The sequence below is a fragment of the Granulicella aggregans genome (assembly GCF_025685565.1).
Lineage (GTDB): Bacteria > Acidobacteriota > Terriglobia > Terriglobales > Acidobacteriaceae > Edaphobacter > Edaphobacter aggregans_B.
On the sequence record NZ_JAGSYE010000003.1, the window covers coordinates 864,393 to 979,735 of the forward strand.

Below are 115,343 nucleotides of genomic sequence, written 5' to 3' on the forward strand. Positions count from 1 at the left end.
GCGATCGGTCCCGGCTGGCTGGTGCTCGCTGTCATCGGCATTCTGATTGTCCCAACGGTCATCGCCCGGCGCATGAGCAATCACAACATGAACCAGGCCCTCGGATATGTCACCAATGCGATCATCACGCTCGACATGGCGTGGTCGCTCTGGCTGCTTGTGGCCGCGCTGCCCAGTCACAAAGAGAGCCCCGGCCAGCTTCTCCGCTCCGCTGCCGCGCTCTGGCTGACCAACATCCTGGTCTTTGCCTCCTGGTACTGGCGCCTGGATGGCGGTGGGCCCAATGCGCGTGACCTGCGCGGAGCCCATACCGATGGAGCTTTTCTCTTTCCCCAGATGACGCTCGCCCCAGACGCCCGGCGAGCTATGGGGGAGGACGCCTGGAGTCCAGGCTTCATCGACTACCTCTTCATCGCCTTCAACACCAGCACTGCGTTCTCCCCTACCGACTGCCCTGTCCTCTCGCGCTGGGCCAAGGTCCTGATGATGATTCAGGCGATCATCTCCTTTGCGACTGTCGTCCTGCTCGCAGCCCGCGCGGTGAATATCCTCTAAGTCATGAGCGCAACCAACCGCACTCTCGCAGTCATTCCCGCCCGCCTCGCCTCGACCCGCCTGCCACGCAAGGTGCTGCGCGAGATCGCCGGACGGCCCATGCTGGCGTGGGTCTACGACGCCGCGCGCGCCTGCCCGCAGCTCGACGAGGTCGTGATCGCCACAGACTCCGAAGAGGTCTCCGCCCTGTGTGAGAAGAACGGCTGGCCGTTCGAGCTCACCTCGGTCGATCTCCCCAGCGGGACGGACCGCGTCCACGCGGTCGCGCAGCATCGCGACGCTGCCATCTACGTAAACATCCAGGCCGATGAACCCACGCTCACGCCCGACCACATCTCCGCCCTGCTCGCTCCCTTCGCCCAGCCGCACGTGGACGTCACGACGCTAAAGGTTCCGTGTACGCCAGAGAACATTGCCAATCCCAACGCGGTGAAGGTGGTCACCGCGCTCGATGGCCGGGCGCTGTACTTCTCCCGAGCCACCATTCCCTACGACCGCGACGGGGGCGGGTCGGCCACGTACTGGAAGCACATCGGCCTCTACGCTTATCGCAAAGCGGCTCTGAACCGGTTCGCCGCGCTGGTTCCGTCGCAGCTTGAGCGGACCGAACGCCTGGAACAATTACGGCTTCTGGAGAACGGCTTCAACCTCTACGTCGCCCCGACGGAGCAGGACACCATCGGCGTCGACACCGAAGATGACCTCTATCGCGTAGACACCCTCCTCAGAACCGCGTCCATCGCGTAGAGTTAGATACATCCCTGCTTGTTTGCACTGTCTGCACCCGCCTCCCCGTTCGAGGCAAGCTAGTTGCAGTGGAGATGTATCTTAGTGGTTCATCCAGCCTGTATAGATGGGGGTTCAAAGATGAGGCAGTTGTATCGTGTCGGTCTTCGCAGCTTCGCTGTCCTTGTGATGTTGGGAGCTTTGCTCTCGGGAAGCTCCGTTCTAGCGCAGGTATCCGGCGCCCAACCCGACCGGCTCGCCGCGCTCGAGAAGGCTTCGGCCGATCAGACCGCCGCAATCGCCGCCGCGCAGACCGCAGGCGACAACGCCTGGATGCTGGTCAGCGCTGCTCTGGTGCTGATGATGAGCGGTCCGGGACTCGCGCTCTTCTACGGCGGCCTGGTTCGCAAGAAGAACATCTTGGGCACCATGATGCAGACCTTCGCGATGATGGCCGTCATCACGGTGCTGTGGGCGCTGGTGACCTACTCGCTGGCCTTCGGCGAAGGCAACGCCTTCATCGGCGGCCTGCATAACGTCTTCCTCCACGGCGTCGGCCTCGCTCCCGACGTCAAATACGCGGCGACCATCCCGCTCCAGACCTTCATGGTCTACCAGTTGATGTTCGCGATCATCACACCCGCGCTGATCACGGGTGCCTTCGCCGAGCGCATGAAGTTCTCCGCCATGCTGGTCTTCATGGTGCTGTGGGCGATCTTCATCTATAGCCCGATGGCGCACATGGTCTGGGGCAAGGGCGGTCTGCTGAACGCGTCGCTCGGCGGACGCTTCCCCTGCCTCGACTTCGCAGGCGGCACGGTGGTCCACGTCACCTCGGGCGTCTCGGCGCTGGTGACGGCGCTCTATCTCGGCAAGCGGCTCGGCTACCCGAAGACGGCCATGCCGCCGCACTCGGTCGTGCTTAGTTTCGTTGGCGCATGCCTGCTGTGGGTGGGCTGGTTCGGATTCAACGCCGGCTCGGCTCTGGGCGCGGGAACGCTGGCCACGTCGGCGTTCGTCGCGACACACTTCGGCGCGGCCGCTGCCGCCATCGGCTGGAGTGCGGCAGAGTGGCTCCGCAACGGACGCTGCTCAGCCCTGGGAGCGATCTCCGGCGCGGTCGCCGGTCTCGTCGCCATCACCCCGGCCTCGGGCTTCGTGACGCCGATGTCGGCGCTCTGGATCGGCCTGATCGCTGGGGTCTTCTGCTACCTCATGGTGGTGAAGGTGAAGAACATCTTCGGGTATGACGACTCACTCGACGCCTTCGGCGTTCACGGCGCAGGCGGAACCCTCGGAGCCATCCTCACCGGCGTCTTCGCCAACAGCACTATCAACCCCATCTTCGGAGCGGGCAAGGCGACTGGTCTGCTTGAGGGCAACGCCCACCAGCTGCTAAACCAGTTCATCGGCGTAGCGATTGCATGGGCGATCTCCATCGTCGGCACGCTGATCATTCTCTTCATCGTCGACAAGTTGATCGGACTTCGCGTGAGCGAAGAGGACGAGCGCACGGGGCTCGACCTCTCGCAGCATGGAGAAGAGGGTTACGACTGGGCTGCCTGATCCAAGAGGCTATAGCCAGAAACAGATCCGCCCCACGGGCTTCATCGTGGGGCGATTCTGTTTGAGCTACGGCAATGACATCTATTCCGTCAAACGCCGCGGGGTCCGACTAGGCAGCCTCTGCCGAAACTCTTCCACCATCTCAGAGGTAACGTCCATAGGGTCACCTTCCTGGGACTGAAGCGCGTCAAGCAGGACGTGCTCCAACTGCGCCTTGGCCTGACGTTTCTGATCGGCGCGAACCAGCGAGCCGATGTAGGCGCTCATGCTGGCGTACTCCCCGCTGGCCACCTGGTCTTCCACAAATCGCTTCATGGGGCCTGACAGGGAGATAGTTAAAGTCTGGATCTCGTTCGGTTCATCCATTATTCTCTCCAAACTCACGCCGTATTAGAGCGCATCGAACTCGATTTCCAGCCCATCTGCTGTGTTCCGCGCTACAACACCCTCTAGCGAAGGCACGATCCACGTCGCGGCCGAGAGCTCCTCCGCAGTATGCGTCCCGAGCACGCCAATCACGCGGCTGCCCGCAGCCAGACCTGCGCCAACACCCGCCGGAGCGTCTTCGAAGACGATGCAATCAGCAGGATCGAAGCCAAGCAGCTTCGCCCCGGTCATGTAAGGCTCCGGATGCGGTTTGCCATTCACGACATCATCAGCCGCGATGATCCGCGCCGGAATCGGAAGCCCTGCAGCCTCCAGCCTTCCGAGCAGCAATCGCCGCGTCGCAGAGGTCACAATCGACCACCGCTCGGGCGGCAGCGACTCCAGCAGCTCGCGCGCTCCAGGCAGCACCTTCAGGTCAGCGGTGTCGACGATTTCGATATCTTCAATCCAACGGAGCGCAGCCAGCACGCCCGCTTCGTCAAAATCAGGCCGAAGCTCGCGGATGATGTCGATCGCGCGCTTGCCGTGCGGCACCTCGTAGGTCTCCCAGCCCGGAATGCCGTACTCCTTCGTCCAGATGCGCCACGAACGAACGACCGAACCGATCGAGCTGATGAGCACGCCGTCCATGTCGAACAGCAGCCCCTGCGTCGTAATCTTCACCGAACCCCCACATTCACCGTAATGCCCTCCGCAGCACCGTAACGATCAAAGTCGGCTTGAAACCTGCGGTCCAAATCCTCCGAGGGCGTTGCCCATATCTCTTCCCAGGTCGCGAAGACCGGGTTCGGTCGCTCGTAAGGCCGGTTGTAGACGGCAAACTTCCCTGTCTCGATGCGCACCGTCTTCATGCCTTCAACCGCAGGCGTGCCCTCTGCGACCTCGCACCCGATCACTACGGTATAAGGCTGCGTGTGATCGCCCTCGTACTCGCAATAGACGCAGCAGTGCATGTCGTTGAGCCGCGCTTCGACGATCTTGTGGTCTCCCATCTCGTGAAACCTGCGCCAAAGATCGCCGAGCTTATTCAGCTCAGCATTTGAGAGCCGGGCATAAATGCCCATGACGGTCATGCCCGGCAACTCGCGTAACTCGTAACTCACGCCGAAGCTCCACTCAGAACGAAGGCCTTGGCGGCGGCCAGTACCTGCGCGACGGACTCTACCGAGCAGCTCTCGCAATACACACGAAGCAGCGGCTCGGTTCCCGACGCACGCAGTAACAACCATGTCTCCGCCGCGTTCGGTTTGCCTGCGCAGGCGGGATTTTCGAGGAAGAACTTGATGCCGTCGAGCGTCTCCGTCTTCAGCACCTTCAGGCCTGCGATCTCCGACACGCCCGCCTTCGCCCGCGCAATCGCCGACTGCTTCAAATCTTCGGTGATGTGCATATCGATGCGGTCGTACTGGTGCTCGCCGAACTCTTCCTGCAACGCGGCGACCAGCTCACCCAGCGTCTTCTTCTCCTCGGCCATCACGTTCGCCAACAAGAGAGAATTAAGCAGGCCATCGCGCTCCGGAAGGTGCTTGCTGATGCCCACACCGCCCGACTCCTCGCCGCCGATCAGGATTTCCTTCTCCAGCATCAGGTCGCAGACGTACTTGAAGCCGATGCCGTGCTCATGCAGCGTGCGGCCATACTTCGCCGCGATGCGGTCGAGCATCTTCGTCGTGTTGAAGGCGCGGGTCACATCGCCCGGCCAGCCCTTGCGGTCGAGCAGCCACTTCAGCAGGATGCTAAAGATCTTATGCGCGTCGACGACGTTGCCGTTCTCATCGACCGCGCCGATGCGGTCGGCGTCGCCATCGGTGACGAAGGCAGCGTCGCACTTCTCTTCCACCACCTTAACCTGCGTGGCTTTGATGTGCGGAAGGATTGGCTCCGGATTGATGCCAGGAAACGCGGGGTTGATCTCGTTGCGCATCTCGACAAAGGGAATGCCCGCCTTGGTGAAGATGCCCGCGATCACGCCACGGCCCGCGCCATACATGGTGTCGATGAGGAACTTGTAGCCGGAGGCCTTGATGGCGTCGAGGTCAACGAACTTTGTGATCGCGGCGATGTAGTCCGCGTTGAAGTCGACCTCTTCGATCCTGCCCGCTGCCGGTGCGAGGTCGAGCGGTTCGTCGAGATAGCCTTCGATAGCAGAGATGATCGACGGCTTGCCCGATCCGCCATAGCTGGCCTTGTACTTCACGCCGTTCCACTCGGCCGGATTATGGCTCGACGTGATCATCACGCCGCCCGCTGCGCCGCGCTCGCGCACCGCGTAAGAGAGAGCGGGAGTCGGCGTGATGCCATTCGCAAGCTGTACCGGAATCCCCGCGTTCGAAAGAACTTCAGCAACAACCTTCGCGAAGCTCTTCGAGCCGAATCGCGTGTCGTAGCCGATGCAGACACCGTGCGACGCATCCTCCTGCTTCAGCACGTAGTGCGCGATGGCGGAGGCCGCCACGCGCACATTGGCGTAGGTAAAGTCATCGGCGATGATGCCGCGCCAGCCGTCGGTCCCAAACTTGACCACACCCATCCGTCAGCTTCTCCTAAATTCGTTGCAGCGTGTTCAGATCAACTCGTGGCGGTCGCTATCGTGAAGCACGCGAACGACCTTGCTTACGTCTTGAGAACGGTCGCGGGTTGTGATGAGCAAGGCATCGGGCGTTTCGACGACGACCAGGTCGTCGACGCCCAGAAGCGCGACCATCTTGCCTGGAGCGTAGACGTAGTTGCCGGAGGATTCAATCGCGACGATGCCAGTAGTTGCGCCGTCGAGCACGTTGTCGGCCTCGGCCTCGCCGAGATGCTCATGCAGCGATGCCCACGAGCCAAGATCGTTCCAGCCGAAGTCCGCGGGCAGGCAGTAGATGCCCGACTTGTGCTCGCCCTTCGCGGAGCGGCGCTCCAGCACGGCGTAGTCGATGGAGATGTTCTCGCACTTCGGATACTGCTCGGCGAAGACGCACTCGAAGTTGGGAGTGCCGTAGGCTGCGGCGATCTCTTCAAGGATCGGCGCCATATCCGGGGAGTGTTCGCGGATCGCATAGACCAGCGTGCGTGCGCTCCAGAGAAAGATTCCGCCGTTCCAGGCGAAGTTTCCTGCGGCGAGAAAGCGCTCGGCAGTGTGGCGATCGGGCTTCTCGCGGAAGCGCTTCACGCGGGCGATCTTGATGGGCGCTCCACCAGCCTGCGGCTCCGCTTCGGCCACTACGTCACCCTGCTCGATGTATCCATAGCCGGTCTCGGGACGAGTTGGCGGAACTCCGAGGACAACGATGTTCTCGCCGTCCGCGGCGATCTCGATGCCCGCCTGCAGCACCTGGGCGAAGCGTTCGCCATGCTCCACAACATGGTCCGAGGGGAAGACACCCAACACGGTATCGGGAGCGGAGTTGAAGAGCAGGAACGCCGTCAAAGCGCACGCCGGGGCAGTATTGCGTGCCGCTGGCTCACTCAGGATGTGTTCGGCGAGCACATCGGGCAACTGCTCGGCGATCGTCTTGTCCAACAGGCTATTGGTGACGACCCAGACGTCGGAAGGATTAGCCAGTGGGAGCAAACGAGTCAGCGTCTGCTGAATCATCGTTTGCTCGCCATCAAGCGCAAGTACCTGCTTGGCACGGGCGCGGCGACTGCGCGGCCAGAAACGTGTCCCGCTTCCGCCCGCAAGAATCACGGGCGCGAATCGCGGTGTTCCTGCTTTCGTTCGACTCGGCATAACCCTCTATCTAAAGAAATCAGAAACGGTACTGCCCGAGCCTACGCGAGCTTCGCGAAGTACTCCCGCATGCGCTTCACGCCTTCGTCTATGACATCGCCCGAGACGGCGTAAGAGAGACGGATGTGTTCGCTGGTGCCGAAGGCCTCGCCGGGAACGACGACCACGTGGGCCTCGCTCAGAAGCTTTGCCGCAAGATCCGTCGCCGATGTGATGCCGCCCTTGCCGATGAACTTGCTGATGTTCGGATAGACGTAGAACGCGCCTTCGGGCACGGTGCAGGTCAGGCCGGGGATCGTCTTGAAGCCTTCGAGCACGCGGTCGCGCAGCTTGATGTAGTCGGCCCGCATCTCGCCGACGCACTCCTGCGAGCCATGCACTGCAGCAATGGACGCGCGCTGCACCATGCTGGCGGCGTTCGAGGTGCTCTGCGACTGCAGTTTGCTCATCGCTCCGATGATCTGCTTTGGGCCGAGCGCGAAGCCCGCGCGCCAGCCGGTCATCGCGTAGGTCTTCGAGAGCGAGCCGAGAATCACGACATGGTCTTTGCAGTCCGTGAAAGACCCGCCGCTGACGATCTCGCCCGTGAAGTTCAGGTAGACATAGCACTCGTCGAGCAGCACGTAGATCTCGTGCTTGTGCGCGAGACGAACGATGGCTTCGAGGTCGGCGGGCGAGACAACCGCGCCGGACGGATTCGACGGCGTGTTCAGGATGATCGCTTTGGTGCGCGGCGTGATCGCAGCTTCGATCATCTTCGCAGTGATGCGGAAGTTCTCGTCCTCGCGGCTTTCGACCGGAACAACTACGCCGCCAGCGTACTGGATGATGTCCCTGAACGAGACCCAGTAGGGAACGGGAAGGATGACTTCATCGCCGTGATCGACCAGCACCTGGATCGCGTTGAAGAGCGCCAGCTTTCCGCCGGTGGTGAAGACGCACTCTTCCGGCGTGTAGTTCGAGCCGAAGTCGCAGGCGTGGCGGTCGACGATGGCCTTGCGGACTTCGGGGATGCCGGCGACGGCGGTGTAGCGCGTGAAGTTCTTCTCTATGGCCTCGATGGCCGCGTCCTTGATGTGACGGGGCGTGGCAAAGTGCGGCTCGCCCGCGCCGAAGTCTGAGAGATTGATCCCCTCGGCCTTCAGCTTCAACGCTGCCGCGGTAATGGCCATGGTGGCCGAGACTTCAATCCGGTTGATCCGGTCCGTCAACACCTTTACTGCCGTCGCTGTGCTCATGGCTAATAGTCTTTCAGATTTGGACGGCAAGATAAAGCCTTCCGGACGATTTGCCGGACCCAGGTGCCAACATGCTGAAGACTAGGGCTGGCGGGTCAGCAACCCGGTGCCGGAGTCCGGGCCGCAGGAGCCGGTCAGCGTCCAGTTCGTCACGGTCAGGGTGTTGGCATCGCTGGAGAACGTTCCGGTTGCGGTGACCGAGTTCTGGGTAGAGGAATCGGCGTAGGTCTGGGTGAAGCTGCCGCCGGTCACTTGGGCGTTCGAGACGCTGACCGGGCTGGAGAAGCAGGGATTGTTGGGGAAGGTTCCACTGCCGCTTAGCTGGAAGTTGCCCGTCGTGTCGGAGGCTGGAGTCTGTGTCAGGTTGGCGGTGATGTCGATGACATGGCCTCCAGCGTCGGAGAAGCTACCGGCGTAGGTCCCGGTGACGGAGCTGAAGGCCTGGGCCGAAGCCACGACCGGCGCGGAGAAGGCGCAGGTTCCGCCGGTCACGTTGTACGTTGTGCCAGTGAGCGACTTGTTATCCTCGGCGACATTGCCAGAGATGGTGAGTGTGCCGCCAGCGAGTGCACCGGTGAGCGTGAGGACGTTCTTGGTGTCAGCGTGGCCGGTGAGCGGGATAGCAGTCGCCTGGCTGACGCATGCGCCTGCCGAGGCAGCGTGGAAGATACCGGTAACAGCGGTGACAGAGCCTGTCAGTTCGCCCGAGAGCATGGGCAGCTTCATCGCTGTCGTCGACATCGACGAGACCTGCCAGTTACCCGTCAGCGCATTGGCCGAAGTGCCGGAGAGCGGAGCGAGCGAGCTCGAACATCCCACCAGGAAGAATGCCAACAAGAGCAAAACGTGCGTGGCAACTGCAAGGGGAGAGACACTTCGAGTGGATTGCATGGGGGCTCCGGCCAGGGATCGAATCGTTGCATCCAGATTGACAGCCCGGTTCGAAGTTGTGGATACAACGGAAGCGTCAGGCTCAGCGTGAAACGCACCGTTTGCGAAGCACCCAGGTGGTCATGCAGCGGTGGTCCTGCACGATGGTGGTCTTGAGCGGGTCGACCAGGACAGCGTCGAGCTCGGCGGTCAGGTCGAGCAGCATCTGCTCGTCCACCAGGAACCACTCGGAGCCGTCGCCGATCCGGTAGATATCTTTGCGGACCTGCGGAAAGCTCATGCCGATGCGGGAGCCGATGCGAGTAAAGAGCATGCCTCCGGGCCGGAGGACGCGCCAGAGTTCGGCCAGCATGTCGTGGAAGTGGCGCTCGTCACGGGCGAAGTGCAGGACCGAGTTGCAGATCACGACCTCGGCAAATCCGTCCGGGAACGGCATCTGTTCGATCGCCGCAACCTGGAAGTTCTTCGCTGGAAGCTGCGGGGCGAGGATGGCGGCAAGCTGGCGGACGTGATCGACGCCCTCGGGACTCGCGTCGACGGCGAAGACCTCGCAGCCTTCGCGCAGCAGGTGGACGAGGTTCCGGCCATAGCCGCAACCAGCATCGAGTATCCGCATGCCGGGAGCGATGTTGCCTCGCAGAATCTGATCGAAGACGTAGATATCGATCTGGCCGAACTGTTCCTGAATCGTCATCCTGGCGGGTTCGGCGAAGGTCTCAGTCGGCATGAGGAGTCACCGTCTTTGCCTTGAGCCGTTCGACGACCAGCGGCGGCACCAGCGCGGTGACATCGCCGCCAAGCTGGAAGACTCCCTTGATGAGCCGCGAGCTCACATAGGTGTACTTCTCCGCCGGCATCATGAAGAGCGTCTCGAGTTCGGGATCGAGCTTCCGATTCATCATGGCCATCTGGAACTCGTACTCATAATCGCTGATGGCCCGGATGCCGCGCAGGACAGCCTTCGCTCCCTGTTGCCGGGCGAAGTCTACCAGGAGTCCGTTGAATGTTGTCACGGAGACGTTGCCGAAGCCAATGGTCGCCTCGCGAATCATCTCTTCGCGCTCGGGGACGGTGAACAAGGGCGTCCCCTTCTCGCTGTTACGAAGGATGGCGACAATAAGTTGATCGACGATCTTCGAGCCGCGTGCGATCAGGTCGAGATGGCCGTTAGTGAGTGGATCGAAGGTGCCCGGATAGATCGCCTTGACGGTATGCATGTCAGATGAAGCATATCGTGGTTTGGCGAACGGGCGTTCAACCGGGCGACCAAGCGAAAATTCACGCGACAAGTTGCCTGCCAAGTGAGTACGATGGCGCGGAATCAAAAGTTCTGCGACCAAAGGAACCCAACTTCATGGCAAGTCTCTCGGAGTACCCGGCTGGGTCTCCCTCTTCTCAACTGGTGCTGGCTCCCAAGATCGCCAATCCCGGGCCTTTAGGATTGGCGGCCTTCGGCCTGACTACCATCGTCCTCAGCTGCATCAATGCAGGCATTCTGCCGAAGGAGGCGGTGCCGGTGGTCGTCCCACTGGCCTTCGCGTACGGCGGCGTCGCTCAACTGATCGCCGGGGTGCTCGAGTTCCGCGTCGGCAACACCTTCGGCATGGTCGCCTTCACGTCGTATGGGCTCTTCTGGTGGTGGTTCGCGCTGTTGCAGTGGACAGTTGGAGCGGGATGGATCAAGCCGCCGGCTCCGGTCGGCATCGCGTGCGTTCTGCTGATGTGGGGTGTCTTCACCTTCCTGATGTGGATCGTGACCTTCCGCTCGAACAAGGCGGTCTGGAGTATCTTCCTTCTGCTCTGGATCACCTTCTTCCTGCTGGCCGCAGGCGACGCGGGCTGGAACACGGCCAGCTTCAGCTTCTCGCAGGTAGGCGGCTACTTCGGGCTGATCACGGGTATCGATGCACTGGTGGTCGCGTTTATCGAGGTGTTGAACGTCACCGCTGGCCGGACGGTTGTAGGCCTCGGGAGACCCTTCATAGCGGTATAGGCTTCGAAGTCCCGACTTGAAGCTCTTCAAAGATGCCGTCATCCTGAGCGAAGTCTGGCGCGTCTTTGCGCCGGACGGAGTCGAAGGACCTCGAGGCTGCAGACATCACCGTGGATGGCTACAGTGTTCCGCCACGAATGTCGTATTCCGAGGCCGAAAGGTGCGCGGGTAGTGGCAGGATCGTCGCCCTCGGGGTTCTTCGACTACGCACCTTGCGATGAGGCTGCAAGGTGGTCCGCTCAGGATGACGGATTCGAAGGATGGCAAACAGAAAGTAGGGCGATCGCTTGTACGATCGCCCCTCTTTCTGTTTCTCAGAGACTACTTCTTGCTCTTGATCACTTCAGCAGCAACCGCCGCTCCATTAGCCGGTGCAGCGGGAACATCCGCGGGAACCGCAGCACCGATGTTCAGCTTCTTGCGAACTTCGGCGTCGATGCGCCCGAAGACGTCCTTGTTCTCCTTGAGGAAGTTGCGGACGTTCTCGCGGCCCTGGCCGATGCGCTCGCCCTGGTAGCTATACCAGGCCCCGCTCTTGTCCACGATGTTGTGCAGCACAGCCAGATCGAGCCCATCGCCTTCGCGCGAGATTCCTTCGCCGTAAAGAATGTCGAACTCGGCGTCGCGGAACGGTGCAGCCACCTTGTTCTTCACCACCTTGATCTTGGTGCGGGAGCCGACGACGACGTCGCCTTCCTTCACCGCGCCGATGCGGCGAATGTCGATGCGCATGGAGGAATAAAACTTAAGTGCGCGACCGCCGGTCGTCGTCTCAGGGTTGCCGAACATGACGCCGATCTTGTCACGGATCTGGTTGATGAAGATCAGGCAGGTGCGCGACTTCGAGACAGTGCCGGTCAGCTTGCGGAGCGCCTGGCTCATCAGACGGGCCTGCAGGCCCATGTGGGAGTCGCCCATCTCGCCGTCGAGTTCCGCCTTCGGCACCAGCGCAGCGACCGAGTCAACCACCAGAACGTCGATGGCATTCGAGCGCACCAGCGCCTCGACGATCTCCAGCGCCTGCTCGCCGTAGTCCGGCTGCGAGATCAGCAGGTTGTCGATATCTACGCCGAGCTTACGGGCATAAGCTGGATCGAGAGCATGCTCGGCGTCGACGAAAGCAGCGAGACCGCCGGCCTTCTGCGCTTCGGCGACGATCTGCAGGGTAATCGTCGTCTTGCCCGAGGATTCAGGGCCAAAGATTTCAATGACTCGTCCGCGCGGAACGCCGCCAACTCCCAAGGCCGCGTCGAAGGAAATCGACCCCGTCGAGATGACGGAAATCGGGACAATCGCCTCCTTCGATCCCAGGCGCATCACCGAGCCCTTGCCAAACTGTTTTTCGAGCTGTGAAAGCGCGGTTTCTATAGCTTTGCTGCGGTCGTCTGCCACGATAAACACTCCATAATTTGAACGTCACCGGATTCTAGCACCGAAACGGGAAAAGGCAAAGAAAAGGCGAATTCAGCCCTGGTTACGGAGACGGCGTTGGCCCGCATTCGGTGAAGTTTTTCTAATTTCGACCGATATATGCGTTGAAGAGGAAGTAAGAACCACCTAAGGCAGGTTCCTCCCATGAGCATCAGCGTCTCTCCAATCTCCGTCGCAGCCGTCTCTCCCGTGGACAGCGTCTCTTCGTCCACGCAATCGGCGTCGAAGACACCACCACCCCCTCCGCCGCCGCCACCGCCACCTCCCCCGAAGGACACGGTAGAGCTATCTCTCGACGCGAACATCAAGGTCTTGCAGAGCCAGGGTGACAGCGTCACGGAGATTGCCTACACACTCGGCGTTCCAGTGCAGACGGTGTCCATCGACCTGGGCACGGCGCTGATCGAGGCGAGCGTCGCCTCTGCTCCCACGATCCCGGCTTCCGTATCCGGAATTTAGACAGGCCCCGGCGCGATGCGGTTCAGCGCCGGAGCAGGTCCACAGGTTGATTCACGTCTTCGATGCGGAAGTATCCGGCCAGCGACGGGTGACGTCTGGCCACCGCAAGGTACATCTCCCAGGCCACGCGGCGATAGCTGAAGTGGCCTGCAACGCCTGAACGAAGTTCCGAGATATACAGCGCCTCGGCAAAGTCCATCTTGAAGAGCGACCGGCAGCGGACGCCCAAAGGAAGCGCGTACTGCGCGGACTGGGCACCCTCCGGCTCGCTGCTCGTCTTCAGACGCCGGTAGCAGCGCAGCGCGGCATCCATCGCCTCCACGTAAACCGCTTCCAGGCCCGCCTGGGCCAGCGTAGGCTGACCAGGGCACTCCGGCGTCTCGTATCCGTGCAGATCGGTGTACTCCTGCAACAGTTGCACACAGCGGCGATGGCGGTGCATGTCGCGGAAGCCGCCAATGTCCATCAGAATGTCGAAGCGCAGCCCGTGGCCGGAGTGGAATGACCGTGAGAGTTCGTCGTGGCGGCCGCGATGCGTCGCGCCGAGGGCGACGAGTTCGTCCCGCCGCGCGACGGTAAGGCCTTCGACCTCGGCGCGAAGCTGGCGGTACGGGTAGTGGCAGTGCGGATAGAGCAGTGAGGTCGCGATCTCGACTTCGAGTGACTCGCCATCGTCGATCAGGTCGACCACCGAAGCGGCGTCAATCGGCTGCCCTGCCATCAGTTCATGGGCCGCAGCTCTCAACTCAGCGCGCGAGTTCACGATGTAGTCGGATGGGTTGGCGTACTTCACCAGCGTCGGCGCGGTCTTTACCGGGCGAAGAACGCGATCGCCGAGAAGCTGAGCAGCGGCGGCATCGGTCTGGCGAAGGTCGTCGATGAGCGGCTGAAGCTTGCTGTGCTGCACATTCCAGGCTGGCTCGGAGGCGGCGATTCGCAGCTTCTCTGCAATCTCGCGGATCTCCGCAAACTCGCTGGTGAGAAGGCGCGAGACCTGGGTCTCGAGCGTGCGGGCGTTCACGATCTGGCCCAGCGAGGTGTTTGTCGCCAGCGGCAGAAGGTAGCGTGCGACATCGAATGCCCTGGCTTTCAGCGTGCGTTCGTAGGCGTCGGGCTTCATCGCGTCGGGGCGGGCGATGGCCGACTTCAACGCCACCAGCATGCCCTGCGAGATCGCGTCATAGGCAGCGAACGACGCCTCGATCGCAGCGGTAAATACCGGCGTCGCCTCGCCGAACGGAGGCGTATACCATCCTGACTTGCGAAAATCCTGATACCGGGTAGACCGCTCCTGGCCGTCCCAGCGCTGCTCGTCGACCAGAGCGATTGCGGCCAGCAGGCTCAGCCGCTCGATGGCGAAGGGGATGTGGGCGAGATCGGCGATGGAGCGGTGACCGTACTGGAAGTAGAAAGTATTAAGAAACTGCTCGGCGCGCTGCGAGTCGATCTCGGCGAGCGATTCGCGCATAGAGAGCGACGACCGTGAGTACTTCGCCATGGCGTAGGCGAGCACTTCTGGGTCTGCGCCGTGAATTGCGTAGACGTCGGTGACGTTCTGCTTTGGTTCGCTTGCCGCTGGCCCGCCCGTGTGCGGCGTTACGGATTGGATCTGTTCTTGTGACATGGTCGAAGGACAGGATACGTTATTCGCGGCGGTGGATGATCCGCCGCATCACAAGAGATATGGCCCAAGATCAAGCGATGGACTCGGAGCAAAGACCGGCCGAAGTGCTTGAGGAGACGGGCCACCGGCCATTTCCGCTGCCTGATCGCGCCTGGACCATGACGCAAAATTGGAACGATCTGCTCTTCGCCCACTGGCCGATTGCCCCGGCGACCATGGCGGCGCTGATCCCACCCGGCCTCGATATTGACACCTTCGACGGTTACGCCTGGGTAGGCGTAGTGCCTTTCTGGATGGATGGGGTTCGGCACCGCATACCGGGCAGCACGGACCAAAGCGTGGCGATTCCGATGGTCGAGACCTTTCCCGAGCTGAACCTCCGCACCTACGTCCGCTCAAGGCTGACGGGCCGCGCGGGTGTGTTCTTCTTCTCGCTCGACGCCGCCAGTCTGCTCGCGGTGATCGGGGCCAGGACGATCTTCCACCTGCCCTACTTCTACGCCAACATGGTGCGGGAGACGGCCGCTGACGGCACCGTGCGCTATAAGAGCCGCCGCCTGCTGACCTCCGCCGGGGCGAGCTTCCAGGCGACGTATCGCGGGCTAGGCAGAGCCGCCGATGCTCTGCCTAGCCAGCCGGGGACGCTGGAGCACTTCCTCACCGAGCGATACTGCCTCTTCACCAACTCTCGCGGACGGATACTGGTCGGCAATATCCACCACAAGCCGTGGCCCTTGGAGGCTGCGGAGGCCGAGATTCGCACAAACCGCATCGCACTGGCTCATGGGTTGATGCTGCCGAACCGACCGCCAGTCCTTCACTTCTCCCGACGCCTGCAGGTGTACATCTGGTCGCTTGAGCCCGATGGCTCCGTATAATCTTCAGGTCGGCTTCGCGCAGAACAAGGCATGGCTGTAGAACGGGGACTATGGGAAATCTGGCAGGTCGTATCGCGCTCGTGACCGGAGCATCGCAGGGAATCGGAAGGGCGTGCGCCCTGAAGCTGGCGGAGGCGGGAGCATCCGTCGCTCTGGCCGCCCGCAACCAGGAGAAGCTGGCGGAAGTGGCGGCGGAGATCGTAGCTGCGGGTGGAATTGCCCAAGCTTTCGAGCTTGATCTGGCGAGCGAGGACTCGATCAAGGCCTGCTCCAAGGCCGTCATCGCGCACTTCGGCAAGGTCGACATCCTGGTCAACAACGGCGGCATCACGCGTGACATCCTGACCCTGCGCATGAAGAAGAAGGACTGGGACGACGTGATCTCGACCAACCTGACGGGCTCTTTCCTGATGTCGCAGGCAGTGATGAGCTCGATGCTGAAGACGCGCTGGGGCCGGATCGTGAACATTACGTCGGTCGTCGGCGAGATGGGCCAGGCAGGGCAGGCGAACTATGCCGCCTCGAAGGCCGGTCTGATCGGGGTCACGAAGTCGCTGGCGCGGGAGCTTGCCAGCCGGACAATCACGGTCAACGCGGTCGCTCCCGGGTACATCGAAACGGCCATGACAGCCATCCTGACCGACGAGCAACGGACAGCGATGACCCAGCACATTCCGTTGCAGCGGGCGGGAACCGATCAGGATGTCGCCGCGGCCGTCGCCTTTCTTGCGTCCGAGGAGGCGGGATACATCACCGGGCATACGCTGGACGTAAATGGCGGGATGTACATGGGTTAGGGACGGCCTTCCGGCTCCCCGGCAGTCATAGGAACCCGGAATGGTACGGAATTAGTGTCCTCGACAAAGGTTGCCCATTGACCCGGCGCTAGTGGCTAGTTACTTTATGGTCAATGGCAAACGTTCAGGCAATCTTCTCCACGAACCCCGGCGAGCACCCGAAGTCCCTCTCCCTGTCGATGAATATCGGCACGACGATCCGCGAGTACCGGCTGCAGAAGGGGATGTCGCAGGGCGACATCGAGAAGCGCACGGGGCTGCTGCGCTGCTATCTGTCGCGCGTGGAGAACGGGCACACCGTGCCCTCGCTGGACACGCTGCAGAAGATCGCCCACTCGCTGGACATGCAACTCTCGCAGTTCTTCGCGGAGGAAGGTGTGGCCAAGGAGATGTCCGGGCTGAACCTGAACGAGGAGGAGATTCGCTTTCTGACGCAGATCCAGCGCTACTCCTCGCAACTCGGCGACAGCGATCGCAGGCTGCTGCTGGCCATGGTGAAGAAGTTCGCTTCGACCGCGACAAGCTAGCTCTGACTTAGATTCGCGATCCAGTATCCGAAGAGTGACAGCAGTAATGCGGTCATGGCAAAAGTTATCTTTTGCCGAGCGAAGTAGCGCTCGCGGCCTGCGGTCATGCGCGGGACCAGGGGAAATCCAAGCGCGAGGCCGGAGAGAAAGCCGCCTACATGGGCGCTGTTGTCGATCCGGATGACATCGAAGAAGTTGGAGGCTCCGCCGATCAGCAGGTTCAGGATTGCGAACTGGATGACGGAGCGCCGAAGCCGGCGCAGTTCGTCCCATGGGATGGGGAGACGACGGTTGGAGAGCAGGACGATCAGAATCCCGGCGATGCCGAAGACGGCTCCCGAGGCTCCCGCGCCGATTGAGTCAGTGCGGCTCAAAACATCGACCGCCATGGAGAGCAGATTCCCCGCAATCCCGGTCAGCAGATAGACAGCAGCGAGACCGAAAGGCCCGATCAGGGGCTCGCCCAGCAAGCCAAGATTCCAGAGGCACCACATGTTGGTGGCGAGGTGAATCCAGCCGACGTGGACGAAGGTCGCGGTGAGCAGGCGATACCACTCCCCGTGCAGCACAAGGCTGGTATTGTTCGCTCCGAAACGTAGAAGATCCTCGGGTGATGGCGACTGAAACGAGACGCCGCGCAATACCATCCAGACGAAGACTGCGCAGTTGATACCAACAAGGAGATAGGTGGCCGGAGCGTCCGAGAAGACGAAGCCTCTGCGTTTCGAGGTCGCGGGCTCAACCAGTTCAAAGCCTTGCGAGGGCGATGCCTCTCCAGGCGGCGGAAGAACTTCACCTTGCGAAGAGGAGTAAACGGGACTCGGAGATGGGACGGCCATGGGTCCTGCTAGGCTGCGTCTTTCGAGAATCGCTGACGCAGGTCTGCCGGAATTCGCTGCTGAAGAACAGCACCCAGGAAGCCCGGGAGCGGGGTGGCGATCGCCACCAGAATCCAAAGCAGCGTCGAGAAGAAGAGACCGGCGATGGCGACTGCCTCAAGCGAGATGTACACGGCAGCGTGCTGGCCGAGATGAACCCTGAACTGCGCGATGTGAGTGATCGCCTCCACCCGGTGCATGATCACCGCGGCAAGGAAGAAGGCCACGATGGACAGGGTGCTGACCGAGATGAGCAGGACATCGACGGTGCGATGCATGCGCTGCTTGGAGCGGCAGTGGGCGCACTCTGCCATGTGCAGGTCGTAGTCCTTGCGCATGGCAGGCGAGAGGGCCGAGAGATCGTAGCGCCAGCCCGAGAGGATCGCGCCAACGATGGGGTCGCTGCAAACAGCCCGACTTCCACGGCGATCAAAGCCCCTGGGATTGTGCTCAGAGATCTGTATCGGATTCTGTCTCGAGGATCGTTGCATAGCGTATCTCCAGTCTACCCTGTTTGATCGCGGCCCGAGAGCAAAGATTCACACTGTGTTCAAATTCATGCACATCGGCCGATAGACCAGCTAGAGCTGGATCGACTCCAGAGGCTGGGCCTGCTCGGCCAGTAAGATCCGGTTTCCCAGCAGCCTCATCCGGTCACCGATCGCCTGTTCGGCACTGATGCGGGCCAGCTCGGGGGCGTTGTTCGACTCCGAAAGATGGCCGAGGACGATGTACGCGGCACCGCCATCGTAGTCGCGGGCGAGGAACTCGGCCGTCGCATGGTTCGACAGGTGACCCACACGGGAGAGCACGCGCTGCTTCACCGACCACGGGTACGGACCGTCACGCAGCATCTCAAGGTCGTGGTTCGATTCGAGCAGAAGCACATCGGAGCCAGCAATCGCCTGTTTCACGTTGGGCGGCATATAGCCGAGGTCGGTGGCGATGGCCATGCGGATACCCTCGGCGGCGAAGACGAAGCCGCAGGGGTCAGCGGCATCATGCGGGATGGTGAAGGGCGTGATGTCGATGTCGCCGATGGAGAAGTTCGAGCCGGCGCGGAAGTACTCGACCGCAGGAAGCGAAGCGGGATCGGCTTTCACGGCAGCCGGAGCCTCTTCTTCAACCTGAACGTCTTCCAGCGAAAGAGCGGGAATCTCGCACAGGTCTTCCGCAGAGCGACCGCTCTCCTGAACGGCTGCCCGGGCCGCCTTGGCCTCTTTTTCCTTTTGCAGATGGTCGAGCCACTTAGCGTAGGTCATCGTCGTCTTTGGGGTGAGCATGCGCACCCAGGCGCGGTGGGTCTGCTCGGTGAAGAAGACGGGGATGCGGAGCTTGCGGGCAAGCACAGCAAGTCCGGCTACGTGGTCGAGATGCTCGTGGGTGATCAGAATGGCGTCGAGCGCGGAGGGGTCTTCCCCGGCGATCGCCATGCGGCGCATCAGTTCCCGGCAGGAGAGTCCGGCATCGACCAGAACGCGGGTGCGCGAAGACGCGACGACGGTGCTATTGCCCTTCGACCCCGAGGCCAGCACTGTCATACGCATCATGAAGTCAAGAATACGCCCGGAGTCTGTGGGTAAGGAAGCACCGAATCTGGTGCAACCCTAATCGCGTTGATTCCGGGGATGGATCACTTGTGCTCAGGATTTGACTGGTGCGAGGAAGTTTACCGTGGAGCGGAGGACGACCTCGTTGCGCTGGTTGTAGGCGAGGGTGCGGGTGCGCACGATGCCGTAGTCCTTGCGCGAGGTCGACTGGCGGACGCCGGCGACTTCGATCTCGGTGCGAATGGTGTCGCCGGGGCGGACGGGCTCGGTCCAGCGCATCTCCTCGACGCCCGCACCGATCATACCGCCGACTACCTGGATGCTCTGCACACGAAGGCGCATGACGATGGCGGCGGTCAGCCAGCCCGAGGCGGCGAGACCTTTGAAGAAGGAGCCCTCGCCGGCAGCTTCGTCGAGGTGGAAGGGTTGGGGATCGTACTTCTGGCCGAATTCCTTGATCTCTTCGGCTGTCACCTTTGCCGTGACTACAGAGTGGAACGTTTGACCAACGTAGAAGTCTTCAAAGTAAAGCTCGCTCAAGTTCTGATCTCCTCAACAGACTTCCGATGCTGATCCCAGTCACGGCGATGCGGATGGGAAGGAATACTGGCCGATACTCGGTGCAAGGGTACCTGCAAGAGATGTTAGCGCGAATGAGGAGCGTTCTGCCGTGACCGCGTCTTCAGCCAGCCTGCACCAGAAGACAGGTGATGTTATCGCCGCCTCCATTGCGATTGGCGCAGACGATAAGTTCCTCGACGGCCCGGACCAGCAGAGCATTGCTTGTGGGCTGGTCCGCATCTTCGGTCCCATCCGCTGGGCGAGGCACCGCTGCACCCAGGATCGACGCGATCTGGGGGTTGGCGAGCTCGCGCATGAGGCCATCGGAGGAGAGCAGGTACATGTCTCCGGGCAGGACATCGATGCGCTGGACATCGGCGAGCACACGAGACTCCGATCCGACGGCGCGGGTGATGACGTTGCGGATGGGCGAGCGGTCGGCCTGCTCACGGGTCATCTCCCCGGCTCGGACCTGTTCTTCGACGACGGAGTGGTCGAGCGTCAACTGCTCGAGTTGGCCATCGCGGAGCCGGTAACAGCGGCTGTCGCCCACGTTGGCGAGCCATGCGCCTGAAGGAATGGCGGCGTCTGTAGACCCCGGCTCGAAGTAGAGCGCGACCAGCGTGGTCGCCATGCCGCGCAAGGCGGCTGCCTGGCTTGACTGGCGATGCACGATGCGGTTGGCGTACTCGACGCCGTTGTGCATGGCCACCTCCGGCGAGATGCCTGCCTGCCTCATCTCGATCAGATGGGCGAGGAAGGAATCGGCGGCGAGACGGCTGGCGATCTCGCCACCGGCGGCCCCGCCGACGCCGTCGCAGACAACGAAGATACCGTGGTGGGCGTCGCCGGCGCAGGCGTCTTCGTTGCGACGACGGACGCGACCGGGATCAGACAGCATGGCGAAGGTAAGGGATTCGAAGGGCATCAGGGAAGAGCGGATGTTCTGGATAAAACATACACGGCAGGAACCTTGCGGCCAAAATCCGGCACCCGCGAAGTTACGGGGCGACGACAAACGGAAGGAAGACAATACGCGATACCCTGTGACGGTGAACCGGATCGTGTACGGCGACAATCTGGAGGTGCTGCGCGGGCTAGAAGCGGGATCAGTGCCGCTAATCTACATCGATCCGCCGTTCAACACGGGAAAACGGCAGTCCCGTCCGGCGATGAAGACGGTCCAGGACCCCGACGGCGACCGGGTGGGCTTTGGCGGCAAACGCTACCGGACGGAGTTGGCCGAGCTGAGCGCTTCGACCAGCGGTTACGGCGACAGCTTCGCGGACTACCCGGGATTTCTGCGGCCAAGGCTGGAAGAGGCGCACCGTATCCTTGCGCCCTACGGCAGCCTCTTCTTTCACATCGATCCACGCGAGGTGCACTACTGCAAGGTGATGCTGGACGGAATCTTCGGCCGGGAATGTTTTCAGAACGAGATCATCTGGGCCTACGACTACGGAGCGAGAGCCTCCAAGAAGTGGCCGGCCAAGCACGACAACATCCTCTGGTACACCCGTCACCCGGGGCGGTACACCTTCAATCTGGAGGCGAGCGACCGCATACCCTACATGGCGCCGACGCTGGTTGGAGCAAAGAAGGCCGCGCGCGGCAAGACTCCGACCGATGTCTGGTGGCATACGATCGTCTCGCCAACGGGCAAAGAGAAGACCGGCTATGCGACGCAGAAGCCGCTGGGTATTCTGGAGCGAATTGTGCGGGTACACTCGAACCCCGGCGACCTGGTGCTGGACTTCTTTGCTGGCAGCGGAACGACGGGAGCAGCGGCGGCGCGTAACGGGCGCGAGTTCCTGCTCGTCGATGAGAATCCGGCGGCCGTGGCGGTGATGGAGCAGCGGCTGGCGGCGTATCTGCCGGTGAAGACGGAGAAGTTACGGAAGCCGGCCAGAAAACGGGCGGCTGGAGCTCCTAAGAAAAAGGCCGCGCGAAAGTCGATTTCGGTCAAGTCAAAGGAAACCCGAACCAAGCGAGGCGTCCTACCGCCAACGGACCCAATAGCAACGTAAGATGGCATCATGCGATTTCTGATTGCGCTGCTCGCGATCGCGGGCCTGGTCGTTTCGGTGCTGGCATTGAAGGTACACAAGATGGATCCGTCTCAGGCTCCGCCGTGCGCAGTCTCTGAGCACTGGGACTGCGGCGCGGTGAACCATAGCCGGTTCGCGGTCTTCCCGCCACACAGCTTCGATGAAGCGCCGAACTCTCGCCATATTCCAGTCGCAGCCGTCGGCATCGCGGGGTATGGATTGATCGCTCTCCTGGCCCTGTTTGGCCGGTTTTGGATCGTCCTGCACCTCGCCGAGTTCGGCTTCATGTGCGCCTGCTTCCTCAGTTACCTTGAAGCCTTCGTGATGGAGAAGTGGTGTATCTACTGCGTCTGGTCGCAGGGGCTGATCACTGCGATCCTGCTTTCGACGCTGGTCGCGGTGATTCTGCGGCGGCGTGCGGCGAAGCGCAGCATCTTTGCCTGAGTTACGGCCGTCACTGGCATCGGTTTCCGGCAGAACTTCGCAGATCGCACGAACTTATGGCGAACCGGCGGAGTTATGACCTAGACTGGAGGCATGTGGCCACGCCTGATCGCACAAATGGTTGAACTGCTTCCTCACGCCACACGGCTGCTGCCGCTGGCCGATAACTATCTTGCGAACCGGCGCGAGGCGGAGCGTTCACAGGCCTCGGCGCTCGCCTCGATGTCGGGCAGCCTCCGTGAAGAGATTGGCCACGTCGCGGACGTCTTCGGCAGCGTCTCGCGGCAGCTTGCGGAGCAGAAGAAGCAGATCGCCGCGCTGCAGGACTCGCTCGAAGCAGCGGAGACGCATCGGATCACCCAGACAAAGCAGTTGGAGTGGATTACCAGCGACCTGAACTCGATGCGGCTCTGGCTGAAGTTCGGCGTGGCTACGATCATTGTCCTTCTGGTCGCGCTGAGCGCGCTGACCGTGCAACTCTACCGCCTCCACTAGACCTCATCCCTCGGCGGCCTTTCCAGCGGCCAGCTTGTAAGATCGAAGCATGGGAATCAGCCAGCAACAAGCAATGCATTGTTTTCGCAGCGACGACCTGATCGGCATCGGCATGGAGGCCGACGCGATCCGGCGCGGTATGCATCCGGACGGCATCGTCACTTACGCGGTCGACCGCAGCTTTCAATTTGACGGCGATGCGGAACTCCTCCTTGACGCGGTTGATTCTGCGGCCGATGAAGGAGCGTCTGCGATCAGGCTCACGGGTGATGTACCCAGCCTGAAAGATTTGGTAACCATACTGACCGCACTTCGCGCACGATTCCCTTCCCTGCGGATTCAAGCGTTGACCGCGAAGGATCTTGAAGGCATGGCGCAAGAATCGGGCGCGGCCGAGGGTGAGATATTGGCGCGGCTGCGAGCGGCTGGGCTTGATGCGATCGAAGGCGGAAGGCTGGGAGTCTCACCGGAGCGCTGGCTGCAGTTGCATGCCGCAGCCCATCGCACCGGGCTGCGTTCCCGGGCGGAGTTGACGTTCGGCGGCGACGTTACGGCAGAGGAGCTGATCGAGCAGCTACTGGCTCTGCGTGCCTTGCAGGAGGAGACGGCGGGATTTACCGGCCTGTCGCTGACCGGCTATAGACCGAACAGCGAGCGGGCGGAGTTCGAACAGCCAACGGCTGTCGAGTACCTGCGGACGCTTGCGATCTCGCGCATGGTGCTCGATAACTTCGACAACATCGAATCCAGCGGCATCGACCAAGGGCTGAAGGTGATGCAGATGGCTCTGCGCTTCGGAGCGAACGATGGCGGCACGATCGCGCCCACCGGCAACTTCACCGAGGCGGACCTGCGCCGCGTCATCCGGGATGCGGGATTCGCGCCGGTGGAGCGAGACGCGCTCTACCGGACCTTCTACCTGAACAACTAAGCCAATCTTAGTTAACGTTACTGACCTCCGATCAACGGGTTACCGATCGGTGGGCTGGGAGAATTTATTTCTTTTCTCCTGAAATCGGCGAGGTGTACTTTAGTGCTGTAGCGGTACGAGACGTCAATCCCCCAGGAGTAATGAATTCTATGAATCACTTTGCCCTCCCTCGAATGACATTGAGAAGCTGGCGTTGGATGACTTTGACGGCGGTTGCCGGACTCTCCTGTGCGCTCTCGTCGGCAGGCACAGCGTACGCCCAGGCACCGGCTGCAGCCTCGCCGGTTACGGTCGCACTTACGCCCGCTGCCTTTCTTCCCGTTCTCTCGGGGGGGAGCTCCCAGAGCACCATCGCGACGAACCTTGACGGCAACACGCCCGCGTCGCCCTGGCAGATATCTCTTCTCTCTGTCAATCGGACTGACGGTGCGACCGGTCAGACCTATCAGGTCCAGATGACCAACGTCTCCTCGGGGCCGTTGAGCCTGCCTGTGGGGACCGATGGCCAGGCCATCTGGGATGCCTGCCAAAACGGTGAGATCGATGAAGTGAACATCGCTCTGCGCGTCTCCGGACAGATTGCTCCCGCCGCAAATCTGCCGGCGGTCCACTCCTGTGCCGGAGTTCCAGCGTCGTCCCTGACGCTCGCTCCCGGAGCGTCGGTCATCTTTGTGGGAACGCTTCCGAATACCATCCTGGCTCCGGATGGTGCGAGCATCTCGGCTGTAGTGAGCGTCTGCTCGGCCGACTACTCTGCCGATGGCAGCGATCCGGTTGCGACGCGTCGGTGCCAGGTGCCGGCTGTCTCGAATTCGGCCGCCGCGCAGACTGCGGTGGCCAGGACGCCTGGTCGCGTCGTAGCTCCCCGCGTCGCATCCACATCTGTCGAGTAAAATAGTCGCTGAAGTAAGTTCAAGGTTCGATCAGTCTGCACGGTTGCTGGTTGTTCACTCTTCCTGACCAAGTTGGAGCCAACACTGCTTTTCTCTCTCAGCGCCGTGCCGGCTGCCGCCATCTTCCTCGGCCAAAAGGGCCTGGGTCACTATTGGCGGACGCACTACGGCGACCACACCTTCGAGCATCTGTACCGGTGGAATACGTTCGACGTGTGCCTGCTGGTGCCGTACTTCATCGTGATGGTGATCCTTGCCTTCTACGGGATTCACCGGTACCAACTCGTCTGGCTGTACTACAGGAACCGGAAGAACGCGGCGAAGTGGAGCGAGCCTCCGGCGCGGTTTGCCGAGGGTGAACTTCCCTTCGTCACGATTCAACTCCCTATTTTTAACGAGCAGTTTGTCATCGACCGGTTGATCGACGCCTGTTGCCGGATGAACTACCCTCGCGACCGCTTCGAGATCCAGGTACTCGACGATTCGACGGATGAGACGGTGCTCGTGGCGCGGCAGATTGTGGATCGCTATGCGGCCGGATTTCCCGGCATGGATCCGCAGCCCATCGTCTATCTCCATCGTGAGAACCGTTACGGATATAAGGCGGGGGCTCTCGATAAGGGCCTTGATGTAGCGAAGGGCGAGTTGGTCGCGATCTTCGACGCCGACTTCGTACCTCCGCCGGAGTGGGCGATGCAGGTGGTCCATCACTTCGCCGAACCGGGGATCGGCATGGTGCAGACGCGCTGGACGCACCTGAATCGCGACTACAGCTTCATGACGCAGGTCGAGGCGATCATGCTCGACGGGCACTTTGTGCTGGAGCATGGAGGCCGCTCGCGCGCTGGCGTCTTCTTCAACTTCAATGGCACGGCGGGGATGTGGCGCCGCGAGACGATCTCGCAGGCTGGCGGTTGGCAGCATGACACGCTGACCGAAGATACCGACCTCAGCTATCGCGCACAGATGGTTGGGTGGAAGTTCAAGTACCTGCAGGATGTCGAGTGCCCGGCTGAGTTGCCCATCGAGATGACGGCATTCAAGACGCAGCAGGCTCGCTGGGCCAAGGGCCTCATTCAGACTGGCAAAAAAATTCTGCCGCGCGTACTAAAGAGCGACCAGCCGTTTCACACCAAGCTTGAAGCCTGGTACCACCTTACGGCGAATATCAGCTATCCGCTGATGATCGTGCTGAGCACGCTGCTGATGCCGGCCATGATTATCCGAAGCTGGCAGGGCACGACGCAGATGCTGCTGATTGACCTGCCGCTGTTTCTTGCAAGCACGATGTCGGTATCGTCCTTCTATCTGGTCAGCCAGAAGGAGCTGCATCCGAAGACCTGGTACAAGACGTTGCTCTACATCCCGTTCCTGATGGCATTGGGCGTGGGCCTGACGATAACCAATACCAAGGCCGTGCTGGAGGCGCTGTTCGGCATCAAGAGCGCGTTCGCCCGCACGCCGAAGTACCGCGTCAACAACAAGGGTGAGAAGTCGCAGGCGAAGGTCTACCGCAAGCGTCTGGGCATCGTGCCGTGGATCGAACTGGCGATCGGCTGCTACTTCACCTTTACTGTCTGGTACGCGATCACCAGCGAGAACTACTTCACCGTGCCGTTTCTTCTGCTGTTCGTGGCGGGCTACTGGTATACGGCGCTGCTAAGCCTGCTGCAAGGACGGTTCGAGCGTCCTGGGACCAAGGGCGGCGAGATGCACGAAAAGCCCTACCCTGTGGGGATCTGAAGCGGTCACTTACTTCGCGGGTGCCGGCTTGCTCGCTTCCTTCTTGTCCTGCGCGGCAAGCCACTTATCGAACGGAATCGTGAAGGAAAAGAAGTTCTGCTTTCCGTCCAACGAATGGACCATCTTCACGTAGAACTCCGCTCCCTTGAGCGCGGGATCGTTGAGCGCCTGCACGTCGTAGAAGAGGTATCCCGCCAGCGTGCTGTGAGCGTTGACCACTGTACCCTGAAAGCCGAAGTCGTTGTTGTCCTCAAGGATCTTCTTGTCCACCGAGGGATGATGAATGGTAATGGGCGGCAGCGGCGCTGGCAGGGGAATCTTGGTGCCTTTGACGCTCTTCATGAGGAAGAGCTTGCGGTTGATGTCATCGTCGGTGGCTGCCGGAATGACGTCTCGGTTGGCCGAGATGAACTGCATTCGGGCGTCGTCGAGCGAGACGGCACGGTCGCCATCGTTAGTGATGACGACTCGGATGGGAAGGAATCCGTGCTGAATGTAGGGGAGACGAAAGAAGCTACAGTCCTTAGGATCGTCGCATGGCTCGGCAGCTATGGTGACGTTCTCTTTGGGATGAGCGTCGAAGGTGTCATACTGTGATGCCGGTTTCACCGGCGGGGCCTTTTTTTCACCGCCGGCAGCGTAGTCTGTACAGGCGGGGAGCAACAGGGCCAGAAGCGACAATCTAAACGCCAGCGAAGAGGAGAGGTTAAGCAGGGCCATAACTTTGCTTGATTATCCGCTGTGCTGGCCGCGAACGTAAAGGATGAGGAGTCTGGCCTTGAATCGAGTGGCGACCTGGTCTCATATCTGGATGGGGAGATGCTGATCTACAGTATTTTGCTGGCGCTGGTGCTCCTCGCGGGAACGCCCTTCTTCCTCTTCCGCATGGCAACCAGCGGGCGTTATCGTGCGGGCCTGGCCGCGCGGCTGGGCTTTATTCCTGCGTCCCTTCGCGAGCGCGTCGCGGCGATCCGGGTGGAGCGTCGCGGCGGAGGAGGTCGGCGGCCGCTGACCTGGGTGCATGCTGTCTCAGTGGGCGAGGTGCTGGCGGCGGCACGGCTGATCGAAGAGATCCGGACGGGAGAGTTCAACCGGCAGCGTCCCGGAATGGTCTTCGCTGTCTCGACGACCACCGAAGCCGGTCAGCGACTGGCACGGGAGCGTCTCATCGGGTGCGCGATCTTCTACTTTCCTCTCGACTTCAAATTCGTCGTTCGCCACTATCTTCGTATGCTCGAGCCTGAGCTCGTGGTGCTGATGGAGAGCGAGCTTTGGCCCCGGCTGATCTCTGAGTGCGCCGCCGAAAAGATACCCGTGGCCGTGGCTAACGCGCGCATCTCCGACCGGTCGTTTCCGCGCTACATGATGCTCAAGGCGCTATGGCAGCCTTTGCTGGAGAAGGTAACCCTGTTTCTGGCGCAAAGTGATGAGACGGCGAAGCGGCTGCAGCAGATGGGTGCTCCCCGCATCGAGACAACAGGAAACATCAAGTATGACGCCAGCCTTGCGAAGGAGACGACGCTGGTGACGAACCTGCGCCTGCGTATCCAGGGAGATGCGGCACTGATCGTCTGCGGAAGCACGCTTGAGGGCGAGGAGGCGATGCTCCTCGATGCGTGGCCGGGCATCGTTGCCGCGTACCCGAAGGCTCTGCTGGTGATCGCACCGCGTCATCCTGAGCGCTTCGACCATGTGGCGCTGCTGCTGAAAGAGCGAGGTTTTCTCGCATTGCGAGGTACGACGTTTGCCCGGGTAAGAGTTCCGGTGCAGCAAGGCACGATCTTTCTGCTCGATACCATCGGCGACCTGGCCGCACTTTACCGGCTGGCGACGGTGGCGTTTGTCGGGGGCAGCCTCGTTCCCGCCGGTGGACACAATCCTCTGGAGCCGGCGCAGGCGGGCGTGCCGGTTCTCATCGGACCGTCCTATGAGAACTTTCGCGAGATCGTCGAGGCTATGTTGGCGAACGAAGGCATCGCCATCGTCGACAAGGAGCATCTTGGGTCGGCCATACTCGGACTGCTGCGCAGCCGGGAGAAGGCGGTCGCCATGGGATCACGTGGCCGGGAGCTTTCGGCGGCGCAGTCCGGGGCGACAGCGCGAACTGCGCTTGCGTTACTGCGGCTTCTTCCTCCACGTCCGGACACGCGCGGCGAGGGCGGCCAGATCCGAGCGACCGCTCTTGGTGAGGGAGTCGAGTCTGACAGTGGGGCCGCGGCGCTGTGACGCCTGCGTGGCGGCGGCTCTTGCTGCCCTTTGTTCCTCTCTACGCAAGCGTTGTCACCACCAAGCGATGGCTGCATGACCGCGGATTTCTCGTCCAACGGAGGCTTGGGCATCCGGTGATCAGCGTCGGCAGCCTCTCAGCCGGAGGAGCCGGCAAGACGCCTGTAGTGCTGTTGCTTGCGGAGTTGCTGGGGGCGCGAGGGCTCGAGGTCCGCATCCTCACGCGGGGATACGGCCGGGTAGGAAAGCTGACCGAAAGGGTGGATCCGAACGGCGACGCGGCCCGCTTCGGCGACGAACCGCTCTTACTGGCCAGACGAGCGCCCGGAGCCAAGATCTTCGTGGGACGAGATCGGTATCGGGCCGGGATGCTCGCCGAGCACCACGAGCCCGCCGGAACAAAAGCTGTCTATATTCTGGACGATGGATTTCAACACCAGAAGCTCGCGCGTGAGATCGAGGTACTGCTTGTCACCCGGCAGGACTTCGAAGACAGGCTGCTTCCAGCGGGCAATATGCGCGAGTCGTTGAGAGCGATCGGACGAGCGGACTTCGTTGTCTTGCGAGAGGACGAGCCGGAACTGGCGAAGATGTTAGAGAAGCGATTGCCGTTTCCTCTACCCCCGATTCTGACGATTCGACGGAAATTGAAAGTCGTCAGCGGACCTGGCGATCCTTCGCGTCCCATCGTCTTCAGTGGACTTGCGAGGCCTGAGGGATTCTTCGCGATGCTTATCGGCACCGGGATCGACATAGCGCTGACCGAGACCTTCCCCGACCATCATCGCTACTCCGCGGGCGATATCGAGCGACTGATCCGTTCTGCTCGACAGAAAGGCGCGGATGGCTTTGTGACCACGGAGAAAGATGCCGTCAAGCTATCGCCATCGATGATGGATAGTCTCAGGTCAGTCGGCCCGGTGGTGGTCGCGCCCCTTGAAGTGGAGCTATTCGAGGACGCTGCGACCATCGACGTTATCCTTGCCCTGCTCACCTCCCAAGTCTCGTAGCCGCATGAGAAAATCAGGGCTTGAGTGCTTCCGATAGACCGACGACACCGGCCCATGCATCCGCCACAACGCCTCTGCGCGTTCTGATCGTGCGCACGAGTGCCATGGGAGATGTACTGCACGCCCTGCCTGCGGTTGCGGCCATGCGTCAGCGGCATCCTGACTGGTACATCGGCTGGGTCATCGATCCGCGCTGGCGTCCCCTGCTGCAGGCGGAGGGCGGCGACGACGTTCCTACCGGCGATCCGAAGCGGCCCATCGTCGACCGCTGCCATACCGTGCCGACACAGGAGTGGAAGCGGAAGCCACTAACGGCAGCCACGGTCAGCGGAATCGCGGCTCTGGGAAGAGAGCTGCGAGCAGCGAAGTACGACCTGTGCGTGGACATGCAGGGCCTCATTCGTTCCTCGCTGGTCGGCAGGATGAGCGGCGCGCCGCGTTATACCGGACGCTCGAGGCCACGCGAAGCCGCTGCGCGGTGGCTCTACAAGACGCGGGTGGTCACGCACTCGGCGCATGTGATCGACCAGGGATGTGAGCTTCTCGGGGAGGCGATCTGCTCGCCACTGACGGCTTGCGAGGTCAGGCTGCCGGTGGACTCTGAAGCGGAGGCGTGGGCGGACGAATTTCTTAACCAAACCCTGCCGAGAGAGCTCTGGAACCGGTATGCGCTCTTCGCCCCAACCGCTGGATGGGGAGCCAAGCAGTGGCCACACGAGCGCTATGGACGGGTGGCGATCGCGCTGGCCGAAGCAGGCTATGCGACGCTGGTGAATGCCTACAAAGCGGATGATGCCGCAGCGTTAGCTGTCGTCAAGGCGAGCCTGGGCTGCGCTGTCGCCGCGCCAGCAACCATGCCCCAGATGATCGCCTTGCAGCGTCGCGCGGCCCTCGTGATCGCGGGGGATACCGGGCCTCTGCACCTTGCGGCAGCTTTGGGACGGCCGGTTGTGGGTCTCTATGGGCCTACCGATCCCGCCCGTACCGGGCCCTATTCTGCGAAGCGGCGCGTCCTGCGGCATTGCTCGAGCGTCGTTGATCATAGCCGCCATGACGAATCGGAGGCGGGCCTGCAGAGAATCACGGTGGAAGAGGTTATCGCGGCGGCGCTCGATCTGCTGCGAGAATCAGAGATGGCGCAGATGGATTTGCCTCAAACAGATTTGAAGGAACGCATTTGAACGAGCAGGAAACGAAGAAGAGTCGCACGACATGGCAGAAGATCGCCCGCAGGATCAGGGTCCCGCTGGGATTCGTCTTCGCAGCTGTGTTTCTGTGGCTGGCGCGACCGACGTGGCAATCTATGTTTGGCAGCCTGCTGCTCGTGTTGCCCGGCCTATGGCTGCGGGGCTATGCAGCGGGATATGTTCGCAAGAACTCCGAGCTGACCACAACCGGCCCCTACGCCTACACCCGCAATCCTCTTTACCTGGGGTCGATGGCGATCGCCTTCGGGTTCGCCGCGGCCTCCGGGCGATGGATCATTTTTATTGTTCTTGCAGCGCTATTCCTGGCGATCTATCTTCCGACCATTCTGTCGGAGGAAGAGTATCTTCGCGCACATTTCCCTGGATTCGATGCCTATGCCGCGAAGGTTCCGCGGCTGCTTCCTCGGCTGACTCCAGCTTTCACTGGCCAGACGACAGGTACGTTTTCGAAGCCGCTTTACCTGCATCATCGCGAGTACAATGCTGCTATGGGCGCGGCTGCAATCTATGCGGCGCTGGCGGCGCGGCTGTGGTTTCTCGCAGCCCACTGAGCATTTCAAATTGACCGTGCGAGCCCCGATTCTTTGAAGCCCATTCATTCCGCAATCCTCTCCGCGACGCTTCTGCTCTCCGCCTGCGCGGTCGCCCAATCGCCATTCCAGACACAACCTCAGACCCAGTACACCCCCATTCCGACCCTCCAGGCACCAGCTCCGGGTTACGTCTTTCCGCAGAAGCAGACGCTCTCCTTCGACGTCGACTGGCGCGTCTTCACCGCGGGCACGGCGGTCTTTCATCTTGAACAGCAGGGCACCGAGCAGAAGATCACCGCGACCGCCGACACCGTCGGCGGAACCAATATGCTCTTCCCGGTGATCGACAAGTTCCAGGCGGCCTTCGATACCCACACAGGATGTTCGAACGGCTTCAGCAAGCAGTTGCAGGAGGGGCCGCGCAAGGTCAATAGCGACCTGACCTTCAACTACCAGGCAGGCAAGCAGACGCAGCTCGAGAAGAACATGGTGAAGGGGACGTCGAAGACACTTACCGCCTCCATTCCCGCCTGCGTCACCGATTCCCTTTCGGCGATCTTCTATGCCGCCTCGCAGCCGTTGGTCGTTGGGCAGGAGGTACGCTTCCCTCTCGCGGACTCCATGCGTACCGTGACCGTGGTGATGAAGGTTGAGGCGAAGGAAGAGATCAAGACTCCGGCAGGAACGTTCCAGACGATCCGGGTTCAGCCGACTGCGGCGGAAGGTATCGTAAAAAACCGGGGCAACATCTGGATCTGGTACACCGACGATGCCCGCCACATCCCGGTGCAGATTCGCGCACGACTGTTCTGGGGCACGATCACCTTCCATCTGAAATCGATCGAAAGTAAGTAGCGGTCGGCTTCATCGAGTCAGGAATCGCTGAACCTGCCCGCTGACGGCTTCAGCATCGCAGTTCATAATGAGGTGGGCGCAGGTACCCTGTGAGACGTAGGTCTCGGCTCCGATAGCCTTCGCCCAATCGAGCGCAGGCTGTGGCGTCACCATACGATCCTCCGCCGCGACGATGACCAGGAACTTCACCGGCGTCGCACGTGCGACCTCCGCGATCGTCTTTCCGTGGAGAAGATCGTGAGCGAGGATGGCCTTCAACTGCCAGACTCGGTCGTTCGCGTCCTGCCGCTGCGGAGCTTCGAGCTCGCTAAGCCAGACAGGAAAGTTCTCGTGCGTCGTTTGCGCATTTCTGTAACCGGGCGCGGAGACGATGAGGGCACCGATGGCATTGGCCAGCTTCAACTGCGGCTCAGTGGTGTACTTGCCGCCGAGATATCCGGGGTCGGACTCGATCGCGTTGATGGCGACCTGTTTCGAGAGCAGATCGAAGGGCGTCACCTGGGGCGAACCGACGATGGGAACGGCGACGTCGATGAAGTTCGGATAGAGTACCGTCCAGGCGAAGACCTGGTGTGCGCCCATCGACAGTCCGATGGCGGCGTGGAGGTGCTTGATCCCCAGGACTTCGGTGACGACTCGGTACTGTGCCCGCGCCATGTCTTCCATGTTGAACTCGGGGAAGTTCGTGCCCGGCTGCTGCCGGCTGTTCGAGGGCGAGGAGGATACTCCATCGCCGAAGGCATCGAAAGCGATGCCGAAGAACCGGGATGTGTCCACCAGCCGCTTCGGCGACGGCGTTGCGCCGAAGAGCGGCGACAGATCCTCTGACCGGCCATTGAGCCACGTCGGCATGATGACCGCGTTGTCCTTTGCTGCGTCGAGGGTGCCGTATGTCCGATAGCCGACACGGCAGTCCAGGATGGCCTTGCCGCTTGCCAGCTTGCAGGTACCGAGTTCCGCGATCTTGAGATCGCCGTCCTGTACAGAGGCAAATGAGGACCTAATGGGAGCCATTGTGGCCACGGCTGTAGCGGCTGCGAGCAGGAATTTGCGAAGAGTCGTCATATGGTCGATAAACTGATTCTATGCACGTTTCTTCTCCATCGACGGCGGCTGAACAAAGCAACGCTCCAAGACCGAAGGCTGTCGTCTGCCTTTCGGGAGGGATGGACTCCACGGTCTGCGCCGCCCTCGCCGCCCGAGACTTCGACGTCTGCGCCCTTCACTTCAGCTACGGACAGCGCACCGAGGCACGCGAACTGCAGTCTGCGCTCGATGTCTCGAAGGCAATCGGGGCGAAGGACTTCATGCACCTGCGGATCGACCTCTTCCGCCGCATCGGCGGGTCCGCGCTTACCGATCACGAGATCGAGGTGCCCGACGCGCCCACTGACATAGAGGCGATCGGCGGCGAGGTCCCGGTGACCTATGTTCCCTTCCGCAACGCCCATTTTCTTTCGGCGGCGGTGAGTTGGGCGGAGGTGATCGGCGCGGGGACGATCTTCATCGGAGCGGTGGAGCAGGACAGTTCGGGCTACCCCGACTGCCGTCCGGCCTACTATGACGCCTTCAACGAGCTGATCCGCCAGGGGACGAAGGAGGGAAAGATTCGGGTCGTCACTCCCCTGATTGCCATGCTGAAGAGCGAGATCGTTCGGCTTGGAGTTGAAATCGGTGCTCCCTTGCATGTAAGTTGGTCATGCTATTCGGGTCAGAATGAGGCCTGCGGCAGGTGCGACAGTTGCGCACTGCGTCTCCGGGCATTTGACGACGCAGGCCTGACCGACCCGATCGCATATGTCTCCGCCATCCGGTAGCGATGCGCTCTCATTGGGCATCCTAAGATTGAGATTGCGACAGCAGAGAAGTTGATACAGTCTTTGAAGATAGCGAAATCGAGATGCGACCGACATGATCGGCGCGGGAGAGAATGAAGTGATCAATCGAATTGCAGTAAAGTTCCGCGGCACGTCTCTCAGACTGACCGTTCTTCTGGCGGCGGTCGTGGTCTCAGCCGTTGGAGCGCAGGCCCAGGGCCCTGCCCCCGCAAGCATTCACGGACACGTCAACGATGCCGCAGGCATGGTGGTACATGATGCCACGGTCCGCCTCACGACGGACAAGACCACCGATCCGAAGACCGTCAAGTGGGCGTACACCTTCCCGGTTGACGCCAACGGCGACTACAAGGGCACGGGCATCGATCCGAAGACCTACCTCGTCGTGGTCTTCGCCAAGGATGTCGTGGTTGACTACTTCGCTGATCAAAACTTCAAGGCCGGCGAAGACAAGCTGGTGAACTTCGACATGACCCGGAAAGACTTCATCGACAAGATGACGCCGGAAGAGAAGAAGAACCTTGAGGAGTATAAGAAGAACGCCGCTGCGGCGATGGCGGCAAACTCCAAGATCGCGAATCTTAATGCCGCTCTGAAGCAGGCACGTGAGGACAATAAGGCCGGCAACTACGAGGCGGCGTTGACCTCCATGACCCAGGCGACCACGCAGGCCCCGGACCAGGCGATCCTCTGGATCACGCTGGGCGATGCGCAGTTGGGCGTCGCGGACAAGGCTTTGAAGGCAGCGAAGAGCTCAGGCAAGGGGGCTTCGGACCCGGATGTTCAGCAGAAGTTCACCGATGCCATCACCTCGTACAAGAAGGCGGTCGACCTGAATGCAGCGTCGAAGAAGCCGCTTCCGGAGACCGCAGCGGACGGCTACAACCAGATCGGCCAGGCCTATGGAAAGATCGGTGACGACAAGAACGCCTCCGACGCCTACGACAACGCAGCCAAGGCCGAGCCCGCCAAGGCTGGCATGTACCTCTTCAACGAAGCGGCGACGTTCTATAACGCCGGCAAGATGGAGGACGCTGCAGCAGCCGCGGACAAGGCGATCGCCGCCGACCCGAACAAGGCTGAAGCCTATTACATCAAGGGCCAGGCCCTGGTCCAGAAGGCAAGCGTCGATCCGAAGACCCAGAAGGTCACCGTGCCTCCGGGTTGCGTGGACGCTTACCAGAAGTACCTTGAACTCGCTCCTGAGGGCGCACATGCTACCGAGGTCACGGCGGTTCTCACGGGTATCGGAGAGACCGTCAAGTCCAGCTATAAGGCATCCAAGAAGAAGTCGTAGTTAGATCTGCTTCCTAATCGCGACCCCGGGCACCTTAGCCCGGGGTTTTGCTTTGTGGATGCGATTTGTGGCTATGATCGGGAGTGATGGCGACCTGCTCAGACATCCCGAACAACTCCCTGCCTCGTCCGGCGATACTCCGGGTTCTCGACTTTGAATCAGCGCTTGGCGAGGTGCTGCATCACGCCGCCGGGTTGCGTGCCAGTTCCGCCGACACCATCGAAGAAGTACCGCTGCTGGAGTCGGCGGGGCGGGTGCTGGCGCGGGCTATCGCCGCCGACCGCGACCACCCTCCGTTCGACCGATCTACCCGGGATGGCTATGCCGTCCGCGGCATGGCGTTCTCTGCTGGCGGCTGGCTCCGTATCGCCGGACAGGTACGCGCTGGGGACGTCTGGAGCGGGCCTCCGCTGTCGAACGATGGAGCGATTGAGATCATGACGGGCGCGCCTCTGCCCGCTGGCGCAGATGCTGTGGCCATGGTCGAGCACATTGAGTTGGACGGTGGTAACGTCCGCGCACAACAGGGCCGCCATCTGATGTCGGGAGAGAATGTCGTCGCTCAAGGCAGCGAGGCCCGCGCCGGAGAGATCGTTGTGGCGGCTGGCTCGGCGATTGGGGCCGCGGAGATTGCCCTCGCGGCGACGGCTGGGCAGGCAATGCTGAAGGTGGTCACGCGGCCGACGGTTGCCATCGTTGCAACAGGTGACGAGTTGGTGGAGCTTCACGAGATCCCAGATCCCCGCCAGATTCGCAACTCTAATGGGTACGCTCTCGCCACGTTGGTCAAGTTGGCCGGAGCGCTCCCCCATCGGCTTGCCATCGCTCGCGACGTCCGTGAAGAGCTGCTGCAACGCATCGCCGAGGCGAGGCAGCATGATCTGATCCTCTTCTCGGGCGGCGTCTCGATGGGCAAGTACGACCTCGTCGAAGAGGTGCTGGCAGAGCTGGGCGCTGAGTTCTTCTTCACCGGCGTAAAGATGCAGCCCGGCAAGCCGGTCGTCTTCGGGCGGCTGCCGGAGCGTCGCAAAAACGGCTTGATCTTCCCTGCCCGGTATTTCTTCGGGCTGCCAGGAAATCCCGTCTCAACACAGGTGACGTTTCATTGCTTTGTCGAACCGTTCGTGCGGACGCTGCTGGGCGAAGACGCTTCCGGCCCACGCTTCGCACAGGCGACTCTCGCTCATGATGTGGACGGCAAGCTAGGGCTTACCCGAATGCTTCCGGCGCGGCTCGACTCCGATGTCAGGCACGCTTCGGTCAAGCTAGTGGGATGGCAAGGTTCAGGGGACCTGGCGGCAAATGCTCGGGCGAACTGCTACGCCGTCCTGCCGCCGGATCGCACCGACTTTCGCGAGGGCGACGTGATCTCTGTGCTGCTGCGATAGGCTTATCGGACGGAAGGATGAACATGGACAAGCTCTCCCACTACGACGACGCGGGCCAGGCCCATATGGTCGATGTAAGCGCCAAGCCGGCGACGAAGCGTGAAGCGGTCGCTTCGGCCTTCGTCGAACTGTCAGAGGCGGTGCTGGCCGCGCTTCCGCAGAATCCCAAAGGCAATCCGCTCGAAGTAGCAAGGTTCGCAGGGATTCAGGCGGCGAAGCGTACCTCCGAGCTGATTCCGATGTGTCATCCGCTCGCACTGAGCTTTGTCGACGTGCAGGCTACGGTCGTGGCTGGCGGAGTTTCGGTCGAGGCCACCGCAGCGACCACGGCGGGAACAGGCGTCGAGATGGAGGCGATGGTGGCCGCATCCGTTGCCGCCCTAACCGTTTATGACATGACCAAGGCGCTCGATAAAGGCATCCGCATTCGCGAGGTCGTGCTGCTGCGCAAAAGCGGTGGCAAGAGTGGAGAATATCGCCGCTAATGTGGCGGGTTAGGTTATCCCCGCCGCATCCATCCCACCCACCCTCGCAAGAAACGCGAGGATGGATGGGGCACCCAAGCTGTCCAGGTTGGCCAGGAACTTTGACGCGTTCAATCAGATGGCTCGGGCCAGAGTCACGGCGAAGAGGTCTTTCGCGTCCGTGAAGACCTTCTCGGGCGTGAATCCACAGTCGCCCAGCAGCTCTCCAATATTCGCCTCGGTGAACTTGTAGCTGTTCTCGGTGTGGATGGTCTCGCCCTCTTCGAACTCAAGCGTAATCGCGGAGCAAGCCGCGTTTGCGGGTACATAGACGGTCTGTCGTGTGGTCGATTCGAGGTGCATCTCGATCCGCGATGCCTCCGCGTTCCAGACGGCGCGGTGGCAAAAGCTCTCCGCGTCGAAGTCTGCCCCAAGATCGGCGTTGATGCGGGTGAGGATGTTGCGGTTGAACGCTGCCGTCACCCCGGCAGCATCATCGTAGGCGTCCAGCAGCGCCGCCTCGTCTTTGTGCTCTCCTGGGGCGAGATCGGTGCCCAGCAGAAGAGCGTCGCCAGGGACTAGTTGCCCGCGTAGGTTCTGCAGGATTCCGCGTGCCTCTGTGGGCGTGAAGTTGCCGATGCTCGACCCGATGTAGAGCGCCAGCACACGTGACGACGGTGGCCGGTCGATCAACAGGGGCTCCGTGACATAGTTGGCCACATTCGGCCGGACAGTCAAGCCCGGGAAGCTGGCTTCGAGAGCTTCACGCGCTTCTTCTAACGCGCTTGGGCTCACGTCGATGGGCTGATAGACGGCGCGGCTCTGTCCGCGAAGTGCCGCGCGCAGAAGGATGCCGGTCTTGGTCGCCGTGCCCGCGCCAAGCTCGACAATTGCGAGGCACCTGCCGCCGCGCGCCTGTTCGACGATATCATCGGCATGGTCGGTGAAGATCTGGCGCTCAGTGCGGGTCAGGTAGTACTCAGGCAGCCGGGTGATCTCCTCGAAGAGGTTCGACCCGGCCTCATCGTAAAACAGCCATGGCGAAAGCGTTTTAGGATTCGCGGTCAGACCATCCCGGACTTCGCAGGCTACAGCATGGGCAACTTCAGTGACAACAGGAACGGCGGTGAGAGTGGACAAGGTATCTCCGGCTTCTTTCGTGCGTGTTTCGAGGGAAAGTTTTGAAAGCTAGCGTGCCAGTCGAAGCCCGGAGAACTGCCACCGGGTCGCAGGTGGAAAGAAGTTGCGGTAAGTAGGACGAATATGGCTGGCCGGGGTTACACAGGACCCTCCGCGAAGGATCACTTGGCTGGACATGAACTTGCCGTTGTACTCGCCCAGAGCGCCGGGTAGCGGCTTATAGCCGGGATAGCCGGTGTAGCCGGAGGAGGTCCACTCCCATGTGTCGCCGAAGACCTGTTTCAGGCCAGCGCCGGATGGCGCGGTGGAGGTGTGCAGAAGGTGTGATTCGATGAAGTTGCCTGCGGTCGATTTGAGGGTGGATGCGGCATGCTCCCATTCAAACTCGGTAGGGAGTCGACAACCTGCCCAGCGGGCATAAGCGTCCGCCTCAAAGAAGCTGAGGTGACAGACGGCGGTCTCGCTCAGCTCTTCGAGCGGCATCATGCCGTGCAGCGTGTAGATCGACCAACCCGATTTCGTCGCCTTATCGCGTGTCCAATAGAGCGGCGCCTCCCAGCCTTCTTCGCGCATCTTCGACCAGCCTTCCGAGAGCCAAAGTTCAGGCCTGGCATAGCCGTCCTGTTCTATGAACGCGAGGTACTCGGCGCAAGTCACCAAGCGGTTCGACAAAGAGTAAGGCACAAGGAAGACACTGTGGCGCGGTGTTTCATTGTCGAAGGCAAAGGCTTCGACCTCTGCGGGGTCGAGATCGAGGCCAATCTGGGTCAGGCCGCCTTCGAAGGAGACCCACTCGATGGGCGGGGCGATCGCTTCGCCAGCCTCGCCGGCCTTCGATTCGATATAAGCCGGATGCAGCGGATTGGTGAACAGAGCGTGCTTGATGTCGGTGGCGATCAGTTCCTGGTGCTGTTGCTCATGCTCAAGGCCAAGCACAATGCGGCGCTGGGCCTCGTCCGGCACCGAACCTGATTCGAGAAGGCCGGCGATGGCAGCATCAACGTGCACGCGGTAGGCCAGGATGGCATCGACCGGCGGGCGCGAGAAGGAAGAGCGCAGCTTCTTCTCCGGCATCTCGCCCAGAGCGTTGTAGTAGCTGTTGAAGAGCCAGTAGAAGTCGGGGTGGAATGCCTGGTATGCGGAGAGAAACTCTCGTAGGACGAACGTTTCGAAGAACCAGCTGGTGTGTGCCAGGTGCCACTTGACCGGGCTCGCGTCTGGGCTGGATTGCACCATCAGGTCCTCGGAAGTCAGAGGCTCGATCAGCTTCATCGTGGCGGCGCGGACGATGCCGAATCGCTGCAATAGATTCGAGACGGAGGGTTCGACGGCGGTCATCATGCGGGAGGTCTCCACGTTACCGGGTATGGGATGCAGGAGGCGCGATCAATGTTGGTTCTGCAATCTGATGCTCGGGACCGATGCGACGGCCTCAAAATTATCCTGCAAAATTCAACTTCAGTGGGCAGAATTCAACAGACGCGCCAGACCATACGCCGCAGCAGCCGCAACTCCGCCGATACTTACAGTCTGCAGCGCGCTCCGGAAGGCTCCCGTGCCGACCAGCCTCCCCTTGAGCGCCCCAAAGAGCGTGAGGGCGAGCAGGGTGATCAGAACAGAGAACTCCAGCGCAACAAGATTGCTGGCCACAAACATATACGGAAGCAGCGGAACAAATCCACCGGCAATATAGGAAGCAGCGATGGTAAGGGCCGAGCGATGGGCGCGGTTTGCCGCAGGCTCCTCCAACCCCAGCTCGAAGCGCATCATGAAGTCGACCCAGGCCTTCGGATTGCGCTTGAGGGCCTCGAGAACGGGCGTGGCCGCCTCTCGATCAACCGAGTACTGCTCGAAGATCTCGTATATCTCCTCTTCCTCGTCGTGGACGCGCTCCACGATCTCGCGCTCCTCTCGCTTCAGCTCGGACGCGTAGTGCTCGACATCTCCGCGCGCGGCGAGGTAGCCCCCAAGGCCCATTGCGATCGAGCCGGCGGCGATCTCGGCGAGTCCGGCGAGGACGACAATACTCGTCGGGCTGTGTCCGCCCACCGAGGATGTACCTACCGCTCCTGACAGACCTGCGGCCAGGGCGAACGGCACGGTTAGTCCGTCAGAAAGTCCAATCACCACATCTCGAACAGCTTCAGAGGATTGGAAGTGGCCTTCAACATGGGAGTGCTTCGCTACATCGTGCATTGCCGGAGTTTACCAGTCGTCTCGTTGTCCGGGTGGCGGATTCGCTCAGCCCGCGAGCCGGAATTAATTGGCGTAGCGATGCAACCCCGGGGGAGTCTTTCATTCGCTCCGAACGTCTACACAGGCATAGGAAAGCAAGCACTATGCAAACCAGAGATTTGATCTGCTTTACCACGACGTGGAGAACTCCCAAACGCGACGCAGCAACGAAGGCATCTCGCGTAGCCGCAATTGGCCTGGCGTTGCTGCTGGGAGTGCCAGCGCTGCAGGCGCAGCAGGGGCCGCCTGACGATGGGGCCTTCGCGATGGGTGCGCAGGGGCGCTTGGTGCGCGGAACTGTAACCGCCGTCGCCGGGGAACAGCTTTCGGTCAAGACCGATGCCGGCGAGATCTTTCAGGTCGCCGTGACGACGAACACCCGCCTGATGAAGGAGCGCCAGCCGGTGAAGTTTGCCGACATCCACGTTGGCGACGGCGTCGGAGCGATGGGCGTCCTGGACGCACAGGCGAAGACGATCCACGCCGCTGCTATCTTCGTGGTCGACGCCGCGCAGGTTAAGAAGATGCGCGAGGACATGGGCAAGACCTACATCAGCGGCAAGGTGACAGCGATCGACGAGCTTGAACTGACGATCCATCGCCAGGATGGGGTGACGCAAAAGATCACTGTTGATGAAGGAACGTCCTTCAAACGCGGGGGACGCAGGGCAGGCATGGCGATGCGCGGCGATGGCAGCGCGGACGCCTTTGCTGGGGGCGGCGACGCATCCGTCCGGTCTGGCGGCCCTCCTGCCGGTGGCGAGAGCATCACGCTGGCCGACGTAAAGGTTGGCGACACAATTGTCGGGCCCGGAGCGCTGAAGAGTGGAGTCTTCGTTCCGACGCAGCTTACCGTCATCGACGCTGCTTCGATGGGCCGCCGCAAGCGTCCCGATGGATCAGCGGGTGCTCCGGATCAGGCACCTCCAGGGGCAGACCCGCACTGATGCGACCATCCCCTAAAACGTCTCCACCAAAGAACCGCCGGAGTGCGCTGCCCGTCACTACGGCGACCTTCCTGCTCATGTGTGTGCCGAGCCTCACAATGACGGGACTCGGGCAGACTCCAGCGGCCCCGGAAGCATCTCAAGCAAAGCCCGTGACGTCTGCCGTTGCTCAAGGTGGAACCATCTCCGGAACGGTGAAGAGTGGGGCGATTCCGCTTCCCGGTGTTGCCGTGACCGCGACCAATACGCTTACCGGAAAGAAGTACGCGACCACCACGGACATCACCGGCGCGTTTTCGATGTCTATCCCGAAGAATGGCCGGTATGTTGTCCGTGCTGAGCTTGCGGCCTTTGCGTCGGTGACCCAGGAGGTGTTGGTCAACGCGGAGAGCCTCAATGGCGGCAAGCCAACGCAGGTAGCTGATTTCGCCATGCAGCTGGCGTCACGGCAGGCGGCACAAGCGTCGCAGACGGCAACCGTCAGCGGTGCGATCGTGCGAGGGTTGCAGAGCCTGAACGTCCAGCGCGGAGCAACGGATACATCTGACGCCAGCAGCGGAATCGGGAACGCCGGTGCCGCGCTTCCATCCGCCGCCACGGGCGACGCTGCGGGGAGTGACTCCGTGACCGTATCGGGAGCCGTGGGGCAGACCAACGGGCTGGCGGGCATCAGCGAGGACGACATCCGGCAACGCATTCAGGACGCCATGCAGCAGGCGCAGCGCCAAGGCGGAGCCAACGGCGACGTGATCAACGCCGTCGCCGGAATGTTGGGCGGCATCATGGCGGGTGGTCCCGGCGGATTCGGCGGTGGCCCAGGCGGTGGTGGCGGCAGAGGAGGTCGCGGAGGAGGAGGAGGGTTCCGTAACTTCAACCCAAGCCAACCCCACGGGACCATCTACTACCAGGGCGCTTACAACGGGCTGAACGCGATTCCCTATTCGCTGACGGGTGCGCCGACGCCGAATCTTGGCGGCGCGCAGAATAGCTTCGGGATTACCTTTTCGGGGTCGCCATCGATCCCCCACGTGATGAAAGGGAGCAGCAAGCAGTTCTTCTTTGTCAGCGTGACGGGTCAGCGCAACATCACGCCCCAAAATTTCTATGGGACCGTGCCAACCGTCGCTGAACGCTCGGGAGACTTCTCCGGCCTGACCCAGACCAGCGGCGGCACAACGGTTCCGGTCCAGCTTTATTATCCCGTGGGTACTGCAGGCGCAAACATGGTGCCGATCCCCAACAACAATCTGACGCAGGCCGGACTGGCGCTCTCCCCGGTCGCGCTGAATCTTCTGTCCTTTTATCCCGCGCCGAACATCCCCGACACCGGCACGCAGAATTACAACTACCAGACGATTACGAACGCAGGCTCGAACCGCGACACGGCGTCGCTGCGTTACGTGCGGAACTTCGGTCAGAACGCCTCGAACCCCTTCGGGGGATTTGGCGGCGGAGGCGGCCGGCGGAGCGGCGGCAACTCAAATGCGAAGCCGACGCTCTCGCAGAACATCAACTTCAATGGCAGCTACAGCCACTCCGCAAGCGACAGCCGCAACATCTTTCTCCCCTTCGGCGGATCGAGTGAGAGCGACAGCTACGGCGTGACCGGCGGCTACACCATTAGCTATGGTCGCCTCCGCAACAACGCTTCGCTGAACTGGAACCGCACTCACACGGTGGCTACGAACTACTTCACCAACCATGGCAGTGACCCGATCGATGCGGCCGGTGTGACCATTCCAAAGCCGGTCATCGGCGCGGACCCTGGCATCTACTACGGATTGCCGTCGCTCTCGTTCACCGGCTTCACGGGCATCAACGTCTCGACGCCGAGCGATAAGGTAAACCAGACGATCTCCTTCTCGGACTTTGTCGCTTGGAACCACAAGAAGCACAACATGCGCTACGGGTTCGATATCCGCCGAGTTCATGCGGACTCGATCGGCGGCACCAATGCCCTCGGCACGCTCACGTTCTCGGGATACGCCACGCAGTGCGTCGCCTCGGATACCGTGACATGTCCTACCACGCCAACCGGATCCGGCTTTGCCGACTTTCTGCTTGGCCTGCCGCAACAATCGGCGATCCAGGCAGGGGCCTTCAAGACCTACCTCCGCGCTAATGTCTTCGACTGGTATGCGCAGGACGACTGGCGCGCTCTGCCCAGCCTGACGCTGAACTTCGGCCTGCGCTATGAGTACTTCTCGCCCTATTTCGAGAAGTACAACCGGCTCGTGAACCTCGATCACAATGCGGACTTCACAGCGATCGAGGCGGTCCAACCGGACCAAAAGGGCACCTATAGCGGGAACTTCCCGCGTTCCCTCGTGAATCCGGACCGAGATCTCTATTCGCCACGATTTGGCTTTGCCTATCGGCCGCCAGAGAACTTCCTTCCCGCGCTGACGAAGCAGATGACGGTTCGTGGTGGATACGGCCTGAACTTCAACACCGGCCAGTATGCGACGATCGCCTCGCAGCTCGCCTTCCAGCCCCCGTTTGCAATCACGCAGACCAACATCGCGAACTCGCAGGGCTGCGGCGTTTTGGACCTGGCGAATGCCTACGGCTGCTCGACCGCGACGGTGCAGAACAATTTCTCCGCCAACAAAGATTACAGGCTCGGCCACGTCCAAATCTGGAACGTGGATATCCAAAAAAGACTGCCGCTTCTGATCGTCGCGAACATCGGCTACAACGGCTCGAAGGGCGGCGAGCTCGACATTCTCCGCGCACCCAATCGCACAGCAACAGGTCTGCTCAACCCTAATGTGCAGGCCTTCAACTATGAAGACTCCCTAGGCTACTCCCGCTTCAACGGCCTCACCGTGAACGTCCGCAAGCAGTTGCAGAAGGGCATCGCGATCCAGGCGAGCTATCTCTACGGCCACTCGATCGACGATGCCTCTTCCATCGGCGGCAGCAGCTCCGTCGTCGCCCAAGATCCCAACAATCTAAGAGCGGAAGAAGGCAACAGCTCCTTTGACATTCGCCACCAGGTCAGCGGCAACTGGGTCTTTGAGCTTCCCTTCGGCCCCAACCGCGCCTTCCTTGCGGCGGGCGGATTCTGGTCCAAGACGCTCGACGGTTGGTCGATCAGCGGCAACTACGCCTTCCAGACCGGCAGCTATTACACCCCGAACTTCGTCAATTCGGTGCAGGAGATCGCCACCGGCGTCAGCGGGTCCGAACGCGCCAACCGCAACTTCGCCGTGCCTATATCCGGCGCACAGACTTTTTCAAGCTGGTTCAATCCTGCCGCCTTCTCCAAGCCCGCCGATGGCACCTACGGCGACGCATCGCGCAACTCCATCGAAGGCCCCGGCGTCGTCTCGATAAACTCCTCCCTCTCGCGCACGCTGCAACTAGGCAGCACCCGATCCTTCGAGATGCGCCTCCAGGCCAACAACGTCTTCAACACGATTCAATACTCCGGCATCAACACGACGCTGAATTCGCCGACCTTCGGCCAGGTCTCGTCGGTCGCGTCAACGCGTTCACTGACCTTCGTCGCGAGGTACCGGTTCTAATGAAGACACCGACCTTGAACTCGATCTTGCTCCCTGCCCTTCACGCGCGAGGCATCATTGCGGCAATCCTCGTCGCAGCGCTTGCGCTCTCACCTGTCGTAGCGTTCTCACAGCAGCCGAGCGGCTCCGGCGCATACACCATGAAGGTTGAGTCGAATATTGTTCTGACGAACATCGTCGTCCGCGATAAGAAGACCGGCGAGGTGGTGAAGGGGCTGAAGGCCTCGGACTTCCTCATCCTGGAAGACAAGAAGCCGCAGAAGATCGTCAGCTTCGACTACCAGAACTCCGATGAAGCGGTCGCGCTGAAGGAGAAGGGTACGGTCGCCGGTAAAGCCACGATCGCCGACCTGCTGAACAACAACTTTGCCGCCAACAAGGATGAGCTTCGCGACCATCGGCTGATCGTGATCTTCTTCGACCTGAGCAGCATGCAGCCGGAAGATATCGACCGTGCCGTCGACGCTGCGAAGGACTATATCAATAAGAAAATGCAGCCCGCCGACCTGGTCGCGCTGGTCAGCCTCGACACGACGCTGAAGGTCGATCAGGACTTCACCGCGGATAAGACGGCGCTGATTCACGGAGTCGGCCGCTACAACGGCTCCGAGGGCGGCGGATTTGCAAATGGGGCGACCGGTTCATCCGATGGAACGGCGGATGACGCCTCCAGCTACACCGCGGACGACACCGAGTACAACAGCCTGAACACCGACCGCGAGCTCTACGCGATCCGCGATATCGCCCGGTCTCTAGGCCACGTAGACCAGCGCAAAAGCCTGCTCTACTTCTCCGGCGGCCTGACACGCAATGGCATCGAGAACCAGGCCTCGATGCGGGCGGCCACCAACGAAGCGGTGAAGGCCAACATGGCCATCTACAGCGTGGACGCGCGCGGTCTCGAGGCGATCCCTCCGGTCGGCAATGCCAGCACCGGAAGCCTGCGCGGCACGGGTGCTTATAGCAGCGCGGCCATGCAAAGCGGCCTCGCCGCCAACTTCGCATCGCAGGAGACGCTCGGCACGATCGCCGCTGACACCGGCGGCAAAGCCTTCTTCGACTCGAACGACTTCGCGCCGGCCTTCCAGCAGATCCAGCACGACACCGAGGCTTATTACATCCTCGGCTTCCGCTCAACGGACCCCGCAAGAGATGGCCGCTTCCGGCACCTTACGGTAAAGCTGAACCGCCCCGACTTGAAGGACGCGAAGCTCGACTATCGCCCGGGCTACTATGCCCAGGCCGACTTCCAGCACGCGAAGACCGAAGACCGCGAGCTGCAACTTACCGAGCAGCTGCGCAGCGATCTTCCTGCGACCGATGTCTCGCTCTACCTGCAGGCACTCTACTTCCGCGTGGAGAACAACGAGTTCTTTGTCCCGGTCTCGCTGATCGTGCCGGGCTCGCAGATTCCCTTCATCAAGAACGGCGACCGCGATAAGGCGACACTCGACATTATTGGGCAGGTCAAGAATGCGCAAGGAATCATCGTCGGCAACGCGAGAGAGACGGTGAAGCTTGCGCTCGACCAGGCTCAGCAGGTGCAGCGGAAGAACATCCAGTACTCCACCGGCTTCACGCTCGCTCCCGGGCGGTATCACCTGAAGTTTGTGGTGCGTGAGAATCAGACCGGAGCGATGGGCAGCTTCGAGACTGACCTTCAGGTTCCGGACCTGAAGAAGGTTCCGATCAAGCTCAGCTCCGTCGTTCTTGCCAGCCAACGCACGCCGAACACGGACAAAAGAGCGGTAAGCCCGCTGATTCGCGACGGCTTCGAGTTCATTCCGAACCTCGCGCATGTCTTCCGACCAGACCAACACCTCTACTTTCTCTATGAGATCTACGATCCAACTCGTGTCAAGCCCGGCTCCGAACCCACCGCCGCACCAACGCCTAAAGGGCTCAACCGGCGTGAGACGGGGCCGGTCCATGTCTTTACCAGCATTGAATTTCTCTCTGGCGGCGTGAAGGTCTATGAGACGCCGCTGATCGAAGCGAAGGCTGTGAACGTCGCTGACCGCAATGCGGTGGAGTTTCAGTTCGATGTCGCGCTGGCGCAACTGGCCCCCGGCAACTATATCTGCCAGGTGAACGTGATCGACGATGCGGGCGGCAGCTTCACCTTTCCGCGCACCGCGCTATTGATCAAACCGAATGCGGCTGTGCCAGGTACGCCCCAGCCCGCTCCCGCATCGATACCAATCGGAGTTCCCAATACCGCAGGACAGGTAACGCCACCAGCGCAATAGTCGCTTGACACGCGCATCATGGGGGCAGAGAATCCTTCCCAAGTTTCCCCTGGGGGATTCTCATGATATGTACGCTGCCAATCCGCCTTCTCTCCGTTTTGTCCCTCCTCGCATCTTCCTTCACCTTCACCGGCCAGACCGGAATTCCCGTCTCCGCGCACGCGCCTGACGCTGCCGGCGATCCAGAGAGCGCGATGAGGCACTCTACGCCAGAGTGGAAGCTGGTCGAACCGCATCTGCCCAATCCTTCAACCGCCAGCGCGGCAGAGCTCGAGATGCAGGGAGATCTGCTGCGTATCCGCAAATTTCTGGAAGACGCCCTCGACTACTACGGGTATGCGCAGAAACGCGGGGGCGATTCCGGAGTTCTGCTGAACAAGATTGGGGTCACGCAGCTCGAAATGGGAAACGAGACCCTCGCTCGGGCGTACTTTCAGCAGGCCGTTAAGGTTAAGCATGGCGATACACAATCGTGGAACAACCTGGGTGCAGTACAGTTCATGGACCACGACTTTCCGGCGGCGATTCGCAGTTACAAGCACGCAATTAAACTGAATAAGAAGTCGGCGGTCTCACACTCCAATCTTGGCATTGCCTATATCGAGGCGAAGGATGTGTCATCTGCCAAATCGGAGCTGACGCTGGCGCTCAAGCTCGACCCGGATATCTTTCAGCGGACCGCCTCGAATGGCTCGTCGCTGCACATGATTACGACAGGCGACCGGGCCAACTTCTGTTTCCAGATGGCGAAGGTCTACGCGCGGCTACACAATGAGCCGGAGATGTTGCACTCGCTCGAAACGGCGGCAGAGGCTGGCTTCGATGTTCAGGGCGAGATGGCAAAGGATTACGATCTTGCACGCTATGTGAAAGATCCCCGCGTCGTGAGTCTTCTTATGGTCGCCAAATCACTGCGCGACAGCCGGATCGCGCGTAGCAGCGTCGCCGCAGCGCTTCCACCGGCCGGGGCTCCGGTCGCGCCTGCACGCTAAGTGCGTGGCTACTTATAGGGACAGTGACGGCAATCGGAGTTGCAGCAGTATCCGCGCTTCAGGTGATAGGCAGCGGTGAAGACCATGTATGGGCCTTCGAAGTAGAAGTCTTCCGGAGATAGCTCTGCCGCATCGGTGTCGGCAACCTTTGAAGTAGATGCTTCGGGATCGTTCATAGAGAGAACAGTCCTGGGAGGGTTTGCTCCACGACCGGTTTCGGTAACAGTGGAAGTTCGCTGCGGAAGATGGAAGCCCGTCGCGGCTGGCTGCTGCTCGGGGTGCTGCCTGCCGTCTCGTCGCAGATGACAGCACCCTTGCGATAGCTCACAGATTTGCCCGGCACGGCTGAGACGCGTTCGCCGGGCACGACGATTCCGGCAAGGTTCATCGGATCCGCCGCAGCAACAAGGATATCGGCGGCATCCGTAGTAGCGCGGGAGAGACGCAAAGACTCGACAGCCTCGGGCAACGCAAACTGTTCGCCGCCAAATCCGCTGACGAAGCGACCGCCGCGAATCTCGCCGCGAGCCTCAAGGCGGCGCAGGATTCCGAGCAGATCGCGCCACTTCGGAGCGTTCGATTCGCGTATCAGCAGATCGCGAAAGAGCACGCCGTAGCGGGCCAGCAGCATCTTCGCAGCGGACTCATGCGCCTGGTCGGTCCGACGCGCCCGCTCTGCTCTTGTTGGAGCGTCTTGTACCTCTCCCGAGAGCAGAGACCAGCGGCCTGCAGAACTGCGTGTCTTCTTTTCGGATGAACTTGCGACGTGTTTGCGGCGAGGGTCCATCATCGCGCGCAGTTGATCGAAGCCATCCGCCGCGGCGAGGCCCGCGGTTGCTAACTCCCACAATGCCTGCTGGGTCTGAGGGCGAGTCAGCCCGGAGATCCGTTGGATATCATTGGCGAAACAGGCCCCGCGCTGTTGCAAGAGGGCACGAACCTGCACCGCCTCCGGGCTGAGCGCGGCGGCGAGTTTCGACTCATCGACGCATTGTTCTGCAAGAGCATGCGGCAGCCAATCGGCGGTCTCCCGCATATAAAAGGTGATCGGAGCGGCGTTGGTTGGAATCACGCGGCGCGGCGCGGCGCCATCTCCTTCGGACCACGCTGGATGCGGCGAGATGCGTCCCCATCCCACTGCCCCCGAAAGGCACAGTGAATCGAGCCAGCGCGGATCGTACGTGGCGATGCGCGCAGGAAGCAGCGTCCGCTCCCATTCCACCGCCGGCGCTTCAAAGCCCTCAAGCTGACGCAGCGCATCGAGCACGCCCTCCTCGCCGGAGAGCTGTGTCTGCGGCGCGAGATGCTGCCAGCGCAGCAGCCAATCCATATAGACTGCCGGCACCACCGCTTCAATCTGTTTGCGCTTCTTTCCTACGGTCAGCCGATGGATCCGCTGCAGGATGCGGCGTTCGCACCACTCGATAGCGTGATCTTCCTCTGTCTTTGCATTCTCAAAGACACCACGCATCAGCAGTCCCTGCATCTCCATGGCGAGAAACGCCTTGAAGACATCCGCTGCCTCTACCCTTAAAAACGTGGCAAAAGCTGCTGCCGTGACCGGCCCGAGAATTTGTAACCAACCTTGAACACATTGTTTGAGTGCTGATTCTTTTGTGACTCTCTGAGGAGCTTTATCTAAATCACCCCACAATACGCCAACATCCGCGATGCGCTCCGTCGCGACCCAGCATGGCGCGCCAGCACAATCCATGGTCGAGGCGCGCCCTGCATGCAGCAGACGCTCGTAGAAGACCGGCCAGTGCCGGGCTTCGGGTTGATCCAAAATCGATAGCGGCAGAGCGACGACAGACTGCAGCAGGTCATGCAACTCGTGTTCGTCTCGAAGATCGGGCCAGCACTCGCGACGTACCGCGTCGATGGCGGCCTGGTCCAGCCGCCCTGCCTCTTGCAAGATGCTGTCCGGCACGCCACGTCCCAGCGAAACCGCACGGGCGCGACGCTCTTCAAGGCCGGCCTCATCAAGATACGCGTAGGGATTCGCGTTCAGTAGCTCATGCGCGAACTGCGATGGAACGGTCGTGTCGACGGCGAGGCAGCGGATGCTTCCATCCTTGATACCCTTCAGCACCTCGATCAGACCTTCGAGGTCCATCGCCTCCTGCAGAACGTCCTTCATCACCTCATCGACTAGTGGGTGTGCGGGAATCTGGATGTCGCCGACGATGGTCTCAAAGCACGCAGCAGCCTGGGGAAAGACGCTTGCCAGCAGATCTTCGGAGCGCGTGCGCTGCACCTGCGGCGCAATGCGCTTGCCCTTCGACATGCGAAGCATTTGCAGAGAACGGCCCGCAGCCCAGCGCCAGCGCGTCTTGAAGATGGGAGAGGCGATCGCAGCCTGTTCCAGCAACTCCTTCGCGGTGTGCTCCGTAAGGAACTGGAAGACATCGGCAAGCGGAAAACTGTGCTGCTCCGCAAGCGAGATGTTGATGCCGTTGTCGGTCGCCGCTGCCTGCAGCTCGAAGTTGAAGCCTCGGCAGAAGCGCTTGCGCAGTGCCAGTCCCCATGCCTTGTTGATGCGGCCGCCGAAGGGTGCATGCAGGATCAACTGCATGCCTCCGCCTTCGTCAAAGAAGCGTTCCGCGATGATGGTGGTCTTCGACGGCACTGCACCCAGCACCGCACGGCCGGTGACGATGTAGGCGACGAGTTGCAGCGCACCACTTTCGCAGATGCCGCATTGTTCCTGTAGCCAATCGATGGCCGCTGCGACCTCTGGCTGCACGGGAGAGATGAATCCGGGCGGCACATTCGGCGTCATCGCGGAGATCTTCTCGCGAAGTTCACCCACGCCATCGCAGAGAACAGCGGTACGCTGCGGAGCTTCACCGAACCAGAAGGGAAGGTTGGGAGGAGCTCCGTGGGCGTCTTCGACAAGCACTCGCCCGGCGGCCTCCACGCGCTGGATGCGCCAGCTTGTGTTGCCAAGCAAGACTACGTCGCCGGGTGATGAGTCGACGGCGAAGTGCTCGTCGAGCGTGGCAATTTGTATCCCTTCCGGTTGCAAGATCACGTTGAACAAAGCCGTGTCGGGGATTGCGCCGCCGTTCGCGATGGCGGTCATACGAGCGCCGCGACGGGGGTGAAGCTGATGCTGCACGCCATCGCGCAGCAGATACGCTCCGTAGCGGCCTCGACTCGCTTCGATGCCCGTGTTCAGCAGGGTTATGATCTCGTCGAAGCGCTCGCGGGTGAGGTTGCGGTATGGATAGGCTCGCCGCATGACATTGAAGAGCGTGTCTTCCTCCCACGACTCCGCACCGCAACAGGCGACGATCTGCTGCATCAACACGTCGATGGGCTGCTCGGGAATTTCGAGTCTGTCCAACTCTCCCGCTCGCATCTTCTCAATCAGCGCTGCCTGTTCCAGAAGATCGTCGCGCGTGGTGGCGAAGAAGCGGCCCTTGGGAATCGCTCCGCGCCAGTGGCCCGCGCGTCCCACGCGCTGCATCGCCACCGCAACTGCCCGCGTGCTGTTGATCTGGCAGACGAGGTCGATATCGCCAATGTCGATGCCGAGTTCCAACGACGCCGTTGCGACAAGGATCTTGATCTCACCAGCCTTCAGGCGTTGCTCGGCGTCGAGCCGGAGGTCGCGCGAGAGCGATCCATGGTGCGCTGCGACGTGCTCCGCGCCAAGCCGTTCGGCGAGGGAGAAGGCGATCTTCTCCACCAGCCGGCGCGTGTTCACGAAGACTAGCGTGGAGCGGTGGTTGTTCGCATGGGCGGCGAGTCTGTCGAAGATCTCGCTCCACATACCGTTCGTCGTGACGGAGCTGAGCTCATCGCTCGGCACCTCGATGGCAAGGTCAAGATGCCGCCGCTGCCCGACCTGGATGATCTTGGCTGGCTTGCGGGATGCATCACATCCGACAAGAAACTGCGCAACCAGCTCGATAGGATTCTGCGTCGCGGAGATGCCGATGCGCTGCGGAGGCGTGCTCCGCCCGGTGAGATACGCGCCCGGAGACAGCCTGTTCTCGCCCATCACCAGCGCGTCCAGCCGCTCCAGCGACAACGCCAGGTGAGCACCGCGTTTATCGTCCGCGATGGCGTGAATCTCATCGACGATAACCGTCCGGACATGGCGCAGATGCTCTCGCGACTTGCTCGCGGTCAGCAGAAGATAGAGCGACTCGGGCGTCGTCACCAGGATGTGCGGCGGGTTGCGCAACATGGCGGCCCGGTCCTTCGTCGGCGTGTCGCCGGTGCGGACGCCGGTGCGGATCTGCGGGCAAAGATAGCCGCGCTGCATGGCAAGTTGCTGAATCTCACGCAAAGGCAGGTCAAGGTTCTTCTGCACGTCGTTCGAGAGCGCCTTCAAGGGCGAGATGTAGATGACCTGCGTCTGTGGCGGCAAAGCTCCGTCGATTGCCTGACGCAACAGCGTATCGATCGCGACCAGGAACGCCGCCAGGGTCTTTCCTGAACCAGTTGGCGCGGAGATCAGCGTCAGATCACCGCTGTCGATGCTGGGCCAGCCTTCGATCTGCGGCTCAGTGGGCGAGCCGAACTTCGCGAGGAACCACTCCGCAACCACCGGATGCGCCCAGGCGAGACTGGCTGGAGTTTCCATGCGCTATTGTAGCGCGGGTCTTCGTCCTTTATTCGCCGCGAAATTTAGAACTACATTCCGCCATTGCCGACATCTGCGGCTGCAGCGGATGGATTCTCCGCGTCCAGATACTCCTCAATCACGCGATCGAGTGAGCCTTGCGCCGTCAAGATGAAGTCGATCGCATCGCGACCTGCACCATGGCCTCCGCCATTTGGCGTGACATAGTGAGCCATCGCTTTCACCTGGGGTCTGGCGTTTGCGGTCGCAATAGCGAGGCCGCAGATCCGCATCACGGGAAAGTCGACGATGTCGTCGCCAACGTATGCGAGCTCCTCCATCGCGATGCCTGTCTTGGCAACAATCTCTTCAGCGGCGGCCAGCTTGTGCGCCTGCCCCTGATAGGTGAACTCCACTTTGAGATCATTAGCGCGGATTGCGACAGTGCGTGAGCGGCGCTTGGTGATGATGCCGATGCGCAGGCCGCCTAGCCGAGCAAGCGAGATACCCAGGCCGTCGTGCGCGGCGAAGCCCTTGAACTCGATGCCTTTGGCGTCGGCGCTGGAGGTTTCAGGAAGGACGAAGATCTGGCCATCTGTCAGGACGCCGTCTACATCGAAGACGATAACTTTGATCTTTTTTGCGCGTTCCTCGGCGGATATTGACATGCTTCGATCTTACAAGCCGCGAACCAGGGCGAGACATAGTCGCTAGTTCGCCCCACGCGAGCGGCCAGCGGAAGAAAATCGCGCTGGCCGTTGCCTCGCTGACCTGCGAATTACGAAATTTCCAGTCCACCTGTAGCCCCGTAAACTTCCCCTGTTACGTAGCTCGATTCCTGCGACGCAAGCAACACGTAAAGTGGTGCCATCTCTACTGGCTGACCGGGCCTTTTCATCGGAGTTTCAGAGCCGAATTCGGGGATCTTTTTATCCGGCTGACCGCCGCTGGTTTGCAGCGGAGTCCACACCGGACCGGGAGCTACACAGTTCACACGAATGCCATCCTCGGCGACCTGGCGGGCCAAGGCTCGCGTGAAGGCAAGGATCGCCGCCTTCGTGGGAGCGTAGTCGAGCAGGCTTGGGCTGGGATGTGTCGCCTGGATCGAGGCGGTTGTGATGATGGACCCTCCCGGAGGCATCAGCGGCAGGGCCTCCTGACAGAGCCAGAAGAGCGCCGTTACATTTACGCGGTAGGTCTGTTCAAACTGCTCCGTCGTGATGTCGGCGATCTTGTCGACTGCGTGCTGCTTGCCAGCTACGGCTGCAAGAATATCCAGTCCGCCCAGATGCCTATGAGCGTCCCTGATGAGTTTGCGGCAGAACCTCTCATCGGAGAGATCGCCCGGTAGAGCGAATGCCTTGCGGCCCTCGGCTTCGATAAGGGCGATCACCTCTTTCGCGTCGGACTCCTCACTGGGAAGGTAATTGATCGCAACGTCGGTACCCTCGCGCGCGAAGGCGATCGCCGCCGCGCGTCCGATTCCTGAGTCGCCGCCGGTCACGAGCGCCTTGCGGTCGCGAAGGCGACCGTGGCCGATGTAGCTGGTCTCGCCGTGGTCAGCCTTGGGGGTCATCTTGCCGTCAAGGCCGGGGACGTTCTGGGGCTGGTGCTTGAACTTCGGTTGCGGATATTGTGTGGTGGGATCCTGAAGTGTGTATATGTCGCTAGTAGTGGCCATATTCCCTCTCTTCACGCCGTCTGATGCGAGAGGGTCACTCCGTGTTGCGCGTGGATTCCTGGCACGCGAGCGGTTTTCAGCCCCCGAAAAGAAGCGTGGGGCGAGATGCGAAGACCGGGCCTAAACGAGGGCGACGTTGACTCCCTGGCGCTCGAAGAGTTCCAGCATCCCGGGTTCCGCACTGCTGTCCGTGATAATGCAATGGACCTGTTCAATGGGGCATACCTGCATCGCCGAGATCATGCCAATCTTGCTCGAATCGGCAACCACCACCACCTGCTTCGCGTGTTTCACCATCTCGTTCAGGATCAACGCCTCGTCCGACTCAATGACGGTGATTCCGTGCTTTGGATGAACGCCGCAGGCACCGAGAAAGAGCTTGTCGAAGAAGAGCCGCTGCAGCGAATCGAAGGCGGTCGCTCCGACCATGGAGAACGATCCCGGCCAGCGGATCGCGCCCCCGGTCAGGGTTATCCGAAGGTTGGGGAGGCTCGATAGCTCCATTCCAATATTCACCGCGCTGGTCACAATGTGGATCCCTTCACGATGCCGCAGGCTGCGGGCGACCTGGGTTGTCGTCGTGCCAGGTGAGAGCGCGATGGTGTCTCCATCGGCGACCATCGCCGCGGCAGAGAGGGCGATTTGCCGCTTCTCGTCCGCGAATCGCTCCTCACGCAATGGGAAGGCCGCGTCGAAGCGGAACGGCTCGTAGGCCATCTTTCCGGCGACCTCGGCTCCGCCGTGCCTGCGATTTACCAGGCCCCGCTCTTCCAGTTTGATCAGATCACGCCGGACGCTGGCTGGCGACGCGTCCACTGCGAGCGCCAGCTCCTCGACGCTGCCCTTGCCTTTCTGAAGCAGCAAATGGAGTATCTGCGTTGCCCGATCCTGTTTCGTTGCCGTCATTTCCTTGTGAATCTCCTTCGGAACCATGCTACGTGAAGGTCAGCGATCGTCTTCGCGGTGGCCTGCGGTAAAGGTTAGTCTTCGAGCAAACATTGCAAAAACTTGTCCAAAAAAACCTTAGGATTGCAGAAATATGAAAATGTTTGTTGACATTCGATGAATCTCTTCATATCCTCGCCTTCACGAACCCAAAACAGGCAGCACCGGCGTTTTGTTCCATCAGCCGTATGCGCACTAGAGATCTCGGCCGCGAGCCAAATCAGGAATTTCAGGAGAGCCAGTCATGAACCTACGCACTCTACGAACCTCAGTCCTTCTGTCCTGCCTGATGGTAGCGGCGTTCCTTTGTCCGATGACAAATGAAGCCCAGACCGTCACCGGCTCCGTTACCGGACAGGTCACTGACTCAACCGGCGCGAGCATACCGAAGGCCGAAGTGACCGTGGAAAATATCTCCACGGGTATCAAGACTTCCACGACAACGAACGGAAGCGGCGTTTACACGGTCCGTTTCCTTCCTATCGGCCAGTATCGAGTAACTATCGTAGCGACCGGATTCGGCCCGCTGACCACCGAGGTCTTTACTCTCGAAGTCAATCAGACGGCAGAGTTCAATGAGAAGCTCGGCATCGGTGCGACTACTAAAGTCGATGTGACCACCGAAGTTGCTCCCATTCTCGACACCACCGACGCAACCCTTGCAACCACCTTTACGGCGACGCAACTCGCGAATCTTCCCTTGAACGGTGGCAACTTCTCCGAAGTGACCATCTTCCAGCCCGGAGCGGTAGCAACCAGTCCGCAAGGCTTCACAGGCAACAATGCGATCGAGCGTGAAAACTTCAACAGCGGAACGCCGTCCATCAATGGCAACCGCGGCCAGGCAAACAACTACACCCTGGAAGGTGCGGACAACAACGAAGGCCAGAACAACCTGATCGCCTACAACCCCGCCGTCGAGGCCCTTGGAGAAGTTCGTGTCATCTCCTCGAACGCACCCGCGACCTACGGAAACGCAAATGGCGGAGCTGTCGTCGCTCTCTTCAAGTCCGGTACCAACCAGCTGCACGGCTCGGCATTCGCTTACCTGCAAAACGACCAGCTCAACGCCAACACCTGGGGCAATAAACACGCAGCTCCGATCGTAGCCAGAAATCCCTATACCCAGACTCAATTCGGCGGGACCATTGGGGGACCTGTCGTCATCCCTCACTTGTTCAACGGCCACGACAAACTCTTCTTCTTTGGCGACTACAAGGGCGTCCGCAAACATACCGGCGGCTCAGGCCTTACGAGTGTCATCCCCTCTGCCTTTCGCAAGGGTGACTTCAGTGCGCTTTTGAATCCTCCGGTCATCGATGGCTCGCAAGAGTTCCAGCCGATCCAGCTGTACGACTCGCAAAACAACTTCGCACCCTACGTCAATAACCAGGTCCCCATTACGAATCCGGTTGCCACGTATCTCTTCGCCCATCCGGAACTCTATCCGGTTGAGAACACCACCCCTTCGGACGGAAAGATGAACAACAACTATCAGGGGCCGCAGAAGAACTTCGTCGTCAACAATCAGTTCGACGTAAAGGTCGACTTCGCGCCTGGCCAGTCCAACAAGTTCACGGCCTTCTACTCGCAGGGACGCGCCTACGATGGGAGCTCAGCCCTGACTGGGGTCTCTTTTCCATCTGCCAATGTCTATCCGACCAAACTCAGCGGGGGAAGCTGGATTCACACCTTTTCGAGCGCCATCGTCAATGAAGCCCGGTTTGGCTTTACGCGGGTCCGGTGGGACAACAGCATCCCCACCGATCCCAGTGGCGCCTTCGGATTAAGCGGGAACTCGATTGTGGGCATCCCTTTCGGCACACAGCAGTATGTCGGCTTCTCGCAGCAGAGCTTCGGCTCCGGCAACGTTGGGACTAGTGCCAATACGCAGATTCTTCGCGACAACACCTTCAACTATTACGACAATCTGACCTGGCAGTTCCATCAGCACCTGCTGTCCATGGGCATCCAGGCGACGCGCTACCAGCAGAACTACCTCAATGCATCGAACTTCGGCTTCCTGGGAACTTTCAACTATAACGGTCAATACACCAGCTCTCCCGGCACGGATTCGGCCCCCGGATACGGTCCTGCTGATTTCGTGCTTGACCGCGTTCAAAACACCCAGCTTGGGTCGACTCTTGGCATCATTGGAAACCGTCAATGGCGCACCGCCGAATACTTTCAAGACGATTGGAAGGTCAGCTCGAAGCTGACCATCAATCTAGGGGTCCGTTACGAACTCGACCAACCCTGGCACGAGGCCCACAATAAGACCGCCAACGTGATCCTGGTCGGCGGAGTGGCGCAGTTGGAGTACGCAGGGTCAGTCCCTACGGGCGCAGCCGCTGGCGCAACCGTTTGCCCAACAAAGGCCTGCTACAACGCCACTTACAACCAGATCCAGCCGCGTTTCGGGTTCGCCTACCAGGCCGCTTCGCGACTCGTGCTTCGCGGCGGCTACGGCGCGACCAGTTTCTTCGAAGGCGACGCGTTCAATCAGCGCCTGACCTCAAGCCCACCCTTCGCCGTTGGCAGCAACGTCACGGCAGCGCCACCGACGACCACCTCAGGCGGTACGCCGTTTACCGTGCAGGGAGGCCTCAGCCCGCAGTTCAACGACGTCACGAACTCCGTGTATTCGATCTGGCCGCAGAACCAGCAGCCTGCCTATATTCACGAGTACAACCTCACCACGGAATATGCCCTGACGAACACGCTCTCTCTGAGCGCAAGTTATCTCGGTGAGTCCGGGCACCACCTCGCGGATTACGGTAATCCGAATGGCTGGACCCTGGCGCAGAACGACATCTATTCCTTGCTTTCGCCGACGGTCCAGGGCAACCCCGCGCTATATCCTGCTTCGCTCAACACCCCGTACATGAATCTTCCCGGAGTCGGCCCAGGCGGATATGTGCTCGAAACCGAGTCTCGCGCGATGATGAACTACAACGGTCTACTCACGTCCCTGCGCCAGCGCACCAGCCATGGCCTTGAGTACACCATCAACTACACCTTCGCCAAGGCGATGACGGATAGCTCCGGCAACTACGGCTCCTCTCCGGGCACCTCGGGTTCGAGCGGCGCTTACCAGAACTACTTCGATAGCGCGGCGGATTACGGCGTCTCCTCGAACGACATTCGTCACAACCTCAGCGCAATCGGCACCTACGCTCTGCCCTTTGGGCACGGCATGATGTACGGCGGCAATATGAACCGCGCCCTGGATCTCGCCGTGGGCGGATGGAAGATCTCTGGCTCTCTGATCAACTACTCCGGCCTCCCCATTACGATCAACGGGCCAACCGCGCTGCAGACCAACAACCCAGGCGGCGGATTCAGGGCAAACCAGTACCGTCACTTCAAGGTGGTCAACCGCACCATCGACCACTGGTGGGGAACTGACGCCTCGACGATTCCTTGTGCAGCAGGCACAGATAATGGGGTCTGCGCGTACGGGATCGCGTCAGCCACGCCAGGCCAGCTCCAGTTTGGAACGGCCGCAATCAACACCGAACGCGCGCCGGGATACCGCCAGATTGATAGCTCGCTCTTCAAGGACTTTCACATCTACGGAGAACACGCTATCGGATTCCGCGCCAACTTCTACAACCTCTTCAACATCTCCAGCTACGGCAACCCGGCGAACAATGTATCTGGAACTCTTGGACAGATCACAGGCGTCAATTCGCCTCCGCGTCAGATCGAGCTGAGCGCCCACTACAACTTCTAACCGAACCTTCTAAAGAGCGCGGGTGCGATTGACTAACGGCAATCGCACCCGCGCTCTTTCCACACAAGTTTTTTGCCTCGCCGCTCGGATATATTCGGGCCCTTCCCAATCGACCCCGGCCAAAATCCCATGCGTCGAGTCATCAAGAGTAAATTTCAGGATCACGAGCAACTGAATGCGCAAGATAGTTTTTGAGTTGTGTGCCGAGACGATTGATGCCTGCCTGGTCGCCAGAGAGGGCGGGGCGGCGCGCATAGAGCTCTGTTCCGCTCTCAGCGAGGGCGGGCTTACCCCCAGTCACGGCTTGCTCTCTTTCGCAGTGGCGCAGAGCGGTCTTCCCGTCCACGTGCTCATTCGGCCTCGTGGGGGAGATTTTGTGTACTCCGCTGCGGAGATCGCCGTGATGCACGCCGATATTGAACACGCGAAATCGTGCGGAGCCTCGGGCGTGGTGCTCGGCATCCTGCGTCCGGACGCGACGGTTGACGTCGAAGCTACGCGAGCTATGGTGGAGATTGCACGACCGATGGAGGTCACATTTCACCGCGCCTTCGACGTCACCTCATCGCTGTCAGAGGCGCTTGAAGATGTGATCGCGAGCGGCTGCGAACGTGTACTCACCTCTGGCGGCGAGCGCGATGTTATGGTCGGGGCACACTCCCTGGCGGCGCTCGTGGAACAGGCGGCCGGCCGAATCGAAATCGCGGTGGGCGGCGGTCTGCGTATTCAGAATGCAGCCTCGCTTAGCCAGACGATTGGAGCCCGGCACTTTCACGGATCACTCCGCCGAAAGAATCCGGGCCATCCCGTTTCAACCGCGGATGATGCGGTCGACGACTCTGAAGCTCTGGGCTTCGACTATACCGTCGACGCAGAGGAGATTCGGACGATGATTGACCTCCTGCAGAACGCTTAGGCAGCGTTCGTCCTAAGGCGTAATGCCCAGCTTGCGGAATGTGTCCGCCAGAGCATCGGCCCAGATCCCGTAGCCTGCATCGGTCGGGTGCACGCCGTCTGACATCATCGACACGGGCAGCGTCCCGTCAGTGTCGAGAAACTTCTCTCCAATGTCGAGGTAGATGACCGAGGCGTCGTTTCTGAAGTGCGCCGCCATTAGCTGGTTCGTCGCGGTGACGCTGGCGCGCAGCGGGTCCGTCGCACTACGTCCACGCGGAAGGATCGCCATGACGATCAAACGGCTGCTCGGCGATCTCTTGTGAAGCTCCTCGCGGATCGCTTCTATTCCGGCCACGATCTCCTGCGGCGTATTGGCGCGAGCGTTGCTGCTCCGCGTCAGGTTGTTCGTGCCGATCATAAGGACGATGGCTTGCGGCGTAAGGCCGTCGAACTCCCCCTGCCGCAGTCGCCAGAGGACATTCTGTGTCCTGTCCCAACCAAAGCCAAGGTTGAGCACGTTACCTGCATCCGCTCCGAATAAATGCTGCCAGGCTGTAGGCCCGTTGACGTGGTTTGCATTCGGCAAGCCTCCCCAGAAGTGGGTGATGGAATCACCGATCATCACCACCTTCGGGTTTATCTGCTGCTTCGCTTTGAGCTCCGAATGATGCCGCGCATACCAGTCGTAGGAGTCCTGCTCAAGCTTCGGAACAGGGATCAATGCCGTGTTGATCTCGGTCATCGCGTCGAGCGGCATCCGGGGAGAGTCTCCCATCAGCTTCGCCAGCGTGGGCTCGATGGCCTCCGCCATCATGTGCTGCCCATTGGTATCGGGATGAAGCGGCTTGCCATGCTGCGGCAGACGCGGATCATAAAAGATCGATGCGTCGAGGCTGCCCTTTCGATAGAAGATCGAGCCTATATCGAGATAAGTCACTCTCGGATTCTCGCTATAGCTATTGGCGAGATAATGATTGACCGCTCGATCAGTTTCCGTCTTGGACTCTGAGATATCGCTGGGCAGAATACCAAGCAGCAGAATCTTCGTCTCCGGCAGGCGCTGCTCGAGATCCGCAATTACCGCATCGATGCCTACTTCTGTCTGTTCCGCGCTCTCGGACTTGAAGCCGGTGTTGTTGGTCCCGATAAGCAGCAGCACCACCTTCGGGTGGAGGCCGGCAACCTCGCCATGATCGAGCCGCCACAATACGTTGGCCGTGGTGTCTCCGCTGAAGCCGAGGTTCAGCGCCTTGCGTGGCTCGTAAAAGGTCTTCCACGTTGGTTGAAAGTTTTCATCAGGAAGCGTCGACTTGTCGTAGTTGTTCGTGATCGAGTCGCCGATCAGCAGTAGCTGCGTATCGGAATGGTTTGCCACATCGCGGAGGACAGCCTCGTGCCGATCCTTCCACCAGCTCTCTGAAAGACGATCTGTCGCGACAATCGCTGGATTCTCCTTCTGCAGAAGTTTCTGTGCAAAGCCCTGAGGGGGTAGAACTGAGAGGTGAAGTGCTGCGATGGAGAGACCAAATCCTATGTAAGATCTGGTCCGATTGATCATCCTTGCTGGTATCAACTTCCCTCCTCTTATGTAGAGCAGCACGCGAACTGAAGACTATTTCATCATGCCGCCATCCCTAACTAGAAAGCCGCCCGAATAGGTGACACTTTCTGTCACCTATTCGGGCGGCTGCAATTTGCGGAACAACGCGCATCTATCGGCGAGCGGGGATGGCATCCCAGATCGATGCATCTTCATCGCCCAGATCCCAGGAGCAGATGCTGAACACCTTATCGCTTCCAGCCAACTCATAGCGATCCTTGAAGGCGTGCTTGTCGGTCCAGAAGATCCACTCCCGCATCTGGTCGCGGTAGTAGTAGAACCAGGGTGTGTGGTCGACTTCATCCCATTGCGGAACTCCATGGAAGCGCTCGCGAAGCATCTCGATCTCCGGGCCGGAGATAAAGTCGGAGGTCTCATTCGGCTTCTTCTCAGCCTTGCCGAGACCAGGGTCGCCCGTGTACCAGCGATAGCCATAGATGGCGATGCCCAGCGACAGCTTCTGCGGAGGAACGACCTTCAGCGCGTAGTCGAGGTTTTCCTTCGTCCAGATCCATCCGCCAACCGGTCCGGGCGTCGTCCAGTGTGTGTGTTGGTCATAGGTCATCAGGCAGATGGTGTCAACCGATTCGGCCAATGCCTTCAGGTCGTAGCCGCCGCGCCACTCCTCGAAGATCCACTTGCCGAAGGCCGTCTCGCCCGCGTGTCCCGGAGCGTTGGGAACGACGTCAATCTGAATCTGCAGGTGCTCTGCATGCAGCACATCGGCGGTCTTCTTCACCATCGCGGAGAGAGCGTCGCGATCCGTCCACATCACGTCTTCGACGTCGTAGTTGATGCCGTCGTAGCCGTGCTCCTTGCACTCTCGAAGGAAGGCCTTGTTCATCTCGTCCTGCGCCTTCTGATCGTTGATCAACTGATGGATCTTCACATGATCGAAGATCGCGAACAGCGGGATGATCGTCATGTGCGAGGCCTTTGCCGCCTTCAGAACAGTTTCATTCGGCTCGCCTGTAACAAGGCCAGTCTCGTCGATCTGGTACCAGGTTGGCGAGATGATATCGATCTTGTCTTTGTGCGCCATGAACGAGTTCACAGCGGCCACGCCGTTGCCCATCCAGAACTCCGTCTTCTGAGCGTGTGCAGCCAGTGAACTGAACAAAACTGCCGCGCCGATGCTCGCCGCCAGCGATAGTTGGAATCGTGTCTTCATCTTTGCCCTCATCTCTTATGCTACGAAAGAAATGGGCCGGAGAGACTTACTCTCCGGCCCGCGATCGGAATTATTGCAGGATGTAGTTAGAACGCGTACTTCAGTTCGAACTGGATGTGGCGTTCGGTCGACCGGGTGCTGGTGATCCGGCCGAAGTTGGTGCCATCGTTGATTCCGTTGTCCGGGTTGCCGTAGCTGGCGATGTTGAACGCGTTAAAGAAGTCGCTCCGGAAGTCCAAATGCTGTTCGTGGAATGTCGTAAAGCTCTTCTGCAGCGCGCCGTCTACGTTGAAGAAGCCAGGAGCACGAAGTGATCCTGTCTTTACGTTGCCGAAGTTGGTCTGCGACTGCGTGGCAAAGGCGCACACTCCGTCATTCAAGCCCGAACCACAGGTGTCCGTGATCGACTGATCGGTGCCGAACCAATGGTTGATGGAACGTCCTGTGATCTTGATTGGGTTGACTTGATCCGGACGCGCCGCGCCGGTGTACGCAAACACAAGGGCCGAGTACTCAGGAGTCGAAGAAATGGTAACCGGGAATCCCGTGTAAGCAACGCTCGATCCACTCACCTTCCAACCGCCAAGAATCTCGTCGACAAAGAAGTTCGAGTTGGCTCCGAACTGCTTGCCGTGTCCGAAGGGAAGCGCGTAAGTCCCTGTAGCACTGAACGCATGACGAACGTCATCGCCGGCCGGACCCCAATCGCCGTGAATGTTGTAGTAGTTCTGCTGGTAGTACTGCTGTGAAATGTCCGCAGCGCCGTAATAGCCGATGTCGTCGGTAAGCGCCTTCGAGTAGGTGTAGTTCGCGGTGAACTCGAGCCCTGCTTTCAGACGTTGGCGGAAGATTGCCTGAAGCGCGTTATAGCTAAGGGACGAGTCTGAGGCGGTCACCTTGACAACACCCTGTTGTCCGACGATTCCCGCATACGGTGCGGTTGCGCCAGGCGCGGTGAGTTGGTTGGCATAGGCGGGATCGACCAAGTGCCTCCCGATCTCGCCCACATACCCGACTTGCAGGGATGAAGTGGGTGTAACTTCATACTCGCCAGTGAGTGAGAACTCCTGGATGATCGCCGACTGGAGGTTCTTCTTCCAGGCGTAAAAAGTTGTGACCGGAGGCGTGTTGGTCGGGAACCCATTGCTGGTCAGCACCGGAGTTCCTTCGGAGTAGACTCCGCCGGTGTCTGACGGAATCAGGGCCTTGGTCTCGAAGTCGTTGTGGAACGGCGGATTCTGGGTAAGGCGAAGGTTTGCGCCCGTGCCTTCTAGATAGGTTGTGATGCCATAGCCGCCGCGAAGCACTGCCTTTGAGCGCGGCTGCCAGGCGAAGCCGAGACGGGGCATGAAGTTCGCCTTGCTGTCGCTGTAGCATGCGCGGTTGGAGCAGACGGTAGCATTCGGGAACGTATTGCCCGAAGGAATGCTGCCCGCATACTCGACGGTTGCCGTGTCGAGGTTGAGGTTCACCATCTTGTTGTTCACTTCGTAGATTGGCTGGTCATACTCATATCGGAGACCGATGTTGAAGGTCAGCGTAGGAGTGAACTTCCAGTCGTCCTGGGCGAAGTAAGCATTACGGTACTGGCGCTGGCCGGTACGACCGACCACTTGGCCCACGGTCGCGTCGTCCGCATAGTTGCTGACAAAGTCAGCGAAGCCGTTCTGGCTAGAGTTGGCCGCAAGGCCAGCTGAAAACTGACCGTCGTAGCTGAACGTGCCGAGTTCGCCGTCGTTGCCAGGGTAGAAGCTGTTCTGCTGGTACCGCGTCAGTTCGGCACCGAACTTCAGAAGGTGCTTGCCCTTCTGCCAGGTCAGATTGTCGCCGTACTGGAAGACGTTGTCGATGAAGATCTCCGGAGTCGGGTTTGTGCCGAAGTTGCTGACTTCCGTTCCGGAGAAGGACTGCTGGCTGAAGCCCGCCGTCTGCTGCGCCTGGCTTGGAATGCCGACAACTGCGTTTCCGGTGAGCCCAAAGACACCGCTTGGGTCCGTGGTCACGCCGCTGTTGTAGCGGATACGCGCGTACGATACACGCGCCGAGTTGACAATCGCTGAGTTAACAGTCCGCGTCCAGTCCGTCACGAAGAGGTGGTCGGGGAAGTTCGAAGCTGAAGGAAACTGAATTGGAATTGGTTCCTTGGTCGTTCCGTCCTGGCCGATGCCCTGCGAGTAACGTCCCGAGATCACGTCCTTGTCGCGGAAGTGGTAGTCGATCTTCACATCGCCCTGGTCATTGCGGGCAAAATTCCCGCTCAGGCCCTGATAGTTGTTCAAAATGCCGGTAGCGTCCTGCCCTGTGGCGTTGGGAAGGGGGTAGACGTTCGGATGCGAGAATAGGTAGAGTGCCACTGGGTTGGTGATCGGCACGCAGTTGTTTGCGTAGGGAACGGCACCGCCGGCAACCTGCGTGTTATAGAGCTGGTAACCAAGGTTGGAGAAGTCGGCCTGGCCTACAGCGCAGTTGGCAGTTGCTGTCTGGCCTCGGTAGGCGGCTGGAGCAACGCTCACCGCCGAGGAACCGCCGGTGTGTGTCCGAAATCCTTCATAGTCGGCGAAGAAGAAGAGCTTGTCCTTCAGGATCGGACCGCCAATGGTGCCCCCGAAGATGGTCTGCGTGAACGGATTGACCGGAAGAACCGGAGTATTGTTCCCATTCGCCCAGCTGTTTGCATCCAGCTTGGCGCTCTCGAGGAAGCCGAAGACGCTGCCATGGAACTGGTTCGTTCCGCTCTTGGTCACCATGAGCACTTCGCCGCCGTTCACGTTTCCGAACTCGGCGTTTGCGTTCGACGAGATGACGCGGATCTGGTCAAGCGAGTCCGGGCTGGGCGTGTAGCCGACGGTGTTGTTCAGGTTCTCGTTGATCTCCTGGCCATCCAGGATGTAGTTGTTGGACTGAGCACGATTGCCGTTGATGTTCGCGATCGTGCTGCCACCTTGATCGCGCTCTGTCGAACTCGATCCGCCGAAAGCGCCATAGTCGGTCGAAACCGCGCCGGGGGTGAAGACAGTGAGCTGCGAGAAGTCGCGACCGTTCAGAGGAATGTTATTGATCGTGTTCTCGGTGAAGGTCTCGCCGAGCGTCGCGTTCTCCGTGTTCAGGATCGGCTGCTCGGAGGCTCCGACGTCGACCGTGGTGGAGGCGGCTCCGGCGCTGAGCGTGACGTTCACTTTGGCCACCTGGTCGATCTCAAGCGAGAACGGCCCATAGCTCTGCTTGGAAAAGCCCGCCGCCTCGGTTTGCACCTTGTACTTACCGATCTGCAGGAACCGGATGCTGTAGATTCCGGCACCGTTGGTCACATCGCTCGTACTTACGCCCGTGTCGACGTTCGTCGCCGTTACCTTGGCTCCCGGAACAACCGCTCCGGTTGCGTCGGTCACAACCCCTGTAATGGAGCCGGTGATGGTCTGTGCAAAGCTTGAGCCGCACATGCTCAGACAGACGCATAGTGCGATCATCGCGATGCGGAGGAGCTTCTGATAAGTCTTCGTCATTGGCGGATCTCCTAGAGTTGAAAGATGGAAAAGCCCAAAGCGGGGAACTTTATGCGACTCAATGCCCATTTTTTTGTTCAAATGGAGTCAAGTTGGTCAAATTGGTTCGGTTGAGAGAAATCTATCCCTGTTGCAGGATTTTTACAATAAATAAATTTCATCGGAGCCGAGAAATGTCTTGGAAGATGCATGATTTGCCAGAATCCTGCTCGTTTAGCCGCCAATCAATCAGCATTCTCGCTAAATCCGCCTTTTGGATAAGTGTTGCTCTGTTTTCGCTGCGCTCAAGCTCTGCTCAGGTTGCCCCCAAACAATCCGATAAACGGACAAATGTCCTAAATGCGACTGCAAATCTGCTCACTCCAGACCAAATTGATCGTTCCTGGGTACTGGCGACGAAACAGTTCGCCACGCAGCGTCAGCGCATTCTCGGGAAGACAGACGAGGTAATCGCCGCTGGCCCGTTCCGCGACGACTGGGAGAGCCTGAGCGCTCAGACGGTTCCCGACTGGTATCGCGATGCCAAGTTTGGCATCTTCATCCACTGGGGCGTCTTTTCAGTTCCAGCGTCAGGCTCCGAGTGGTACTCGCGCAATATGTACCTTCCGTCGGAGAAGGACTTCGCCCATCATGTAGCCACCTTTGGTCCGCAGACCAAGTTCGGCTACAAGGACTTCATTCCGCAGTTCCGCATGGAACACTTCGACCCGGCAGCTTGGGCGTCTCTGTTTGAGCGTGCTGGTGCGCGCTACGTCGTTCCTGTCGCGGAACACCACGACGGCTTCCCTCTCTACAACTCCGATCTGACGGAGTGGAGCGCCGCCAAAATGGGACCGCATCGCGACCTCTACGGCGATCTCGCGGTCGCTATCCGAGCCAGGGGCATAAAGCTCGGCGCGTCGTCGCATCGCGCGGAGCACGACTGGTTCTTCGACGGAGGCCGCAAGATCGACTCGGACGTAAACGATCCGAAGTACGCCTCGCTCTACGGTCCGGCGCAGATTCGCAATCTTGAAAGCGACGACGATGCAGCGCTGAGCAAGGACTTCACCTACGTCTCCCGTGCCTTCCGAGAGGACTGGCTCGCGCGGACGTCAGAGATCGTCGAAAAGTATCACCCTGACCTGCTCTACTTCGACTGGTGGGTCGGCCAGCCGTCCTTTCGCGAGACCGAGCGCCGCTTCGCCGCCTTCTACTACGACTACGCCGCGCAGCATCATCAGACCATCGTGATGAACTACAAGTTCGACAATATGCACGAAGGCGCGGGCGTCCTCGATGTAGAGCGCGGTCAACTTCCCGGCACTCGCACGTTGCCTTGGCAGACGGACACCTCGCTCAGCAACGAGAGCTGGGGTTATATCGACGGCGACACGTACAAGCAGCCAACCCCACTGATCCATGAACTGGTCGATGTGGTCAGCAAGAACGGTAATCTGCTGTTGAACATCGGGCCGCGTGCCGACGGCACCATCCCGGAGGCGGCACAGCAGACGCTGCTCGAGATAGGTAGTTGGCTTAGTGTCAACGGCGAAGCGATCTACGGCAGCCGCCCGTGGACGAAGTTCGGCGAAGGCCCAACAGAGATCGCGACCGGCTCCATGCAGGACAAGGTCGAGAAGCCCTTCACCGCCGAGGACTATCGCTTCACCACGAACAAGGGCTTCGTCTATGCGATCGAGCTCGGCTGGTCAACGAGTGGCGAGAGCGTCATCCACTCCTTCGCGTCTCCAGCCGTGGCCATAGGCGACGTGTCACTGCTCGGCTATGGCCAGAAGCTGGAATGGCATCAGGAAGGTGATGGCCTGCACATCAAGCTTCCGGCCTCACCGGTCGGAGATCACGCGTACACCTTCCGAGTCGCGCTCAAGCCTTAGGCGCGGTCGACTCCGGCTTCGGATCGAGGTACGTGGGATGGTCCTCTCCCCGTACCTCGATGTCTGTGCCACCGTTCAGGTCGATCACCGTGATCGCGTTCACGCCCTCATGCAGCCAAGCGCCTGGGAGGAACAGGCTGCCCATCGGTCCAACGTTCCAGTAGCGACCAAGCAGGTGCCCGTTGACCCAGACGACGCCTTTGCCTAAAGATGCCGTGTTCAGAAACGTATCGCCCGCCTTCGCTACAGTGAATTCGCCGTGATAGAAGCATGGCCCCACACAGCCCGTCGTAGAGTAGCCCTCCGACGGTGGTTCATTCAGCGGCAGTGAGACGATCTCGAAACCATGCAGCACCTCGCCGTTCAGCTTCACATCGCCTACTATCCCCGCCCGTTCTCCCCGAATGTTCGTCGTGAAGTTGATGCGACCGGAGTTCTCGACCAGCAGGTCGAGCCGCTGTCCTGCCTTTGCCGTCAGCTTCAACTCCGACTGGCCGAGCCTGCGGTCGACCACGCCTGCGAGTTGACCGTCGAGATAAACCCGCGCGTAACTGTGCAACGCATCGAAGTGCAGCCTGGCATTCTTCGGACTATCGGTCGCGATCTTCGTCCGATAGAGGATGTAGCCATATGCCTGTTCTAGGTCCTCCATCGACAACGGCACTTCCGAGTGCACGCTTTTCGGCAGCCCTGACCATAACGAACGCGACTCGGTCAACTTCAACCCAGGCAGCGTGAGCAATGGGGGTGAGTCAGGCACCGGAGGCGGCGTCTGGTGCGTCACCTCCGCGATCATCTTGCGTAATGCAAAGTACTTCGGCCTCGGCCTTCCGGCTTCGTCGATGGGAGCGTCGTAGTCATAGCTCGACACATCAGGCTGATATCCCGCGTCGCCGGAGTTCGCGCCATTCATCCAGCCAAAGCTCGTGCCGCCATGGATCATGTACAGGTTGATCGAATAGCCCTTCTCGATCACCGAGCGGATCTCCGCCTCCTGCTTCGCCGCGTCGGTGAGCTGATGCTTCTCGCCCCAGTGGTCGAACCAGCCGTCCCAGTACTCCGCCGCGTATACAGGTGCATCGGGGCGGAACGCTTTCATCTGCGCGACCGAGTGGTCGGAGTCGCCGGTGCCGTAATCGACCGCGGCAAAGACCCCGGGAAGCGATCCCTTCGGTTCTTCGTCGCCACCGTCGGCGGTGTAGAGAAGTGACTCGCCGAAGCCAGAGTCTATGACGATCTGTTTCACCTTGCTGAGATAGTCACCACGATCCTCCTTCACATCGAATGAACCGTACTCGTTTTCAACCTGAACCGCGATGATCGGGCCGCCGCGGCTCGCCTGTAGGGGAGCAAGCTCTTCTCCGAGACGCTTCATCCACCTGCGTACCGGCTCCAGGTAACTCTCCTGTGAGCTTCGCAACAGCATCGCGTGGTCCTTTAGCAGCCATGAAGGGTAGCCTCCCAGGTCCCACTCTGCGCAGACATACGGCCCCGGACGCAGCACGACGTAAAGCCCCTCCTGCTGCGCCTCGCGCGCGAACTCCGCGACATCGTTCTGACCATGGAAGTCGTAGACCCCAGGCTTCGTCTCATGCAGGTCCCAGAAGACATAGATGGTGATGGTGTTCAGACCAAGCGCACGGACCTTGCGCAGCCGGTCGCGCCAATCGGCGCGCGGGATACGTGCGTACTCGACCTCACCGGAGAGGATCTGGAAGGGCTTGCCTCGCAGCGTGAACTTCGGTCCATCCACCATGAGCGGAGTCTTCTGCGAGGGTGCAATCGCGGCTTGCGCGAGTGCCGAACTTCCCGTCCCGCAGAGGATCGCCAACACCGCCGCAGCGCTGCATCCCGACTTCACCAACGTTCCCGCGAACCGCTCCTTCATCGTCTTGTCCTCTTCCCGTATTCCTGCGCCGCATGATGTGTTTTGTGCAAAGGAGCGCCCAAAGATGTACATTTAGCCATCAAACAATCACTTTTGAGGATACCCTCTCAACATGATCGCCTCTGCAACATGCCGCCTCATTCCATCGCAACGTGTTCTAAGAGCCGCCTCTGCCCTGCTCAGCTTAGTTGTAACAGCCGTCGCATCGGCGCAAATCGCTGTACATCCAGTGCTGACACCGCAGCCCAGGGAATTGCATGCAGGAGAGCGAGTGGCAGTCCACTCCGCCATGGTGACGGTTCCGGGCGGAGATGCCGAAGACAACTTCGCGGCGCACGACCTTGAGACGACACTGGCAGAGCGTGGCATCGTCGTGTCACCGGCAGTTGGAGCTGCCGACCTCACCGTCGCCCTGCTGCGTGCCGAGACCCCGGCGGCGCGGCAGATCCTCAGCCAAAACAAGCTCGTCTTCGATCCCGCGATGCACGACGAAGGCTACGTTCTGTTATCCACCCCCGGCCACGTCGAGATCATCGGCGAGACCTCCGCCGGCATCTTCTACGGCGTTCAGACGCTCAAGCAGCTCATAGACACCGACGGCGCTGCCAACAAAGTGTGGACTGGAACCATCCGCGACTGGCCCGCGATGAAGTATCGCGGCGTCCACGACGACCTCGCCCGCGGCCCCATGCCCACGCTCACCTTCCAGAAGCATCAGCTCGAGGTCTTCGCCGCGCACAAGATCAACCTCTACTCGCCGTACTTCGAGCACACGCTGCAGTACGCAAGCGACCCGCTTGCCGCGCCTCCGGGAGCCTCGCTCACCCGCGCTGAGTCGCAGGAGCTTGCTGCGTTTGCCCGCAGCCTGCATATCACCATCGTCCCCGAACAGGAGGCCTTCGGCCATCTTCATCACGTGCTGAAGTATGAGAAGTACGCGGACATCGCGGAGACACCGCATGGCCACGTCATCGCCCCTGGACAGGCCAATTCCTTGCCGCAGATCAAAAGTTGGTTTACCCAAATCGCTGAGGACTTCCCTAGCCCGTTCCTGCACATCGGAGCGGACGAGACCTTCGAACTGGGCACTGGCCGTACCAAGCCCGACGTCGAAAAGCGGGGACTTGGCCCGGTCTATGCGGACTTCCTCACCTCCATCCACACGACGCTCGCGCCGTTGAATCGCCGTCTGCTCTTCTGGGGCGATCTCGGCGGCAGCGATCCGGCCTCCGTCGCGCGGCTGCCCAAGGACATGATCGCGATCCCCTGGATTTACTGGCACCAGGACAACTATGACGGCAACATCACTCCCTTCAAGAGGGTCGGCATCGAGACCTGGGTCGCTCCGGGCGACGCCAACTGGCGCGTCGTCTACCCGCTCGGCAACACCGCCCTCGACAACATCTCCGGCTTCGTCGAGTCCGGACAGCGTCTCGGCAGCACCGGCGAGCTGACCACCGTCTGGAACGATGACGGCGAGGGCCTCTTCAACCTCGACTGGTTCGGCGTACTCTTCGGCGGCGCGGCCGGATGGCAGCCCGGCAAGAGCGACGGCGCAGCCTACCAGGCCACCTTCGGGACCACGTTTTATGGCGACACGACAGGCCGCATCGATGAGGCACAGCGCAACCTCATGTCGGCTGTCGATGACCTCGACGTCTCGGACGATACCTTCTGGCTTGATCCCTGGAGCGAAGCCGGACAGAAGAAGGCCGCGAAGATCCGCAGCACGATCCCCAAGGCGCGCCTGCAGGCGGAGCGAGCCATTGAGCTGATCGAGACCGTGCTCGCCACCGAGCCTCATATTCGCGAACGCGATGCTCTGCTTGCCATGGAGATGGCTGCACGACGCATCGACTTCATCGGCATGAAGTTCCAGTTGTCGGAGGAGATGAGTATCGCCTATGCCCGGGCCTATGCCCAGAAAGATGACCCTCAACACGAGACCGAGACCCGCGAGCTGCTCTACTCCATCAGCAGCATGAATGGCCGCTGCCAGGACCTTCGGGACGGCTACTCAATGATCAAGAACCTCTACCGGGCGAGCTGGCTGGCGGAGAATCGTCCTTACTGGCTCGACAACGTGCTCGTGCGCTACGACCTACAGATTGAGGAGTGGCAACGGCGCGGCGACAAGGTTAACAATCTCATCGACCGCTGGCAGCAGGATAAGTCACTGCCAACAGCGAAGGAAGCGGGAATTCCCCCACCGCCCACCAATTAGGCGATGACCACCTTGATCCCCTTCGCCTTCAACGCTTTCACCACGTCGACGGGAACGGCCGAGTCCGTTACGAGCACATGGATCGCAGAGATGGGGCAGATCAGTGCCGGGCTGACGTGGCCGATCTTGCTCGAGTCCGCAACCACGATGACCTCTCTCGCCTGCCTGAGCATCGCGAGAGAGACAGTCGCCTCTTCTGTCTCCAGCGTCGTCACACCGCGCTCCAGATCGAATCCCGTCACACTGATGAACGCCTTATCCAGATAGACATCGCGCAGTGTATTCAGCGCTGGTTGGCCGGCCAGCGCAAAGGTCCACGCCCAAGCCAGCGAGCCGCCGGTGAGCGTCGTCTTGATCGCTGGCTGGTTGCAAAGCTCCATGCCGATATTCAAGGCATTTGTGATCACGGAGATTCCACGCCGATGCCGTAGCGAGCGGCCAATCTGCGTTGACGTCGTTCCTGCAGTCAGCCCAATGGTCTCTTTTTCGGCGATCAGTTCGCTGGCGGCAAGCCCTATCCGCCGCTTCTCATCGGCCATGCGCAACTCGCGCGCCTGGAACGAGGTGTCGTGACGGAATGGCTCGTAAAGCAGCTGCTCTACAAGGGTCGCGCCGCCGTGGGTGCGAAGGACGAGGCCCCGCTTCTCCAGCCGCGCAAGATCCCGTCGGATGCTCGGTGCGGAGGTGCCGATCTGCTCTACCAATTCCTGCACAGAGATGTCGCCCGCACGAAGCAGCGCCCGCATAATCCTGTCCGCTCGGACATCGATCTTCTTCGACAAAGCTGTAACCTTCCGAATCTTCTGAATTTGGCACGAGTGTAGCGCATCCACCAAAAAAAATTGCCTTTTCCCATTCCTGGTTGCACGAAACGTAACCTATTATGATCGAATAGACTTCAAACAGTCATTTAAGACTTGCAGGAGAATCTCTTAAATATGGCCAGCTCTGTCACCCCCACACCGTATCCGCACTGGATGCTTCGCGAGATCCACGAACAGCCCGCCACGCTGGCGACGACCCTGGCCCGCTATGTGGACAGCAACGGCTTCCGCGCCGAGGCCTGCGATCCGGTGCGCAACTGGCTGCGCGGGTGCGCAGGTGCGATCATCATCGCGGCCAGCGGCTCCAGCCGTCACGCCGGCCTGGTGGCAGAGCTGCTGATCGAGGAGCTGAGCGGCATTGCCGTGGACGTCGAATATGCCAGCGAGTACACCTACAGCTCGGAGAAGGTGCGTCACCCTGGTTCGGTCATGGTCATCTCACAGTCCGGCGAGACTGCTGACACTCTCGCTTCGTTACGTAAGGCCCACGCGAAGGACCACGAGACACTAGCCATCACGAACGTCGCCACCTCCACGATGGCGCGCGAAGCGACCGTCTCCTTTCCCACCGAGGCTGGCCGCGAGCGAGCTGTCCCCGCGACGAAGAGCTTCACCGCGCAGCTGCTGAATCTCTACTTGTTGGCTCTGCTCGCAGCGGAAGTAGAGAAAAAGCTCACCCCGGAGCAGATCGCAGACCGCCTCGCTGAACTTCGCGAGCTGCCGCCAAAGGTCGCCGCTCAACTCCCGGGATGGGAGAGTTCTGTTCGGGAGGTCGCTGGAAGGTACAGCGCCGCTCAGAACTTCCTCTTCCTGGGCCGCGGCGTCCACAATCCCACCGCTCGCGAAGGCGCATTGAAGCTGAAAGAGTCCGCGTATCTGCACGCCGAGGGCTATCCCAGCGGTGAGTTGAAGCATGGGCCGAACGCACTCGTCAGCAAGCAGACACCTCTGGTCATGATCGCGACCGTCGATCACTCCGATCCCGACTCCACGCTTCGCTACGAGAAGGTGGTGCAGTTGATGAGCGATATGCGCGAACAGGGAGCAGACATCCTCGCCGTAGCGAATACCGGAGACGACGCCGTCGTCGCGCTGGCCGACAACGTCCTCTTCGTCGATGAGACCTCAGAGGCTCTTTTGCCCATCGCAGAGATCATCCCTCTCCAATTATTCTCCTATTTCATGGCGATCAATCGCGGTATCGACGTCGACAACCCACGCAACCTGACCAAGGCCGTGCTGGCGGAGTAGTGACCTCGAAAGGTAATCCTGGGATGAGCCTGTTTCTTGCCGTAGATGCCGGCGGAACCAAGACCGACTATCTGCTCGCGGACGATACGAGCGTGCTGGCGCGAGTGCGCGGCGGTACCATCAAACGTATGCGCGCCAACGCCGAGACAACGGCGCAGAATCTTGCAGAGGCGCTTGCGGAGTTGACTACCGTCTCGGGCGTCTCCATGCAGTCCGTCACGCGGACCTGCATTGGCACCGCTGGCGAGACGGTACCGCTAGTCGTTGACTGGCTGAGGGAAAGCTTCGGTAGGCATGTCTCGGGCAATTTGATTTTGCTTGGAGATGTTGAGATCGCGCTCGACGCGGCGTTCCCCGGACAGCCCGGGGTGATTGTCCTTGCGGGGACGGGCTCCAACGTTGCTGCCCGCGACGGCAGCGGTAAGGTAACCACTGCTGGTGGCTGGGGGCCTGCGCTTGCGGATCAGGGCTCGGGTCACAGAATCGGACAGGAAGCGCTGCGAGCGCTCTTTCTCTCCATCGATGAAGAACGCCCTACGCGGCTGCTCGCCGCGGTACTTCAGCTTTGGCATCTCACCTCCGTGGCCGAGATCGTAGCTTTCGGCAACAGCATTCCGGCGCCGGACTTTTCGCAGCTGGCCAAGGCCGTTCTCAAGGCTGCCGAAGAGGGCGATGCCGTAGCCCAGGAAGTATTAGAGAAAGAAGGAACTGATCTCGCTTACCTTGTCTGCCTCTTGATTGGACGGATGAGAAAGTCTCCGACCCAGGCTTCGCTGGTGCCTCCGATTGCGTTCACTGGGTCGATCATGGAGAACGTTCTTCCAGTGCGCAGGGCCCTGATCGCAGCGGTCGATCGCCAGTATCCAGGCATCGCGACGCTCGACGGTGTCGTTGATCCCATCGCCGGAGCCTTGTGGCGCGCCCGGCGCGGTTATTGATCTCCCCCTCCAATCCAGATAATCCGGCACAATAGGCTTCGAGTAGAGATTGCCTGAAGTTTCCATCTAGGAGCCGCATGCCCCGAAGCTTTCTTCCTGCCGTCGTCCTCACCGCCTCCATCCTCGTGCTACCCGCAGGCGCTCAGAACGCCTGCTCGAAGAATCTGACGCCGAAGGCGATCGACGGACACATCGACACCATCATCCGGCAGATGACCATCGACGAGCGGATCGAACAGCTCCAGGATCGAGTTCCCGCGATTCCCCGCCTCGGCATTCATGCCTACAACTGGTGGAATGAGGGCCTTCATGGCCTGGCGCGCGATGGCTATGCGACGGTCTTTCCGCAGGCGATCGGGCTCGCCGCGACGTGGGACGCAGAGCTGTTGCACAGCGTCGGCGACACCGTCTCCACCGAGGCCCGCGCGAAGTTCAGCCAACACGCGCGCTACGATTCACCCCGCTATGGCGGTCTCACCCTCTGGTCGCCGAACATCAATATCTTCCGCGACCCACGCTGGGGTCGAGGCCAGGAGACCTACGGGGAAGATCCCTTCCTGACCGAGACGCTCGGAACAAACTTCGTTAAAGGCGTGCAGGGCGGCGATGCCTTCTACCTGAAGGCCGACGCTACGCCAAAGCACTTCGTCGCCCACAGTGGACCGGAGCAGGGCCGTGACAGCTTCAACGCGAAGGTCTCGCCTCACGACTTGGCAGACACATATCTTCCCGCATTCCATGCCGTCGCGACGCAAGGCAAGGCTGCTGCCCTGATGTGCTCCTACAACGCGATCAGTGGAACTCCTTCGTGCGCCAACTCGAGCTTGCTACAGACGCGCGTGCGCGACCTTTGGCACTTCAACGGGTATGTGGTTTCAGACTGCGACGCGGTCGGAAATATCACCGAGTATCAGCACTACACGGCGGACGCTGCACACGGGGCCGCCGCGGCGCTGAACGCTGGTGTCGATCTTGATTGCGGCAACTCGTACCTCGCGCTGAAGCAGGCCTTCACGCAGAAGCTCGTTACAGAAGAGACGATTAACCGCTCGCTCCATCGGCTGCTGATCGCGCGCCTGCGGCTGGGGATGATGGACGCACTCGGCTGCTCGCCATACGACAACATTGGCAAAGCCGATCTCGATACGCCGAAGAGCCGCGCGCGCGCTCTTCGCGCAGCGGAGGAGTCCATTGTTCTGCTGCATAACGATGGGGTGTTGCCGGTTAAATCCTCAGAACAGCGCATCGCAGTGGTGGGGCCAACTGCGAACATGTTGAAGGTGCTCGAAGCCAACTACCATGGCACCGCCTCGCAGCCCATGACTCCGCTCGAAGGCCTGAGCGAAAGTTTCAAGACAGTCCACTATGCGCAGGGTAGCCTTCTTGCTCCTGGTGTGACGGCACCTATTCCAATCACCGCGCTTCACATCGGCGCAGAGCAACACTCTCTTTCGGGTCTTGTCGCGGATTACTTTCCGTCCGCCTCGCTCACAGGCGAGCCACTGCTAACCAGCATCGTCGGCGACGTCGATCTCGATCTCGACCGCGTAGGCCCAGATCCAAAGATAGTGGCGCCGCAGTACTCCGCCCGCTGGCACGGATATCTCTTCCCTCCGGCGGCTGGCGACTACACGCTTCGCGTCAACATCGAACGCTGCTGGGACTGCAGCACGCATGACCACTTCCGCCTCTTCGTTGATGGCAAGTTGCAAATCAACAACAGCGGTGCCAAGGCCGACCCCGACCGTGTGAAGCTGCACTTCGCCGATACAACCCCGCATGAGGTCAAGCTGGAACTCGAGCACACCGGCGAAGACGAAGGCATCGCGCTCGAATGGGAGCCGCCTGCAGACGCTCTTCTCAATGAAGCGGTTGCTACTGCCCGCGACGCAGATGTCATCGTCGCCTTTGTTGGTCTCTCGCCTGATCTTGAAGGCGAAGCCCTGCAGGTTCACCTCGATGGCTTCGCCGGTGGCGATCGCACAAGTCTCGATCTGCCAGCGGCGCAGATCACTCTTCTGAAGCGGCTCGCCGACCTGCATAAGCCACTGGTTGTCGTGCTCACATCGGGCTCGGCGGTATCACTCGATGCCAGCAAAATCGGAGCCTCCGCTCTGCTCGAGGCTTGGTATCCAGGCGAGGAGGCTGGACATGCGCTTGCCAATATCCTCACCGGTCGCACCAATCCCTCGGGACGGCTTCCGGTTACGTTCTATCGCTCCGTAGCCGACCTGCCCCCCTTCGACGACTACAGCATGTCCCGCAGGACCTATCGATACTTCAACGGCCCGGTGCTCTATCCCTTTGGATACGGCCTAAGCTATACGCTGTTCACCTACGGTCTGCCACACCTCGCCGGCAGCACGCTGCCCGCAGGCAAGCCTCTTGATGTGACAGTAAGAATCAGCAACACCGGGAAGGTTGCTGGCACCGAGGTTGCGGAGCTGTATTTGGCTCCTCCCCAGGTTCCAGGAGCGCCACGTCTCGCTCTGGCGGGCGTTCAGCGTGTCGATCTCGGCGTTGGGAAGTCCCGCGAGATCACCTTCACTGTCGATCCTGCTCAACTTAGCTTCGTAGACTTGCAGGGGCATCGCAGCATTCGCCCGGGGCTCTACCGGGTCTTCGTCGGCGGAGCTCAGCCAGACCCCGGTGTCGAGCACGGTGTCGCCTTCACCATCACCGGCACAAAGCCGATGGACTTTTAGCGGAGCAACTGCGGCCTCTCTGCGGCAACCTTCAGGACCAGTTCACCGAAGAGCGTGTTGGCCCACGCAAACCACGGCCGCGTGAACTTCGCGGTGTCGTCCTTGTTGTAGCTCTCGTGCATGAAACCCGTGCCAGCCGCCGAAGCTGTCAACATCATGAGTGAGCGGTGGATCTCTGCGTCATCACTCGATGTCAGCGCATAAACCATCTGCGACATGGGCCAGATCATCGGCTTGCCCTCGTGCGGGCCACCAATGCCCTCCCCTGCGCTGCCCTTGAAGAACCACGGATTCCGCTCGCTCCACACAAAGGCCCGCGTCCGGGCGTAGAGCCCCGCATCAGGCGAGCTCGCTAGATACGGAAGCCCAAGCAGGCTGGGCACATTGGCATCGTCCATCAATACTTGGCCGCCGAAGCCGTCGACTTCGTAGGCCCAGATCTGCCCCTGATTCGTCTGCGCGATCGCGTACTGCTTCAACGCAGCTTCCACCTCGTTCGCAAGTGCTGCTGCACGATTCGCGAGCGCGGCGTCATGCAGTACCGCGTTGACCAATTCGGCTAGCTGACGCAACGACGTAACCGCGAATAGATTCGAAGGCACCAGGAAGGGAAAGATGCACGCATCGTCCGATGGCCTGAATCCAGAAGCGATCAGACCCACCGGGTTCACCGGATTGCCATAGCCCGAAGCTGGCAGCGTCTCCGTCGAGGTGTCCGATGTGCGCTGGAACTTGTACGGTCCATCGCCGTGCTTGCGCTGCTGCTCGATCATCGTTTGCAGGACGAGCTCGATCGCGCGCTTCCACGCGGCGTCGAACGGCCTGGTGTCCCCGGTCTGCTTCCAGTAGCCGTGGGCCAGCCGAATGGGATAGCAGAGCGAATCAAGCTCGTACTTGCGCTCGCCCACACCCTGTTTCATCGTGGTCAGGTCCTTCACGCTCCAGCTGAGCGGCGGTGCGTTTAGGTCCGCCATGAAGGCATTCGCATAGGTGTCGATCAGCAGACAGCGCGTCTGCCGCCGGATCACGCCCTCAAGCAGCGCACGCAGCGCGGGGTCTTTTTTTGCCAGCGGCAGATACGGCCACACCTGCGCGGAGGAGTCGCGCAACCACATCGCGGCGATATCGCCCGTGATGACCGCTGTGTCCGGCTTGCCTTCGAAGATCCCGGGCCGAACCGTTGTGTCGAGCGTATTCGGGAAGCAGTTCGCGAACAGCAGCGCCATCGCGGGATCGCCGATCTTGCGAACCGTCTCTGCAATCGTCTCTTCAACGAGCGTGCTCTGAAAGCGGCGGTCGGCAAGCTTCGGCCTTCCGTTCGCCGGATCAAATCCCGTTAGATCTGGTGTCTGAGCAAAGGCCGCGATCCCTCGTACACCGATCCCCGTCATCCCCACGGCCATGGACTTCATGGCCGTCCGTCTCGTCCAAAACGCGTTCATCCGTCACCCGATCTTGAGCTTCCCTTGAGAATTCTGTCCATCTCTTCGTCAATCGATCAATCTTCTGCGTCTTCGCCACAAACTTGTTTGATAATAAGTGTGTTGCCTTGAGCTTTGCACCTCTGGAGCCTGTACCCATGATCTCTCGTCGTAGTTTTCTGCATCGCAGCGCGGGCACCGTCGCCGCAGCCTACCTTCCAACCTCCGCGCTCGCATTGACCGATACCGGCACCGCAAAGACATCGCACGAAGACCCGCTGCAGTGGCTTGATATCCGCATCGGCACCGGAGGCCACGGCCACTGCTTCCCCGGCGCGGCCGTCCCGTTCGGGGCGGTCCAGCTAAGCCCCGACACCTACGACGACGACTGGGACTGGTGCTCCGGATATCACATCTCGAACACCTCCATCATGGGCTTCAGCCACACGCATCTCTCCGGTACCGGCTGTGGCGATCTGCTCGACTTCCTCATCATGCCCGGCGTTGGGCCGGTGAAGATCGTTCCCGGAACGGTTGCAAATCCCGAGCTCGGCTACCGCTCGCGCTTCTCGCACGACGATGAGACGATATTGCCCGGCTACTACTCCGTGCTGCTTAAGGACTCCGGCGTCAAGGCTGAACTGACCGCGACTGACCGCGCGGGTGTCCATCGCTACACCTTCCCTGAGAGTGAGGAAGCCTGGGTCATCCTCGACCTGCAGCACTGCTACGGCGGAACCAAGAACGTCGTCTCTGCGGAGCTCGCATCTCCCGCTGCAGACCGCATCACGGGTGGCCACATCACGGCAGCATGGGGCACCGGACGCCATGCCTACTTCGCGCTGGAAACCTCGAAGAAGCCCTCGCGCATCGTCTTCTACCAGGACGACAAGGAAGTAGCTTCGACTGCACCGCTAAATGGAACAAATCTGAAGTGCGTGCTGCACTTCGATACCCACGCCAACGAGACGATCCTCATCAAGACAGGAATCTCCAGCGTGAGCGCTGAAAATGCCGCTCTGAACCTGAAGCATGAGGTTCCCGCATGGGACTTTGACGGCATCGCCGCAAACGCCAAGGCGCGCTGGAAGAAGCAGCTCTCGAAGATCGCGATCACATCGGCGAATGAGACGCATAAGAAGATCTTTTATACGGCCTTCTACCATATGTCGCTTGGGCCTGTGCTCTTCGACGATGTAGACGGCCGCTATCGCGGCATGGACGACGCGATCCATCAGCTTCCCGCAGGCCATCAGCAGTACACGACCTTCTCCTGCTGGGACACCTATCGCGCGGCGCACCCGGCCTACACGCTCCTCGAACCAGCCCGCGTTCCGGACTTCGCCAACTCGCTGATCCGCATGGCGGTCGAGAGCCCAGCCGGTATGCCCGTATGGCCGCTGCAAGGCACCGAGACCGGCACCATGACCGGCTATCACTCGGCCTCGATCATCGCCGAGGCCATTAGCAAAGGCTTCAAGGGTATCGACACCGAGACCGCCTACAAGTGCATGATGAAGCGCGCCATGGTCGACGACTGGCGCGGCCTTCAGTTCTACCGCAAGCTGAACTACATCCCCGCTGACCTCGAAGAAGAGTCGGTCTCGAAGACGTTTGAGTATTGTTACAACGACTGGGCCATAGCACACGTAGCGCGCAAGCTCGGCCATGCCGACGACGCCGCCATGCTCGTCAACCGCTCGAAGAACTATCGCAACTACTTCGACCCTTCCACTAAGTTCATGCGACCGAAGCTAGAGGACGGCACTTTCACCACGCCGTTCGATCCCATCGATCTTGGCCATTCCGATAAATGGCGCGACTACACCGAATCCAACGCGTGGCAGACGACCTTCGGCGTGCAGCATGATGCCGCGGGCCTTATCGACCTCTTCGGAGGCCGTACTCCCTTCGTCGCGAAGCTCGATGAACTCTTCACCACGGCATCGACGCTACCCAAGAACGCGCCGCCGGACATCGCGGGCCTCGTCGGCCAATACGCCCATGGCAACGAACCCTCGCATCACATCGCGTATTTGTACGTCTACGCAGGCCAGCCTTGGAAGACGCAGGCACGCGCTCGCAGCCTGATGGAGACCATGTACCTTGCGAAGCCAGATGGCATCCAGGGCAACGAGGACGTTGGCCAGATGTCCGCGTGGTACATCCTCAGCGCGCTCGGCTTCTACTCGGTCGATCCCGTCAGCGGCAACTACATCCTCGGCTCGCCGCTCTTCGAGAGCGCCACCGTGGACCTCGGCAACGGCAAGCACCTCGAAATCGAGGTGAAGCGCTCGAATCCGGACCACGCCTACATCCAAAGCTTCGCTATCAACGGCAAGCAGCAGTCGCGCGCCTGGTTCAATCACACCGAGATTGCGAACGGAGCTCACCTGACCTTCGAGATGGGAGCCGAGCCCAACCAGAGCTTCGGCGCCGACCCGAGCGTCGCTCCTCCGTCGCTAACCCTCTAATCACCAGCCTCGCTGGGGTCGCGCCACAAAGCAGCGCGGCCTCAGCGCAGATTGAAGAAGCCACCATCCAGCGGATAGTCCACGCCCGTCACGAACGAGGCCGCATCCGAGCAAAGATACAAAGCCAGCAACGCCACGTCCTGCGGTGTGCCCATCCGTCCGATAGGCTGGCTGCGCGAAAGCGTCTCGAACATCTCTGCCTCCCGGCCGGGATAGTTCTTCGCGATAAATCCATCGACAAACGGTGTATGCACCCGCGCTGGCGAGATGCAATTGCATCGGATCTTCGACGCGAGGTAGTCGCGCGCCACAGAGAGCGTCATCGACAAGACGGCACCCTTGGTCATCGAATAGGCGAACCGGTCCGGCAGGCCCGACGTCGCCGCGATCGAAGCGAGGTTTATGATAACGCCGCCCTGCTGCTTCATCTGCGTCACGGCAGCCTGCATGCAGAGGTACGTTCCGCGCACGTTCACCTTGAAGAGCCGGTCGAAGTCCTCTGCCGAGGTCGACTCGACAGTCCCCACATGCGCGATGCCCGCGCTGTTCACCAGAATCTCGCATGGCCCGGACTCTGCGATCGCCGCGAACGCCGTCGTGACGCTCTTCTCATCGGACACGTCGCATCCGATGCCGACAGCATCCGCGCCCATCTTACGCGCAGCTTCCGCCGCCCTCTCCGCATTCAGGTCCAGCACGACGATTTGCGCTCCAGCCTCTGCAAGCGTCGTGGCGATTGCCTTGCCAATGCCGCTCGCGGCTCCAGTAACAACCGCACGGCGACCTTCCAGGCGGAAGAAGTTAATCGAATTAGTCATGGCTTTTTTGCACTCCAAGAGCTGTAAACCTGGCCCTTCAACATGAGACCATAATCACGCAGCTTCCATTTCACTCTAGACCGCTTGACAACGATTGGCCAACGCCGTGAAGCTTGTTCCGGCGTCCAGTCCAAGGAGTTTGTTCGATTGAAGCAGATCAAAATAACTGCCCTCCGTGTGGTCGATCTACGCTTTCCCACCTCGCGCGATCACATCGGTTCAGACGCCGTCAACGTCGACCCCGACTACTCCGCCGCCTACTGCATCCTTGAGACAGACTCCGCCCTCGAAGGCCACGGCCTCACCTTCACTCTGGGCCGCGGCACCGACCTCTGCGTCGCCGCGTTGAACTATCTTGGCCGTTTCATCGTCGGCCGCACACTCTCATCGATCACCGACGACTTCGTTGCCTTCAATCGCACGCTCACCGACGACAGCCAGTTCCGCTGGCTTGGCCCCGAGAAAGGTGTCATTCACCTCTCCACCGGCGCGCTCATCAACGCCGTCTGGGACCTCTATGCGAAGTCCGAAAGCAAGCCGCTTTGGCGTCTTCTCGCCGAGATGCCCGCGGAGAAGCTGCTCTCCGCCATCGACTTTCGCTACATCGACGACGCGCTCTCCCGCGAGGAAGCTTTGGCCATACTCACCGCGAGCGAGAGCAGCATGCAGCAGCGCGCGGACAAGCTCGTAGCCGAGGGCTACCCTGCCTATACGACATCCGCCGGATGGTTTGGCTTCAGCGACGAGAAGATCAAGCGCCTGTGCGAAGAGGGCCTCGCCGACGGCTGGACACACTTCAAGCTCAAGGTTGGCGGTGTTCCTGCGGACGATCTTCGTCGCGGCCGCATCATCCGCGAGGCCATCGGTCCCGGCAATCGCATGATGGTCGATGCCAACCAGAAGTGGGGCGTGCTCGAAGCCATCGACCGCACCAACCAACTCGCTGAACTGAACCCTTGGTGGATGGAAGAGCCGACCAGTCCCGACGACATTCTCGGCCACGCGCGCATTCGCCGAGAGGTGGCTCCCATCCGCATCGCCACCGGCGAGCACTGCCACAACAAGGTGATGTTCAAGCAGCTCCTGCAGGCAGGAGCCATCGATGTCTGCCAGATCGACAGCTGCCGCGTGGCTGGCGTCAACGAGAACCTCGCCATCATTCTGATGGCCGCGAAGTTCGGAATCCCTGTCTGCCCTCACGCAGGTGGCGTAGGCCTCTGCGAGTACGTACAGCACCTCTCCGCGTTCGATTACCTACGCGTCTCCTGCTCGCTTGAGAATCGCGTCATCGAGTACGTCGACCACCTGCATGAGCACTTCCTCACGCCGGTCGACATCCGCCGTGGCCGTTATTTCCTGCCCGAGACCCCTGGGTATAGCATCGAAATTCGCCCTGAGTCTTTGATCAAGTTTGCATTCCCGGATGGCGAGGCCTGGAAGAGCTAGCCTTCTCCCATCGGCCATTAACCCCTGACACGCCGGGGTAGTGCCTCAGTTTCAATTTGCCCGCTCTTGCGATCCAACTCCACACGGCGGACAATAGACGCATGGACATCAACACGCTGGCGAAGTCAATAGCGGATCAGGCGATAGGCGATAAGCCTAAGAAAACTAAAAACCCTCGCGCATCCGCTAGAGGGACGGCGAGGGCGAAATCGTTGACATCAGAGCAGCGCGAAAGCATTGCTCTCAAGGCTGCTACTGCACGGTGGGCAAAGAAGAATCAGCAGTAACGGCCCGCTCTCTCGATGCCTTGATATGAATCCAAGCCTCTCTACCAGCTTCCGAAATAAACCATCCCTGAGGGCTTGCGGTGACCTCACCTCGATCGTGATTCATCTTACTTAGCACGGCAGAAATGTTTCCTGCGAAGCTCTTGCCCCCTGATGTCATACCCCCAGCTAATAGAGCTTCCGCAATCTCGCCCGTGGTCATCGGGCCTGTAGCGTCTTCCGACAACAACGCAAGGATTCCCCATCGGTTGCTCATACCCGTGTATTTGCCATTGACGACAATCGGAAGGAATGTTTGGCTATCTTTCCGAGCCGCAATTTCTTCAGGCGGCATAAGTCGGCGCAATGCCGCAACGGCAGTATCAATCTCTCCGATTTTGAATTGCAACTGGTCTTTCTGCTTCAGCAGATCTCCCAGCACAGCACGGTACTGCTCAAGATTCGCCATGTTCTTCTCTTTCATTTGGCCCGCTTCCGTGTTAATCTTGTGAAGAGGTTAGGGCGCTGCGTATATAGGCAACGCCCCTTGTCCGCACACCTCAGCAGTGCGCTTGGAGTGGTATCTTCCGTACCATTTCTGCACCTGTTCTTTCCGCCGGTTGAGGGACGCCGACCAAGCGATTTACCCCTCTACCAACTGCATATGAATACTGTAGCACAGACGGGTTGCCAAAGCGCAACCCGTTTTTACGTTTGGCGCAACTTCCACAAATGCGGTATTTCATAGTTGCCAAACTGAGCAAAATGCTTGATAGTAATACCTATGAACACGCTGACGATCTCCGACCGAACCCGCATCGTATCCGCGCTGGTAGAAGGCAATAGCATCCGCGCAATCGCCCGCATGACTGGCTTCTCATCGAACACGATTACGAAGCTCCTGGTTGATCTGGGTACGGCCTGCGATGCTTACCACGATAAGAACGTCCGCAACGTGCAGTCCAAGCGCGTGCAGTGCGATGAAATCTGGAGTTTCGTGGGCGCAAAGGCGAAGAATGTACCGCGTGAGAAGGATGGAGAGTGGGGAGATGTTTGGACGTGGACGGCCCTTGATGCCGACACGAAGCTAATGATCTCGTATGCGGTAGGAAATCGCGGAGCGGAGACCGCGAAGTATTTCATGGAGGACTTGGCATTGCGAGTCGCTACCCGCATCCAGATCACCACCGATGGACACAAGGTATATGCCAATGCCATCGAAGGTGCATTCGGAGCGGATGTTGACTACGCGATGCTCATAAAGCTCTACGGCAATGACTCGTTTGATCGCCGCTACAGTACCGGCAACTGCATTGGCACCCAGACCGCAGTAATCAGCGGCAACCCTGATCCTGACCACATCTCCACCAGCTACGTAGAGCGCCAGAACCTAACCATGCGGATGTCCATGCGCCGGTTTACGCGCCTCACAAATGCCTTCTCAAAGAAGGTGGACAACCACGTTGCTGCAATCGCCCTGCACTTCATGCATTACAACTTCTGCCGGGTGCACAAGACGCTGCGCGTTACGCCTGCAATGGAGGCGGGTATTTCAGGGCATGTTTGGTCGATTGAAGAGCTTGTAGCAATCATGCCGGAGCCGGTTGCGAAGAAGCGGGGTGAATACAAGAAAAAGGGGTAATGGCGGCGACGGCGTAGTATCTATGACAATGAGATCGCTCGTCTTCAAAATCGCCATAGGTTTGTGTTTTGCGCCGAACTGCTTTGCCCAGCTATACAGTCCGGAGCTAGCTACAGACACTGATATTTTGCATAGCATTAGGCGCTCAACAGTATCCATTGGCCTTCATGCGAAAGAGGGAGAAGTCACTCATTTCGTGACCGTGGGATCAGCGGTTATCGTTTCACTGGACGGTGGTCATAATTGCTTGCTTTCGGCAAAGCATGTTTTCTCTAATCCGGAGATTGGATATACCCCGACTCAGGTATTCGTTCGGTTACCTAAAGATGAACCGCAAGCGAAGGAAGACTTGGGCTTGCCTCTTACTCTCTATGGCCCGCGCGGTGATCCGCTTTGGATGGGGGCAGCTGACGGCGCAGATTTAGCCGTATCCCCAATGCCCAATACGTTGGGAGCCAAGGACGTTCATTCAATACCCATAACCGATTTTGGGGATGCTGATGACCTATTCCAAGGGTCTACCGTGGTCGTTCTCGGATATGCCGAACTGCTAGGACCGGACTATCAGACCACTCCTATCGCGCGAAACGGAATTGTGGCTTGGACAAATCCCGAAGGCCCGCTAGATCATACGTTTTTGGTGGACGCAAATGTTTTCAGCGGAAACAGCGGAGGCCCAGTCTTTCACTTGCCAACCGGAATGAATCGCAAGGGGCAAATCGGGGGCGGTGGGCGAATCCATCTGATCGGTATCGTTTCCAAGGACGCATATGAAGAAGCCCCCATACATGCTGGCTCGTCTCCAGCGACTTCGTTGGATCAAGCGACGGGCAAAATGATTCCTTTCACGGCCAAAGTGCTAAACATAGGCGGTATCGGGATCATCGAACCAGTTTCAAAAGCTAAGAAGTTGGTCATGGATTTTCTCGCTCCCCACACTCCCCATATCTGATTTCAAACTGAGGCACTACCCACGCCGGGCAAAGATTGCGTCTCTTCGCGCCCTCCCATACACTTGAAAGAGTCCCGGTAACGGGCGGTTAGCTCAGCTGGTTAGAGCGCCTGCCTTACAAGCAGGATGTCGGGGGTTCGAGTCCCTCACTGCCCACCACACCCTCTTCCTGTATCCGGGACTTCTAGCAGATTTGAAGTGCCGTGAGACCCAGAAGCGCAGCGATCTTTCTGATCTGGCTGGCTTGATGGCCAAGACCTATCGCGCAATGGTGAGCGGGACCATGCGAGTTCCACGTCTCCGCAAATCCGCGCGCGCCTAGCGGAAACCTGTATCGACTATTTGTGTTGCCAATCTGCAGGATCGGTCCCGGGACGCTCTCTCCCTCCGCCATCAGCAGCATAAAGCCGCAGCTCTTGTCCTCTACGACGGAGAGCAGCGTCACTGGTCCGTGCTTGACGGACATCTCCACCGATAGCCCTGCGCCCACCTTGCCATGATAGACAGTCAGCGGACGGACTTTGATCTTCCCTTCTGCCACTCCGATGTGGCCGGGGCCATCATGCCCCATCAGCACAAGATCCTCGTTGAAGTCCATCGCGTAGTACTCCGTGAACGAACCTCCACAGCCAAGCAGGTCCATGATCTTCATGGCGATCACATTCTTGACCTCGTACTCGCCCGCTACGGGGACTCCACGCCCAGTGAGCATCGATGTTCCAAGAATGATGGAGCTCATCATCTTATAATTTTCCGCAACACCACTCCCCTTGTAGTAGTAGGCCATTAGGTCGAGATCTTTATCCCGCACCAGCGCGTCCAGCGCGACGGAGGTTCGCGCCGCCCGGGCCAGTTCGACGTCGCTGCAATCCTCTCCGACCGAGAAGAACTCGCGGAACTCCGCAAGCTTTCCTTCGAGAGAGGATTCGCTCACTTCCCTTCGCCTGGCTGTAAGCTCGTCCACTTCAAGAATCTCGATGTGCAGATTAAACCTGCCGCTCACCTGGACAAGATCCGTGGCAATGTCCAACATCCCACCGTAGTAGTGGCCCATCAGGCCAAGGCGGCTGTGTGCGAGCGCGTGAACGACTTCAGCCGCGCGCAGCCACTCCTCCAACTCCATCCAACAGGGCGGATCGTTGCGAAGCATGCCGGTGATCTGATGAAAGGGAATATCCAGGCGGCGGAGCACATTCGCGATCTCCGGCACCGGGCAGGCACTGCAATAAGCCAGCCAATCGCCCGTCATCGCGGTACGATCTTCCATGGCGTTGAACCGCTCGTAATCGATCGCCGCTTCAGGCTGAAGATTCAAAAGGATCACGGGCACCTTGGCCCTCTTGATAACAGGCAACACTGTGGACGACAGCGCGTAGGTCGTAACGTAGACGAGCAGGATGTCGATGTCCTCGCGGCGGCATCGGTGGGCGGCATCGAGCGCAACCTCCGGAGTGTCGACCAGCCCAAGGTTCACGATCTCGCGCGACTCGGCAGCAACCATATCTGCGGCCTCGTGAAGATAGCCCAGTAGACGCGCCTCAAGTCCTTCAAACTGCGACCAGTACGCCTCCAAGCCAAGCCCAACCAGTCCCACACGAAGCTTTCGATACTCACTCTGCATGCTCTCCCTCTTTGAACACACCCATTAGATCAGAGACACTCCCTCACGAGAATTCAGGGAATGATCTTAGAAGGAGAGATACGGGACGACACCGAGTAATCCTTGCGCCAAGCATTTTCAAGTAGATATACCCGGCCGAGCGTCTCTGAGTGTCTCCCATCGACACTCAGGAATGCTGGGATTGACGACACGGTCACTACACAAACAACGACGCAAGCTGCGCGGTACAGTCTCTTCGCCTCGACGCCGCACACAGCCCGTCGATCGCTGCGCAATGAGGAAGAGTTATGAGGGTTACTATTTCTTGATTTTCTAGTTGAAAAAAAACTGGGACCGGGATAAAGTTGTCGCCCAAGTACCATCATCTTTTCTGTGTTCGCGTCGAACCGCTGGCGGCACGATACAAACTGTGGCGTCTTTATGTTGTTGCCATTGTCTTCACGAATTGGGCCCTTGCAATTCTGAGGAGCGATCAATGCGAACAATCGGCCGCCGCGACTATGAGAAAAGTCTATTCAGGGGCATAGACGACTACTGGAACGGATCCACGCTTGTCGGTGATAGCAATGCAGGTGTGGTTGCGCACCTTCAGCAGCACGCGCTGACAAATTGGCAGAGGCTAATCGGCATTCGGCTCGACGCCGCTAGCTGGTGGTCGCGGGTGTTGATCCTGCAGCGCGCGGGGATCGCTGCCGAACGCGCCGGCAACTGGATTGCGGCGGACTTCTACTTCGAGGAAGTTGTCAATCAGGTTAGGAGAGCGGCACCGGCACACCCTTCCTGGGCTTTTTTGGCCGCTCAGGTGACAGGGCAGCCAGACGCGCCGATGACTCCGGCAGCTATGCGCCTGATAGCCATCCAGGAGCTATTTATTGACATGCACTGCGGGTTTTACAACGGGTATGTGACGCTGCCCGACACAGGGGCCGAAGTCCAGCGCGCTGCTTTTGGCCGTCGAAATGCTCACTTGGCGCAGATTACGCGATATGTTGAGATTTCGGATGCATCGCAGAGCACGCGATGCGACCTCTTGGCACCAGCAATGGAGGATAAGGCATTCGCAGCGAAGGAGGCTGGGGACTGGGTGACTGCGACGACGGCAGCGACGGAACTAGTTCGAATGTTCCCGGAGGAATCGCGGTTCGTAGAGTTGCTAGCAGGTGTGTATTTCGGACAGGCTCTATCAAAGATGTCGAAGGGAGAGGACGATAGCAGCTGTCGCAGAGATGCATCCGTCCTGGCTGACTACGCACAGATGCTGGACAAACTCGTCGCGGACAAGCCCGAGTGTCTGGCAGCCTATGACTTTGCGTCGCAGCTCCACCACATCCGCGCTGTCAGATTGGCGAATGGCGACCTTGTGGCAGTAGCGATGACGGAGATTTATAAGGCCCGGGCGTACTGGCCGGGACTGGACTTCACAGAAGATATAGCAGCGATCCGGACCCGCATCGAGCAGACCCAGATGCAGGCGGCGCAGCAGGAGGCGATGCTGCGCAAGAACAGCCGCATGTCATTAACAGAGAGTGGTGTGCGGGTGAGGGAGCAAGCAAAGCTCGGGGTCGGGCCTGCCGAGGAATTCGCCAAATCGGCCCAAGTGGCGAAGCTCGCAAAGGCCTGGGAGAGCGCACAGCTACGAGCGTTTTGGCGACGGGTTGGGCTGCCGGTTCCTGAGGCAAACTGGGACGAAAAAGCGCAAAAGCTGCTGCAGGCGATCTCAAGTGTGCGAGCCAAAACTGCGGACGGAGCGTCGTTTGGACCGCTTTGGGATTCGGTTGCGCGTGGCGATGAGGATTTAGCATCGATTGACCCCGCAAAAGTGCAAGAATTTGTTGCGCCTTTGGACGGTGGGGTTCCAATCCCGCCTCCGATACCTGCACCTGTGCCCGTGCTGCGAGTGACTCCTGTGCCGAAGAACAAGGGCAGCGAACCCTTCGGGTACTGGGTGTTCAGTCGGCGCAATCCGGGACTGAAGGCAGTCGGAGCGCTGGCGCTCATGCTGCTACTGACAGCTATCGTCCTGGGAAGCTGGCATGGATTCGAGGGGTACCGGCGTGACCAGGCGTGGGCGGAGATTCGCCGGACGACCGAGTCGGGCGACGATCTGGGGCGGGTAGAGGCTTGTGAACGCTTCTTCTCGACATCACCCTCGCCCGTTGACCCGCGCAACGCGGAGGCTCGCGAGGCGCTGGCTTCCTCTCTGACCCGCTGGTTTGCCACGTTGCCAGGCAAACCGGACGGCACCGCTCTCGATCACGTTCAGCGCTATCGCGAAATCTCAGCGAAATGGCAAAGCCAGGGAGGCACCCTATGAAACGCATTCTTTGGATCGCCAGCGGTATCGTCATCGTTTTCTGCGGCATTTATACAATTCGCATTGTGAGCAATTGGAATGAGGTCGATGACGCCACGACGTCGACCCCGTTTGCGCAGTTTGCGATCGGGCACGAGCGGAATGTGGACTTCGACTGGGCGAATACGTCGCTGCAGCGGTTCACCTCCCGCGAACGCCGGGACCAGGCATTGGACTGGATCTTGCTGTCTGTGTTGTCACAGTCAGGGTTGAGCACGCCCGAGATTGACCAAGCCACATTCGATATGCCGCCCGCGCGGGTCGGTTATTTGCAGCCGATCGCTTCCTTTGAGTACGGGCTTACGCGCTCGCGTTCGCTAAGCCGCGGACGTGTGATCGCCTTGGTACCGGCGGCGGATAGCCCCAGCCGCGCACTCGATCTGGCACAGATAGCGGATGAGCAGCGCAAGAACACCGGCAATATTCCGAAAACTCTAATGGTTTTCGAATATCACCTGGATCCAGACGCGAATGGCGCACGGTTCAAGCGTTTGGATGATGTGGATGGTGCGTCCCTGTTCACGGAAGCAGCAGGCTATCACCACGCGCGGGTGAGTAACGAGCAAGACTTCATCGACTTTCTGAAAACCACGGACGACCTGACCTATGTATCGATGAATGAGGGTTATTTGACACTGGGCGGTCGACATCTCGGGAAGCTTTCAAAACCCATTACAGAAGATGATGTGGCCGCACTTTGGCAGTCAGCAAAGGAACTGAAAGAGGCCCGTGCAGAGGTAGCAGCCTTCAAGTCAAAGTGGGAGTCGATGACCTACCGGACCGAGTCGGAGAAGGCACGGCTGGACGCTGAATATGACGCCGAGTATGCGAAGCTGTCGCAGCGGCTGCCGCCAGAGCGCCGGGTCGAGGGAAGCGGGTTCTCTCTCGACCCGACCTTTGACTACTCGAAGCTACAGGCGCTCTTCTTTGGTCATGAAGCGGAGATATTGGCGATCGGCGGAGGAACGCCTTCCGACATGAAGAAGGTGCAGGCCGGGTTGCGCAAGCGCAGCAGCGATGCCATGTACGAGTATCTGGAGCAAGTCCGTACGCGTCCAGAGGGGGGAGGAGAAAGAGCCGCCGATAAGCTGCGCGATATGATCGAGCCGTACCGTTTCCAGGCCGCGCGCTACGATGGGGCACTGCAGGGCACACAAGTCGGGATGACGCTCTTCTACACGGACCTGTTGGCAAAGCTAAAGGCGATTGAATACTGGAAAGGCGAACCGGTTGAAGATTTTAGGCCGCTGACCAAGGTACGTCTGAGCCCGATCTACGAAGAAGAAATTATGCGATTTAGTAACACGCGGCTTTGGTTTGGCACGCAAGACCGAGGATTCCAAAACGCCGGTGACGAGGTGTTCATTGGGCGGACGGCTACGCGCATCTATGCGGCCTCTGCGAGCGAATTTACACCTGGTAAAGAAAGCGAGCCAAACGCTGAAAGCGCGCAGTTCCTGGGCTGGTGGAACAACCACTATGACGATGTGGCAAGGTTGGAGCCAGAGTACGAGAGGCTGAACCAGATAATGAAGTGGAGTCTGGCGCTGGCGTTGCTGGAGCAGAAGAACAATGAATCCCAGTTAGGTTTCCTGGGCGATTATAAAGTCGATCACACGAACTGGTTCCCCAACTGGATCCAAAGGAATCCACAGTTGAAGTACACGGACTGGGACAACGTAGGATTCTTCAAATCTGTTCCGGAAGGGATTAGAACGGAGTCGCTGCCACTTCTAGTGTCAAGAGATTTCTACTCATTTGGCACGATGCACAGTCTGAAGGGCGGGGTCTCGCTGGCAAAAGACGACCTCTTCGTCGAGCGTGCGGCGCTGCCGCGGAATATCGCCTCCAACGAAGAAGGCGTGCTGCGTAGCGGGTTGAACTACAAGGAATTTAGCAGCGACGCGAAGGTGCTGGAAACACTCGACAAAACAAGCTATGAATTCAACGAGACCGGTGTCGTCTCTAAGGCGCGTGACGCCGCGAAGTTTCGAGAGGCGGATTCGGAGGTTCGCAACCAGAGCATCGGGCGCACGACGGCGAAGTCCGGTGGCGACATGAAGATCGAGGTCAAGCTGGGCGAGACATCTTTTGGACGCTTTGAGACGTCATCGAAGGGCAACCTGATCAAGGTGCGGTTCCGGGAGATGGAGCTGGACCAGGCGCACGGCGTGGCAGAGGAGATCAGCACGGTACTGCGCCAAAATAGCGACCCGAGATTGGTGCTGGCGGGCCGCAGCGACGTGGAGTATGTGATGGCGCTCGACTGTGACCACTGCTATGTCGTGAAGTTGCGCGGCGGAGATCATTGGGCAAAGTATGCGCCGGAGAGCCAGCCGAGCGTGTCGCTGCAGGATGGCTGGGATGCTCGCGCAGCCGCTATGGAGTCGGATTCGCCGGTCATCAACATTGCCATGCTGGATCGCAACGCTTTATCCGTAGAGATGCGAGGTACAAATTTCGTGCACATCGATCCTGGTGCCGGGGGACAGCCGGGAGCGATGGTCCGGCTGACCAATCGTGGCCCCCCTGCGAATGCAACAACCGTTCGCATGGAGATAAACGGAGTCATGACCGAGGCGCGCTCCGCTTCGGACGGCAGCATCTATGTCCTCAAGGCTGACCTGCCCGAGGCGTTGCAACAAGACGGCAGCGCCTTCATGGCGGCGATCGAGGATGCAGCGAATCCGAACCAGAAGATTGCACACGCGCTCGAGCAAAACAGGCCAGATCAAGTCTTGAATGACATTCTGAAAGATCCTTTTGCGGCGAAGACGCAGATGGACGAGTTCGGTCGCACTGCGTTAGCTGACGCCGACCATGCGCTGGCGGAAGGCAATTTCAATCTTGCGAAGCAGAAGCTGGACGGTTTTGAGACGCTCAAGGGTCGTTCGCCCGACACGGTCGCTCGCCTCGGAATAGCCGACGTGCACGAAAGACCCGATGTGGCAGTCTCCGAGATTCGTGAGGCGTTGCGCTCACCAGGCCCGGTGAATGACGGAATCTTCGACACCATAAACACACTACTTGGGAGACCTCTTGCGGATATCGACCGCGTCAACCTTGAACGCATGGCCGCGATGTACGATATGCGTCGCGTGCAACTGGCTCACGGGATCAGGGGCGAGATCATTCCCGATATTCGCAACGGCTTCGTTGACTTCCACGTCCGGCTGAGCGAATCGATGTCTACTCCGCCGGTCGCATCCACCGGTCCGGTTGACAGTGGCGCGCCCTTTTACGTTCTTGACAATGGAACCCTTGCAAATCTCGACCCCGCAACGCAGGTGAGGATGATTTTTGATCCCTCAGCCGCGCGCGAACTGGGAGAGACAGTACGCCTGCCGCGTTGGGACCTCGGACATTTCCAACCCAGGGAGATCGAGACGGCGGATGGGCACCGCTGGCTGCGAGTCGGCAGAACGCAGGGACCTTCGGGAATATATCGGACCGTTCAGGCAGTGGGAAACAACAACTGCAATGGAGATCCCACATCCGATGCGTGTCAGGGAGATCCCTATCTCGTTACCCCGCGAAACTCCGGTTGAGTGTCCATGATCGACACGATCGAAAGGCTGGAAGCCGAGGTCCAGATTGCTGAGGATCAACTCCGCGCAGGTGATTTCCGTACCTCTCTTACGACCTACTGCGAGGTCTTTGAGCGGCGCTGGGCATCGCTTGGCAGCAGCGACCGCCTGACGGCCGCAGACCTGACGGTGCTTGAACGGATCGCGGAGTTGAGTCTCCCTTTCGGTCTAGCGAGGCAGGCCGACGCGCTTTTTGACACTGCGGCGCAGGGCTACCTCCGGCTAGGCAGCCGGTACTGGTTTGACTACATCACTCTAAAGCGGGTTCACCTGGCCTTTGGCAGCAATGCCGTGTTGCGGGCTCGCGAGTTGCTGCGCGGCATCGATCCAGTGCTCGGCGATATGGACGGCATCTCCTTTGACCGCGCCGGCCAGCAAGCCTTTGAGGCTAGCTACCGCTCGAGCATCGATCAGCAGGAGCGCGAGACATTCTTTGCAAACTTATATCTCCAAATGGGGCGTTTATGTCTTGCGCTGGGACTTTACACGGAGGCAGCTCAAGCCCTGGAGTGCGGTCTCGGACACGCCGGGAAGAGCTCTCCTTTGTCCGCACAGAGTGCGCGGCTGCCGCTTGAACTGGCGCTGGGGCGAGCTCTGGTCGAACGGGGAGACCTGAACGCGGCGACTGCCCGGATCAAGCTGCTGCGCGGCGAACTTGACCAGCCGCGGCATATTGAGTCGCTAATCCGCTGGTTTGAACTGTCGGCGCAACTAGCCATTCTTCGGGGCGAGTTCGGCAGCGCGCAGGATCAACTGGTTCGCGTCTGGCAGCTTTGCCTCAGTTGCGGCTTCAAAGAGCCGGCGCTGAAGGCTCACCTCAACCTGGCTCAGTTGTTGATCGTACTGAATAAGACCATCGAGGCTAAGCGCGTGCTGGCCATCGTCGAAACGGAGGCGCGTCTGACGGGACTTTCGAATATTGCGGTCGACGCAGCGCGGTTAAGGTTGGTCGCGGATGCAAGGGCGCAGCGCGATTCGCCCCTGGCGGGCTCGGTGAGCTCCTGGCAAATCGGAGCAGAAGAAGACGTCGTTGGGACGGAGACGGTAGAGGCGCTATTCAAGATTGAGAGCGGTGGCCTATCTTTCGCTGATTTTCAACTCCGTCTGTTGCAGTTTCAGTACTGCCTGAGCTCTGGAAACAAGGTGCTGGCAGCACGGAGCCTGGAGCGGTTGCGGGCATTCGAAGGCAGCGACTCGCGGTTGATCGAACTTGCGCTGACCGCCGCAAGGGCGACGTATCTGTATTTCGATGGCGCCGTCGACCTCGCGCTTCCGATGTTGCAAGAGACAGCAGCCGCGTATTGCGAACTGGATATGAAGGGCGATCAGTGGCGAACGCAGCAATTGCTGGCAATGTGCCTCGGACGATTGGGACGGGAAGCGGAGCGGGAGTCGCTCACCACTCGAAACGAGGAGCTCCTGGCCAAGCTTTCAGGAACGCTTTCGATCGAGGATGGCATTATCTTCATGCTAAATAAGCCAACCCAGCAGGAGGAAGCTCTGGCGCGCAAGATCAGAAAGCTTCAGATGCCTGTGTCCGGAGTATGGGCGGCCTACGAAAACATGCGACTCCTCAACGCCATTCTCGACGATGCTTATTGGCAGCGGGAAGAGATCGCCAGAAACCGCCTGCAGGGTGCAGGAGCCCCAAGGACACACACGCCAGTACCCTTGTGGCGCCGGTTATTTGCTCTGGGCTCGGATCGCGCTACGCTGGCGTTCATCGTGCTTCCCGACAGCGTTCTCATCGTCACAGTCTCCTTCGGCCGGCTGCGCTCTTGGGTCGTTCGAACAGCGCGGCTGCGGTTGCGGGAGCTGGTTCGCCGATGGCACGAAACAGTGGCTGAGAGTCGCCCCGACGAAGCGGCACAAATCGCACGCCATCTTGCGCAGGAGCTTCAGTTAGAGAGCGTTCTAGCCGAAGTGTCACCGCGGGTGAAGCGTATCTCTATTCTGCCGGACGATGTACTCCACGGTTTTCCGTTTGCGACCCTGAAGGTTGATGGGGAATACCTTATCGAACGTTTCGCACTGACGATCGGATTTCAGCCTTTCCCAAGGCGGGTCGTACGCAAGAGATCGGTCAGCGCGGCACCCTTTCTCGTCGGCATGACCTCGGGTTCGCCACCGCTTTTGGCTACCGGGCCGCAGATCAAATGGGTCGCAAAATGGTTCCTGGGTAGGGGAGTCAGAACGGAGCCCTTGTTCGACGAGGAAGCGAATCCAACAGCCTTACTGAATGGCTTACAGCAAGCGACCTGCTTCCACATTTCATGTCACGGTGAATATACGCAGAACCATCCCGAGACCACAGGATGGCAGATTGTGACGGCACCTGGGAAGACCGAAATTGTGGGATTGGATCAAATGTACCGGCTCGATCTCACCGACTTGCATCATGCTACGCTGATTTCGTGCTGGGGAGCCGACAACTTCTTGTTTCCGGGACGCTGGGTACTTAGTCTGCCGGAAGTGCTTTGGCGGGCGGGTGCCGGGTCTGTGGCGGCCTCTCTGTGGCAGGTGACGGAGGACTGCGCGACGGAGTTTGTCGAGAAGTTCTACTCTGCTTTGCCAGGCAATACGACTGACTGCGCTTTGCAGGTAGCTACGCTGGGAATGATGAAGGGCGCTGGCGGAAGACCGCGCGAGCCGTTTGACTGGGCCGGATTTCAACTGTACGGTGAGCCGAAGAAATTGAGGTTTTAGAGATGCCTTCGAAGATTCGCGTGTTTCTGAGCAGCAAGCAGACAGAGTTCACGACGGAACGGCTCGTTATGGCGCACATGATCCGAGACATCCCCGTGCTTGAGCCGGTGCTGGCAGAGGAGTGGTTTCCTAGCGGAAGCAGCATCAAGCAGGTTTACCTGAACGACGTGCGTACGTGTCCCATTTACGTAGGTTTATTTGGCGCAATCTACAGCGAACCAACCCACCTCGAGTACTTGGCTGCCTGTGAGAATCCTTACCGCGAAAAATTGATCTACCTGAAGAACAGCGACAACATCGACGAGCCCCTGTTAAAACTAATCGAGGACTTCAAAAGTCGCCTTGTTTTCGCTCGATTCTCGACAATAGCGGATCTTTTGCCAGTCTTCTCAAATCACCTGATCGCAGCCCTTACCCGCATGATGACGACGCTGCAACTGCTGGGCGAAGTCAAACCCGTTACTCAGGGCGCGGGCCTGGTGATGGAAAAACGTTGGGCTAACCGGCAAAAGCAGATTCAGGAGCTGGAGTTGCCGAACGCGGCTGAATTGGAGGACGCCATCGGCTTGCTTCGAGAGAGGGGGCAATCCTAGGCGGGCTGTTTTGCGAAGGGCGTTTGTTCCCCCATCGGTCCCGCTACAACGCCGTAAGAATTCAGGCCCGAGGTGTTGATTCGCGACAGATTTTCTTGGGCTATCGATAATAAACAAGGTTGGCGAGGGCAGAGATTGGTGAGCCCAATTGAGTCCAGGAGACCAACTCAATCCTCCCATCCATCACCCACAGGGAAGCATATCCCGCGGCAACCCAAGACTCCTCCGCGTTTTCATGTTGATTTATTGGTTTCATTGGCGGGGCGGAGAGACTCGAACGCCGTGCCCAATGCCCCATCGGTCGCAAAGTCAGGTTATTGTTGGTTGATTACCTCCTGCCGCGCATCACTTGTTTTCGCGGAACCAGCCGCATCGAGCGCAATCGCGACAAAGCGTAAACTGCATCGAATTCTCCTCTCTATCCCACCCAATTGTTCAGGCGTGTCTACGCTCTATTTGGTACAAAATTTGCTTGGCATTGGTCTTCCCGATCATTTGCACCATTCAGAACGCGAAGACTGACATGAGTGAGCTGGTAGCCCACTGCTCTGACCAATCGTTTACCTGTGGAGTGCAGCGCAGCCGTCGAGGCTTTCGTGGTGATCCGGTGGCTGCCACCAAAAAACGACTTCTCGTGGCTTCCATTTTTTGAGACCGCCGAGCGCTTCCTTGGGGATCGCATCCCGCACCTCGCACCCTGAAGCATCCAGACGGAGCGGGAGAGGGTGAAGCCCATCAACAAGGTCCTGGGCAAGGTGGCAGTGTGGCGCATGACGGCTGGGCCGTCATACATCCGAGACCGGAAGACGGCCGGCCGATCGAACGCCAACATCAACCGGGAACTGGACATCATCCGGGGAGTCCTCGAGCGGGCGAAGCGCCGGCACCACTTCTCGGAGGAGATTCACCCGCTGACCCCACTCCAGAACATCCGGCGAGCGCTGACCTACGAAGAGAAGGTCAACCTCCTTCACGGGGCCGGAACGCGCCCTGAGTGGCGGACCGTCGCGTGCGCGGCGCGTCTAGCGCTCAACACGACCATGCGCGGGTGCGAGATCAAAGAGCTGCGCTGGCGCGACGTCGACACGATCGGGCGGTCGCTCGCAGTGAGAAAGAGCAAGACGGAGGCCGGGGAGCGGGTGATCCCGCTCAACGCCGATGCCTGGGCCGTGATTCTCGAGCTCTACCGGCGCTCATAGGCGCGCGGTGCGAACTTCCTCTTCCCCGCCTGCGAGACGGCGCATTTCGACCCTACACGCAACATCAAGGGTTGGCGCACAGCATGGCGACGGCTGACGCGGGCGATTCATTGCGCCGGTTGCGGAGTGCTGCGGAATACCGGTGAGACGTGTTCCGAGTGCGGTGCCAGCATCGCGAAGCTCAAGAGTCCCTTTGCTGGCTTTCGCTTCCATGATCTCCGCCATCAGGCCATTACGGAGGTCGTCGCGGGCCCGCTCACCGGTATTGTTATTCCACAATGGTCGGCGACGTCTCTACTGGTGGTGGAAACCGCATCTTCCGCTCCTAAACTCCTAGATAGAACAATCTCGGGGAGCTAGTGAATGCCGAGTTGTACTTGTATTGCTTCGAGAGAGCTTCCTTTTGTCTCTGGATACGCGAAGAGGACGATGAGGAACTGAATCAGCATCATCACTGAAAAGAATGTAAACGGGGCTCCTTGGGAGCGCGCGGCAATGTAGGGAAACACTCCGGCGATGATTGCGTTCATGATCCAATGCGCCGACGATCCTACGCTTTGTCCCTTCGAACGAACACGCGACGGAAAGATCTCCGCGATGTAGACCCAGATCACCGAACCCTGAGAGATCGCAAAGAAGACGATAAAGAGCACGAGTAGCCAGACGAGCAGGTTTTGGTGGGTATGGGTATAGAACACTGCTGAAACGCCCGCCAAAGCGAGCGCCATTCCGACGGCACCCACGAGCAGCAAGGTCTTCCGGCCTAGCTTGTCAATCAAACTCATCCCTAAGAAAGTTGCCACGAGGTTCACGAGTCCGACCCCCACGGTCTGGAGGGCGGCTGAAGTCGAACTGAAACCCGCGGAAGCGAAGATGTAATTGGAATAGTAGAGAATGGCGTTGATTCCAGACAATTGGTTGAACAATCCGACTGAAACTGCCAAGAAGATCGGGCGATTATAGCGACCGCTAAAAAGCGACTCTTGTTTTGCGCCGCGCTCGAAGTGCACGGAATCGATGATTTCCTGCAACTCAGCCTGCGAGTTGGGAGAGCCCATCAGTTCTAGTACCTGTCTTGCCTCGTCAGTCTGATGTGTCGTAACAAGCCATCTGGAGCTCCGAGGAATTCCGTAGAGCATCACTAAGAATGCTATGGACGGAGCCACTGCCACCCCGAATTCCCATCTCCATTGAGCTAGTCCCAGATGCAACGTCGTAATCAAGAAGTTCGACAGGTAGGCCAGGAGAATTCCTAAGACGACATTCGTCTGGAATAGTCCTACCATTCGCCCACGCGACTTCGCTGGTGCTAGCTCAGCAATGTAAACCGGCCCGAGGACGGAAGAGCCGCCTATTCCGATGCCGCCGACGAATCTAGCCGCCATGAGCACGGGCCAGTTCCAACTTATCGCGCAGCCGATTGCCGAGACCGTGTACAGGATTGCCATAATGCGTAAAGCTTCACGTCCGCCAATCTTCTGGCCTAGAACTCCAGAGGTCATCGCACCGATGACCGTGCCGAACAGTCCGATGAAGACAGTGAGACCCAGCGTTGTCGGAGTAAGTTGAAAGACCTCGGCCAGCTGCTGAGTGGTTCCAGCGATAACTGCTGTGTCAAAACCAAAGAGTAGTCCACCTAAAGCCCCAACGATGGCAGCCCTCATTAGATACTTGTTCACTGCGTCTCCCGTTGGTCTGGCGATAGTCGTGCTTTGCTTTGAGACTCGCGGTCTGATCAGGTGACTGCTGGCGTAGTCAGCCGATTGTGTGAAATGGGGCTGATGGCCCATGCTTCCACGCGAGTTCCTTTGCCAACTATCCGCACGGCGAGATCGGGCGCTTGCGTCTGATTGCAGTAGAAGCGCTTCGTGTAGCCGACTCGTCCCATCAGAACAAGCTCGATCACAGAGGCGTCGACAAAGGCATGGACTGAGGGTGAATCTCCAGCCCGTAAAGGAAATTCCGTTTCATCGATCAGCATCGCTTGACGATCCGGCAGATACTGAACAACCAGGATTTCATTGCTGACAAAGCCAATGGTAAGGCTGAAGAACTCTTTGGCAAGCCCCGCGCACAGTAGTTCGCCATTACATGCGGTCAGCAGAAGCCGGCTTCCGTCTTTTCCCGACGTCTTTGGGATACTGGCGGACCGTAGCGTCTTAGTCTCGGGTAAGATCGAAAGCTGAAGCATGCCCTCTCGATCTAAAGTCATTACGCGGGGAAGGCTCATCATGCCGGACCAGCCCGCTTTCCGCATTGCATCTTCGCTGCGGCGTTCCGGGATCCACCCCCACAAGATTCGTCGCCCATTTTTGTCAACGTTCGTTTTCGGGGCATAGAAGGCACCCAGGTCCAGGACCCCTGTCTTCTCTGGTGTGAATTTCAATTTGGCGTCGTCAAACATGCCGGATTGCCAAAAGACCTTGCCCAATGTGGAGTAGATGAGTACGTGTTTACCATCCAGCGCAAAGAAATCTGGACACTCCCACATCTCTCCGTCGTCGCATGGATTTGGAGTGGGCTTACCGTTCCATTTGCCTTCGACAAGTTTGTGCAAATATTCCCAACGGTTTAGATCGTTAGAGCGGTACAGAAGAACGCATCCACCTTCCTTCGCCACTCCAGAGCCGACCGTCATGTAATACGTGTTGCCCTGCTTCCAGATCGAGGGATCGCGGAAGCCGGTAATTTTCATCTCGGTCGGAGGGGTGGCGACAATCGGGGAGGATTGTTTATGCCACGTTCGCAAGTCCTTGTCATCTGACCACGCAAGACACTGAGACTCCTGGATTGGCGGCCCACCGTCTTTGATCGTCGCGTGCTCGGGAGTGCTCTTCCTTGTTGCGGTGTATACCGCATAAACACGGCGTCCGACCTTAAAGGTCGATCCAGAGAAGACGCCGAATTCATCTGGCCCCCCCGGGGTCGGAGTCATGGCTACTGGAAGATGCGTCCAGTGCAGCATGTCAGTCGAGATTGCATGATTCCAGCTCATGTTGCCCCAGACCGGGGCCTCAGGATTGTACTGAAAGAACAGATGATAATGACCATCAAAATAGATGGGGCCATTCGGGTCGTTCATCCAGTTTTTTGCTGGAAGCAAGTGAAACTGGGGCCTCTCTGGGTCAAGCGCAATCGTGCCATTTTCTTCGACACTACGACTTGCGCTGACTTGTCCGTTGGATTGTCTCAATGCGAGCAAGGCTGCCACGCTGGAAATTAGGAATTGCCGTCGATCAAGCGGAGCGTCGGTAGATTCAGTCATTCAGGCCAAAGATCCTTAGTCAAGCGGATTTGATATCAGCATTTGCGAGGTTGATGGGGCTGGACCCAACTCCAGCCGCCCTATAAGGATCGTTATAGGGCGGCTAAGACTTAGTTAACAGTGGGAAGCTTTCGGGGGACCCTAACTAGAAAGTGAATTTGGTGCTCAGCTGCAGCGTTCTAGCCTGGGCCGTTCCGGTTATTTTGCCAAAGTTTCCAAAGGGGGTGCCAGTAGAGTCAACCCCGCCATCCGCAAGATTGGTGTCCCAGCCCTGAACGTTGACGCGGTTGAACAGGTTGTAGACATCGAGCCGGAACTGCAGTCTGCCCGGTTCGCCGAAGAAGAACGGAATGGCGGTGTCCTTGGAGATCGCGGCGTCGGTCTGCGCGAATCCCGGGCCGCGGTAGGTATTGCGCCCAAGGCTTCCTTCAACGCCGGTTGGGGTTCCATCCGGGTTGACGGGCAATGGAAAGTCGCTCGTCTTGAAGACGCCATTGATGAACTTCGAGCGGCTCAGCCCCTTCAGGGTTGGACCAAACGAAGGCACGTTCGGCAGGTCGTAGTTCTGGCCATCCAGGTTGAAGTCATCCTGCGGCTTGCTTGTGAACACAGTAGCCGGGAAGCCGGAGAGCAAGGTGCCCAGCGCGCTAACCTGCCACCCCTTTGCCGCCCCCTTCAAGAAACGGTTCTCTACGGCAGGTGCTGGAATATCCCAGAGACCATGGAAGGAGAGCTGCTTCGGTGTGTCCTGGCTGGAGAGGCCGCGCTGGGCCGCAACGTTGTAAGCGTCGATGACCACCGAGTTCTCAGAGCCCTTCTGCTGACCTGGCACCGTGCTGATCAGGTCGATGGTCTTCTGCACGGTGTAGGCCACCTGGAAGGTGTATCCCTTGCTGAAGTCCTTGCGGATGACACCGGTGAAGCCGTTATAGTTCGATCCCCCGGCATTGGAGGTGTAGTTGATGCCCGCGAAGTACGGATTGGGCCGCGGTCCGAGCGTCTCGGTAAAGCTGCCGTCGCCGTTCGCGACGATGTTGTTAATGCCGTCGACGCGGTTGACGTTCGTGATCGAGTACTCGTGCTTGGAGGCTGAGTGTACATAGTCCGCCTCAGCGAACCAGTTCGACTTGAAGGAGTGCTGCACGCCGAGGAACATCGTCTCCACATAGGCCATCTTCAGGTGCGGGTCCGGTCCGCCGATGTTGTTGAAGTCGCCGTATCCGCCGCGCGGGTTCAACGGAGGCAGCGTCGTCGTCAGACCTGCCGGCAGCGGGCAGTTGTACGGGAAGACGGCAGACTGGCAGAGCGCGAATGTTGGCGGCTGCGGCGACCCCGGAGTATGGACGCTCGCATTGAAGTTCGCGTCGATCGGCGGGTTCCCCGTCTCCGTGTCGCTCCAGTTGGTGTTGCCGCCGCGATCGAAGAAGATACCGGCTCCTCCGCGTACAGACCAGTTCTTCAAGCCCAACGGGCGGTAGGCGAAGCCGAAGCGCGGAGCGAAGTAGGTCTTCTTATGGTCGATAAAGGGACGGCGCTTCGAGGGATCGGGGTTGAGTCCGACGGAGGTTCCCTCGATCTGCTGCAGCAAGGTCGTCCCCGAGCCCAGGGTCAACGTGGAGAGTGTGCCGCGCGCCTCGGACGGATTCGAGGTGGCATCCCAACGGACACCCAGATTCAGCGTCAGGTCCGGGGTAGCCTTCCAGTCGTCCTGCACATAGGCGCCGTAGGTGCTGTCCAGGAAGTAGCGATTGTTGTTGGCGACTCCACCCGTCTTGGGATCGAAGGAGATTCCTCCGTAGTTGTCCGCCTTGTCCGCGGCAAAGTCGAAGAGTGTGTCAAAACCCCACGCCTGTCCGCGGTTGTCGGGAACGGTGAAGGGAGCGTAGTCCTGGTTGTGGAAGAACTCGAAGCCCGTCTTGATCGAGTGCTTGCCGCGAATGACGGAGAGCATCTCGCGCCAGTGGAAGTCGTTCTGAGCAAATCCGACCGGAGCGAAGCCGTCGCCGAAGCCGACGATTCCGTTCACGTTTGCGGGAAGTAGTTGGCACAGGTTGCAGGGAATGTCGACCGAGGTCCGGGTGTATCCGTACGCGGTCTCGTTCAGGATCGACGGGGAGAAAGCGTGCGTGTAGTTGATCGCGGCAAAGTACGCATCCTGCGGGAAGTTGACGTCGAAACCGCTGCGGACGCTGGTCACGAACGGCCCCAGAAGATGCGTCTTATAGAAGTTGGCGTAGACACGGTCCTTTGATTCCCGGAAGCTCTGGTCGCCGCGCACATTGAACTGATAGCCGTTATGAATCGAGACCGTGGTTCCGTTGACGAGGTCGATCGCCGGAAGCGAGCAGGGAATGCCCAGCGGCCCAAGCTGGCTTGGATCGTCCGTCGTCTTGCAATCCGGTGAAGCGCCTTGGCTCTGTGCCACCTGGCCGACCGTCTGCACCGAATTCGGCGTGGACGATACCGTCGGAGTGTACTTAGTCAGCAACTGCGTCGAAAGATTGTTCGGGAAGTTCGTCTGCAGGTACTTCACGAGGGCAGGGTCTTCGACCTGCACGACGCCAGCGGAACTGGTCGACGAGATCACCTGGTCGTAGCTGCCGAAGAGGAACGTCTTATCCTTGCGCACCGGCCCGCCGAAGGAACCGCCGAACTCGTTGCGGTGATACGGAGTGATGTAGTTTCCGTTGATGTCCTTCGAGTTCTGGAAGTAGGTGCGCGCCGTCAGGTCGCTCGCCTGGTACTGCTCGAAGCCGCTTCCGTGGAACTTGTTGGTTCCACCCTTGCTGGTGATCTGGGTGACGAGGCTGGCGGCTTTGCCGAACTCAGCCGAGTAGTTGGTGGTCGATACCACGACCTCCTGCACCGAATCGGGATTTGGGACCAGCTTCGCATCGCCGCCTGAAGGCGAGTCATCAAGCGATACGCCATCCAGCAGATAGGTGTTGCTGTGGTTCGGGGCTCCATTGGCGACAATCGCGGGGGTCGTCGTCGCGAAGAAGATGTCAGTGTTTGCGGCGTTCGAGCCCATCAGTCCGGTTCCGGTCACGCCGGGCGTCTGGTTCGTAACACCATAGATGTTTCTCGACTCAATCGGAAGCTCCGCCACTTCAAGCGCAGTCGTCACCGAAGAGATCGTGGCCTCGTCGGTCTCGACCGCAGAGGGAGCAGCATTTACCTGCACCTCGGTCGTCACGCTCGCCGCGGGCAGTTGAATGGATGCGTCGCGAACCGCGCCCGCCGTCAGATTGATGTGCTCGACCGTCACCGAAGCGAAGCCGGTTAGCGACGCCGTCACTCGGTACAGTCCCGTGCCCAGAGCCGAAAAACGATAAAACCCCGCCGAGTTCGACACGCCCGGGTTCACGACTCCTGTCGCTTCATTGGTTAGGAGCACCTTCGCCCCAGGAACAACCGCGCCTGTGTTGTCGGTCACGGTCCCTTCGATAGCGCTGCTGAATTGCCCATACGCGAGGGTCGATCCCAACAGGACCAGGACGGTCACGGTGAAGAGCAAACTCGTTGTCCGAGCGAATAGTCGCATCATGATGACTCTCCCAGAAAAGATCTTTCACTTGCATGTCGTTGTGGTTTGGTTATGCGAGGAAGACTCTAGCCAAATGCAAAGACACCTGTCAATCTTTTTCGTGAAATATGACAGTAATAGTGTGCGCAAATGTAAATACAACTTTTCGAGACGAAGTTCTGCGAGAAGCTGGGAGCGGACTTTGTACCTGACCCCGTATAGTGTGAAAAAGGCTTTCACTTCTTAACGGGCGAGCAACGGCGAGAATGATACGAAAGAAAGCTGAACTCCCTGTCACCGATTCGGCGGAGAAGGGATCGTCAAGACAAGGTGCTAAGTATAAGCAGATCTACGACATACTTCAGCAGTCCCTCGTGCACGGAACCTATCTTCCCGGGTCCAAGCTTCCGAGTGAAAACGAACTGGTCGAGCAATTCTCCGCCAGTCGGCCAACTGTCGGTCGTGCGCTCGCGCAACTAGAGTCGGAAGGCCTGATCCAGCGCCGGGCCGGATCAGGCACTTTCGCGAGTCCGCAGATTCAGCAGAAGCGGCTTGCCTTTGGGCTGCTCATCCCGGAACTGGGCGTCACGGAGGTCTTTGAGCCAATCTGCCAGGGAATATCACGGGCACGAGTGGGAGTGCACCATGATCTCATCTGGGGCCCCCTCTTTGAGCATGATGCCCCCAAGGAGATTCAAGCCGAACGGCTCTGCGAGTACTATCTCAACCGGGATCTCTCAGGAATTTTCTTTGCACCCCTTGAACTTTCAGAGGGCAAAGACCTTGTGAACCAGAGGATCGTCCAGGCTTTTGACGATGCCTCGATCCCCGTCGTCCTGCTGGATCGCGATATCTGCGAATACCCAGCGCGAAGCAGGTATGACCTCGTCGGAATCGATAACCGGCGAGCAGGGCGCGTGGTTACGGAGCACCTTCTGGAGAATGGCGCGAAAAGGATCATTTTCTTCGGTCGACCGGACTCTGCGCCTACTGTGAGAATGCGAAGTCTGGGGTACGCGGAAGCCATTCGCGAGTCCAATACGGTGACCGCTGAGCCACAGATCGTTCTCGCTGACCCGATCGACGTCAGCTCCGTCCAGCAGATGCTGCATTCCCTCCAGCCTGACGCCATCGTCTGCGCCAATGACTACACCGCAGCCCTCCTGATGACGGTGTTGACCGGTCTGGGCGTTCAAATCCCCGACGACATTCGGATAACAGGCGTGGATGACGTCAAATATGCAGCCCTGCTCCAGGTTCCGCTGACCAGCATTCATCAGCCGTGCGCGAAGATAGGTTACTCCGCGCTCCTGGCCATGCATGAGCGGGTCGCCCATCCCGAACTGCCCGCGCGAGACATCCTTCTCAACTTCGACTTAGTTGTAAGGGCATCGTCAAGGACGCTGGGGTAAACCCTCGGAAAATGAGAGTGGCACGCCCCATGTGTATGGAGAGTGCTACGATGTTACCTAAAGCTGTCAAGACTGATTTGATGAAAAATCTTGGCAGCTTTGACCTCTCCGCAGGATCGCGACGATGCCTCGCTGGCTTCTCATCCTACAGCTCGCTTGTTCGGTCTCCCTCCTTGCGACCGCGACGGAGGTGCTTTCGCAGGCCCCGAACCCGGCCGTTCAGTATGCCCGCGCGGAAGAACTGATCCACCGTCACCAATGGGATGCTGGGATCGCCGCGTTGCAGCCCCTCCTAAAGAGCGATCCATCGAACACGAAGATACTTAACCTTGCCGGCGTCGCCTTTGCCGGCAAGGGCGACGCGGATCATGCGATAGGGTATTTCGAAGCTGCTCTGAAGACTGCCCCGAACTTCACGCCTGCCCTCAAGAACCTTGCGATCGAGGAGACCTCTCTCGGAAGAACCAGCGCCGCGGAACAGCATCTCCAGACCGCACTGCAGCAATCGCCCGACGATCCAATCGTCAATCTGTACCTCGCCGAGATCCTTTATGAGAAGGGCGAGTTCAGGGCGGCGGCGGACCACTTCCGCAAAGGGGGAACCCTGATCGCGCGCGACCCGAACATGGTCGCCAACTTCGCCGTCAGCGAATTCAAGACTGGCGAACAGGAGAAGGCGCTCAAGGATCTCGAAGCCGTTCAACCGGAGGCCCTGAACGGTTCGTCCGCCTTGGTGGTTGGCGTGGAGCTTGCCAAAGCTGACCTCTGCGCGAAGGCCCTATCCTTCCTCTTGCAAGCACAAACATTGTCCCCGCGAGATACGGACATCGCCTATGATGCCGGTATCTGCTACCTGTCGTTGAAGCAAGACTCCGAAGCGATCGGAGTCCTTCAGAAATTGATCGATCAGGGACACGAGACCCCGGAGCTCGACAGTGCGATCGCCGAGGCCTACGAAGGCGATCACCAAACGCAAAGAGCGGTGGACGCGCTTCGCAGGGCCATTGCAATGAGCCCGGACGACGACGACAACTACCTGAATTTTGCGACAATCTGCCTCGACCACCAGGACTTTCAAGCGGCTGAGAAGGTGATTTCAGTCGGCCTGGGCAGACATCCCAAGTCCGCACGCCTGGTCTTTGAGCGCGGCATCCTGAACGCGATGCAGGACCACTATGAAGCCGCGGAGAGGGACTTTCAACTGTCAGCGGATCTCTCACCGGAGAGCGAGACGGGTTACATCGGCCTTGGCGTCACCTATCTCGAAACGGGTAAGGCTGCAGAAGCAGTGCCGGTACTCCGTCGGCGCTTACAGGAGCATCCCGACGACGCAAACCTCAATTACCTGCTCGCGGAAGCCCTTGTGCGAGGCGGAACCCAACCCGGAGAGCCGGCCTTTCTCGAAGCGCAAACAAGACTGCAAAAGTCTACGCAGATCAATCCGAAGCTTGTTGAACCGCACGTCTCGCTGGGAAGCCTGTACCTGCGCCAGGAAGAGGTTCAAGAGGCCGTTGAGCAGTTCGAATTGGCGCGGAAGATCGATCCCAATTCCAAAGCAGCCTGTGCGCATCTTGCGGTCGGATATCGCAGGCTCGGGGAGACCGATAAGGCACGATCAGTCCTGCTTGAATTGAAGGCGATCAACGACCGCGAGCGAGGCGGGGCAAAAGAGTTGAACCGTCCCCCCGGACAAGTCGCGGATACAAAGACCCGGCCTCCGTCTTCATGACGTGCAGACATCGCCGCCATGTTTCATGACGACTGAACGAACCACTTGATCTAATCGGAGCCCGCACATGAAAGTCATCAGCACGGGAGAGGTTCTTTGGGACATCTTTCGCGATATCGACGGATCCATCGTTGAGATTTTAGGCGGCGCACCTCTCAACATATCTTGCTCTCTGCATCGCCTGGGACACTCTGTGTCATTCATGACGGGCGTCGGCACTGACAGCCGGGGCGAATCGACCATGCTGATGATGCAGAGTATGGGGCTATCCACGGAATTTGTTCAGAGAACAGCGGACCTCGAAACCGGTACTGCCTTTGTAACGCTCGACTCACATCGCCAAGCGACGTTTGTGATCCCCCGGCCCGCGGCGTTCGACCGGCTTCGAATCAACGAGGACCTTCTATCAAGACTGCAGGAGTTGGAAGCTGATTGGCTGTACTTCGGCACCCTCGCTCAGACCGACGAGTCGAATTTGCAATTCCTGGAAGAAATACTCGATCGCATCCCCCAGATTCGCGGGTTCTACGATATCAATCTACGAGAGGGACACTGGAATCTCCCTCTCGTTGAACATCTATCCTCACTCGCCGCCGTCATCAAGATGAACGATGTGGAAGCGAAGCTTCTATTTGAACTGATCTTTCCGAATAGTATTTTTTCGCTCGAGAATTTTTGCCGGGCATGGTCGGCGAGATATCCCCTGGAAGCTCTCTGCGTAACCCTCGGCGATCGAGGGTGCGCGGTGTACCGAGATGGCGTCCTCCGGGAGTTCTCCGGCATACCGGTGCAGGTTGCCGACACGGTAGGTGCCGGGGATGCGTTCGCGGCCGGGCTTCTTCATGCTCTCTCGCAACCGTGGCCTCCGGAACAACAAGCAGCGTTCGCAAATGGGTTGGGCGCACTCGTGGCAAGTCGGCAAGGTGCGACCCCGGATTGGACTGTCGCTGAATGTGAGCGACTCATCGCGACGAGCCCTTCCTCTGCGGTCTTTCCCAACTGATGCATTGCCTGCAAGCAATCGTGAGTAAACCTTACCAGCCGTAGTTTCTTAAATTTCACCGGAGATCTCTTGACGAACATTCCTTTGCCGACGCGACGCTCCTTTCTTTCCGCAGCCTTCGCAACAACGGTTGCGTCTGGCGTGCCACTCGCTTCGATGACATCGCTGGCTCAGCAATCTGAGTCGATGGTGGCTCTCTTGGCAAGGCTCGCCGCAGACCCGCTCAGACCTCAATTTCACTTGCTCCCACCAGCGGGTTTCCTTGGTGATCCTTGTGCGCCACGCTTCTTCGAAGGCAGCTATCACGCCTTCTTTCATGGAAGTTACGGAGGCAGGGGATGGCACCATGCCATCAGTCCCGATCTCGTTCACTGGCGACATATGCCGATCGCACTGACTCCTACGGCAGGGGGATACGACTCCTACGGCACTTTCACCGGGGGAGTCCTGCCAGGCACCGGGGACATAGGCACGGTTGTCTACACGGGCGTGACCAAGGTTCCCCGCGAGAAGGAGACCATCCGGAACGAAGGCCTGCGTGAAGTGCAATGTATAGCCACCTCCAGCCAGAAAGATCTCGCTCAATTCGACAAACTCCCCAAGGCCGTAATTGACGGCCCGCCCGATGGGATGAAAGTCACCGGCTTTCGAGACCCTTTCGGATGGAAAGACGGTGACACCTGGTACGTCGGCGTCGGGTCAGGTTTCAATAAATTTGGAGGCGCTCTGCTCCTTTATCGCTCGAAGGACGCCCGGTCCTTCGAGTATGTGCATGCCTTGGCAGAAGGCACCTGGAACGGGCTGGATCTCTCCAACCCTGTCGGGAGTGCCGAGATGTGGGAGTGTCCGGATTTCTTCCCGATCGGAGAGAAGCACGTTCTTCTCTATTCCACCGAGTACAAGACCTACTGGGAGGTCGGAACCTTCGATAAGGAAGCCCTCAAATTCCACTCGGAGCAGAAAGGAAAACTGGACTACGGCAACTACTATGCTCCGCGAAGCATGCCTGATTCGCAGGGTCGACGGATCTTGTGGGGCTGGGTCCAGGAATCGCGCCCGGCAGAAGCCATCAAGGCTGCGGGATGGTCCGGGGCCATGTCACTTCCTCGCGTTCTCAGTATTGGTTCCGACGGCGGGCTTCAGATCACCGTAGCGAAAGAGATGAACCAACTCCTATCCGAGCCCAAGTCTTTGCGTCGTACCGACAATTCAAAATCTCTCGCGGAACAACTCGAATCCCTCGCTCTGCCTGGCCGAAGCGGGAGGATCGTTTGGTCAATTCAAACCGGGAAGCCCTGCGCCCTGAATCTCGCTCTAGTTGCGAGCGGCCAGGTAGAGCCATTGCTGAGCGTCAATCACGACGGCACCACCGAACGGCCTTCGATCATCGTCGGCGACAGGGTATTGCCCCTGCACCCCGACGCTGCTGGCGTTTCGCGGCTCGAGTTATGGCTCGATGGATCTGTCCTTGAACTGTTTGTCGATGGGAGAGAGGTTTTGACAACACGCTGTTATACCTTTCCGAACCTCGATCCTAAGGTCACGATGACGTGGACGGGTTTCGCATCGGGTCTGCGAACTCTCAGCCGGGCCATTGTGCGACCCATCTCCCCCGACAGACTGGCATCGGCAATCTAGAGGGCTCTGTTGCATTAGCTGTGTTTGGCGCAGTGTAGCAAGAACTGTGTTGATCAAGCGGCGATCGTGAAGACGTCGAAGAGCTTGTTGACGAAACGCACCTCGTCCTTGAAGTGCGGCTCGCAAGTGAGGCAATGGCCTCTGCGGATCATCCGCATCACTTCGAAGCCCTTGATTGTAGCGGCTGCCGTGTTCATCGTTTGAAATCCCCGAGCGGGTCGAACGGCACGTTTGAGCGCACCATGGTCTGCTTCAATGATGTTGTTGAGATACTTGCAAGTTCGATGCTTTGTAGAATCCAGCACCTTGCCTTCTCGCTGTAGCCGGCTGATCGCTTTGGGACAAGAGCCGAGTTGGTCCGTGGTGATAGAAGACGGCGGCCAAGGGAGCATCGTCGTCAGCGGTTTCCTCAGGAAACGACGGGCCGTGCGGGTGTTCCGTCGGCGGTCTGACAACATAAAGTCGATCAATCGGCCATGCTTGTCGACGGCGCGGAACAGGTACTTCCACTTGCCTCCAACCTTCACATACGGGTTTTCCCGAAGGCAAAAGTCGCCTGATGGCCTTATTGTTCCTTTATTGTTCCCGCAGGGATCCGGGAACGTTTATTGTTCCCGGGCTTTTCCTGTAAGTGATTGATTCTATGGTGGAGCTGAGCGGGATCGAACCGCTGACCTCCTCGTTGCGAATTCAGGGAATGACCTTAGACGGGGAGATACCGGACGATACAGAGTGAGCATCGCGCCTTTCATTTTCAATGAGATAAGCCCATCCGAGTATTCCTGAGTGTTCCTGAACGACACGCAGGAATACTGGCATGGACGACACAGTTACGACACAAGCTACGACACAAACGCGCTGCGTCTACAAAGCATTCTTTTCTGGGCGACCCCTATCCCCCATGCGATGCCCCCCCGCCACCTGCGATGCTCTATCTGGTTCCGGCAATTTCCGCCGAAAAAGGCCTGCACGGTACTTCACAACTTCATAGGCGACCGCTCAGACGCAGAGCCGTGTGATTTTCAGGCTGCTTAAGCGGACATCTTCGACGTGATGCCGTGGCGGAAGATTGGATCTGTTGCCTAGGAGAACCTCTAAAAAGGATTTCAGCGACCTCGCCGATTACGGCTGCGGCTGGTTGCCTCGGTTTCTCCACCAAAATGGCGGGTAAATCTGCATTTGGGATAGCCAGGGCATCCCCAAAACTGACCACGATATCCTTTGCAAATCCGCATCGGCGAGTTGCACTTCTTACAGTAGGGGACACCTGAAATAAACACGCCCAAATCCTCTAGCGAAACCGTGCTCACAACATTGTGTCCTGCCGGGCACACCGAGCTCCTCGCTGGCCCCTGAACCGGCAGTTCGATAATCTCTCCGCATCTCAGACACATCGTTTTTGCAACGCTTGCGGATTCTGGGACTGGATAAGCTTCTGCAACAAGGCTGGAGAACGTGTGCCTGTCGTACAGCTTTACTTTGTGTTCTTTGGCATATTCGATAGCCGGCGGAGAAAACTTGCCGGTATTCACATAAAACCCTTCAACGGCCCCTTCGTGGATCATCGCAGAGTGAAATTTCTGGATGTCCGGTCTGCCGATGGATTGTGCTCCGCTTTTACATTCCAAGACGTATTTGATGTCGTTTTTCAGTAGGATGGCATCCTTACCCCCATCGCCCGAATAGGGTGTCTGCTTCACCTGATACCCCAGATTACGGAAAAGCTGTGCGATCGCATCTTCAAATTCCCGCGATGTCATTGAGTAGTAGGATTCAGACCTGCTGAGCCATGCATGAGAAAGACGTTGAATTTCCTCCGTTCGCAATGCCTGCGCCCGTTGCTGTATTTCAGCTTTTCGTCGTTGCTCCGCTAGATATGCTTTACGTTCTAGTTCCTCGCGTTCTTTGGGCAGTTGGCACTCCCGACACGCTCCAGCCGAACCGGCGCTGACTCCGTGAAGGCATGGCCGTATTCGTTCGCTCCATTGGTGAACCCTAGAGGCAATGCGGTAAACCACCGTCGCCGCGCCGATAAGGAGCGCTAGACACAGAAGCGCAGGGAACCTAATGTCCCAAAAGTTGGGACCCACAACCCCGATTACGGCACACAGGGGGGCTAGCGCGGCAGCACTGAGGACGTAACAGCAAAACTTCGCAAAAAGCTCCACCCAACAAAGCACCGCATAAAGCCAGACTGACGTATTTGAGCCATTGCGCGAACGGGACATCAAAGATCGGGCCCCTTGCCTCAAGGTGTTCCCCTTTGCATATTAGCCTTTGGGCTAACTTAGCCTGAAGGATATCCGGACACTTGAGATGTGGCAATCGACATCTGCATACGGTTAGGCAGACGTATCCGCGCATTGAGGGATGCGCACGGATGGAACCAGGCGTATCTCGCCGAAGTGTCGGGCCTCGGGAAGATTTACATCAGCCAACTTGAAAACGGTCGCAAACAGGCCTGCATCCGCAGCATTGAAACATTGGCTCTGAGCTTTGAAATGTCGGTCTCCGAATTCCTCAAAGGCGTTTAGGGCTCGGCCCCCCGCCTCTCTCCGGTGCGCCATGTGTAGGGATGAAAACATCTGCCAGCACCTTGGCGTTATCACCTTTCTCGAAGAACCTCCTTATAAGAACCTAGACGGATCGGCAAAGTATGCCACGCTGGCCAGCAAAGTTTGCCGCACCCACCAGCAAACTCTTCCAAACCCTTCAGCAAAGTTTGCCGCACGTTAGTCCAGCAGAATTTGCCGCACCTCTGGCAGAATTTGCCGGAGTGCTATGGCTGGGCTCTAGCGGCGGCCATCGCACGCGGTTTGAGCTTCTGCCTGGGTCTCTCCGAGCGCTTGAGCCATTTCAACTCTTGGCGTAGAAGAGTGTACGTGTAACTCTGCCCTGGATCGCGCGAGTAGGAAACCAGCCCGTTTTCAAATAGCGTAATGCGCGCGTCCCTCATCGTGCGCGGGCTGAGGCCCGTCTCCGACGCGAGGGCTTTGTCTGAAGCCTTGAACGTATTGCTTGGCTCTCGGTCCCGGTTCGCGTTTTCACAGAGCGCAAAGTAAAGCACGCTGGCAGAGGTTCCAACCTTACGCGCCATTCCACTGCCGAAAAACTTGTTGGGAAACCTTGCCCACAGTCCGATGTCCAGCTTTGGCTTCTGAGCCTTAGACCGCGCATCGGAGATAGCCTCGCCTGTCTCCGGGTCGTCCTCAAACGGATCAAAGTCCATCCCTATCCAACTCCGTTGGCGCACTTTGCAATCAGTCGTTCAACGTCTGTAGGGCGAAAGAGCAACCGTCTGGTGATGCGGACAGGTTCCAGCTTGTGCTGGCGGCACATGGCCCGGATCGTGTGAGGGGAGAGCCGGAGCATGTCGGCCACTTCCAGCAAGGTCAACAGCCGTTCGGTACTCACTTTGCACCTGCCTTGCTCCTGCCGGGTTTGCCTTGCAGGTAGTCCTCCAAAGCTCCCGGCGTGATGAGGACTCGCCGTCCGACGCGCATGGCCTCTAACCGACCGCTCTTGATTGCTGCGTGGATAGTGCGCTCGGACAGCCCGGATTCCGCTGCCGCTACCCTGACCGAAAAGCTGATTGCCATTTTTTACGCTCCTCTTGACTTCTTGCGTAGAGTCG

Annotated in this window: 91 protein-coding genes and 1 tRNA gene (1 of these 92 only partly in view); 49 read left to right on the plus strand and 43 right to left on the minus strand. The window is 59.6% G+C overall.

Features of this window, described 5'->3' with window-relative positions:
- From OHL18_RS18905 to OHL18_RS18915, 3 genes are all read left to right on the plus strand, one after another.
- A protein-coding gene (locus OHL18_RS18905; protein ID WP_263376429.1) for a hypothetical protein crosses the window boundary here: on the plus strand, positions 1-555 show its 3' portion. Its footprint begins 219 nt before the window's first position; the window shows 555 of its 774 coding nt (coding positions 220-774); its start codon lies off the left edge, out of view; it ends in the stop codon at positions 553-555.
- A 3-nt stretch (positions 556-558) separates the two neighbouring features.
- On the plus strand, positions 559-1,302 hold the full coding sequence (gene kdsB / locus OHL18_RS18910; protein WP_263376430.1) for a 3-deoxy-manno-octulosonate cytidylyltransferase: 744 nt from the start codon (positions 559-561) through the stop codon (positions 1,300-1,302).
- A gap of 168 nt (positions 1,303-1,470) precedes the next feature.
- A complete protein-coding gene (locus tag OHL18_RS18915) occupies positions 1,471-2,847 on the plus strand; it encodes an ammonium transporter (RefSeq protein ID WP_396274903.1) in 1,377 nt (458 codons plus the stop codon).
- An 81-nt stretch (positions 2,848-2,928) separates the two neighbouring features.
- Here the strand turns inward: OHL18_RS18915 and OHL18_RS18920 are convergent, their stop codons facing one another.
- From OHL18_RS18920 to coaD, 9 genes are all read right to left on the minus strand, one after another.
- Positions 2,929-3,213, minus strand: coding sequence for a ribbon-helix-helix domain-containing protein (locus OHL18_RS18920; protein ID WP_263376432.1), 285 nt, complete (start codon positions 3,211-3,213; stop codon positions 2,929-2,931).
- A gap of 24 nt (positions 3,214-3,237) precedes the next feature.
- Positions 3,238-3,897, minus strand: coding sequence for an HAD-IA family hydrolase (locus tag OHL18_RS18925; RefSeq protein ID WP_263376433.1), 660 nt, complete (start codon positions 3,895-3,897; stop codon positions 3,238-3,240).
- Positions 3,894-4,337 carry a GyrI-like domain-containing protein gene (locus OHL18_RS18930; RefSeq protein ID WP_263376434.1) on the minus strand — a complete coding sequence of 148 codons (444 nt, stop codon included), beginning with the start codon at positions 4,335-4,337 and terminating at the stop codon, positions 3,894-3,896. Before OHL18_RS18930 ends, OHL18_RS18925 begins: the two co-directional genes overlap by 4 nt.
- Complete coding sequence (locus OHL18_RS18935; protein WP_263376435.1) at positions 4,334-5,764, minus strand: phosphoglucomutase/phosphomannomutase family protein; 1,431 nt, start codon at positions 5,762-5,764, stop codon at positions 4,334-4,336. The genes OHL18_RS18930 and OHL18_RS18935 overlap by 4 nt, the downstream gene beginning before the upstream one ends.
- 33 nt (positions 5,765-5,797) lie before the next feature.
- Complete coding sequence (locus OHL18_RS18940) at positions 5,798-6,949, minus strand: mannose-1-phosphate guanylyltransferase (protein ID WP_263376436.1); 1,152 nt, start codon at positions 6,947-6,949, stop codon at positions 5,798-5,800.
- A 41-nt stretch (positions 6,950-6,990) separates the two neighbouring features.
- On the minus strand, positions 6,991-8,187 hold the full coding sequence (locus OHL18_RS18945; protein WP_263376437.1) for a pyridoxal phosphate-dependent aminotransferase: 1,197 nt from the start codon (positions 8,185-8,187) through the stop codon (positions 6,991-6,993).
- 81 nt (positions 8,188-8,268) lie between these two features.
- Entirely contained in the window at positions 8,269-9,078 is an 810-nt protein-coding gene (locus OHL18_RS18950) for a hypothetical protein (protein ID WP_263376438.1), read from the minus strand.
- Between the two features lie 82 nt (positions 9,079-9,160).
- Positions 9,161-9,805 carry a class I SAM-dependent methyltransferase gene (locus OHL18_RS18955; RefSeq protein WP_263376439.1) on the minus strand — a complete coding sequence of 215 codons (645 nt, stop codon included), beginning with the start codon at positions 9,803-9,805 and terminating at the stop codon, positions 9,161-9,163.
- Positions 9,795-10,295, minus strand: coding sequence for a pantetheine-phosphate adenylyltransferase (coaD, locus tag OHL18_RS18960; RefSeq protein WP_263376440.1), 501 nt, complete (start codon positions 10,293-10,295; stop codon positions 9,795-9,797). The genes OHL18_RS18955 and coaD overlap by 11 nt, the downstream gene beginning before the upstream one ends.
- A gap of 137 nt (positions 10,296-10,432) precedes the next feature.
- On the opposite strand from coaD, the gene OHL18_RS18965 reads away from it, so the two are divergent.
- Positions 10,433-11,071: an acetate uptake transporter gene (locus OHL18_RS18965; protein ID WP_263376441.1), complete on the plus strand. Its 639-nt coding sequence runs from the start codon at positions 10,433-10,435 to the stop codon at positions 11,069-11,071.
- A gap of 321 nt (positions 11,072-11,392) precedes the next feature.
- Here the strand turns inward: OHL18_RS18965 and recA are convergent, their stop codons facing one another.
- The gene (gene recA / locus OHL18_RS18970; RefSeq protein WP_317890514.1) at positions 11,393-12,463 is read right to left on the minus strand and encodes a recombinase RecA; all 1,071 of its coding nucleotides are present in this window, start codon (positions 12,461-12,463) and stop codon (positions 11,393-11,395) included.
- Between the two features lie 183 nt (positions 12,464-12,646).
- Here recA and OHL18_RS18975 point away from each other — a divergent pair, with 183 nt between their 5' ends.
- On the plus strand, positions 12,647-12,961 hold the full coding sequence (locus tag OHL18_RS18975; protein WP_263376442.1) for a hypothetical protein: 315 nt from the start codon (positions 12,647-12,649) through the stop codon (positions 12,959-12,961).
- Between the two features lie 22 nt (positions 12,962-12,983).
- On the opposite strand, the gene OHL18_RS18980 is transcribed toward OHL18_RS18975, so the two are convergent.
- On the minus strand, positions 12,984-14,585 hold the full coding sequence (locus OHL18_RS18980) for an FAD-dependent thymidylate synthase (protein WP_263376443.1): 1,602 nt from the start codon (positions 14,583-14,585) through the stop codon (positions 12,984-12,986).
- Positions 14,586-14,644: 59 nt separating this feature from the next.
- On the opposite strand from OHL18_RS18980, the gene OHL18_RS18985 reads away from it, so the two are divergent.
- The 3 genes from OHL18_RS18985 to OHL18_RS18995 all read left to right on the plus strand — a co-directional run bounded on the left by OHL18_RS18985 (position 14,645) and on the right by OHL18_RS18995 (position 16,787).
- Positions 14,645-15,463, plus strand: coding sequence for a YqjF family protein (locus tag OHL18_RS18985; RefSeq protein ID WP_263376444.1), 819 nt, complete (start codon positions 14,645-14,647; stop codon positions 15,461-15,463).
- 50 nt (positions 15,464-15,513) lie between these two features.
- On the plus strand, positions 15,514-16,260 hold the full coding sequence (gene fabG, locus OHL18_RS18990; RefSeq protein ID WP_263376445.1) for a 3-oxoacyl-[acyl-carrier-protein] reductase: 747 nt from the start codon (positions 15,514-15,516) through the stop codon (positions 16,258-16,260).
- Positions 16,261-16,439: 179 nt separating this feature from the next.
- Positions 16,440-16,787 carry a helix-turn-helix domain-containing protein gene (locus OHL18_RS18995; RefSeq protein WP_184214214.1) on the plus strand — a complete coding sequence of 116 codons (348 nt, stop codon included), beginning with the start codon at positions 16,440-16,442 and terminating at the stop codon, positions 16,785-16,787.
- Here the strand turns inward: OHL18_RS18995 and OHL18_RS19000 are convergent.
- The 5 genes from OHL18_RS19000 to OHL18_RS19020 form a co-directional block, all read right to left on the minus strand.
- Positions 16,784-17,626 (minus strand): rhomboid family intramembrane serine protease, encoded by an 843-nt coding sequence (locus OHL18_RS19000; protein WP_263376446.1) that lies wholly within the window; start codon positions 17,624-17,626, stop codon positions 16,784-16,786. The two genes, OHL18_RS18995 and OHL18_RS19000, sit on opposite strands and share 4 nt — an antisense overlap.
- 8 nt (positions 17,627-17,634) lie before the next feature.
- On the minus strand, positions 17,635-18,156 hold the full coding sequence (locus OHL18_RS19005; protein ID WP_263376447.1) for a hypothetical protein: 522 nt from the start codon (positions 18,154-18,156) through the stop codon (positions 17,635-17,637).
- 90 nt (positions 18,157-18,246) lie between these two features.
- Positions 18,247-19,215, minus strand: a complete 969-nt coding sequence (locus tag OHL18_RS19010) for an MBL fold metallo-hydrolase (protein ID WP_263376448.1) — start codon at positions 19,213-19,215, stop codon at positions 18,247-18,249.
- A 93-nt stretch (positions 19,216-19,308) separates the two neighbouring features.
- Entirely contained in the window at positions 19,309-19,755 is a 447-nt protein-coding gene (locus OHL18_RS19015; protein WP_263376449.1) for a MaoC family dehydratase, read from the minus strand.
- Positions 19,756-19,897: 142 nt separating this feature from the next.
- Positions 19,898-20,704, minus strand: coding sequence for a PP2C family protein-serine/threonine phosphatase (locus tag OHL18_RS19020; RefSeq protein WP_263376450.1), 807 nt, complete (start codon positions 20,702-20,704; stop codon positions 19,898-19,900).
- A 13-nt stretch (positions 20,705-20,717) separates the two neighbouring features.
- On the opposite strand from OHL18_RS19020, the gene OHL18_RS19025 reads away from it, so the two are divergent.
- The 6 genes from OHL18_RS19025 (at position 20,718) to OHL18_RS19050 (ending at position 26,330) form a co-directional block, all read left to right on the plus strand.
- On the plus strand, positions 20,718-21,803 hold the full coding sequence (locus OHL18_RS19025) for a DNA-methyltransferase (protein WP_263376451.1): 1,086 nt from the start codon (positions 20,718-20,720) through the stop codon (positions 21,801-21,803).
- 9 nt (positions 21,804-21,812) lie between these two features.
- Positions 21,813-22,268, plus strand: a complete 456-nt coding sequence (locus tag OHL18_RS19030) for a vitamin K epoxide reductase family protein (RefSeq protein WP_263376452.1) — start codon at positions 21,813-21,815, stop codon at positions 22,266-22,268.
- A 93-nt stretch (positions 22,269-22,361) separates the two neighbouring features.
- Positions 22,362-22,763, plus strand: a complete 402-nt coding sequence (locus OHL18_RS19035; protein ID WP_263376453.1) for a hypothetical protein — start codon at positions 22,362-22,364, stop codon at positions 22,761-22,763.
- Positions 22,764-22,836: 73 nt separating this feature from the next.
- Positions 22,837-23,694 carry a dehypoxanthine futalosine cyclase gene (locus tag OHL18_RS19040; protein WP_263376454.1) on the plus strand — a complete coding sequence of 286 codons (858 nt, stop codon included), beginning with the start codon at positions 22,837-22,839 and terminating at the stop codon, positions 23,692-23,694.
- Between the two features lie 197 nt (positions 23,695-23,891).
- Entirely contained in the window at positions 23,892-24,587 is a 696-nt protein-coding gene (locus OHL18_RS19045; RefSeq protein ID WP_263376455.1) for a hypothetical protein, read from the plus strand.
- Positions 24,588-24,659: 72 nt separating this feature from the next.
- Positions 24,660-26,330, plus strand: coding sequence for a cellulose synthase family protein (locus OHL18_RS19050; protein WP_396274854.1), 1,671 nt, complete (start codon positions 24,660-24,662; stop codon positions 26,328-26,330).
- 9 nt (positions 26,331-26,339) lie between these two features.
- Here the strand turns inward: OHL18_RS19050 and OHL18_RS19055 are convergent, their stop codons facing one another.
- Entirely contained in the window at positions 26,340-27,050 is a 711-nt protein-coding gene (locus tag OHL18_RS19055; protein WP_263376456.1) for a hypothetical protein, read from the minus strand.
- A gap of 21 nt (positions 27,051-27,071) precedes the next feature.
- Here OHL18_RS19055 and OHL18_RS19060 point away from each other — a divergent pair, with 21 nt between their 5' ends.
- The 5 genes from OHL18_RS19060 to OHL18_RS19080 are packed head-to-tail and all read left to right on the plus strand — an operon-like array spanning position 27,072 to position 32,162.
- The gene (locus OHL18_RS19060) at positions 27,072-28,556 is read left to right on the plus strand and encodes a 3-deoxy-D-manno-octulosonic acid transferase (RefSeq protein WP_263376457.1); all 1,485 of its coding nucleotides are present in this window, start codon (positions 27,072-27,074) and stop codon (positions 28,554-28,556) included.
- Positions 28,557-28,576: 20 nt separating this feature from the next.
- Positions 28,577-29,566: a tetraacyldisaccharide 4'-kinase gene (gene lpxK / locus OHL18_RS19065; RefSeq protein ID WP_263376458.1), complete on the plus strand. Its 990-nt coding sequence runs from the start codon at positions 28,577-28,579 to the stop codon at positions 29,564-29,566.
- Positions 29,567-29,586: 20 nt separating this feature from the next.
- On the plus strand, positions 29,587-30,747 hold the full coding sequence (gene waaC, locus OHL18_RS19070; protein ID WP_263376459.1) for a lipopolysaccharide heptosyltransferase I: 1,161 nt from the start codon (positions 29,587-29,589) through the stop codon (positions 30,745-30,747).
- Positions 30,744-31,325: a methyltransferase family protein gene (locus tag OHL18_RS19075; protein WP_263376460.1), complete on the plus strand. Its 582-nt coding sequence runs from the start codon at positions 30,744-30,746 to the stop codon at positions 31,323-31,325. The genes waaC and OHL18_RS19075 overlap by 4 nt, the downstream gene beginning before the upstream one ends.
- Before the next feature lie 33 nt (positions 31,326-31,358).
- Complete coding sequence (locus tag OHL18_RS19080; protein WP_263376461.1) at positions 31,359-32,162, plus strand: DUF3108 domain-containing protein; 804 nt, start codon at positions 31,359-31,361, stop codon at positions 32,160-32,162.
- Positions 32,163-32,171: 9 nt separating this feature from the next.
- On the opposite strand, the gene OHL18_RS19085 is transcribed toward OHL18_RS19080, so the two are convergent.
- A complete protein-coding gene (locus OHL18_RS19085) occupies positions 32,172-33,227 on the minus strand; it encodes an alpha/beta fold hydrolase (protein ID WP_263376462.1) in 1,056 nt (351 codons plus the stop codon).
- Positions 33,228-33,247: 20 nt separating this feature from the next.
- Here OHL18_RS19085 and queC point away from each other — a divergent pair, with 20 nt between their 5' ends.
- From queC to moaC, 4 genes are all read left to right on the plus strand, one after another.
- Positions 33,248-33,979, plus strand: coding sequence for a 7-cyano-7-deazaguanine synthase QueC (queC, locus tag OHL18_RS19090; RefSeq protein WP_263376463.1), 732 nt, complete (start codon positions 33,248-33,250; stop codon positions 33,977-33,979).
- A gap of 118 nt (positions 33,980-34,097) precedes the next feature.
- Positions 34,098-35,297 (plus strand): tetratricopeptide repeat protein, encoded by a 1,200-nt coding sequence (locus OHL18_RS19095; protein ID WP_263376464.1) that lies wholly within the window; start codon positions 34,098-34,100, stop codon positions 35,295-35,297.
- Between the two features lie 86 nt (positions 35,298-35,383).
- Complete coding sequence (locus OHL18_RS19100) at positions 35,384-36,685, plus strand: molybdopterin molybdotransferase MoeA (RefSeq protein WP_263376465.1); 1,302 nt, start codon at positions 35,384-35,386, stop codon at positions 36,683-36,685.
- A gap of 23 nt (positions 36,686-36,708) precedes the next feature.
- Positions 36,709-37,170, plus strand: a complete 462-nt coding sequence (moaC, locus tag OHL18_RS19105; RefSeq protein WP_263376466.1) for a cyclic pyranopterin monophosphate synthase MoaC — start codon at positions 36,709-36,711, stop codon at positions 37,168-37,170.
- A 114-nt stretch (positions 37,171-37,284) separates the two neighbouring features.
- On the opposite strand, the gene egtD is transcribed toward moaC, so the two are convergent.
- From egtD to OHL18_RS19120, 3 genes are all read right to left on the minus strand, one after another.
- Positions 37,285-38,289, minus strand: a complete 1,005-nt coding sequence (egtD, locus tag OHL18_RS19110) for an L-histidine N(alpha)-methyltransferase (RefSeq protein ID WP_263376467.1) — start codon at positions 38,287-38,289, stop codon at positions 37,285-37,287.
- Between the two features lie 48 nt (positions 38,290-38,337).
- Positions 38,338-39,630 carry an ergothioneine biosynthesis protein EgtB gene (gene egtB / locus OHL18_RS19115; RefSeq protein ID WP_263376468.1) on the minus strand — a complete coding sequence of 431 codons (1,293 nt, stop codon included), beginning with the start codon at positions 39,628-39,630 and terminating at the stop codon, positions 38,338-38,340.
- Positions 39,631-39,747: 117 nt separating this feature from the next.
- The gene (locus tag OHL18_RS19120) at positions 39,748-40,416 is read right to left on the minus strand and encodes a VIT1/CCC1 transporter family protein (protein WP_263376469.1); all 669 of its coding nucleotides are present in this window, start codon (positions 40,414-40,416) and stop codon (positions 39,748-39,750) included.
- Positions 40,417-40,628: 212 nt separating this feature from the next.
- On the opposite strand from OHL18_RS19120, the gene OHL18_RS19125 reads away from it, so the two are divergent.
- The 4 genes from OHL18_RS19125 to OHL18_RS19140 all read left to right on the plus strand — a co-directional run bounded on the left by OHL18_RS19125 (position 40,629) and on the right by OHL18_RS19140 (position 48,242).
- A complete protein-coding gene (locus OHL18_RS19125) occupies positions 40,629-41,471 on the plus strand; it encodes a DUF5666 domain-containing protein (RefSeq protein ID WP_263376470.1) in 843 nt (280 codons plus the stop codon).
- 152 nt (positions 41,472-41,623) lie between these two features.
- Positions 41,624-45,001, plus strand: a complete 3,378-nt coding sequence (locus OHL18_RS19130; RefSeq protein WP_263376471.1) for a TonB-dependent receptor — start codon at positions 41,624-41,626, stop codon at positions 44,999-45,001.
- Positions 45,002-45,015: 14 nt separating this feature from the next.
- A complete protein-coding gene (locus OHL18_RS19135; protein WP_263376472.1) occupies positions 45,016-47,250 on the plus strand; it encodes a VWA domain-containing protein in 2,235 nt (744 codons plus the stop codon).
- Between the two features lie 62 nt (positions 47,251-47,312).
- Positions 47,313-48,242 (plus strand): tetratricopeptide repeat protein, encoded by a 930-nt coding sequence (locus OHL18_RS19140; protein WP_263376473.1) that lies wholly within the window; start codon positions 47,313-47,315, stop codon positions 48,240-48,242.
- Positions 48,243-48,250: 8 nt separating this feature from the next.
- On the opposite strand, the gene OHL18_RS19145 is transcribed toward OHL18_RS19140, so the two are convergent.
- From OHL18_RS19145 to OHL18_RS19165, 5 genes are all read right to left on the minus strand, one after another.
- Entirely contained in the window at positions 48,251-48,418 is a 168-nt protein-coding gene (locus OHL18_RS19145; RefSeq protein WP_263376474.1) for a DUF5522 domain-containing protein, read from the minus strand.
- Positions 48,415-52,839: a DEAD/DEAH box helicase gene (locus OHL18_RS19150; RefSeq protein ID WP_263376475.1), complete on the minus strand. Its 4,425-nt coding sequence runs from the start codon at positions 52,837-52,839 to the stop codon at positions 48,415-48,417. The genes OHL18_RS19145 and OHL18_RS19150 overlap by 4 nt, the downstream gene beginning before the upstream one ends.
- 50 nt (positions 52,840-52,889) lie before the next feature.
- Positions 52,890-53,486 carry a KdsC family phosphatase gene (locus OHL18_RS19155; RefSeq protein ID WP_263376476.1) on the minus strand — a complete coding sequence of 199 codons (597 nt, stop codon included), beginning with the start codon at positions 53,484-53,486 and terminating at the stop codon, positions 52,890-52,892.
- Between the two features lie 110 nt (positions 53,487-53,596).
- The gene (locus OHL18_RS19160) at positions 53,597-54,499 is read right to left on the minus strand and encodes an SDR family oxidoreductase (RefSeq protein WP_263376477.1); all 903 of its coding nucleotides are present in this window, start codon (positions 54,497-54,499) and stop codon (positions 53,597-53,599) included.
- A gap of 120 nt (positions 54,500-54,619) precedes the next feature.
- Positions 54,620-55,405, minus strand: coding sequence for a DeoR/GlpR family DNA-binding transcription regulator (locus tag OHL18_RS19165; protein WP_263376478.1), 786 nt, complete (start codon positions 55,403-55,405; stop codon positions 54,620-54,622).
- A 283-nt stretch (positions 55,406-55,688) separates the two neighbouring features.
- On the opposite strand from OHL18_RS19165, the gene OHL18_RS19170 reads away from it, so the two are divergent.
- Complete coding sequence (locus tag OHL18_RS19170) at positions 55,689-59,180, plus strand: TonB-dependent receptor (RefSeq protein ID WP_263376479.1); 3,492 nt, start codon at positions 55,689-55,691, stop codon at positions 59,178-59,180.
- A 175-nt stretch (positions 59,181-59,355) separates the two neighbouring features.
- Complete coding sequence (locus OHL18_RS19175; RefSeq protein ID WP_263376480.1) at positions 59,356-60,096, plus strand: copper homeostasis protein CutC; 741 nt, start codon at positions 59,356-59,358, stop codon at positions 60,094-60,096.
- A gap of 12 nt (positions 60,097-60,108) precedes the next feature.
- On the opposite strand, the gene OHL18_RS19180 is transcribed toward OHL18_RS19175, so the two are convergent.
- The 3 genes from OHL18_RS19180 to OHL18_RS19190 all read right to left on the minus strand — a co-directional run bounded on the left by OHL18_RS19180 (position 60,109) and on the right by OHL18_RS19190 (position 66,351).
- Positions 60,109-61,452 carry a GDSL-type esterase/lipase family protein gene (locus tag OHL18_RS19180; protein WP_263376481.1) on the minus strand — a complete coding sequence of 448 codons (1,344 nt, stop codon included), beginning with the start codon at positions 61,450-61,452 and terminating at the stop codon, positions 60,109-60,111.
- 337 nt (positions 61,453-61,789) lie between these two features.
- Positions 61,790-62,848 (minus strand): glycosyl hydrolase family 18 protein, encoded by a 1,059-nt coding sequence (locus OHL18_RS19185; RefSeq protein WP_263376482.1) that lies wholly within the window; start codon positions 62,846-62,848, stop codon positions 61,790-61,792.
- Between the two features lie 86 nt (positions 62,849-62,934).
- A complete protein-coding gene (locus OHL18_RS19190) occupies positions 62,935-66,351 on the minus strand; it encodes a TonB-dependent receptor (protein ID WP_263376483.1) in 3,417 nt (1,138 codons plus the stop codon).
- Between the two features lie 194 nt (positions 66,352-66,545).
- On the opposite strand from OHL18_RS19190, the gene OHL18_RS19195 reads away from it, so the two are divergent.
- Entirely contained in the window at positions 66,546-68,228 is a 1,683-nt protein-coding gene (locus tag OHL18_RS19195; protein ID WP_263376484.1) for an alpha-L-fucosidase, read from the plus strand.
- Here OHL18_RS19195 and OHL18_RS19200 read toward each other — a convergent pair.
- Positions 68,218-70,116, minus strand: a complete 1,899-nt coding sequence (locus OHL18_RS19200) for a glycoside hydrolase family 35 protein (protein ID WP_263376485.1) — start codon at positions 70,114-70,116, stop codon at positions 68,218-68,220. The genes OHL18_RS19195 and OHL18_RS19200 overlap by 11 nt on opposite strands.
- Positions 70,117-70,228: 112 nt before the next feature.
- On the opposite strand from OHL18_RS19200, the gene OHL18_RS19205 reads away from it, so the two are divergent.
- Complete coding sequence (locus OHL18_RS19205) at positions 70,229-72,340, plus strand: beta-N-acetylhexosaminidase (protein WP_263376486.1); 2,112 nt, start codon at positions 70,229-70,231, stop codon at positions 72,338-72,340.
- Here OHL18_RS19205 and OHL18_RS19210 read toward each other — a convergent pair.
- On the minus strand, positions 72,337-73,122 hold the full coding sequence (locus tag OHL18_RS19210) for a DeoR/GlpR family DNA-binding transcription regulator (RefSeq protein ID WP_263376487.1): 786 nt from the start codon (positions 73,120-73,122) through the stop codon (positions 72,337-72,339). The two genes, OHL18_RS19205 and OHL18_RS19210, sit on opposite strands and share 4 nt — an antisense overlap.
- Before the next feature lie 156 nt (positions 73,123-73,278).
- On the opposite strand from OHL18_RS19210, the gene OHL18_RS19215 reads away from it, so the two are divergent.
- The 3 genes from OHL18_RS19215 to OHL18_RS19225 all read left to right on the plus strand — a co-directional run bounded on the left by OHL18_RS19215 (position 73,279) and on the right by OHL18_RS19225 (position 78,058).
- A complete protein-coding gene (locus OHL18_RS19215; protein WP_263376488.1) occupies positions 73,279-74,415 on the plus strand; it encodes an SIS domain-containing protein in 1,137 nt (378 codons plus the stop codon).
- Between the two features lie 23 nt (positions 74,416-74,438).
- Positions 74,439-75,353: an N-acetylglucosamine kinase gene (locus OHL18_RS19220; RefSeq protein WP_263376489.1), complete on the plus strand. Its 915-nt coding sequence runs from the start codon at positions 74,439-74,441 to the stop codon at positions 75,351-75,353.
- A 77-nt stretch (positions 75,354-75,430) separates the two neighbouring features.
- Positions 75,431-78,058 (plus strand): glycoside hydrolase family 3 C-terminal domain-containing protein, encoded by a 2,628-nt coding sequence (locus tag OHL18_RS19225; RefSeq protein WP_263376490.1) that lies wholly within the window; start codon positions 75,431-75,433, stop codon positions 78,056-78,058.
- Here the strand turns inward: OHL18_RS19225 and OHL18_RS19230 are convergent.
- Entirely contained in the window at positions 78,055-79,470 is a 1,416-nt protein-coding gene (locus OHL18_RS19230) for a glycoside hydrolase family 125 protein (RefSeq protein WP_263376491.1), read from the minus strand. The two genes, OHL18_RS19225 and OHL18_RS19230, sit on opposite strands and share 4 nt — an antisense overlap.
- 167 nt (positions 79,471-79,637) lie before the next feature.
- On the opposite strand from OHL18_RS19230, the gene OHL18_RS19235 reads away from it, so the two are divergent.
- Complete coding sequence (locus tag OHL18_RS19235; protein WP_263376492.1) at positions 79,638-81,953, plus strand: GH92 family glycosyl hydrolase; 2,316 nt, start codon at positions 79,638-79,640, stop codon at positions 81,951-81,953.
- A 41-nt stretch (positions 81,954-81,994) separates the two neighbouring features.
- On the opposite strand, the gene OHL18_RS19240 is transcribed toward OHL18_RS19235, so the two are convergent.
- A complete protein-coding gene (locus OHL18_RS19240) occupies positions 81,995-82,771 on the minus strand; it encodes an SDR family NAD(P)-dependent oxidoreductase (RefSeq protein WP_263376493.1) in 777 nt (258 codons plus the stop codon).
- 147 nt (positions 82,772-82,918) lie between these two features.
- Between OHL18_RS19240 and OHL18_RS19245 the strand changes: the two genes are divergently transcribed.
- Positions 82,919-84,217, plus strand: coding sequence for an L-fuconate dehydratase (locus OHL18_RS19245; protein WP_263376494.1), 1,299 nt, complete (start codon positions 82,919-82,921; stop codon positions 84,215-84,217).
- A gap of 252 nt (positions 84,218-84,469) precedes the next feature.
- Here the strand turns inward: OHL18_RS19245 and OHL18_RS19250 are convergent, their stop codons facing one another.
- The gene (locus tag OHL18_RS19250) at positions 84,470-84,967 is read right to left on the minus strand and encodes a hypothetical protein (protein ID WP_263376495.1); all 498 of its coding nucleotides are present in this window, start codon (positions 84,965-84,967) and stop codon (positions 84,470-84,472) included.
- Positions 84,968-85,267: 300 nt separating this feature from the next.
- Between OHL18_RS19250 and OHL18_RS19255 the strand changes: the two genes are divergently transcribed.
- The 3 genes from OHL18_RS19255 (at position 85,268) to OHL18_RS19265 (ending at position 87,236) form a co-directional block, all read left to right on the plus strand.
- Complete coding sequence (locus tag OHL18_RS19255; protein WP_263376496.1) at positions 85,268-86,125, plus strand: helix-turn-helix domain-containing protein; 858 nt, start codon at positions 85,268-85,270, stop codon at positions 86,123-86,125.
- Positions 86,103-87,077 carry a S1 family peptidase gene (locus OHL18_RS19260; RefSeq protein ID WP_263376497.1) on the plus strand — a complete coding sequence of 325 codons (975 nt, stop codon included), beginning with the start codon at positions 86,103-86,105 and terminating at the stop codon, positions 87,075-87,077. Before OHL18_RS19255 ends, OHL18_RS19260 begins: the two co-directional genes overlap by 23 nt.
- Before the next feature lie 82 nt (positions 87,078-87,159).
- Positions 87,160-87,236, plus strand: a tRNA-Val gene (locus tag OHL18_RS19265).
- 25 nt (positions 87,237-87,261) lie between these two features.
- On the opposite strand, the gene OHL18_RS19270 is transcribed toward OHL18_RS19265, so the two are convergent.
- Positions 87,262-88,698 carry an arabinose isomerase gene (locus OHL18_RS19270; protein WP_263376498.1) on the minus strand — a complete coding sequence of 479 codons (1,437 nt, stop codon included), beginning with the start codon at positions 88,696-88,698 and terminating at the stop codon, positions 87,262-87,264.
- 475 nt (positions 88,699-89,173) lie between these two features.
- Here OHL18_RS19270 and OHL18_RS19275 point away from each other — a divergent pair, with 475 nt between their 5' ends.
- The 5 genes from OHL18_RS19275 (at position 89,174) to OHL18_RS19295 (ending at position 99,136) form a co-directional block, all read left to right on the plus strand.
- Positions 89,174-91,012, plus strand: coding sequence for a hypothetical protein (locus OHL18_RS19275; RefSeq protein WP_263376499.1), 1,839 nt, complete (start codon positions 89,174-89,176; stop codon positions 91,010-91,012).
- A complete protein-coding gene (locus OHL18_RS19280; protein ID WP_263376500.1) occupies positions 91,009-94,599 on the plus strand; it encodes a hypothetical protein in 3,591 nt (1,196 codons plus the stop codon). The genes OHL18_RS19275 and OHL18_RS19280 overlap by 4 nt, the downstream gene beginning before the upstream one ends.
- A gap of 6 nt (positions 94,600-94,605) precedes the next feature.
- Positions 94,606-97,344 carry a CHAT domain-containing protein gene (locus OHL18_RS19285; RefSeq protein WP_263376501.1) on the plus strand — a complete coding sequence of 913 codons (2,739 nt, stop codon included), beginning with the start codon at positions 94,606-94,608 and terminating at the stop codon, positions 97,342-97,344.
- Positions 97,345-97,346: 2 nt separating this feature from the next.
- Positions 97,347-97,937, plus strand: coding sequence for a DUF4062 domain-containing protein (locus OHL18_RS19290; protein ID WP_263376502.1), 591 nt, complete (start codon positions 97,347-97,349; stop codon positions 97,935-97,937).
- A gap of 725 nt (positions 97,938-98,662) precedes the next feature.
- Complete coding sequence (locus OHL18_RS19295; protein WP_263376503.1) at positions 98,663-99,136, plus strand: tyrosine-type recombinase/integrase; 474 nt, start codon at positions 98,663-98,665, stop codon at positions 99,134-99,136.
- A 356-nt stretch (positions 99,137-99,492) separates the two neighbouring features.
- On the opposite strand, the gene OHL18_RS19300 is transcribed toward OHL18_RS19295, so the two are convergent.
- From OHL18_RS19300 to OHL18_RS19310, 3 genes are all read right to left on the minus strand, one after another.
- Positions 99,493-100,926, minus strand: a complete 1,434-nt coding sequence (locus OHL18_RS19300) for a sugar porter family MFS transporter (RefSeq protein ID WP_263376504.1) — start codon at positions 100,924-100,926, stop codon at positions 99,493-99,495.
- Positions 100,872-102,401 (minus strand): glycoside hydrolase family 32 protein, encoded by a 1,530-nt coding sequence (locus tag OHL18_RS19305; RefSeq protein ID WP_263376505.1) that lies wholly within the window; start codon positions 102,399-102,401, stop codon positions 100,872-100,874. The genes OHL18_RS19300 and OHL18_RS19305 overlap by 55 nt, the downstream gene beginning before the upstream one ends.
- Positions 102,402-102,546: 145 nt before the next feature.
- Entirely contained in the window at positions 102,547-105,948 is a 3,402-nt protein-coding gene (locus OHL18_RS19310; protein WP_263376506.1) for a TonB-dependent receptor, read from the minus strand.
- Positions 105,949-106,193: 245 nt separating this feature from the next.
- Between OHL18_RS19310 and OHL18_RS19315 the strand changes: the two genes are divergently transcribed.
- From OHL18_RS19315 to OHL18_RS19330, 4 genes are all read left to right on the plus strand, one after another.
- Complete coding sequence (locus tag OHL18_RS19315; protein WP_263376507.1) at positions 106,194-107,339, plus strand: GntR family transcriptional regulator; 1,146 nt, start codon at positions 106,194-106,196, stop codon at positions 107,337-107,339.
- Between the two features lie 124 nt (positions 107,340-107,463).
- Positions 107,464-109,068 (plus strand): tetratricopeptide repeat protein, encoded by a 1,605-nt coding sequence (locus OHL18_RS19320; protein WP_263376508.1) that lies wholly within the window; start codon positions 107,464-107,466, stop codon positions 109,066-109,068.
- A gap of 67 nt (positions 109,069-109,135) precedes the next feature.
- Entirely contained in the window at positions 109,136-110,071 is a 936-nt protein-coding gene (locus OHL18_RS19325) for a carbohydrate kinase family protein (protein ID WP_263376509.1), read from the plus strand.
- A gap of 186 nt (positions 110,072-110,257) precedes the next feature.
- Positions 110,258-111,709 carry a glycoside hydrolase family 32 protein gene (locus OHL18_RS19330; RefSeq protein ID WP_263376584.1) on the plus strand — a complete coding sequence of 484 codons (1,452 nt, stop codon included), beginning with the start codon at positions 110,258-110,260 and terminating at the stop codon, positions 111,707-111,709.
- Positions 111,710-111,762: 53 nt separating this feature from the next.
- Here OHL18_RS19330 and OHL18_RS19335 read toward each other — a convergent pair whose 3' ends face one another.
- Together OHL18_RS19335 and OHL18_RS19340 are read right to left on the minus strand one after the other, a co-directional pair.
- Entirely contained in the window at positions 111,763-112,236 is a 474-nt protein-coding gene (locus OHL18_RS19335; RefSeq protein ID WP_263376510.1) for an IS6 family transposase, read from the minus strand.
- Between the two features lie 579 nt (positions 112,237-112,815).
- The gene (locus OHL18_RS19340; protein WP_263376511.1) at positions 112,816-113,535 is read right to left on the minus strand and encodes a restriction endonuclease; all 720 of its coding nucleotides are present in this window, start codon (positions 113,533-113,535) and stop codon (positions 112,816-112,818) included.
- A gap of 492 nt (positions 113,536-114,027) precedes the next feature.
- Here OHL18_RS19340 and OHL18_RS19345 point away from each other — a divergent pair, with 492 nt between their 5' ends.
- The gene (locus tag OHL18_RS19345; RefSeq protein ID WP_263376512.1) at positions 114,028-114,243 is read left to right on the plus strand and encodes a helix-turn-helix domain-containing protein; all 216 of its coding nucleotides are present in this window, start codon (positions 114,028-114,030) and stop codon (positions 114,241-114,243) included.
- A gap of 245 nt (positions 114,244-114,488) precedes the next feature.
- On the opposite strand, the gene OHL18_RS19350 is transcribed toward OHL18_RS19345, so the two are convergent.
- The 3 genes from OHL18_RS19350 to OHL18_RS19355 are packed head-to-tail and all read right to left on the minus strand — an operon-like array spanning position 114,489 to position 115,308.
- On the minus strand, positions 114,489-114,938 hold the full coding sequence (locus OHL18_RS19350) for a hypothetical protein (RefSeq protein ID WP_263376513.1): 450 nt from the start codon (positions 114,936-114,938) through the stop codon (positions 114,489-114,491).
- 2 nt (positions 114,939-114,940) lie between these two features.
- Positions 114,941-115,123: a helix-turn-helix domain-containing protein gene (locus OHL18_RS23350; protein ID WP_396274871.1), complete on the minus strand. Its 183-nt coding sequence runs from the start codon at positions 115,121-115,123 to the stop codon at positions 114,941-114,943.
- Complete coding sequence (locus OHL18_RS19355) at positions 115,120-115,308, minus strand: helix-turn-helix domain-containing protein (protein ID WP_263376514.1); 189 nt, start codon at positions 115,306-115,308, stop codon at positions 115,120-115,122. Before OHL18_RS19355 ends, OHL18_RS23350 begins: the two co-directional genes overlap by 4 nt.
- Between the last annotated feature and the right edge of the window lie 35 nt (positions 115,309-115,343).

What these genes read in the sequence shown, in the direction of transcription:
- kdsB (WP_263376430.1), top strand. Translation starts at nt 559, where the DNA reads ATGAGCGCAACCAACCGCACTCTCGCAGTCATTCCCGCCCGCCTCGCC.
- OHL18_RS18915 (WP_396274903.1), top strand. Translation starts at nt 1,471, where the DNA reads ATGTTGGGAGCTTTGCTCTCGGGAAGCTCCGTTCTAGCGCAGGTATCC.
- OHL18_RS18920 (WP_263376432.1), bottom strand. Translation starts at nt 3,213, where the DNA reads ATGGATGAACCGAACGAGATCCAGACTTTAACTATCTCCCTGTCAGGC.
- OHL18_RS18935 (WP_263376435.1), bottom strand. Translation starts at nt 5,764, where the DNA reads ATGGGTGTGGTCAAGTTTGGGACCGACGGCTGGCGCGGCATCATCGCC.
- OHL18_RS18940 (WP_263376436.1), bottom strand. Translation starts at nt 6,949, where the DNA reads ATGCCGAGTCGAACGAAAGCAGGAACACCGCGATTCGCGCCCGTGATT.
- OHL18_RS18945 (WP_263376437.1), bottom strand. Translation starts at nt 8,187, where the DNA reads ATGAGCACAGCGACGGCAGTAAAGGTGTTGACGGACCGGATCAACCGG.
- OHL18_RS18950 (WP_263376438.1), bottom strand. Translation starts at nt 9,078, where the DNA reads ATGCAATCCACTCGAAGTGTCTCTCCCCTTGCAGTTGCCACGCACGTT.
- OHL18_RS18955 (WP_263376439.1), bottom strand. Translation starts at nt 9,805, where the DNA reads ATGCCGACTGAGACCTTCGCCGAACCCGCCAGGATGACGATTCAGGAA.
- coaD (WP_263376440.1), bottom strand. Translation starts at nt 10,295, where the DNA reads ATGCATACCGTCAAGGCGATCTATCCGGGCACCTTCGATCCACTCACT.
- OHL18_RS18965 (WP_263376441.1), top strand. Translation starts at nt 10,433, where the DNA reads ATGGCAAGTCTCTCGGAGTACCCGGCTGGGTCTCCCTCTTCTCAACTG.
- OHL18_RS18975 (WP_263376442.1), top strand. Translation starts at nt 12,647, where the DNA reads ATGAGCATCAGCGTCTCTCCAATCTCCGTCGCAGCCGTCTCTCCCGTG.
- OHL18_RS18980 (WP_263376443.1), bottom strand. Translation starts at nt 14,585, where the DNA reads ATGTCACAAGAACAGATCCAATCCGTAACGCCGCACACGGGCGGGCCA.
- OHL18_RS18985 (WP_263376444.1), top strand. Translation starts at nt 14,645, where the DNA reads ATGGCCCAAGATCAAGCGATGGACTCGGAGCAAAGACCGGCCGAAGTG.
- fabG (WP_263376445.1), top strand. Translation starts at nt 15,514, where the DNA reads ATGGGAAATCTGGCAGGTCGTATCGCGCTCGTGACCGGAGCATCGCAG.
- OHL18_RS18995 (WP_184214214.1), top strand. Translation starts at nt 16,440, where the DNA reads ATGAATATCGGCACGACGATCCGCGAGTACCGGCTGCAGAAGGGGATG.
- OHL18_RS19000 (WP_263376446.1), bottom strand. Translation starts at nt 17,626, where the DNA reads ATGGCCGTCCCATCTCCGAGTCCCGTTTACTCCTCTTCGCAAGGTGAA.
- OHL18_RS19005 (WP_263376447.1), bottom strand. Translation starts at nt 18,156, where the DNA reads ATGCAACGATCCTCGAGACAGAATCCGATACAGATCTCTGAGCACAAT.
- OHL18_RS19010 (WP_263376448.1), bottom strand. Translation starts at nt 19,215, where the DNA reads ATGATGCGTATGACAGTGCTGGCCTCGGGGTCGAAGGGCAATAGCACC.
- OHL18_RS19020 (WP_263376450.1), bottom strand. Translation starts at nt 20,704, where the DNA reads ATGCCCTTCGAATCCCTTACCTTCGCCATGCTGTCTGATCCCGGTCGC.
- OHL18_RS19025 (WP_263376451.1), top strand. Translation starts at nt 20,718, where the DNA reads ATGTTCTGGATAAAACATACACGGCAGGAACCTTGCGGCCAAAATCCG.
- OHL18_RS19030 (WP_263376452.1), top strand. Translation starts at nt 21,813, where the DNA reads ATGCGATTTCTGATTGCGCTGCTCGCGATCGCGGGCCTGGTCGTTTCG.
- OHL18_RS19035 (WP_263376453.1), top strand. Translation starts at nt 22,362, where the DNA reads ATGTGGCCACGCCTGATCGCACAAATGGTTGAACTGCTTCCTCACGCC.
- OHL18_RS19040 (WP_263376454.1), top strand. Translation starts at nt 22,837, where the DNA reads ATGCATTGTTTTCGCAGCGACGACCTGATCGGCATCGGCATGGAGGCC.
- OHL18_RS19045 (WP_263376455.1), top strand. Translation starts at nt 23,892, where the DNA reads ATGACTTTGACGGCGGTTGCCGGACTCTCCTGTGCGCTCTCGTCGGCA.
- OHL18_RS19055 (WP_263376456.1), bottom strand. Translation starts at nt 27,050, where the DNA reads ATGGCCCTGCTTAACCTCTCCTCTTCGCTGGCGTTTAGATTGTCGCTT.
- OHL18_RS19085 (WP_263376462.1), bottom strand. Translation starts at nt 33,227, where the DNA reads ATGACGACTCTTCGCAAATTCCTGCTCGCAGCCGCTACAGCCGTGGCC.
- queC (WP_263376463.1), top strand. Translation starts at nt 33,248, where the DNA reads ATGCACGTTTCTTCTCCATCGACGGCGGCTGAACAAAGCAACGCTCCA.
- OHL18_RS19100 (WP_263376465.1), top strand. Translation starts at nt 35,384, where the DNA reads ATGGCGACCTGCTCAGACATCCCGAACAACTCCCTGCCTCGTCCGGCG.
- moaC (WP_263376466.1), top strand. Translation starts at nt 36,709, where the DNA reads ATGGACAAGCTCTCCCACTACGACGACGCGGGCCAGGCCCATATGGTC.
- egtB (WP_263376468.1), bottom strand. Translation starts at nt 39,630, where the DNA reads ATGATGACCGCCGTCGAACCCTCCGTCTCGAATCTATTGCAGCGATTC.
- OHL18_RS19125 (WP_263376470.1), top strand. Translation starts at nt 40,629, where the DNA reads ATGCAAACCAGAGATTTGATCTGCTTTACCACGACGTGGAGAACTCCC.
- OHL18_RS19140 (WP_263376473.1), top strand. Translation starts at nt 47,313, where the DNA reads ATGATATGTACGCTGCCAATCCGCCTTCTCTCCGTTTTGTCCCTCCTC.
- OHL18_RS19145 (WP_263376474.1), bottom strand. Translation starts at nt 48,418, where the DNA reads ATGAACGATCCCGAAGCATCTACTTCAAAGGTTGCCGACACCGATGCG.
- OHL18_RS19150 (WP_263376475.1), bottom strand. Translation starts at nt 52,839, where the DNA reads ATGGAAACTCCAGCCAGTCTCGCCTGGGCGCATCCGGTGGTTGCGGAG.
- OHL18_RS19155 (WP_263376476.1), bottom strand. Translation starts at nt 53,486, where the DNA reads ATGTCAATATCCGCCGAGGAACGCGCAAAAAAGATCAAAGTTATCGTC.
- OHL18_RS19160 (WP_263376477.1), bottom strand. Translation starts at nt 54,499, where the DNA reads ATGGCCACTACTAGCGACATATACACACTTCAGGATCCCACCACACAA.
- OHL18_RS19165 (WP_263376478.1), bottom strand. Translation starts at nt 55,405, where the DNA reads ATGACGGCAACGAAACAGGATCGGGCAACGCAGATACTCCATTTGCTG.
- OHL18_RS19170 (WP_263376479.1), top strand. Translation starts at nt 55,689, where the DNA reads ATGAACCTACGCACTCTACGAACCTCAGTCCTTCTGTCCTGCCTGATG.
- OHL18_RS19175 (WP_263376480.1), top strand. Translation starts at nt 59,356, where the DNA reads ATGCGCAAGATAGTTTTTGAGTTGTGTGCCGAGACGATTGATGCCTGC.
- OHL18_RS19185 (WP_263376482.1), bottom strand. Translation starts at nt 62,848, where the DNA reads ATGAAGACACGATTCCAACTATCGCTGGCGGCGAGCATCGGCGCGGCA.
- OHL18_RS19190 (WP_263376483.1), bottom strand. Translation starts at nt 66,351, where the DNA reads ATGACGAAGACTTATCAGAAGCTCCTCCGCATCGCGATGATCGCACTA.
- OHL18_RS19200 (WP_263376485.1), bottom strand. Translation starts at nt 70,116, where the DNA reads ATGAAGGAGCGGTTCGCGGGAACGTTGGTGAAGTCGGGATGCAGCGCT.
- OHL18_RS19205 (WP_263376486.1), top strand. Translation starts at nt 70,229, where the DNA reads ATGATCGCCTCTGCAACATGCCGCCTCATTCCATCGCAACGTGTTCTA.
- OHL18_RS19215 (WP_263376488.1), top strand. Translation starts at nt 73,279, where the DNA reads ATGGCCAGCTCTGTCACCCCCACACCGTATCCGCACTGGATGCTTCGC.
- OHL18_RS19220 (WP_263376489.1), top strand. Translation starts at nt 74,439, where the DNA reads ATGAGCCTGTTTCTTGCCGTAGATGCCGGCGGAACCAAGACCGACTAT.
- OHL18_RS19225 (WP_263376490.1), top strand. Translation starts at nt 75,431, where the DNA reads ATGCCCCGAAGCTTTCTTCCTGCCGTCGTCCTCACCGCCTCCATCCTC.
- OHL18_RS19230 (WP_263376491.1), bottom strand. Translation starts at nt 79,470, where the DNA reads ATGAAGTCCATGGCCGTGGGGATGACGGGGATCGGTGTACGAGGGATC.
- OHL18_RS19235 (WP_263376492.1), top strand. Translation starts at nt 79,638, where the DNA reads ATGATCTCTCGTCGTAGTTTTCTGCATCGCAGCGCGGGCACCGTCGCC.
- OHL18_RS19240 (WP_263376493.1), bottom strand. Translation starts at nt 82,771, where the DNA reads ATGACTAATTCGATTAACTTCTTCCGCCTGGAAGGTCGCCGTGCGGTT.
- OHL18_RS19250 (WP_263376495.1), bottom strand. Translation starts at nt 84,967, where the DNA reads ATGAAAGAGAAGAACATGGCGAATCTTGAGCAGTACCGTGCTGTGCTG.
- OHL18_RS19255 (WP_263376496.1), top strand. Translation starts at nt 85,268, where the DNA reads ATGAACACGCTGACGATCTCCGACCGAACCCGCATCGTATCCGCGCTG.
- OHL18_RS19270 (WP_263376498.1), bottom strand. Translation starts at nt 88,698, where the DNA reads ATGCAGAGTGAGTATCGAAAGCTTCGTGTGGGACTGGTTGGGCTTGGC.
- OHL18_RS19275 (WP_263376499.1), top strand. Translation starts at nt 89,174, where the DNA reads ATGCGAACAATCGGCCGCCGCGACTATGAGAAAAGTCTATTCAGGGGC.
- OHL18_RS19280 (WP_263376500.1), top strand. Translation starts at nt 91,009, where the DNA reads ATGAAACGCATTCTTTGGATCGCCAGCGGTATCGTCATCGTTTTCTGC.
- OHL18_RS19285 (WP_263376501.1), top strand. Translation starts at nt 94,606, where the DNA reads ATGATCGACACGATCGAAAGGCTGGAAGCCGAGGTCCAGATTGCTGAG.
- OHL18_RS19290 (WP_263376502.1), top strand. Translation starts at nt 97,347, where the DNA reads ATGCCTTCGAAGATTCGCGTGTTTCTGAGCAGCAAGCAGACAGAGTTC.
- OHL18_RS19300 (WP_263376504.1), bottom strand. Translation starts at nt 100,926, where the DNA reads ATGGGCCATCAGCCCCATTTCACACAATCGGCTGACTACGCCAGCAGT.
- OHL18_RS19305 (WP_263376505.1), bottom strand. Translation starts at nt 102,401, where the DNA reads ATGACTGAATCTACCGACGCTCCGCTTGATCGACGGCAATTCCTAATT.
- OHL18_RS19310 (WP_263376506.1), bottom strand. Translation starts at nt 105,948, where the DNA reads ATGATGCGACTATTCGCTCGGACAACGAGTTTGCTCTTCACCGTGACC.
- OHL18_RS19315 (WP_263376507.1), top strand. Translation starts at nt 106,194, where the DNA reads ATGATACGAAAGAAAGCTGAACTCCCTGTCACCGATTCGGCGGAGAAG.
- OHL18_RS19320 (WP_263376508.1), top strand. Translation starts at nt 107,464, where the DNA reads ATGCCTCGCTGGCTTCTCATCCTACAGCTCGCTTGTTCGGTCTCCCTC.
- OHL18_RS19325 (WP_263376509.1), top strand. Translation starts at nt 109,136, where the DNA reads ATGAAAGTCATCAGCACGGGAGAGGTTCTTTGGGACATCTTTCGCGAT.
- OHL18_RS19330 (WP_263376584.1), top strand. Translation starts at nt 110,258, where the DNA reads ATGGTGGCTCTCTTGGCAAGGCTCGCCGCAGACCCGCTCAGACCTCAA.
- OHL18_RS19350 (WP_263376513.1), bottom strand. Translation starts at nt 114,938, where the DNA reads ATGGACTTTGATCCGTTTGAGGACGACCCGGAGACAGGCGAGGCTATC.
- OHL18_RS19355 (WP_263376514.1), bottom strand. Translation starts at nt 115,308, where the DNA reads ATGGCAATCAGCTTTTCGGTCAGGGTAGCGGCAGCGGAATCCGGGCTG.